The organism is Hymenobacter sp. B81, from assembly GCF_044628455.1.
Classification (GTDB): domain Bacteria; phylum Bacteroidota; class Bacteroidia; order Cytophagales; family Hymenobacteraceae; genus Solirubrum.
Genome location: NZ_JBIYZW010000001.1, coordinates 1,135,350 through 1,246,388, shown reverse-complemented (window position 1 = coordinate 1,246,388; position 111,039 = coordinate 1,135,350). Strand labels below are relative to the sequence as shown.

Annotated in this window: 109 protein-coding genes (2 of these 109 running past the window's edge); 55 read left to right on the top strand and 54 right to left on the bottom strand. The window is 65.8% G+C overall.

The window, feature by feature from the left end; genetic code table 11:
* From ACE191_RS05635 to ACE191_RS05625, 3 genes are all read left to right on the top strand, one after another.
* A protein-coding gene (locus ACE191_RS05635; RefSeq protein WP_400191211.1) for a DUF885 domain-containing protein crosses the window boundary here: on the top strand, positions 1-447 show its 3' portion. 1,329 nt of this gene lie to the left of the window's left edge; 447 of the gene's 1,776 nt are visible here — the last part of the coding sequence; the start codon falls outside the window, past its left edge; its stop codon occupies positions 445-447.
* A 132-nt stretch (positions 448-579) separates the two neighbouring features.
* A complete protein-coding gene (locus tag ACE191_RS05630; RefSeq protein WP_400191210.1) occupies positions 580-918 on the top strand; it encodes a thioredoxin family protein in 339 nt (112 codons plus the stop codon).
* A gap of 61 nt (positions 919-979) precedes the next feature.
* Positions 980-1,756, top strand: a complete 777-nt coding sequence (locus tag ACE191_RS05625) for a YdcF family protein (protein ID WP_400191209.1) — start codon at positions 980-982, stop codon at positions 1,754-1,756.
* A gap of 115 nt (positions 1,757-1,871) precedes the next feature.
* Here ACE191_RS05625 and ACE191_RS05620 read toward each other — a convergent pair whose 3' ends face one another.
* Complete coding sequence (locus tag ACE191_RS05620; RefSeq protein WP_400191208.1) at positions 1,872-3,272, bottom strand: NAD-dependent succinate-semialdehyde dehydrogenase; 1,401 nt, start codon at positions 3,270-3,272, stop codon at positions 1,872-1,874.
* Between the two features lie 248 nt (positions 3,273-3,520).
* Here ACE191_RS05620 and ACE191_RS05615 point away from each other — a divergent pair, with 248 nt between their 5' ends.
* The 8 genes from ACE191_RS05615 (at position 3,521) to ACE191_RS05580 (ending at position 9,251) form a co-directional block, all read left to right on the top strand.
* Entirely contained in the window at positions 3,521-4,027 is a 507-nt protein-coding gene (locus tag ACE191_RS05615; protein WP_400191207.1) for an RNA polymerase sigma factor, read from the top strand.
* Positions 4,028-4,029: 2 nt separating this feature from the next.
* Positions 4,030-4,914: an anti-sigma factor domain-containing protein gene (locus ACE191_RS05610; RefSeq protein ID WP_400191206.1), complete on the top strand. Its 885-nt coding sequence runs from the start codon at positions 4,030-4,032 to the stop codon at positions 4,912-4,914.
* Positions 4,915-5,013: 99 nt separating this feature from the next.
* A complete protein-coding gene (locus tag ACE191_RS05605; RefSeq protein ID WP_400191205.1) occupies positions 5,014-5,556 on the top strand; it encodes a heme NO-binding domain-containing protein in 543 nt (180 codons plus the stop codon).
* A gap of 60 nt (positions 5,557-5,616) precedes the next feature.
* Complete coding sequence (locus ACE191_RS05600; protein ID WP_400191204.1) at positions 5,617-5,952, top strand: arsenosugar biosynthesis-associated peroxidase-like protein; 336 nt, start codon at positions 5,617-5,619, stop codon at positions 5,950-5,952.
* 31 nt (positions 5,953-5,983) lie between these two features.
* The gene (arsS, locus tag ACE191_RS05595; protein ID WP_400191203.1) at positions 5,984-7,036 is read left to right on the top strand and encodes an arsenosugar biosynthesis radical SAM (seleno)protein ArsS; all 1,053 of its coding nucleotides are present in this window, start codon (positions 5,984-5,986) and stop codon (positions 7,034-7,036) included.
* Positions 7,036-7,572 (top strand): rhodanese-like domain-containing protein, encoded by a 537-nt coding sequence (locus ACE191_RS05590; protein WP_400191202.1) that lies wholly within the window; start codon positions 7,036-7,038, stop codon positions 7,570-7,572. Before arsS ends, ACE191_RS05590 begins: the two co-directional genes overlap by 1 nt.
* A gap of 122 nt (positions 7,573-7,694) precedes the next feature.
* A complete protein-coding gene (locus ACE191_RS05585; RefSeq protein WP_400191201.1) occupies positions 7,695-8,300 on the top strand; it encodes a TIGR04282 family arsenosugar biosynthesis glycosyltransferase in 606 nt (201 codons plus the stop codon).
* 60 nt (positions 8,301-8,360) lie between these two features.
* Positions 8,361-9,251 carry a hypothetical protein gene (locus tag ACE191_RS05580; protein ID WP_400191200.1) on the top strand — a complete coding sequence of 297 codons (891 nt, stop codon included), beginning with the start codon at positions 8,361-8,363 and terminating at the stop codon, positions 9,249-9,251.
* Here the strand turns inward: ACE191_RS05580 and ACE191_RS05575 are convergent.
* The 4 genes from ACE191_RS05575 to ACE191_RS05560 form a co-directional block, all read right to left on the bottom strand.
* Positions 9,248-10,621, bottom strand: a complete 1,374-nt coding sequence (locus tag ACE191_RS05575) for a hypothetical protein (protein ID WP_400191199.1) — start codon at positions 10,619-10,621, stop codon at positions 9,248-9,250. The two genes, ACE191_RS05580 and ACE191_RS05575, sit on opposite strands and share 4 nt — an antisense overlap.
* The gene (locus ACE191_RS05570) at positions 10,621-12,057 is read right to left on the bottom strand and encodes a glycosyltransferase (RefSeq protein WP_400191198.1); all 1,437 of its coding nucleotides are present in this window, start codon (positions 12,055-12,057) and stop codon (positions 10,621-10,623) included. Before ACE191_RS05570 ends, ACE191_RS05575 begins: the two co-directional genes overlap by 1 nt.
* A gap of 204 nt (positions 12,058-12,261) precedes the next feature.
* Positions 12,262-12,978, bottom strand: coding sequence for a glycosyltransferase family 2 protein (locus ACE191_RS05565; RefSeq protein WP_400191197.1), 717 nt, complete (start codon positions 12,976-12,978; stop codon positions 12,262-12,264).
* Positions 12,979-13,039: 61 nt separating this feature from the next.
* Positions 13,040-13,462 carry a hypothetical protein gene (locus ACE191_RS05560; protein WP_400191196.1) on the bottom strand — a complete coding sequence of 141 codons (423 nt, stop codon included), beginning with the start codon at positions 13,460-13,462 and terminating at the stop codon, positions 13,040-13,042.
* 297 nt (positions 13,463-13,759) lie between these two features.
* On the opposite strand from ACE191_RS05560, the gene ACE191_RS05555 reads away from it, so the two are divergent.
* Positions 13,760-14,320, top strand: a complete 561-nt coding sequence (locus ACE191_RS05555) for a hypothetical protein (protein ID WP_400191195.1) — start codon at positions 13,760-13,762, stop codon at positions 14,318-14,320.
* Between the two features lie 64 nt (positions 14,321-14,384).
* Positions 14,385-15,386, top strand: coding sequence for an alpha/beta fold hydrolase (locus ACE191_RS05550; protein WP_400191194.1), 1,002 nt, complete (start codon positions 14,385-14,387; stop codon positions 15,384-15,386).
* 78 nt (positions 15,387-15,464) lie between these two features.
* Here the strand turns inward: ACE191_RS05550 and ACE191_RS05545 are convergent, their stop codons facing one another.
* The 4 genes from ACE191_RS05545 to ACE191_RS05530 all read right to left on the bottom strand — a co-directional run bounded on the left by ACE191_RS05545 (position 15,465) and on the right by ACE191_RS05530 (position 19,603).
* The gene (locus ACE191_RS05545) at positions 15,465-16,496 is read right to left on the bottom strand and encodes a formylglycine-generating enzyme family protein (protein WP_400191193.1); all 1,032 of its coding nucleotides are present in this window, start codon (positions 16,494-16,496) and stop codon (positions 15,465-15,467) included.
* Between the two features lie 30 nt (positions 16,497-16,526).
* Positions 16,527-17,873, bottom strand: coding sequence for a 4Fe-4S binding protein (locus ACE191_RS05540; RefSeq protein ID WP_400191192.1), 1,347 nt, complete (start codon positions 17,871-17,873; stop codon positions 16,527-16,529).
* Positions 17,874-17,987: 114 nt separating this feature from the next.
* On the bottom strand, positions 17,988-18,224 hold the full coding sequence (locus ACE191_RS05535; protein ID WP_400191191.1) for a hypothetical protein: 237 nt from the start codon (positions 18,222-18,224) through the stop codon (positions 17,988-17,990).
* A gap of 35 nt (positions 18,225-18,259) precedes the next feature.
* Entirely contained in the window at positions 18,260-19,603 is a 1,344-nt protein-coding gene (locus ACE191_RS05530) for an NAD(P)/FAD-dependent oxidoreductase (RefSeq protein WP_400191190.1), read from the bottom strand.
* Between the two features lie 170 nt (positions 19,604-19,773).
* Between ACE191_RS05530 and ACE191_RS05525 the strand changes: the two genes are divergently transcribed.
* From ACE191_RS05525 to ACE191_RS05515, 3 genes are all read left to right on the top strand, one after another.
* Entirely contained in the window at positions 19,774-20,517 is a 744-nt protein-coding gene (locus ACE191_RS05525) for a DUF547 domain-containing protein (RefSeq protein WP_400191189.1), read from the top strand.
* Between the two features lie 30 nt (positions 20,518-20,547).
* Positions 20,548-21,003: a hypothetical protein gene (locus ACE191_RS05520; RefSeq protein ID WP_400191188.1), complete on the top strand. Its 456-nt coding sequence runs from the start codon at positions 20,548-20,550 to the stop codon at positions 21,001-21,003.
* A 206-nt stretch (positions 21,004-21,209) separates the two neighbouring features.
* A complete protein-coding gene (locus ACE191_RS05515) occupies positions 21,210-21,938 on the top strand; it encodes a carboxypeptidase-like regulatory domain-containing protein (protein WP_400191187.1) in 729 nt (242 codons plus the stop codon).
* Positions 21,939-22,028: 90 nt separating this feature from the next.
* Here the strand turns inward: ACE191_RS05515 and ACE191_RS05510 are convergent, their stop codons facing one another.
* The 3 genes from ACE191_RS05510 to ACE191_RS05500 all read right to left on the bottom strand — a co-directional run bounded on the left by ACE191_RS05510 (position 22,029) and on the right by ACE191_RS05500 (position 24,825).
* Entirely contained in the window at positions 22,029-23,507 is a 1,479-nt protein-coding gene (locus tag ACE191_RS05510; RefSeq protein WP_400191186.1) for an APC family permease, read from the bottom strand.
* A gap of 140 nt (positions 23,508-23,647) precedes the next feature.
* Positions 23,648-24,193, bottom strand: coding sequence for a hypothetical protein (locus ACE191_RS05505; protein ID WP_400191185.1), 546 nt, complete (start codon positions 24,191-24,193; stop codon positions 23,648-23,650).
* Positions 24,194-24,273: 80 nt separating this feature from the next.
* On the bottom strand, positions 24,274-24,825 hold the full coding sequence (locus ACE191_RS05500; protein WP_400191184.1) for a hypothetical protein: 552 nt from the start codon (positions 24,823-24,825) through the stop codon (positions 24,274-24,276).
* Between the two features lie 79 nt (positions 24,826-24,904).
* Between ACE191_RS05500 and ACE191_RS05495 the strand changes: the two genes are divergently transcribed.
* From ACE191_RS05495 to ACE191_RS05485, 3 genes are all read left to right on the top strand, one after another.
* Entirely contained in the window at positions 24,905-25,603 is a 699-nt protein-coding gene (locus tag ACE191_RS05495) for a hypothetical protein (protein WP_400191183.1), read from the top strand.
* A gap of 61 nt (positions 25,604-25,664) precedes the next feature.
* On the top strand, positions 25,665-28,403 hold the full coding sequence (locus ACE191_RS05490; protein WP_400191182.1) for a hypothetical protein: 2,739 nt from the start codon (positions 25,665-25,667) through the stop codon (positions 28,401-28,403).
* Positions 28,404-28,409: 6 nt separating this feature from the next.
* Positions 28,410-29,462: an AAA family ATPase gene (locus ACE191_RS05485; protein WP_400191181.1), complete on the top strand. Its 1,053-nt coding sequence runs from the start codon at positions 28,410-28,412 to the stop codon at positions 29,460-29,462.
* Here ACE191_RS05485 and corA read toward each other — a convergent pair.
* The gene (corA, locus tag ACE191_RS05480) at positions 29,452-30,672 is read right to left on the bottom strand and encodes a magnesium/cobalt transporter CorA (protein WP_400191180.1); all 1,221 of its coding nucleotides are present in this window, start codon (positions 30,670-30,672) and stop codon (positions 29,452-29,454) included. The genes ACE191_RS05485 and corA overlap by 11 nt on opposite strands.
* Positions 30,673-30,876: 204 nt before the next feature.
* Between corA and ACE191_RS05475 the strand changes: the two genes are divergently transcribed.
* The 3 genes from ACE191_RS05475 to ACE191_RS05465 all read left to right on the top strand — a co-directional run bounded on the left by ACE191_RS05475 (position 30,877) and on the right by ACE191_RS05465 (position 34,778).
* Positions 30,877-31,902, top strand: coding sequence for a hypothetical protein (locus ACE191_RS05475; RefSeq protein WP_400191179.1), 1,026 nt, complete (start codon positions 30,877-30,879; stop codon positions 31,900-31,902).
* 615 nt (positions 31,903-32,517) lie between these two features.
* On the top strand, positions 32,518-33,822 hold the full coding sequence (locus ACE191_RS05470) for a hypothetical protein (protein ID WP_400191178.1): 1,305 nt from the start codon (positions 32,518-32,520) through the stop codon (positions 33,820-33,822).
* 20 nt (positions 33,823-33,842) lie between these two features.
* Positions 33,843-34,778: a glycosyltransferase family 2 protein gene (locus ACE191_RS05465; protein ID WP_400191177.1), complete on the top strand. Its 936-nt coding sequence runs from the start codon at positions 33,843-33,845 to the stop codon at positions 34,776-34,778.
* 82 nt (positions 34,779-34,860) lie between these two features.
* On the opposite strand, the gene ACE191_RS05460 is transcribed toward ACE191_RS05465, so the two are convergent.
* Positions 34,861-36,552 (bottom strand): glycosyltransferase family 39 protein, encoded by a 1,692-nt coding sequence (locus ACE191_RS05460; protein ID WP_400191176.1) that lies wholly within the window; start codon positions 36,550-36,552, stop codon positions 34,861-34,863.
* 94 nt (positions 36,553-36,646) lie between these two features.
* Between ACE191_RS05460 and ACE191_RS05455 the strand changes: the two genes are divergently transcribed.
* Entirely contained in the window at positions 36,647-38,227 is a 1,581-nt protein-coding gene (locus ACE191_RS05455; RefSeq protein WP_400191175.1) for a hypothetical protein, read from the top strand.
* Between the two features lie 138 nt (positions 38,228-38,365).
* Positions 38,366-39,343, top strand: a complete 978-nt coding sequence (locus ACE191_RS05450) for an acyl-ACP desaturase (RefSeq protein WP_400191174.1) — start codon at positions 38,366-38,368, stop codon at positions 39,341-39,343.
* Between the two features lie 123 nt (positions 39,344-39,466).
* Here ACE191_RS05450 and ACE191_RS05445 read toward each other — a convergent pair whose 3' ends face one another.
* The 3 genes from ACE191_RS05445 to ACE191_RS05435 form a co-directional block, all read right to left on the bottom strand.
* On the bottom strand, positions 39,467-40,114 hold the full coding sequence (locus tag ACE191_RS05445; protein ID WP_400191173.1) for a hypothetical protein: 648 nt from the start codon (positions 40,112-40,114) through the stop codon (positions 39,467-39,469).
* 168 nt (positions 40,115-40,282) lie between these two features.
* Positions 40,283-40,924: a hypothetical protein gene (locus ACE191_RS05440; protein WP_400191172.1), complete on the bottom strand. Its 642-nt coding sequence runs from the start codon at positions 40,922-40,924 to the stop codon at positions 40,283-40,285.
* Positions 40,925-41,040: 116 nt separating this feature from the next.
* The gene (locus ACE191_RS05435; protein WP_400191171.1) at positions 41,041-41,322 is read right to left on the bottom strand and encodes a DUF427 domain-containing protein; all 282 of its coding nucleotides are present in this window, start codon (positions 41,320-41,322) and stop codon (positions 41,041-41,043) included.
* A gap of 139 nt (positions 41,323-41,461) precedes the next feature.
* Here ACE191_RS05435 and ACE191_RS05430 point away from each other — a divergent pair, with 139 nt between their 5' ends.
* Positions 41,462-42,565 carry a VWA domain-containing protein gene (locus tag ACE191_RS05430; protein WP_400191170.1) on the top strand — a complete coding sequence of 368 codons (1,104 nt, stop codon included), beginning with the start codon at positions 41,462-41,464 and terminating at the stop codon, positions 42,563-42,565.
* 169 nt (positions 42,566-42,734) lie between these two features.
* On the opposite strand, the gene ACE191_RS05425 is transcribed toward ACE191_RS05430, so the two are convergent.
* A complete protein-coding gene (locus ACE191_RS05425; RefSeq protein WP_400191169.1) occupies positions 42,735-43,715 on the bottom strand; it encodes a c-type cytochrome in 981 nt (326 codons plus the stop codon).
* Positions 43,716-43,845: 130 nt separating this feature from the next.
* A complete protein-coding gene (locus ACE191_RS05420) occupies positions 43,846-44,820 on the bottom strand; it encodes a c-type cytochrome (protein ID WP_400191168.1) in 975 nt (324 codons plus the stop codon).
* Positions 44,821-45,208: 388 nt separating this feature from the next.
* Between ACE191_RS05420 and ACE191_RS05415 the strand changes: the two genes are divergently transcribed.
* The 7 genes from ACE191_RS05415 to ACE191_RS05385 all read left to right on the top strand — a co-directional run bounded on the left by ACE191_RS05415 (position 45,209) and on the right by ACE191_RS05385 (position 53,108).
* Positions 45,209-46,741 carry a sigma 54-interacting transcriptional regulator gene (locus tag ACE191_RS05415; RefSeq protein WP_400191167.1) on the top strand — a complete coding sequence of 511 codons (1,533 nt, stop codon included), beginning with the start codon at positions 45,209-45,211 and terminating at the stop codon, positions 46,739-46,741.
* A 146-nt stretch (positions 46,742-46,887) separates the two neighbouring features.
* Positions 46,888-48,126, top strand: a complete 1,239-nt coding sequence (locus ACE191_RS05410) for an AAA family ATPase (RefSeq protein WP_400191166.1) — start codon at positions 46,888-46,890, stop codon at positions 48,124-48,126.
* Between the two features lie 47 nt (positions 48,127-48,173).
* Positions 48,174-48,875, top strand: coding sequence for a hypothetical protein (locus ACE191_RS05405; protein ID WP_400191165.1), 702 nt, complete (start codon positions 48,174-48,176; stop codon positions 48,873-48,875).
* Positions 48,876-49,690: 815 nt separating this feature from the next.
* Positions 49,691-50,278: a hypothetical protein gene (locus tag ACE191_RS05400; RefSeq protein ID WP_400191164.1), complete on the top strand. Its 588-nt coding sequence runs from the start codon at positions 49,691-49,693 to the stop codon at positions 50,276-50,278.
* Between the two features lie 87 nt (positions 50,279-50,365).
* Complete coding sequence (locus tag ACE191_RS05395; RefSeq protein WP_400191163.1) at positions 50,366-50,785, top strand: hypothetical protein; 420 nt, start codon at positions 50,366-50,368, stop codon at positions 50,783-50,785.
* A 210-nt stretch (positions 50,786-50,995) separates the two neighbouring features.
* Positions 50,996-52,360 (top strand): T9SS type A sorting domain-containing protein, encoded by a 1,365-nt coding sequence (locus ACE191_RS05390; RefSeq protein ID WP_400191162.1) that lies wholly within the window; start codon positions 50,996-50,998, stop codon positions 52,358-52,360.
* Between the two features lie 103 nt (positions 52,361-52,463).
* On the top strand, positions 52,464-53,108 hold the full coding sequence (locus tag ACE191_RS05385; RefSeq protein ID WP_400191161.1) for a VOC family protein: 645 nt from the start codon (positions 52,464-52,466) through the stop codon (positions 53,106-53,108).
* A 129-nt stretch (positions 53,109-53,237) separates the two neighbouring features.
* Here ACE191_RS05385 and ACE191_RS05380 read toward each other — a convergent pair whose 3' ends face one another.
* Both ACE191_RS05380 and ACE191_RS05375 read right to left on the bottom strand, forming a co-directional pair.
* Positions 53,238-53,696 carry a peptidylprolyl isomerase gene (locus tag ACE191_RS05380; protein WP_400191160.1) on the bottom strand — a complete coding sequence of 153 codons (459 nt, stop codon included), beginning with the start codon at positions 53,694-53,696 and terminating at the stop codon, positions 53,238-53,240.
* Positions 53,697-53,738: 42 nt separating this feature from the next.
* Entirely contained in the window at positions 53,739-54,302 is a 564-nt protein-coding gene (locus ACE191_RS05375) for a hypothetical protein (RefSeq protein WP_400191159.1), read from the bottom strand.
* Positions 54,303-54,412: 110 nt separating this feature from the next.
* Here ACE191_RS05375 and ACE191_RS05370 point away from each other — a divergent pair, with 110 nt between their 5' ends.
* On the top strand, positions 54,413-55,021 hold the full coding sequence (locus ACE191_RS05370; protein WP_400191158.1) for a fasciclin domain-containing protein: 609 nt from the start codon (positions 54,413-54,415) through the stop codon (positions 55,019-55,021).
* A gap of 192 nt (positions 55,022-55,213) precedes the next feature.
* Here ACE191_RS05370 and ACE191_RS05365 read toward each other — a convergent pair whose 3' ends face one another.
* The 8 genes from ACE191_RS05365 to ACE191_RS05330 all read right to left on the bottom strand — a co-directional run bounded on the left by ACE191_RS05365 (position 55,214) and on the right by ACE191_RS05330 (position 62,746).
* On the bottom strand, positions 55,214-56,200 hold the full coding sequence (locus tag ACE191_RS05365; RefSeq protein WP_400191157.1) for an NAD(P)-dependent oxidoreductase: 987 nt from the start codon (positions 56,198-56,200) through the stop codon (positions 55,214-55,216).
* A gap of 82 nt (positions 56,201-56,282) precedes the next feature.
* A complete protein-coding gene (gene rsgA, locus ACE191_RS05360; RefSeq protein ID WP_400191156.1) occupies positions 56,283-57,209 on the bottom strand; it encodes a ribosome small subunit-dependent GTPase A in 927 nt (308 codons plus the stop codon).
* A gap of 69 nt (positions 57,210-57,278) precedes the next feature.
* The gene (locus tag ACE191_RS05355) at positions 57,279-58,463 is read right to left on the bottom strand and encodes a 3-deoxy-D-manno-octulosonic acid transferase (protein ID WP_400191155.1); all 1,185 of its coding nucleotides are present in this window, start codon (positions 58,461-58,463) and stop codon (positions 57,279-57,281) included.
* A 69-nt stretch (positions 58,464-58,532) separates the two neighbouring features.
* Positions 58,533-59,021: a GNAT family N-acetyltransferase gene (locus ACE191_RS05350; protein WP_400191154.1), complete on the bottom strand. Its 489-nt coding sequence runs from the start codon at positions 59,019-59,021 to the stop codon at positions 58,533-58,535.
* A 120-nt stretch (positions 59,022-59,141) separates the two neighbouring features.
* On the bottom strand, positions 59,142-59,786 hold the full coding sequence (locus ACE191_RS05345; protein ID WP_400191153.1) for a peroxiredoxin: 645 nt from the start codon (positions 59,784-59,786) through the stop codon (positions 59,142-59,144).
* Between the two features lie 115 nt (positions 59,787-59,901).
* Positions 59,902-60,327 carry a Fur family transcriptional regulator gene (locus tag ACE191_RS05340; RefSeq protein ID WP_400191152.1) on the bottom strand — a complete coding sequence of 142 codons (426 nt, stop codon included), beginning with the start codon at positions 60,325-60,327 and terminating at the stop codon, positions 59,902-59,904.
* A gap of 208 nt (positions 60,328-60,535) precedes the next feature.
* Positions 60,536-61,309 carry an enoyl-CoA hydratase-related protein gene (locus ACE191_RS05335; RefSeq protein ID WP_400191151.1) on the bottom strand — a complete coding sequence of 258 codons (774 nt, stop codon included), beginning with the start codon at positions 61,307-61,309 and terminating at the stop codon, positions 60,536-60,538.
* Between the two features lie 132 nt (positions 61,310-61,441).
* Entirely contained in the window at positions 61,442-62,746 is a 1,305-nt protein-coding gene (locus tag ACE191_RS05330; RefSeq protein WP_400191150.1) for an aspartate kinase, read from the bottom strand.
* 94 nt (positions 62,747-62,840) lie between these two features.
* Between ACE191_RS05330 and fbp the strand changes: the two genes are divergently transcribed.
* A complete protein-coding gene (gene fbp / locus ACE191_RS05325) occupies positions 62,841-63,872 on the top strand; it encodes a class 1 fructose-bisphosphatase (RefSeq protein WP_400191149.1) in 1,032 nt (343 codons plus the stop codon).
* An 83-nt stretch (positions 63,873-63,955) separates the two neighbouring features.
* Here the strand turns inward: fbp and ACE191_RS05320 are convergent, their stop codons facing one another.
* From ACE191_RS05320 to yihA, 3 genes are all read right to left on the bottom strand, one after another.
* Positions 63,956-64,531, bottom strand: coding sequence for a DUF5606 domain-containing protein (locus tag ACE191_RS05320; protein ID WP_400191148.1), 576 nt, complete (start codon positions 64,529-64,531; stop codon positions 63,956-63,958).
* A gap of 36 nt (positions 64,532-64,567) precedes the next feature.
* Entirely contained in the window at positions 64,568-65,068 is a 501-nt protein-coding gene (locus tag ACE191_RS05315) for an energy transducer TonB (protein WP_400191147.1), read from the bottom strand.
* Positions 65,069-65,139: 71 nt separating this feature from the next.
* The gene (gene yihA, locus ACE191_RS05310; RefSeq protein WP_400191146.1) at positions 65,140-65,766 is read right to left on the bottom strand and encodes a ribosome biogenesis GTP-binding protein YihA/YsxC; all 627 of its coding nucleotides are present in this window, start codon (positions 65,764-65,766) and stop codon (positions 65,140-65,142) included.
* Positions 65,767-66,293: 527 nt separating this feature from the next.
* Between yihA and ACE191_RS05305 the strand changes: the two genes are divergently transcribed.
* The 4 genes from ACE191_RS05305 to ACE191_RS05290 all read left to right on the top strand — a co-directional run bounded on the left by ACE191_RS05305 (position 66,294) and on the right by ACE191_RS05290 (position 71,090).
* A complete protein-coding gene (locus ACE191_RS05305) occupies positions 66,294-68,525 on the top strand; it encodes an OmpA family protein (protein WP_400191145.1) in 2,232 nt (743 codons plus the stop codon).
* Positions 68,526-68,769: 244 nt separating this feature from the next.
* Positions 68,770-69,495 (top strand): bifunctional demethylmenaquinone methyltransferase/2-methoxy-6-polyprenyl-1,4-benzoquinol methylase UbiE, encoded by a 726-nt coding sequence (ubiE, locus tag ACE191_RS05300; RefSeq protein WP_400191144.1) that lies wholly within the window; start codon positions 68,770-68,772, stop codon positions 69,493-69,495.
* Entirely contained in the window at positions 69,444-70,232 is a 789-nt protein-coding gene (locus ACE191_RS05295) for a porin family protein (protein ID WP_400191143.1), read from the top strand. Before ubiE ends, ACE191_RS05295 begins: the two co-directional genes overlap by 52 nt.
* Positions 70,233-70,334: 102 nt before the next feature.
* Positions 70,335-71,090, top strand: coding sequence for an SDR family NAD(P)-dependent oxidoreductase (locus ACE191_RS05290; RefSeq protein WP_400191142.1), 756 nt, complete (start codon positions 70,335-70,337; stop codon positions 71,088-71,090).
* 41 nt (positions 71,091-71,131) lie between these two features.
* Here the strand turns inward: ACE191_RS05290 and ACE191_RS05285 are convergent, their stop codons facing one another.
* Together ACE191_RS05285 and ACE191_RS05280 are read right to left on the bottom strand one after the other, a co-directional pair.
* The gene (locus ACE191_RS05285) at positions 71,132-71,785 is read right to left on the bottom strand and encodes an alpha/beta hydrolase (RefSeq protein WP_400191141.1); all 654 of its coding nucleotides are present in this window, start codon (positions 71,783-71,785) and stop codon (positions 71,132-71,134) included.
* 11 nt (positions 71,786-71,796) lie between these two features.
* A complete protein-coding gene (locus ACE191_RS05280; RefSeq protein WP_400191140.1) occupies positions 71,797-72,285 on the bottom strand; it encodes a cytidine deaminase in 489 nt (162 codons plus the stop codon).
* 240 nt (positions 72,286-72,525) lie between these two features.
* Between ACE191_RS05280 and ACE191_RS05275 the strand changes: the two genes are divergently transcribed.
* Genes ACE191_RS05275 through ACE191_RS05265 form a run of 3 tightly spaced genes read left to right on the top strand, consistent with a single transcriptional unit; the run spans position 72,526 to position 75,551 of the window.
* Positions 72,526-73,884 carry a saccharopine dehydrogenase family protein gene (locus tag ACE191_RS05275; RefSeq protein WP_400191139.1) on the top strand — a complete coding sequence of 453 codons (1,359 nt, stop codon included), beginning with the start codon at positions 72,526-72,528 and terminating at the stop codon, positions 73,882-73,884.
* A 12-nt stretch (positions 73,885-73,896) separates the two neighbouring features.
* Complete coding sequence (locus tag ACE191_RS05270) at positions 73,897-74,850, top strand: hypothetical protein (RefSeq protein WP_400191138.1); 954 nt, start codon at positions 73,897-73,899, stop codon at positions 74,848-74,850.
* Between the two features lie 5 nt (positions 74,851-74,855).
* The gene (locus ACE191_RS05265) at positions 74,856-75,551 is read left to right on the top strand and encodes an ATP-binding cassette domain-containing protein (protein ID WP_400191137.1); all 696 of its coding nucleotides are present in this window, start codon (positions 74,856-74,858) and stop codon (positions 75,549-75,551) included.
* A 33-nt stretch (positions 75,552-75,584) separates the two neighbouring features.
* Here the strand turns inward: ACE191_RS05265 and ACE191_RS05260 are convergent, their stop codons facing one another.
* The 5 genes from ACE191_RS05260 to ACE191_RS05240 form a co-directional block, all read right to left on the bottom strand.
* On the bottom strand, positions 75,585-76,307 hold the full coding sequence (locus tag ACE191_RS05260) for a tRNA1(Val) (adenine(37)-N6)-methyltransferase (protein ID WP_400191136.1): 723 nt from the start codon (positions 76,305-76,307) through the stop codon (positions 75,585-75,587).
* A gap of 63 nt (positions 76,308-76,370) precedes the next feature.
* A complete protein-coding gene (gene rnhA / locus ACE191_RS05255; protein WP_400191135.1) occupies positions 76,371-76,844 on the bottom strand; it encodes a ribonuclease HI in 474 nt (157 codons plus the stop codon).
* A gap of 115 nt (positions 76,845-76,959) precedes the next feature.
* Positions 76,960-77,541 (bottom strand): MarC family protein, encoded by a 582-nt coding sequence (locus tag ACE191_RS05250; protein ID WP_400191134.1) that lies wholly within the window; start codon positions 77,539-77,541, stop codon positions 76,960-76,962.
* A 55-nt stretch (positions 77,542-77,596) separates the two neighbouring features.
* Positions 77,597-78,652 carry an aminotransferase class V-fold PLP-dependent enzyme gene (locus ACE191_RS05245; protein WP_400191133.1) on the bottom strand — a complete coding sequence of 352 codons (1,056 nt, stop codon included), beginning with the start codon at positions 78,650-78,652 and terminating at the stop codon, positions 77,597-77,599.
* Positions 78,653-78,823: 171 nt separating this feature from the next.
* Positions 78,824-79,270, bottom strand: a complete 447-nt coding sequence (locus ACE191_RS05240) for a type II 3-dehydroquinate dehydratase (protein ID WP_400191132.1) — start codon at positions 79,268-79,270, stop codon at positions 78,824-78,826.
* Positions 79,271-79,342: 72 nt separating this feature from the next.
* Here ACE191_RS05240 and ACE191_RS05235 point away from each other — a divergent pair, with 72 nt between their 5' ends.
* The 11 genes from ACE191_RS05235 to ACE191_RS05185 all read left to right on the top strand — a co-directional run bounded on the left by ACE191_RS05235 (position 79,343) and on the right by ACE191_RS05185 (position 93,263).
* Entirely contained in the window at positions 79,343-79,939 is a 597-nt protein-coding gene (locus ACE191_RS05235; RefSeq protein ID WP_400191131.1) for a hypothetical protein, read from the top strand.
* Between the two features lie 84 nt (positions 79,940-80,023).
* Positions 80,024-80,929 (top strand): site-specific tyrosine recombinase XerD, encoded by a 906-nt coding sequence (gene xerD / locus ACE191_RS05230; protein ID WP_400191130.1) that lies wholly within the window; start codon positions 80,024-80,026, stop codon positions 80,927-80,929.
* 515 nt (positions 80,930-81,444) lie between these two features.
* Positions 81,445-83,169: a DUF6044 family protein gene (locus tag ACE191_RS05225; protein WP_400191129.1), complete on the top strand. Its 1,725-nt coding sequence runs from the start codon at positions 81,445-81,447 to the stop codon at positions 83,167-83,169.
* A gap of 176 nt (positions 83,170-83,345) precedes the next feature.
* A complete protein-coding gene (locus tag ACE191_RS05220; protein WP_400191128.1) occupies positions 83,346-86,300 on the top strand; it encodes a DNA translocase FtsK 4TM domain-containing protein in 2,955 nt (984 codons plus the stop codon).
* Between the two features lie 110 nt (positions 86,301-86,410).
* A complete protein-coding gene (locus ACE191_RS05215; RefSeq protein ID WP_400191127.1) occupies positions 86,411-87,055 on the top strand; it encodes an outer membrane lipoprotein carrier protein LolA in 645 nt (214 codons plus the stop codon).
* Between the two features lie 202 nt (positions 87,056-87,257).
* Positions 87,258-88,562, top strand: a complete 1,305-nt coding sequence (locus ACE191_RS05210; RefSeq protein ID WP_400191126.1) for a DUF2851 family protein — start codon at positions 87,258-87,260, stop codon at positions 88,560-88,562.
* A gap of 2 nt (positions 88,563-88,564) precedes the next feature.
* A complete protein-coding gene (locus ACE191_RS05205) occupies positions 88,565-89,836 on the top strand; it encodes a hypothetical protein (RefSeq protein WP_400191125.1) in 1,272 nt (423 codons plus the stop codon).
* Between the two features lie 91 nt (positions 89,837-89,927).
* Positions 89,928-90,560 (top strand): NeuD/PglB/VioB family sugar acetyltransferase, encoded by a 633-nt coding sequence (locus tag ACE191_RS05200; protein WP_400191124.1) that lies wholly within the window; start codon positions 89,928-89,930, stop codon positions 90,558-90,560.
* Between the two features lie 89 nt (positions 90,561-90,649).
* A complete protein-coding gene (locus tag ACE191_RS05195; RefSeq protein WP_400191123.1) occupies positions 90,650-91,603 on the top strand; it encodes a rhodanese-related sulfurtransferase in 954 nt (317 codons plus the stop codon).
* A gap of 82 nt (positions 91,604-91,685) precedes the next feature.
* Positions 91,686-92,375: a hypothetical protein gene (locus ACE191_RS05190; RefSeq protein ID WP_400191122.1), complete on the top strand. Its 690-nt coding sequence runs from the start codon at positions 91,686-91,688 to the stop codon at positions 92,373-92,375.
* Between the two features lie 15 nt (positions 92,376-92,390).
* Complete coding sequence (locus ACE191_RS05185; protein WP_400191121.1) at positions 92,391-93,263, top strand: nucleoside phosphorylase; 873 nt, start codon at positions 92,391-92,393, stop codon at positions 93,261-93,263.
* A 164-nt stretch (positions 93,264-93,427) separates the two neighbouring features.
* Here the strand turns inward: ACE191_RS05185 and ACE191_RS05180 are convergent, their stop codons facing one another.
* From ACE191_RS05180 to ACE191_RS05170, 3 genes are all read right to left on the bottom strand, one after another.
* On the bottom strand, positions 93,428-93,646 hold the full coding sequence (locus ACE191_RS05180; protein WP_400191120.1) for a hypothetical protein: 219 nt from the start codon (positions 93,644-93,646) through the stop codon (positions 93,428-93,430).
* Positions 93,647-93,933: 287 nt separating this feature from the next.
* Positions 93,934-94,233: a hypothetical protein gene (locus tag ACE191_RS05175; protein ID WP_400191119.1), complete on the bottom strand. Its 300-nt coding sequence runs from the start codon at positions 94,231-94,233 to the stop codon at positions 93,934-93,936.
* A gap of 114 nt (positions 94,234-94,347) precedes the next feature.
* Complete coding sequence (locus tag ACE191_RS05170; RefSeq protein ID WP_400191118.1) at positions 94,348-95,361, bottom strand: acyl-CoA reductase; 1,014 nt, start codon at positions 95,359-95,361, stop codon at positions 94,348-94,350.
* 178 nt (positions 95,362-95,539) lie between these two features.
* Here ACE191_RS05170 and ACE191_RS05165 point away from each other — a divergent pair, with 178 nt between their 5' ends.
* Entirely contained in the window at positions 95,540-95,890 is a 351-nt protein-coding gene (locus tag ACE191_RS05165) for a 4Fe-4S dicluster domain-containing protein (RefSeq protein ID WP_400191117.1), read from the top strand.
* 184 nt (positions 95,891-96,074) lie between these two features.
* Positions 96,075-98,708, top strand: coding sequence for a valine--tRNA ligase (locus ACE191_RS05160; protein ID WP_400191116.1), 2,634 nt, complete (start codon positions 96,075-96,077; stop codon positions 98,706-98,708).
* Positions 98,709-98,786: 78 nt separating this feature from the next.
* Here ACE191_RS05160 and ACE191_RS05155 read toward each other — a convergent pair whose 3' ends face one another.
* The 5 genes from ACE191_RS05155 to ACE191_RS05135 form a co-directional block, all read right to left on the bottom strand.
* Positions 98,787-99,002 carry a hypothetical protein gene (locus tag ACE191_RS05155; RefSeq protein ID WP_400191115.1) on the bottom strand — a complete coding sequence of 72 codons (216 nt, stop codon included), beginning with the start codon at positions 99,000-99,002 and terminating at the stop codon, positions 98,787-98,789.
* Positions 99,003-99,070: 68 nt separating this feature from the next.
* Positions 99,071-100,453, bottom strand: coding sequence for a dihydrolipoamide acetyltransferase family protein (locus ACE191_RS05150; protein WP_400191114.1), 1,383 nt, complete (start codon positions 100,451-100,453; stop codon positions 99,071-99,073).
* A 104-nt stretch (positions 100,454-100,557) separates the two neighbouring features.
* Entirely contained in the window at positions 100,558-101,094 is a 537-nt protein-coding gene (locus ACE191_RS05145) for a hypothetical protein (RefSeq protein WP_400191113.1), read from the bottom strand.
* 98 nt (positions 101,095-101,192) lie between these two features.
* Entirely contained in the window at positions 101,193-101,792 is a 600-nt protein-coding gene (locus ACE191_RS05140) for a hypothetical protein (protein ID WP_400191112.1), read from the bottom strand.
* Between the two features lie 692 nt (positions 101,793-102,484).
* The gene (locus tag ACE191_RS05135; RefSeq protein WP_400191111.1) at positions 102,485-103,759 is read right to left on the bottom strand and encodes a competence/damage-inducible protein A; all 1,275 of its coding nucleotides are present in this window, start codon (positions 103,757-103,759) and stop codon (positions 102,485-102,487) included.
* 251 nt (positions 103,760-104,010) lie between these two features.
* Here ACE191_RS05135 and ACE191_RS05130 point away from each other — a divergent pair, with 251 nt between their 5' ends.
* A complete protein-coding gene (locus tag ACE191_RS05130; protein WP_400191110.1) occupies positions 104,011-104,769 on the top strand; it encodes a DUF4197 domain-containing protein in 759 nt (252 codons plus the stop codon).
* 145 nt (positions 104,770-104,914) lie between these two features.
* On the opposite strand, the gene ACE191_RS05125 is transcribed toward ACE191_RS05130, so the two are convergent.
* From ACE191_RS05125 to ACE191_RS05095, 7 genes are all read right to left on the bottom strand, one after another.
* Positions 104,915-105,280: a hypothetical protein gene (locus ACE191_RS05125; RefSeq protein WP_400191109.1), complete on the bottom strand. Its 366-nt coding sequence runs from the start codon at positions 105,278-105,280 to the stop codon at positions 104,915-104,917.
* A gap of 89 nt (positions 105,281-105,369) precedes the next feature.
* Complete coding sequence (locus tag ACE191_RS05120) at positions 105,370-105,978, bottom strand: Uma2 family endonuclease (RefSeq protein WP_400191108.1); 609 nt, start codon at positions 105,976-105,978, stop codon at positions 105,370-105,372.
* A 45-nt stretch (positions 105,979-106,023) separates the two neighbouring features.
* Complete coding sequence (locus ACE191_RS05115; protein ID WP_400191107.1) at positions 106,024-106,650, bottom strand: ATP-binding cassette domain-containing protein; 627 nt, start codon at positions 106,648-106,650, stop codon at positions 106,024-106,026.
* Complete coding sequence (lpxA, locus tag ACE191_RS05110) at positions 106,640-107,437, bottom strand: acyl-ACP--UDP-N-acetylglucosamine O-acyltransferase (protein ID WP_400191106.1); 798 nt, start codon at positions 107,435-107,437, stop codon at positions 106,640-106,642. Before lpxA ends, ACE191_RS05115 begins: the two co-directional genes overlap by 11 nt.
* 109 nt (positions 107,438-107,546) lie before the next feature.
* Entirely contained in the window at positions 107,547-108,941 is a 1,395-nt protein-coding gene (locus ACE191_RS05105; protein WP_400191105.1) for a bifunctional UDP-3-O-[3-hydroxymyristoyl] N-acetylglucosamine deacetylase/3-hydroxyacyl-ACP dehydratase, read from the bottom strand.
* A 120-nt stretch (positions 108,942-109,061) separates the two neighbouring features.
* Positions 109,062-110,111: a UDP-3-O-(3-hydroxymyristoyl)glucosamine N-acyltransferase gene (gene lpxD, locus ACE191_RS05100; RefSeq protein WP_400191104.1), complete on the bottom strand. Its 1,050-nt coding sequence runs from the start codon at positions 110,109-110,111 to the stop codon at positions 109,062-109,064.
* A 150-nt stretch (positions 110,112-110,261) separates the two neighbouring features.
* A protein-coding gene (locus ACE191_RS05095) for an HD domain-containing protein (protein WP_400191103.1) crosses the window boundary here: on the bottom strand, positions 110,262-111,039 show its 3' portion. Its footprint extends 455 nt past the window's final position; only the last 778 of its 1,233 coding nucleotides appear in the window; its start codon lies beyond the right edge, outside the window; it ends in the stop codon at positions 110,262-110,264.

Genomic DNA, 111,039 nt, shown 5'->3' with positions numbered 1-111,039 from the left:
CCGAGCCTGATCAAGGCGGTGCTGGGCAACGGGGCCATGATTGAGGGCTGGGCCGTGTACGCCGAGCGGATGATGCTGGAAAACGGCTACGGCGGCGGCTCCGACGAAATCTGGCTGATGTGGGACAAGTGGAACATGCGCGTGACGCTCAACACCATCGTCGACCACCTGGTGCAGACCCAAAACGCCGGCGAGAAGGACGTGGTGGCCTTGCTGATGGGCGAGGGATTCCAGGAAGAAGCCGAGGCGCGCAACAAGTGGCGCCGGGCCACGCTCTCGCAAGTGCAGCTGAGCAGCTACTTCACCGGCTACACCGAAATCTACGACCTGCGCGAGGAGCTCAAGCGCCAGCAGGGCGCGGCCTTCAACCTGAAAACCTTCCACGAGCAGTTTCTAAGCTACGGCTCGGCCCCGGTGAAGTACATCCGCCAGATGATGCTCAAGTAGCTTCGGCCCGCTAACCGACCACGCAAAACGCCCCGCCGCGCAACCGCCGGCGGGGCGTTTTGCGTTAGCAGGCCATTGACTAGGCCGGTATAAGCGGGGTTGCCCGGGTGCTGCGCCGGCTACCTGCCCTTTATGGACGTACTTGACACCAACGATGGGGGGCTGCGCCGCCTCACCCACGAGCACCCGAAGGTGCTGGCCAAGTTCACCTCGACCCGCGACTGCGCCGCCTGCGAGCTGCTGGCGCCCCACCTGACGCAGTTCGCCGCCGACCCCGCCTACGCCGACATTACCTTTCTGCGCCTCGACAGCGACGAAAACCCGGTAGCCCGCCAGCTGATGAACGAGCGGGCCGCGCCGTTTTTCGTTTCCTACTACCAAGGCCGCCTGCTGGAGTGCGACACGCTCACCAACCAGGCCCAGGTGCGCGAGCAGCTGGACCGGCTGCGGCGCTACGCGGCCACGCACTGAAGCTGGGGGCAGCCGGAGCGTTTGGTTAGGTAGGCCCGCGCCGCGGGCGTAGCTTCGCGCCGTGTTTTTCGTGCTTTCCAAGATTCTGGACGTAGCCCTGCTTCCGGTGGTGTGGCTGCTGGCCGCGCTGCTGGCCGCCGTGCTGAGCCGCAGTGCGCGCGGGCGCCGCCGCTGGCTGCTGGTGGCCCTGGCGCTGACGGCGGTGCTCACCAACCCGGCGCTGAGCAACTGGGCCCTGCGGGCCTGGGAGCTGAAGCCGGTGCGCCTGTCGGAGCTGGGAGCCGCGCCCTACGATGCGGCCGTGCTGCTGACCGGCATCACCGAGCCCCGGCAGCGCCCCCACGACCGGGTGTACCTCGACCGCGGCGCCGACCGCCTGCTGCACACGCTCTGGCTGTATCGGGCCGGCAAGGTGCGGCGCATCATCGTGGCGGGTGGCTCGGGGGCTTTGCTGCCCGAGGCCGGGGCCCGCACCGAAGCCCGGGAGCTGGCCGTGCTGCTGCGACTGGCTGGGGTGCCCGCCCGCGACATCTGGCTGGAGGAGCGCAGCCGCAACACCCGCGAAAACGCCCTGTTTACCCGCGAGCTGCTGCAGCGCCACCCCGGGGTGCGGCGCCTGGTGCTGGTAACCTCGGCCTTTCATATGCGCCGGGCCGCGGGCTGCTTCCGCCGCGCCGGCCTCGATGCCGTGGCCTTCCCGGCCGCCTACTACACCCTGCCGCCCCAGCCCACGCCCGAGTTCTGGCTGCTGCCCAGCGCCGAGTCCCTGGTACGCTGGGAAGTGCTTGCCCACGAAGTCGCCGGCTACCTGGTCTACCGCCTGCTGGGCTACTGCTAAAGCGCCGGTAACCAACGCCATGTAGCGCGAACTGAAAGTTCGCGTGGACCAGAACGACCTCTTTCGGAAATACGCGAACTGAAAGTTGGCGCTACAATGCCGTAAACGGGCGGCGCTACTCCGTTTTCTGCCGGGCGCCGCCGTCTTTTTCGCCGCCGATCCAGATGCTTTTCTGGTTGACGAACTCGCGGATGCCCAGGTGGGACAGCTCGCGGCCGTAGCCCGACTTCTTGATGCCGCCGAAGGGCATTTCGGGGGTGGAGGCCACCAGGGCATTCACGAACACGGCCCCCGACTCGATCTGCCGGGCTACCCGCTCGCCGCGCTGTTCGTCGCGGGTCCACACCGCGCCGCCCAGGCCGAAGCGCGAGTCGTTGGCCAGGCGGATGGCGTGGGCCTCGTCGCGGGCCACCAGCACCGAGGCTACGGGGCCGAACAGCTCCTGGTCGTAGGCCGGCATGCCGGGGCGCAGGTTGCTCAGAATTACGGGCGCAAAGCGGGCCGTGCCGGGCGCCGACTGTCCGCCGTACAGCTCAACTTTTGCGCCCAGCTGCACCGAGTCTGCCACCTGCTTGGTCAGCTCGTCGGCTAGGTCGGGGCGGGCCAGGGGGCCGTACTGGGTGGTTTCGTCGAGCGGGTCGCCGCCGCGCATTTCCAGCAGGTGCGCTTTCAGCAGGCGGATAAACTCGCGGGCCACCGGCCGCTCCACGATGAAGCGCTTGGCGGCAATGCAGCTCTGCCCGGCGTTGATCATGCGGGCCTGGGCGGCGGTCTGGGCGGCCAGCGCCAGGTCGGCGTCGGCCAGCACCACGAAGGCGTCGGAGCCGCCCAGCTCGAGCACGGTTTTCTTGATGTGGCGGCCGGCCGCGGCGCCCACCTGGCTGCCGGCCCCCTCGCTGCCGGTGAGCGTGACGGCCTGCACGCGGTCGTCGGCAATGAGGCCCTCCACGTCCCGGGACTCGAGCAGCAGGGTGCGGAAGGCGGCGCGGGGCAGGCCGGCGTCGTGAAAGATTTTTTCCAGGGCCAGGGCGCACTGCGGTACGTTGGAGGCGTGCTTGAGCAAGCCCACGTTGCCGGCCATCAGGGCGGGGGCGGCAAAGCGGATGGCCTGCCAGAAGGGAAAGTTCCAGGGCATGATGGCCAGCACCACGCCCAGCGGCTCGTGGGCAATGAAGCTGCGCCGGGCCTTGGTTTCGATGAGCTGGTCGGCCAGCATCTGCTCGGCGTGGGCGGCGTAGTAGTCGCAGGTGAGGGCGCACTTGAGCACCTCGGCGCGGCCGTCGCGCAGGGGCTTGCCCATTTCCAGGGCCATGAGGCGGGCCAGCGCGTCCTGCCGCTCGCGCAGCAGCGCGGCCGCCCGCGTGAGCACCCGGGCGCGCTCGGCAAACGACGAGCGGCGCCACTGGCGGGCGGCGCGGTCGGCCTGGGCCACAATGCGCTCGACCTGGGCGGGGGAGTGGGGGCGGAAGCGCCGCAGCTCGCGGCCGGTGTAGGGGTTGAAAGAGGCAATGGGCATGGGAGCGGGGCTGATACGGGTGGGATGGGCAAGGTACGTACGGGCGGCCGCCGGGGCGGTTTGAGCCGGGCGGCCTGGCTGGGGCGGCTGCTTTGCCGGGCCGCGCTGCTATTTTACCGCGGCAAGGTGTATTTTTGGCCGAATACCCAACCACCAACGCCCGGGGCTGTTACCAACCACCAACGCACCACTACACCGTATCCAGCTTGCTGAACGAGCCGCAGCCCCCCGTTTCCGAAGAACTGCTCGTGACCCGATTGCGGGCCCGCGACGAGTCCGCCCTGGCGGAGTTCTACGACAAATATTCCCCCGCCCTGTACGGCGTCATCCTGCGCATCGTGCGCCGCGAAGAGGAAGCCGAAGACGTGCTGCAGGAGGCACTGGTCAAAATCTGGCACTCGTTTGCCAGCTACGACCCCTCCAAAGGCCGCCTTTTTACCTGGGTGATGAACGTGTGCCGGAATCTGGCCATCGACAAAATCCGCTCGCGCCAGTACCGCGTAGGTAATCGTACCCAGCCGCTGGACGACAGCCCCGCCGAGTATACCCCGGCCGAGGCTACTTTCCGGCCCGAGCACCTGGGGCTGCAGGAAATCACGCGTCAGTTGAACCCCGATCAACGGCAAATCATTGACCTGCTGTATTTCGGCGGCTACACCCAGAGTGAGGCCGCCGAGGAATTGAACCTGCCCTTGGGAACCGTGAAAACCCGCGCCCGCGCCGCCATCAAAGTCCTCTCTAAACTGATTCGGTAACCGTGAACATCCAGGACTACATCGAATCAGGCCAATTGGAGCTGTACGTGCTGCAGCAGCTTGCCCCGGCCGAGCAGGCCGAGGTGGAGCAGCTGGCGGCGCAGCACCCCGCGGTGCGCGCCGAGCTGGAGCGCATCGAGCAAGCGCTGAACGGCTACGCCGCCGCCCACGCCCAGCAGCCCCCCGCCGGCATGCGCGAACGAGTACTGGCGGGCTGGCAGCAGGCCATCCGCGCCGCCGGGCCCCAGGCTTCAGCCGCTCCTCTGTCTGAGCAAACCACGCCGCCGTCTGCCCCCGAAGCCGTGGTGCGCCCCATGCCCGCTCCGGCGGCCGACGAGCAGCCGGCCGGCTCGGGCCGCTGGTACCGCTGGCTGGCCGCCGCCGCCGTAGCGCTGCTGGTGTTCAGCGCCGGGGCCAACCTGGTGCTCTACAACCGCTGGCGCGACGCCGAAACCAACCTGCTGGCCGTGCGCAACGACCAGGCCCGGGTGGCGGCCACCATGCAGGTGATGGAGAAAAAACTGGGTCACCGCACCCAGGAGCTGGCCGTGCTGCGCAGCGAGGAGTTCCGCCCGGTGGTGCTGCGAGGCGTGGCCGCCGCGCCCGGCGCCCGGGCCCGGGTGCTCTACAACCCCGGCAGCCACGCCGTGTACCTCGACGTGCACAACCTGCCCGCCCCGCCCGCCGGCAAGCAGTACCAGCTCTGGGCCCTCGACAAGGGCCAGCCCGTGGATGCCGGGCTGCTGACCACGGCCACGGCTGCCGGCGACAGTCTGCAACGCATGAAGGACGTGGCCAGTGCCCAGGCCTTTGCCGTGACGCTGGAGCCGGCCGGTGGCCTGCCCGCCCCCACGCTGGCGGCCCTCACGGTGATGGGGCAGATATAGCTGCTGACGCTGCGCAATAAAGACCAGCGGCCGGTTTCTCTGAGAAGCCGGCCGCTGCTCTTTATTGCGCATCTTTACCGTTCGCTATTTTGTTTTCCTATGCACGGTTCCATCTTTCTTTTGCTCAAGCGCTACGTGCAAACCACCTACGACCACAGCACCTGGCTGAAACTGCTGGACGTGTCGGGGCTCAGCGGGCAGGACTTCGACCACAAGGAGGTGTACCCCGACGCGCACATCTACGCCCTGGTGGGCAGCGCCGCCCGCATGACCGGCATTCCGGCCGAAACCCTGCAGGAAAAGTTTGGCGAGTACCTGGTGCCCGACCTGATGCACATGTACGCCAAGCTGGTAGAGCCGGGCTGGCGCACTCTGGAAATGATTGAGCACACCGAGCGGGTGATGCACAAGCGCGTGCGCGAAGAGCACGCGGAAAATGCCCCGCCGGTACTCGACGTGCGTCGCCTGGGGCCCAATGAGCTGCTGATCGACTACGTTTCGGGGCGGCGCATGAGCGCCCTGGCCGTGGGCATCGTGCGGGGCCTGGCTACCTACTTCGACGAGGCCGAGCAGATTACGGTGGAGCCGACCACCCGCGAAGACGGCCGCCACGTGCAGATTCGGGTGACGCGCCGCACCTGACTTTTTCTCTTCCCCCGGCGGGGCCTGAACCCGCCGCGCTTTCAGTTGTTGCCCTTTCCAATGGAAAATACCTACTACAACCCCGCTGACCTGGCCAAATTCGGCAACATCACCGAGTGGCAGGCCGAAATGGGCGGCAAGTTCTTCGCCTACTACGCCGAAGTGTTCAAGGAAGGCGCCCTCTCCGAGCGCGAGAAAGCCCTCATTGCCCTGGCCGTGGCCCACGCCGTGCAGTGCCCCTATTGCATCGACGCCTACACCGCCGACTCGCTGCAGAAGGGCGCCGACGAGGCCCAGATGATGGAAGCCGTGCACGTAGCCGCCGCCATCAAGGGCGGCTCGGCCCTGGTCCACGGCGTGCAGATGATGAACAAGGCCAGGGAGCTGTCGATGTAATTTGGGGAATGCAGCGCACCACATTGCCAATATGAAGTCCCTGCACGCGCAGCACCATCCGCTGGCCGATACGGAGTATCAGCTAACCGTGCTCAACGGGGCGGCGGCCACGGGGGCGGCCTGGCCGGCGTTTGCCCAGAAGCTGCGCGAAACCGGTCTGCTGCCGCTGCGCCCCACCGTCATCGACACGCTGCAAATCAACGTGGGCAAGATGTGCAACCAGACCTGCCGCCACTGCCACGTCGACGCCGGGCCCGACCGCACCGAAATCATGACCCGCGCCACCATGGAGCTGTGCCTGGCGGCCCTGCGCCAGGCGCCCGAGCTGCGGGTGGTGGACCTGACCGGTGGCGCGCCCGAAATGAACCCTGATTTCCGCTGGCTGGTGGAGCAGGTCGCGGCCCTGGGTCGGCAGGTTATCGTGCGCTGCAACCTGACCATCATCGTGGCCAACCCCCGCTACCACGACCTGCCCGCGTTTTTTGCCCGCCACGGCGTGCGCGTGGTGTCGTCGCTGCCGCACTTTGCCGCCGCCCGCACCGATGCCCAGCGCGGCGAAGGCGTGTTCGGGCGCAGCATCCGGGCCTTGCAAATGCTCAACGCCGCGGGCTACGGTCAGCCCGACAGCGGGCTAGCGCTCGATTTGGTGTACAACCCCGCCGGCGCGTTTCTGCCCGGCTCGCAGGCGGGGCTGGAGCGCGAGTTCAAGCAGCGCCTGCTGCGGGAGCACGGCGTGGCGTTCAACTCGCTGCTGACCATCACCAACCTGCCCATCAGCCGCTTTCTCGACTACCTGCTCGAGAGCGGCAACTACGCCGCCTACATGGACAAGCTGGTGCAGGGCTATAACCCCGCCGCCGCCGCCAACGTGATGTGCCGCACCACCTTGTCGGTGGGCTGGGACGGCGGGCTCTACGACTGCGACTTCAACCAGATGCTGGAGCTGCCCGTGGAGGCCGCCGCCCCCCGGCACATCCGCGACTTCGACGCGGCGCGGCTGCGGGCGCGCAGCATCGTGCTCAACCAGCACTGCTACGGCTGCACCGCGGGCGCGGGCTCGAGCTGCGGCGGCGCTACGGTGTAATGAAAGTCGGCCGACGCAACCCAATCAACCCGCTGCTCGGCGGCCTGCTGGCCCTGGCCGGCTGCAGCCAAGACGCGCCTTCCGGTGCCGGTATCGACCCGGTCTACGAGCAGCTGCTGCGCCGCGTGTACCGCGCCGACCAGCCCGTGATTCGCCCCGCCGAGCTGGCCCAGCTGCTGCGCGCCGACTCCGGCTTCATCTTGCTCGATACCCGCAGCGCGGCCGAGTACGCGGTGAGTCACCTGCGCGGCGCCCGCCACCTCGACCCCGCAACCGCTACCGAGGCTGCCGTGCGCGGGCTGCCCCGCCACGGCCCGCTGATCGTGTACTGTTCGGTGGGCCTGCGCAGCCAGCAGGTCGGCGAAAAGCTGCGGGCCCTGGGCTTCCGCGACGTGCGCAACCTTCACGGCGGCATTTTTCAGTGGACCAACGAGGGCCGCCCGCTCTACGACGCCCGCGGGCTTACCGCGCGCATTCACCCGTACTCCGCCCTCTGGGGCATCTGGCTGAAGCGCGGCCAGCCAGCCTACCAATAAGGTTGGGTTCTTGATTCAGCACCCTGAACCCGCCGCGACTGGGCTAGGTTGGTCAGCTCACCCACGGCGTTCGGGTAGTGGTAGAGTGGCAGCCGGCGGGGCTGATAAATGTTAATTGATAAATGATGAATGACCAGCTGATTGTGTTTGCCCGCTACCCCGAGCGGGGCAAGGTGAAAACGCGGCTGGCCGCCGAGCTGGGCGCCGACGAGGCGCTGGCCGTGTACCGGCAGCTGCTGGCGCACACCGAGCGGGTTACCGCGCCGCTGGCCGCCGCCCGGGTGCTGTGGCTGGCCGAGGCCCCGCCGCCCGGGGCGCCGCCGCTCTGGCCGGACGGCCCGCAGCGGGTGCAGCCCGCGGGAGCCGACCTGGGCCAGCGCATGCGCCACGCCTTCGGCGAGGCTTTTGCCCGGGGCGCGCAGCGGGCCGTGGTTATTGGCACCGACTGCCCGGGGCTGAGCACGGCGCACCTGCGGCAGGCCTACGAGCGGCTGCTGACCCACGACGTGGTGCTGGGCCCGGCCACCGACGGGGGCTACTACCTGCTGGGGCTGCGGGCGCCGCAGCCGGCCCTGTTTGCCGGCATCAGCTGGAGCACCGCTACCGTGCTGGCCGATACCCGGGCGGCGGCGCAGCGGCAGCAGCTGCGCGTGGCGTTGCTGCCCGAGCTGAGCGACGTCGACACCGCCGCCGACCTGGCCGTCTGGCGGGGCGCCGCGCGGGGCTGAGGCTTGCCGCGGGCTGGCCGGGCGCCGTACCTTCGCCGCTTGCCGCCCGATTCTCCCCGCATGATTCGCTTGTTTTCCACCCGCTGCCTGCTGGCCGCCCTGCCGCTGCTGGCGGCCTGTTCCGACTCTGCCAACTCCCCGCAAACGGGTTCGGAAGCGGCCGCGCCCACTGCGGCCGAGCAGCTGCTGGCCCGGCACTTCGACGAGGGCTGGGCGCAGACCCGGCTCTGGGACGACGGCCTGGCGGAAGTAGCTACCTACGAGGCCGAGCGCGTCATCTACGGCAAGCCCCGCGCCTTCGAGCACACCATCATCACGGTGAAGGAAGACTTCAATAAGGCCTTCGACGTGAAGACCGACTACTACCAGCGGCCCGACCTGTTTGCGGTGATGAAAGTCAACCAGTTCAGCCGCATTCCCACCGACAACTACCCCTACCACTTCCTGACCTCGCTGTTTTTCCGCCGCGAGGCCCCGTTCCGCCTGCACAAGCTTACTACCTCGTCGCAGGAGTGGTGCGGCAACACCTTCAAGGCCATCGGGGCGGTGGAAAACGGCTACCAGCTACGCTTCAACTCGTACTGGGACGGGCAGGGCGAAGGCCGCCACGAGCTGCCCGCCGCGGTGCTGTTCGAAGACGCCCTGCCCTACACCCTGCGCAGCCTGAAATTCAACGACGAAGACAGCATCACGGTGCCGGTAGTGGAGCTGCAGCAAACCAGCAAGGCCGCGCGGCCGGTGGTATACCAGGCCCGCATCAGCCGGCGCCTGGGCGCGCCCGGCGAAGGCGGCCGGCGCAACCGGGAGGTAACCGTGGAGCTGGCGCCCGGCAAAGTCAACCGCTACGTGTTCGGGGCCGACTATCCCCACCTGCTGGAGCAGCAGCAAACCTGGGACGGCCGCCGGCTGCGCCTGAAAGCGGTGCGCCGCTACGCCTACTGGCAGCACTAGGCGCTTGCGGGGGCCTCGGCTGCCCGGCCTGGCAGCGGCCCGGGAGCTAGGCGGGCCCGGCGCCAGTCGAGCACCATAAACAGCAGCAGCCCCGCGTATTCAAGCCCCAGCAGCAGCGGGTTTTCGGAGTAGGCCGGCGTGTGGTAGGCCGAGTAAGATAGCGCCGCCAGCGCGGCCCAGGCCGCCGGGTAGCGCCAGCCGGTAAAGCAGCCCAGCGCCACCAGCGGCGTGAGGTACCAGGGATGTACGGTGGTAGCCAGCAGGTAGTAGCCCGTGAGGGCCAGCAGCAGCGCCCGCGGCAGGGTGGTGAGGGTAGGGCGGCGCTCCAGGCCAGCCAGCAGCAGCAGGCCGGCCGCAGCCGTCACGGCCAGTCCGCTGCCGATCAGCGCAATCTGGTTGTAGCCGCTGAAAGCGTAGCCCAGGGCCCGCAGTCCGTAGTACACGCTGGCGTTGAACTCGAAGGCGTGGAAGTACAGGTCGAGGCTGCGGCCGAGGTGCCGCAGTAGCTCGGGCGTGAAGAAGGGCGCAAACAGCAGCGCCAGCACCAAGGCCGTGGCAGCGGCCAGGTGCAGGAGCGCGCCCGGCGCCAAGCGGCGCAGCAGCAGCGGGGCCAGCAGCAGGGGCAGCAGCTTGGCGGCCACGGCCAGGCCCAGCGCCGCGCCGGCGGCCAGCCAGCGCGAGCAGGTCAGCAGCCAGAGCGTGAGCAGCAGGCCGGCCAGGGCCAGGGCCTCGAAGTGCAGGTTGCCCACGAGCTCGGCCGCTACCATCGGGTGCAGCAGGTAGCCCAGCGCCCGGGCCGGCGGCAGCCGCCAGCGCCGCAGCAGCGCCAGCAGCAGCGCGGCCGTGGCGGCCTCGGCCAGCAGCAGCGGCAGGCGCAGCGTGAGCACGAAACCTCGTTCTGAGTGAGGCGACAGCCCGGCCGCCGCCGCAAACGCCAGCTGGCTCAGCGGCGGGTACACCGAGTAGTAGTGCGGCGAGTTCAGTCGGGCATAGAGCGCAGGCGTGAGCGTGGGCGGCCCCGGCTGCTGCCCGCCGGCCGCCTGGTACTCGTCGGGGCGGTGCTGGTAGGGGCTGAGGCCGGCAGCCACCAGCTGCCCGTCCCAGCGGAAGCGGTACACGTCGTCGGACAGCGTGGGGTGGGCCGGCAGCCAGAGCAGGCGCAGGGCCAGGGCCAGCAGCAGGCCGGCGCGCAGTGGCAGCTGGTGCCGGTCGATGGCGCGCAGCAGCACTACGTAGGCGCCGGTGGCCAGGGCCAGCAGGGCGAGCAGCTGCGCGGTGGCCGCGCGGGGCGTGGCGTAGGCCAGCAGGGCGGAGGCGCCGAGCAGGATGAGGGCGGCCGCGGCAAATACGAACAGCGGGCGGGCGGGCATCAGGGACGACGGGCGTGCAGCAGGGAGAAAAACACCACCGCGCCGTAGCCCAGGGCCAGTAGCAGGTGCAGGGGCAGCAGGCCGTAGCTGCCGCTGCGCAGGGCCAGCCCAATGCCCAGCAGCGCGTAGCCGAAGAGCAGGGCCTCGCCCACGGTCAGCCAGCCCAGCCCACCGGAGCGGTAGCGCCGCGGCCGCCGGCCGCCGCCGCCCAGCTTGGGCGTGCGCACAAACTCCGAGGCGCGGCCCAGCAGCCCCAGCAGCACCGCCCGGGAGTTGTGCAGCGCCAGCCCCATCGACAAGGCCAGAAACAGCCCAAACTGCGCCGCGAAGCCCAGCGGGGCGCCGCGCCGGCCGCCGTTCCAGCGCCAGGCCGCGTGGTAGAAAAACACCAGCGGCACCAGCCCCAGCAGAAACACCGAGGCCAGGCGGAACAGGGGCTTCAGCGCGGGGTTGCGGCTTTCGAGCAGCACCAGCGGCACGCTCAGCAAAGTCATCAGCAGAATGGCCACGAACACGGTGCTGTTGAGCAGGTGAAACGCGGCGTGGGCCTTGGTGGCCAGGGGCAGCTGCGGGTCGCACAGCACCCGACCCAGGTGCTTGCGGGCGGTTTCGGCGGCGCCCTTGGTCCAGCGGAACTGCTGCGAGCGGAGCGCATCCATGCGGGCGGGCAGCTCGGCGGGGGCCAGCACCTGGGGCAGGTACACGAAGCGCCAGCCGCGCAGCTGGGCCCGGTAGCTCAAATCAAGGTCTTCGGTAAGGGTGTCGGCCTGCCAGCCGCCGGCCTCCTCGATGCAGCGGCGGCGCCATACGCCGCCGGTGCCGTTGAAGTTGAGAAAGTGCCCGCCGTGGCTGCGGCCCACCTGCTCCACCAGAAAGTGCGCGTTCAGCCCGAAGGCCTGCAGGCGGGTAAGCAGCGAGTCGGCCTCGTTGAGGTGGCCCCAGCGCGTCTGCACCACGCCCACCGTCTCGTCGGCGAAGTGCGGCACGGTGCGGCGCAGAAAGTCAGGCGCGGGCACGAAGTCGGCGTCGAAGATGGCAATCAGCTCGCCGTCGGTTGCCTGCAGGCCGTGCTGCAGGGCCCCGGCCTTGTAGCCCTGGCGACTGGGGCGGCGCACGTGGCTCAGGCGCAGGCCGCGGCTCTGGTGATAAGCCACCCGCGCCGCGGCCAGCGCCACGCTCTCGTCGGTGGAGTCGTCGAGCACCTGAATGTGCAGCTGCCCGGCAGGGTAGTCCAGGGCCGCCGCCGCGTCGATGACGCGCTCCACCACGTTCAGCTCGTTGTACACCGGCAGCTGCACCGTCACCCGCGGCCACTCACCCGGCACCGGCTCGGCGGGTGCCGGCCGCCGCCGCGCCGCCCGCGCCAGCCGCGTCAGCTGCCACTGGCTCAGGCTGAAGCCGAAGATGAAGAGCAGGCACAGCCCGTAGAGAATCATGTAGTTGTCAGTTGCGAGTTGTCAGTGCCTGGTTGTTCGTTTTTCGTTGTTCGTTTTTCGTTGTTGGTTTTTCGCTTTCCGGGGCCGGCTTTCTGGTTTTTTGTCGTTGGTTATTCGCTTCTCAAGGCCGGAGGAAGTACACTCTGGCAACTGGCAACTGGCAACTGGCAACTGGCAACTGGCAACTGGCAACTGGCAACTGAATCACCGGTAGCGAAACAGCGTCCAGAGGATTTTGTAGCCGGCGCCCAGCGTGCCCTTCACGGTGCCCGACACCTTGGAGACGCCGATGCGGCGGCGGTAGCGCACGGGCACTTCCACGCAGCGCAGGCCCTGCCGGGCGGCTTTCAGCTGCATTTCCACCGTCCAGCCGTAGGTTTTGTCTTCCATTCCCAGCGCCCGCAGGGCCCGGGCATCAATGGCGCGGAAGGGGCCCAGGTCGGTGAAGCGCACCCCGTAGAAGCGGCGCAGCAGCCCGGTGGCCAGCCAGTTGCCGAAGATCTGCTGGGGCATCATCGAGCCCCGCTCGCGCTGGCCCAGGGCCCGCGAGCCGATGACCAGCTCGGCGCGGCCGTCCAGGATGGGCTGCACCACGGCCGGCAGCTCCTCGGGGTAGTCGGAGTAGTCGCCGTCGAGAAACACAATGAGGGCGGGCTGCTCGGCGGCGGGGCGGGCAAAGCAGTGGTCCATGCCGCGCAGGCAGGCCCAGCCGTAGCCGGGGCGGTCTTCGCGCAGCACGGTGGCCCCGGCGGCGCGGGCCACGGCCGCGGTGTCGTCGGTGCAGGCGTTGGCCACCACCAGGGTTTCGCGCACCCAGCCGGGCGGAATCTCGGCCAGCACCCGCGCAATGCTGGGCGCCTCGTTGTGGGCCGGAATAATGACGTCGATAAGCGGCAGGGAATTGGGAGCGGCGGCGGGCATAGGGCGGGGTGGAGCCGCAAAAATGCGCAAAGCTGGCGTAGCAGGCCCGCCGGAGTCGGAATCAGCCCAGGCGCCGCCGCGACACCAGCCGGTGCCAGCGTCCCACGCGGCTGCCGCTGCTCAGGCGTGCATCTTCCTCCAGCAGAGCGTAGATGCCCACCCCAAACAGGGCCGCTGTCACGGCGCTGATGCTCCAAAGCCAGCCGTGGGTCAGGGTCATGTACGCGTCGTAGCCCACCAGCAGGGCGGGGGGCAGCACGGCCAGGGCGGCGGTGCGGCGGGTGGGGCGGGGCTTCTCAAACAGCAGGGCGGCCAGGTAGGCGCACAGCAGCACGGTCTGGTGCATGGCCTCGCCCAGCCAGGGCGGCAGCAGCAGCGACAAGCCCACGTAGCGCGACAAGGACCGCAGCACGTAGGCCAGGGCCACGGCCGGCCCGACGGCCAGCGGCAAAAACAACAGGGAGCGAAACGGAAGCCGAGCCATGCGCCGGAAGCCTCAGGGAAGGGGAGATGAAGCGGAGTGCTGCCAAGGTATCAATTGGCGGCAACTTCCTACGGCGCTGCGCCCGGGCACGGCCGCCCGGCTGGGATGCGGCTTGTAACAAACGGGCTCGTAGCAAATTGTTTTGTTACGAGCCCGTTTGTTACAAGCCGCGCAGGCACGATTGGGGAACGGTGGCGCAGGAGCTAACAACCTTCCGGGCGAGGCCGGCGGCCCCGGCAGACAACGTGCTAACTTGCGCGGCTTAAGCGGCCCGCCCGCGGCCCTGCCTACTTTTTCATGGGAGCTTTATTGACCGATTTACTGCAGCGTGCCCAGCGCAGCCGCCGGGTGGTGTCGCTGCTGGTGGCCGGCGAGGCCCACCTGGGCTACGTGCTCAGCCACAACCCCGACGTGCTGCTGCTGCGCACCATCAACCGCCAGGGCATGCTCACGGGCGTGCGCAGTTTGTCGCTGGCCGAGGTGGTGCAGGTGCACTTCGACGACAAGTACATCCGCCTGATTGAGTTCAAGGAGCACAATCCCGAGGCCGTGTACGGCGTGGCCCCCACGCCCGGCGGGCTCGACGAGGCCTACCTGACGGTGCCCGCGCTGCTGCAGCGCGCCCTCGAAGCCCACCAGCTCGTGCAGCTCATCACCACCAATGCCGACAACGACCCCTACGGCTACGTCACGCGCCTGAGCGACGACGAGCTGCTGCTGGAAGTCTACAACCAGTTCGGCGAGGCCGACGGCCACACCGTGCTGCAGGTCGACGACGTGCGCAGCGTGGTGTGGAGCGACGAGGACACGCGCATCATCGAACTGCTGATTCGCCAGCAGGCCGACGCGGGCAAGTAGGGGCCGGCAGCTTAAACCCGGCGGGCTGCGTACTGCGGGGCAACCCCACTCAATTCCCGCTGCTATGCTTCGTCTGCTCCTGCTTTCGCTGGTCCTGCTGCTGGCCTCGCTGCTGATGCCAGCCTCCCTGGCGGCCCAGCCCACGGCCCTCAACGCCACCCTCGACGGCTACGAGTACCCGTATCCGGTGCGCTACCTGCCGCTGCGCCTCGAAGGCCAGCCGGTGCGTATGGCCTACATGGACGTGCCCGCCGCCGGCCGCGCCAACGGCCGCACCGTGCTGCTGCTGCACGGCAAGAACTTTTTCGGGGCCTACTGGCGCGGCACCATCCGGGCGCTGACGGCGGCGGGCTTCCGCGTGGTGGTGCCCGACCAGCTGGGCTTCGGTAAGTCCGACAAGCCCGCGCTGCACTACTCGTTTCACCAGCTGGCGCGCAACACCCGCCGCCTGCTCGATACCCTGGGCGTGCCACAAGCGGTGGTGGTGGGCCACAGCATGGGCGGCATGCTGGCCACGCGCTTCGCCATCGACTACCCCGAGGCCACCGAGCGGCTGGTGCTCGAAAACCCCATTGGGCTGGAAGACTACCGCCGCGGGGTGCCGTTTCAGAGCGTCGACCAGGCCGAGGCCACCGAGCGCCGGGTCACCGAGGAAAGCATGCGGCAGTACCACGCCAGCTACTACCCCGGCGGCTACCCCCCGGCCCACGACGAGTGGCTGCGGCCCCTGGCTGCCCAAACCCGCCACCCCGACTTTCCCAAGGTGGCCCGCGCCAGCGCCCTCACCTACGACATGATTTACCAGCAGCCCGTGTGCTACGAGTTCGACCGGGTGCGGATGCCCACGCTGCTCATCATCGGCCAGCAGGACCGCACGGTGGTGGGCAAAGGGCTGGTGAAAGACCCCAAGGTCCTGGCCTCGCTGGGGCAATACCCTGCGCTGGGCCGACGCACGGCCGCGGCTATCAAGGGCAGCAGGCTGGTGGCGCTGGAAAAGGTGGGCCACATTCCGCACCTGGAAGCGCCGGAGCAGTTTCACGCGGCGCTGCTGGTTTTTTTGCGCTAGCCCGCTGTTCTCGCGCCTGGGTTAGTAGTCATTAGGCTGCCCTTTCGGGAGCCTGCTGACACGAACCAGGGAAGCCAACTACCTGCGGTTGGGGTAGTGTACATCTGCTACGCAGCGAAACCCAACGGTAGGAGCGGGACCGGCGTACGTTCCGCGAACTTGTACGGTGCAGGCTTCGAGCGCGTCGCGGTAGCTGCCGCCTTTTGTGATGCCTGGCTCCTGCACCAGCTCGGCCACGTTGCCGAATAAGTGATACACGCCTAACTTGTTGGCGGGGTCTTGGTACGCGTACCCGGGCGTCGGCAGTTGGAGAAAGTATGGTTCTGCTTGCTGGTAATTAACTACGGAGCGAACCGGCTGCCGGCTGTTGTAGAGGACGATATCAGCCTTGATTTGGATTTCGGATACCGCGCTGCCCGATCGGCGTTTTAGGTAGGCGGCAGCAGCGGGCTCTACGCGCACGGGCAGGTCCGTGCAGGCGGTGTTGTTGGCGGCCTGTTCCCACTCAGCTTCAGTGGGCAGGCGGTACACGCACCGCAGGTAATTGGGCGCGAGCGAATCGGTTTGGTGCAGTCCCTCATTTACGAAGCGCGTTACGATGCGGCTGCGCCAGCGGCAGAACGCTTCGGCTTGCTCACGGCTGATGCCAACTACTGGGTAGTAGCGGTAAAACGGGTCGATGTAGTAGTCGGGTACGGGAAGCGCCTCGGAATGGGGCCGCAAGATTGCTGAGGACACGCCGGCCTGCTCCTGGTGCAGCTGGTACTGATGCCACTCCTGGTTGGAAATTTCGGCTTCGTCGATGCCCAGTCCGCTGCTATTGATGAGCAGGATACCCGGCATGACGGGAGGCTGGTCTGGCCTTCTGGATTCCTCCTGCTGCCAAACTGAGGGCAGCTTGACCGGGCAGGTGCCATCGGGGGAGCGGAACTGCAGCACCCGGTCGTCGGGGTAGCTCCGGTAGGTGCCAGGGCCGGTGCCCGGCAGCAGGGGCAGGGCGGTAGTAGCGCTGTATGCGCCGGTTAGGGTGCTGGTGGGACGGTGCACGGAGGCACAACCCGTCATCAAAACAACCACACCCAGGAAGCGCAGCTGCGGCCAAAAGGTCATCGGATAAGGCGCATTAAAGTGAGCTGCGAATTACGAAAGTATTTGCAGCGAGTCGGCGTGGATGAAGGGCGAAGCCTGGTAGCGCCCCTGCCGCGGACCGTTCTCCAGGTTGAGCACGCCGCGGGGGCAGGCCACCGAGCACAGGCCGCAGCCCACGCAGGCGGCCCGGATGATGGGCTCGCCGCGCTGGGCGTACTGTTTCACGTCGATGCCCATCTCGCACACGTTGGAGCAGTTGCCGCAGGAAATGCACTGCCCGCCGTTGGTGGTGATGCGGAAGCGCGAAAAGTGCTTCTGCAGCCAGCCCAGGTAGGCCGCCATGGGGCAGCCGAAGCGGCACCACACGCGGTTGCCCAGCAAAGGGTAGAAGCCCACCCCGATAACGCCCGAAAACACCGAGCCGATAACGAAGCCGTAGAAGCGACCCAGCCCGTCGGCCAGGGGCTGCAGTGCCGGCACCCGGCCCGAGGCGGCCAGCCACAGCAGCCCGGTGAGCAGCACGATGAGGCCCAGGATGGGGTAAATCAGTCGAACTTCGAGGCGCCAGGCCGCCCGGCTCTTGTCGGAGAGGTGGCGGTAAGGGTCGCCAGCGGTTTCGGCCAGGCCGCCGCAGCCGCACACCCACGAGCAGTACCAGCGCTTCCCGAAAAAGAAGGTGAGCACCGGCGTGGCCACTAGCGACAGCACCGCCCCCCAGAAGACCATAAACACGCCCAGTGCCCGGCCGTCGCGCACCAGGTAGTCGACGGTGCCGGGAAAGAGGTAGTCGTACTTGAGGGGCCAGAAGTAACTGAAGTAGAACTCGGGCTTCTGCAAACCCAGCAGCAGGGCCGGAATCAGCCAGGCCAGCCACAGCTGAAAGAACATCACCGAGAGGGTGCGCACCCGCTGGTAGGGCACGCGGCGGTACTTGTAGAGGGCCCGCCCACCCATCAGCAGCACGGCCAGGGTGTAGAAGCTGCCGTAGAGAAACCACTGATCGGCGGGGCGGGCGCGCAGCAGCTGGCTCAGGCCGTCGAGGGGGCGAATGAGGTTGGTGAGGTGCTCGGGCCACCAATACAGCAGCACGTAGAAGCCAGTGAGCAGCAGGGCCGTGAGCCAGGCCAGAGTGCCGCGGCTGGTACTGGCGCGACGCCAGGGGTAGCCGGCCACGCCGCCCTCGGTGGCGCCAAAAACGTGCCGGCTCCAGCCCAGGGTGCCCGCGCTCAGCCCTGCCAGTCCCAGCCAGAACGCTGGCCCGCGCACGGCAGCGGCTCCGCTTAGAGCGGCTACAGCCAGCGCCAGCAGCCCGGCGGCTACCAGCGCCAGCCACAGCCGCTCGGGGCGGGAAGCCGGGGGCGGCGAGCCGGTAAGCGCAAGACTGGGGGGCAGGGACATGTGGTTGGTTAAGAAAAAGTACGCTTGGAAATTCGTTCGGCTTGTGCTGCCCGCGTTCTAATCGGGTTCAACTGGTCCGGGCGAAAGAGTAGGCCAGCGCGGAGCCAGCTGCGCTTAGTGGTGGTGATGGTGGTCGTCGTCGGGCTTGCCGAACAGGTTGGCCAGGGAGCCGGCCACGTACAGGGCCGACCAGCACGCGTACAGCCAGTTGAAGCCCTCGGGGCGGGGGTACTGAAGCAGCAGCAGCACCACGTGGGCGGCGGCGCTCATAATCAGGCCGGTGACGGCAATGGTTTGCCAGGAGTTGAGGGCCGCGGGGTGGTAAAGTTTGCGCAGGTCGGGTTTTTCCATGATTCAAGTACGGCAACTGCGGGCCAGTGGGCGGGCTAGCGCCCCAGCCAACGGGCCAGCAGCCCGGTGTGGCGGGCGGGAGAAGGGAGGATAAACTGGGGAAACTGGGCCGCGAAGGCCCGGCCCACATCGGCGGCGGGCAGGGGCGAAAACTCGGGGCTGAAGTCGGCGGCGGCCAGCTGAGCTACTACCTGGGCTACGGGCACGGCCTCGCGCAGCCACTGCTCGCACACCGCCTGGCGCAGGCGCAAACCCAGGCTATGCAGGCCACGCAGAGCGTGGGGCGCGGCGGCCTCGAAGCTCAGGCGCAGGGCCTGCTCGCGGCGCGGGTGCTGCCAGTAGAAGCTCGCGAGGTCGGGCGCCGGGTGGGCGGGCACGCGGCCGTAGGTCTGGTACTCGAGGTCGAAAAACTTGGCCGAGTTGAACCAGGGGCCGCGGCGGTAGGGCGTGGGCTGCCCGCAGAGGCTGTGGGCTACGGTTTCGCCCTGCATGCGACCGGTGTACCAGAGCTGCTCAACGGCGGCCTCGCCGAAGCCGGGCCGGCGCAGCTGGGCGCAGTCGCCGGCCGCGTAAACGCCTGGTACGCTGGTTTGCAGCAACTCGTCGACGAGGATGCCCTGGTCGGTTTCCACGGCCGAGTCGGCCACCAGCGCCAGGTTGGGCTGCACGCCGGTGGCCAGGCCTACCCACTGGCAGGGTATTTCCTCGCCGGCACCGCTGCGCACGGCCCGCACCCGGCCTTGCCCGTCGCCCAGAATTTCGGCCAGCTCGGTGCCGTAGCGCACCTCCACGCCGTGGCGGCCGAGCTGCTGGTCGATAAGGCGGGCTTCGGGGGCGGGCAGCACCGAGGCCCAGTAGTGGGCGTCGCGCACCAGCAGCGTCACGGCCACGCCGCGGCTGCGCAGCATTTCGGCCAGCTCCACGCCAATGAGGCCGCCGCCCACCACCACGGCCCGCTCGATGCCGCGGGTATTCTGCTCCATGCGGGCCAGGTCGGGCAGGCCGTAGAAGCCCTGCACGCCGGCCAGCTGCTGCCCGGGCCAGGCAAAGAAGCGGCTGCGCGAGCCGGTCGCCAGCAGCAGCTGGTCGTAGGGTAGGGCGGGGCCGGCGGCCAGCTGCACGAGTCGGGCGGCGGTATCGAGGCGGGTGGCCGTGTCGAACACCAGCTCCAGGCGGTTTTCGCGCCAGAACCACTCGGCGTAGGGCTGCACGTCGGCGGGGCGCAGCTGACCCAGGTACAAATACATGAGCGCCGGCCGGGAGTAGTGGTACCGGCTTTCGCTCGACACGATGCTGATGCGGGCGTCGGGGCGCAGGCGGCGGGCGGTGAGGGCGCAGCTGATGCCCGCAATGCCGTTGCCGATGATGACCAGGTGCATGAGGTCGGAAGAAAAAGCGAGTCCGGAAAAGCCCACCGAAGCCGCGCCGGCTGCGTACAGAGCGGGGCCCGGTAGTTGCGGCCGCGCCGCCCCGATTGGGCTACCTTTGCCGGTCGTCCCGGCTTAACTCCGCGGTAAGTTCCGTTGTTTCCGCCAATTCCCGCTTCCGCATGCTCCCCACCGTTCTTTTCCGTCGCCTGTGCCTGCTGCTGGTTTGCTGCCTGCTGCTGACGGGGGCGGCGCCGGCCGCGCCCCCGGCCAGCTTTGCCGACCAGCTCACCCACCTGCTGAAGCAGTACGTGGCGGCCGACGGCAGCGTCAGCTACGCCGCCCTGCAGCGCCAGCCGGCCGAGCTGAAGGAGCTGGTGAAGCAGGTGCAGACGGCCAACCTGGCCAAAGCCTCGGCGGCCGAGCGCAAGGCCTTTTACCTGAACGCCTACAACCTGCTGGTCATCAGCTCGGTGGTGGAGCGCTACCCGGCGCCCTCGGTCATGAAGCTGCCCGGCTTCTTCGACACCCAGAAGCACCGCGTGGCCGGCGAGCTGCTGACGTTGAACATGATTGAAAAGCACAAGCTGCGCACGCCCTACCACGATGCCCGCATTCACTTCGCCCTCAGCAGCGCCGCCCGCGGCTGCCCACGCCTGAGCCCGGTGGCGTTTCGGGCCGAGAGCGTGGAGCAGCAGCTCGACGAGCTGACCCGCCGCACCCTGAATGACGCGCAGTGGGTGCGCCGCGACGACGCGACCAAGAAAGTGGTGTTGTCGGAGCTGTTTAAGTGGTACGCGGGCGACTTCAAGGCCAGCGGCAAGCCGGTGCTGGCTTTCGTCAATGCCTACCTGCCGGCGCCCATTCCGGCCGGCTACCAGGTAGAGTACGGCAGCTACGACTGGAGCCTGAACGAGCGACGCTGAAACAACGCCCGCGCCGCCGCCTGCGTAGGAATGGCAAACCAACGTTGGTTTGCCACCAAACGCACGAGCATCATGGGCATCAATCCGAATTTGAATAGCGAAGGCACCGCGGGCGACGAGAATGAGCGCATCAAGCGCCAGCAGCCCGGCCCGCGCCGCGACGAGCAGCAGGAGCAGGAGCGCGACTTCGAGCAGATCGTCAACAACAACACCGACGTCGACAAGGACCCCACGGCCTACCGCAGCGCCGGCCCCCGCGGCTACACCCACCGGCCCGATCAGCAAAACAAGCTGGAAAACCTGCGCATCACCGGCAGCGAAACCACGCCCCAGGGCGGCAATACCTACGACTCGGTAAACGAGATGAGCCAGAACACGGCCTACGAAAACGAGGGCAGCTACGAGAAGGACATGGACCTGCGCACCCGCGAGCAGGAGTTCGGCGAAAAGGAGCCCAGCGGCCCGCCCAAGCTGCCCCGCGACTAGCCCGCCGCTCCGCGTGATTTACCAGCCCCGCTTCCATTCCAGAGGTGGGGCTGGTTTTATGAAATTGTTACCGCCGCCATTAGGAACCGATGGTACTTCGCCGATATATTTAGGAACCGAAACCGGGACCAATCTGCTTCTGCCGGCCCTTGCGGCCCGTTGCGCTGCTCCCGGGACGGTTTCCACCGTTTCCCTAACTCCCCCGCATGAACGACAACTACGAACCAAGCAACGTACCCGAGGAGCAGCTCGACACCGAAGAAGAGTCGCTGGACTCGGGCAACCGCAAGCTGGCCCTGGTATTCGGGGCCATTCTGCTGCTGGGCGGCCTGGGCTTTGCCCTGGTGCCGGCCCAGAACCGCGAGCGAATTGCCAACGGGCAGATGCCCACCTTCGAGCTGGCCGAAGCCACCGTGGTAGGCTCGCGCCCAGCCGATGAAGCCGCCGCGCCGGCCGCCACCGAAGCCGAGCAGACTGCCGCGGCCGCTGCCGTAACCGCGGCCGCCGCCGGCAAGCCCGTGGCCGTAGCCACGGCCGCCCGCCCGGCGCGCCCCGGCAACGAAGCCGCTGCCCCGGTGCCCACGGCCGCCACCGCGGCCGCCGAGGCCGGGGAGGCGGGCGCCGCAACCGAGGCCGCCGCGGCGCCCGCCCCGGTGGAAGAGGAAGCCGCGCCGCGCGTGGCCACGCTCTCGGGCCGGGTGCTCGACGAAAACGGCCGCCCGCTGGCCGGGGCTACCATCATGGTGAAGGGCACCCGCAAGTTTGCCAGCACCGACCAGAACGGTAACTACTCGGTGGAAGTACCCAGCGGCGAAAACAGCCTCGTGTACGGCTACGGCGGCTACGCCGACCAGGAAATCCGCACCCGCAGCGGGCAGCCCGCCAACGTGACGCTGGTGCCCAGCGACAACGGCGGCCGCCGCAAGCGCCGCTAGTAGACTACGCTGCTACGTCGAAATGCAACCGGGCCGCCCCTGCTTGGCAGAGGCGGCCCGGTGTCGTTGGGGGCAGTTAACCGTGGTTGCTTATTTGCTACCGGTGCCGTTGCGGGCGAAGCGGTTGCGGAACAGGTAGTACACCGGCACGCCCAGGGCCACCAGCAGCAGACCGTACTGGGCCTGCGGACCCTTGTTTTCGTCGAAAAGCAAAATCACGCAGAAGGCCGAGGCCAGCACCACGTACAGCAGCGGCACCAGCGGGTAGCCCCAGGCGCGGTAGGGGCGCGGGGCCTCGGGCCGGGTGCGGCGCAGCACGAAAATGCCGATGATGGTGATGACGTAGAACAGAATCACCGAGAACATCACGTAGTCGAGCAGCTGGCCGTAGGAGCCCGAGAGGCAGAGCAGGCAGGCCCACAGGCACTGGGCCCACAAAGCCACGGCGGGTACGCCGGCGCGGTTGAGCCGGGCCAGGCCGGGGAAAAACAGGCCGTCCTTGGCCATGGCGTAGTAGGCGCGGCCCCCGCTCAGAATGATGGAGTTGTTGGCGCCGAAGGTGCTGATCATAATGAGCACGGCCATGACGGCCGCGCCGGCCGGACCCATAATGCTCTCAGCTACGGCCGTGCCCACGCGGTCGTTGGCGGCGTACATGATGCCGCGGGCCAGCACGTCGGTTTCGGCGGCGGTGGGGCTGCCGTGCAGGGGCAGCACCAGCAGGTACACCAGGTTGATGAGCAGGTACAGCGCCGTGACGATGGCCGTGCCGATGGCCATGCTCAGCACGATGGTGCGCTCGGGCCGCACAATCTCGTCGCCCGAGAAGCCGATGTTGTTCCAGGCGTCGGAGCTGAACAAGGAGCCGGTCATGCCCAGGCCAATGGCGGCTACCAGGCCCCAGGCGGTGAGCGGCACGGCCTGGCCGGCGGCGTCGAAGCGGGCGGCCTGCCACATGTTCTGGAAGTTCTGGCTCACGGCTTCGTCGTTGATGCCCAGCACCAAACCCACCACGATGAGCAGGGCCAGGGCCACCAGCTTGGTCGAGCCGAAGATGTTGGAGATGAGCTTGCCGCCGCGCACCCCGCGCGAGTTCACCCACGTCAGCCCCACCAGCATGATGATGGCCAGCAGCATCACGGTGCTGAAGCGCACCGGGCCCAGCTCAAAGAGGATGTTCCGCTCGCTGAACCAAGGCACCAGTACCCCCACGAAGCGGGCGAAGGCCACGGCCACGGCGGCAATGACGCCGGTCTGGATGACCAGGAACAGGGACCAGCCATAGAGAAACGCCACCAGCTTGTTGTAGGCCTCGCGCAAATACACGTACTGGCCGCCCACCTTGGGAAACATGGAGGCCAGCTCGCCGTAGCTCACGGCCCCGGCCAGGGTGATGACGCCCGTGACCAGCCACACCACCAGCAGCCAGCCGCTGGAGCCCACCAGGCGGGCAATGTCGGAAGAGACGATGAAGATGCCCGAGCCGATCATGCTGCCGGTCACGATCATGACGGCGTCGAACAGGGTAATAGCGCGTTGAAAATGGCCTTGTGGTTGCGGGTCGCTCATGCGGCAGATTAGCAAATGGGGCCGGAAGATAGACGATTGGGCAGGATTGGGCCCCAATAAAAAAGCCCGCCCAGGGGGCCGGCCATTGAAAAATCGTCCGTGAAATCCAGGTAATCCGGAAAAAACCGTCGATTCCGCCCTCAGAACTCGCTGCGGTCGTACCAGCTGCGCATGCGCCAGGGGTCGTTGCGGTTCTTGCGCACCAGCACCAGCCGGGCCGTGCCCGCGCCGTCGAAGCGGGTGTTGTCGCGCTGCTCGATGCTGAGGGAAAACGCCCGCTCCACGTACACCAGCGTGTCGGAATACGCCGTGTCGGAAGTCGACAGGTACTGGGTCCACTGCAGGTTGGCGGTGCGGGCGGCGCGGAACAGCTTGTAGGTGGTGGTAGCGTCCACGTCGCGGTTCCAGCTGCGGTCGGCGTTGGCGGCAAAGTCGCGGTAGGTGAACTGAAACCGCGGCGCCAGCAGCTGGCCGTAGAGCGTGGAGTCGCGCAGCTGGTAGGAGGCCCGGAACCGGTCGAAAAAGCCGCGCACGGTCACGGGGTTGCCCAGCAGCTGGTTGGGGTCCACGATTTCGTCGTCGATAGCCGGGGCGAAGGGGTTGCAGCCGGCCAGCAGCAGGCCTGCCGCCAGCGTCAGCCGACGGGGCGAGGAGCAGGCGCGCAGGCGGGAGGGCAGTCGGAACACGGCAAAATGCTGGGCTGGGGGCAAGCTACGCAAGCCTTTGGGCATACGCAACTGGCACGCGCGCGGATTGTTCGGCCGGCTTAGTTGCGGATGAAATACATCTTGGCCTGCGTCCACACCGGGCGGGGCGAGGTGGCCACGTCGCGCCAGGCGGCAATCTGCCACTCGTTGTTGCGGCGGCGCAGCAGCAGGCGCAGGTTGCCTTCCAGCACCCGGTAGCGGAAGGCCGTGTCCTGCTGCGCCAGCGTGAGCTGGTACTGGGCCGACACCTCGGCCGAGTCGGCCGAAAACAGCTGGTCGCGCCGGGCCGAGAGCAAAAGCTGGTTGGGGCTGGTGGCCGGGGTGCGGCGGCGCAGGCTGTTGAAGTAGTCCAGCTCCTCGCGCACGCCCCAGTTGGCAAACAGCGCCGCGTTGGCCGAGCCGGCCGCCGCCGGGTCGGGGTAGAAGCGGAACTGGGGCGCAAAGCACCGCTCGTAGTTGCCCGGGTTCAGCCGCTGCACCGCCGTCACGAAGTTCGTGATAAGCAAATCGGGGCTGGTGGGCTGGGCCCATTCGCTGGGGGCGCCGGCTGGGGCGGGCTCGCGCAGGTCGAAGCAGCCGGGCAGCAGCGCCAGGCCAAGGAGCAGAGCCAAAACCCGCGGGTGCGTCATAGCAGAATTGCCTTATCTTTCCGAAGATAGTGGGCCGGCGCCAATGCCGGCCGGGTTCCGCATGCGGCTTTCCTTTTTTTCGATGTTCTGGTGGCGCCGCCTCGGCTGCCTGCTGCTGCTGGCGGGCGGCACCAGCGGGCTGGCCGCGGGGCAGTACCTGGCGCGGCCGCGGCTGCCGGCGCGGGCGCTGCGCTGCACCCTGGAGGCCGTAGCCCCCGAGTACCTGGCCTACGAGCCCATCATCCTGCGGGTGCGCATCCTGAACCGCGCCGACTCGGCCCTGACGCTGGTCAGCGCCCTGCACGGCTCCGAGTCGGGCAAGCGCAGTCCCCGGGCCGCCTTTTACGTGTCGGTGGTGTCGCTGCTGGGGCCCCGGCCCGAGCCGCCGGCCTACAGCGGCCACCTGCACGGCATCGGCCCCGACGACTTCGTGACGCTGGCGCCGGGCCAGAGCTTCAACCCCCTGGAGCGCATGACGCGGTTTCCGTTTGCCCTGCCTTCGGTGTACCCCGTGCTGCCGCCCGGCACCTACGACATTACCTTCCGCTACTCTACCCTGGAGCAGGACGCGGCTGAGTGGGGCGAGCTGTACCCGCCCACGAAAACGCCGAATTCGCTGGCCGCCACGGGAGCTGCGGGGGCGGGGCTGCCCGAGCCCCTGCTGCCGCTGCTGCGCCGCGTGCCGCGGGTGGCGCTCAGCAGCAATACCGTGCGCGTGGTGGTGCGCCCGCAGCCCAACGGCAACCTGGCCCGGCCCTAGCCCGAATAGAAAGCTACCTTTGGCGCCTCCCTGGCGTTTCTGTTCCTCCTGGCTGCGCAGCATGTCGCAACGGTTACTGGTTTTCTTGGCGGGTCTGCTGCTGGTTTCGGCCGTGGCCTCGTGGGTGTATTACCGCCGCAGCGTGGCCCGCACGCCCGTCGACCTGTGGGCGCTGGTGCCCGACGACGCCGTGCTGGTGGCCGCCACCCACGACCACCCCACGCTGGTGCGCCACCTCAAGGAAACCCAGCTCTGGGACAACCTGGCCACCGTGCGCTACTTCCAGCAGGTGGAAGAGCACGTAGCCCTGCTCGACAGCCTGGGCGGGCGGCGCAACTCGGTATTGAGCTTTCTGGGCACCAAGCTGGTGCTGACCTCGGTGCACGTAACGGGCCCCGACCAGTTCGATTTGCTGTTTCTGGTGCCGGTGGGCAGCGTGCGTCAGCACCGGCAGGTGCGCATCCTCACCGAAGCCCTGTCCCAGAATGCCCGCTTTCGGGTGAGCACCCGCGAGTACGCCGGGCAGCAGCTTACCCACATCGAGGAGCGCGCCACGGGCACCGGCATTACCTACTTCAACTTCCGCAATACCCTGGTGCTGAGCGCCAGCGAGGCGCTGGTGGAAGCCGTGGCGCGGCGGCAGGAGCGGCCCGGGCAGCCCTCCATTGCGGCCGACTTCCGCGACACCGACTACCGCAAGATCAAGGACGTCGACGCCACCCTGCTGATCAACTACCGCCAGCTGCCGCCGTTTCTGGGCGTGTTTTTCCGGCCCGAGCTGCAGCCCGCTTTCCGGCAGCTGAGCAGCCTGAGCCGCAACGGGCTGCTGGAAATGAAGCTCACCGGCAACCGCGTGCAGTTCAACGGCTTCTCCAACCCCGAAACCGCCGCCGGCTCCTGGCACCAGCCCCTGCGCCGCCAGCCCCCGGGCCGCCTGCGCATGGCCGAGGTGCTGAGCACCCGCACCGCCGCGCTGGTGCATCTGGGCGCCACGCCCGCCGCCCTGCGCGCCACCCTGCCCGCCGATACCACCGCCGCCGCCGCCCTGGTCGACAGCCTGGCCGCTTCGCTGGGCAGCGAGGCGGCGCTGTGCTACCTGGCTTCGCCCTCGGTGCGGGTGCCGGGCGGGCGTCTGGCGCTGGTGCACTGCCCCGACCCGGCGCGCACCAACCGGCTGCTGGGGCTGCTGCGCCGTCGCACGGGCACCTCGCCCTCGTTCGAGCGGGTGGGGCCCTACCAACTGCACCAAACCGGCGTGCCGGCCCTGGCCGGCCGGCTGCTGGGCCCGCTGTTTGCCCCCGACGCCGGCAGCCGCGGCCCCGGCGCCACGGCCGTAGTGGGGCAGTACCTGGCTCTGGCCGACGAGCCGGCCGCCCTGCGCACCTGGCTGACCGACGTAGCCGGCGGGCAAACGTGGAGCCGCTCGCCCGCGCAGGTGTCGTTTCTGCAGGAAACCCTGCCGCTGGCCCGCGTGAGCGTGATGCTCGACACGCGCAACAGCTGGAACCTGCTGGTGCGGGCCCTCACCGAAACCCGGCGCGCCGGCCTGCTGCGCAACGAAACCCTGTTCAAGCGCTTTCCGCAGGTGGCCTGGCAGCTGATGCCCCACGATATGGCCCAGGAGCAGTCCGACGGGCAGTACTACACCCAGCTGGTGCTGCGCCACCCACCCGTGGGGCCGGCCGTGGCCCGGCCGCAGGCGCAGGCCGGGGTGGGCAGCAGCCTGAGCTTCCGCGCCGGCCTGGGCACCACGGGGCCGGTGCTGGCCGCGCCCGGCGAAGCCCGCTCGCCGCTGCTGGTGCAGGACCGCGCTGGTGTGCTGCACAGCGTCACGGCCGACAACACCGTGGCCTGGTCCGACTCGCTGGGCGGGCCGCTGATTGCCCCGCCCGCCCCCCTCGCGGTGGGCGGGAAGGCGCACCTGGCCCTGGCCACCGCCAGCCGGGTGTTTTTGCTGACGGATAAAGGCCAGCCGGCACCCAACTTCCCGCTGAATTTGCCCGATACCCTGCAGGCGACCTACCTGGCTACGGCGCCCGGCGCGGGCGCGCAGCCGGCCCGGCTGCTGGTGGCCGACCGCTACGCCAACCTCTACCTCTACGACACCAACGGCAGCGCTCCGCCGGCCTGGCAGCCCAAGAAGCTGGATTTTGCCCTGGCCGCCGCGCCCCTGCTGCTCAACGTGGCCGGCCGCGACGTGGTGGTGACGCTGCTGGGCAACGGCTACGTGTACGCCTTCGACGGGCTGGGCAACCCCATGCCGGGCTTTCCCATCAGCGTGGGGGCGCGGCTGGCTTCCGGGGCCTTCGTGGAAAGCGGGGCCACGCTGCGGCGCACCCGCCTGACGGTCGTCAACCAACACGGCGAGCTGGTGACCTTCACCCTCAGCGGCGACGTGGCCCCGCGCCGGCGGGTGGCCACCTGGAGCCGCACCAGCACCTTTCAGCTGGTGCCCGACCAGCAGCAGCGCCGTTACGTGGTGGTGCGCGACGACGGGCAGGGCCGCCTCACGGTGTTCGAGCCCGGCGGGCGGCAGCTGGTGGAGCGGCGCTTTCTTACCTCGGCCCCCAAGCCCGTGCAGCTGTTCGACTTCGGCGCGGGCCGGCAGGTGCTGGTGCTCACCGAGCCCGGCCCCGGCAAGGCCTACCTCTACGACGCCCGCGGCCGGCTGGTGGGCGGGGAGCCGTTCGACAGCAACGCCCCCACCGTGGAGCTGACCTACGAGGCCGCCACCGGCACCTACCAGTTCTACCGCGTAGTGGGTAACGAGCTGAAGCGCCTGGCCTTGAAACTGGACTGAGCGGCTATGCGGTGGAACGTGGGCCTGGTGGTGGGCAAGTTTGCGCCCCTGCACCGCGGGCATCAATACCTGATTGAGCAGGCCGCGGCCCGGGTGCGCGAGCTGCACGTGTGGGTGTACTCCAACCCCGAGCCCTACGGCATGCCCGCCGCAGTGCGCGCCGGCTGGCTGCGGCAGCTCTACGCGGGCCCCGACGGGCCGCCGCGCATCGGCCGCACCCGGCTGCACGTGCGCGCTCTGGGGCCCGACGGCAGCACCCCGCCGCCCAACGCGGCCGATGACTACACCCACCGGGAGTTCGTGCGCCGCGAGCTGGCGGCGCGGGAGCTGCGCGTAGACGTCGTGTTCAGCAGCGAGGCCTACGGGCCGGGCTTTGCGCAGCACCTGGGCGCCGCCCACGTGAGCATCGACGCGGCGCGGTTGGCGTTTCCGGTGTCGGGCAGCAGGATCCGCGCCGGCGTGTACGAGCAAATGGCCTGGCTGCATCCGCTGGTGGCCGCGCACTTTCGGTCGGCCCGCTACGTGCAGCGCGTGGTGCTGCTGGGGGCCGAGAGCAGCGGCAAATCGACGCTGACGGCGGCGCTGGGGCGGGAGTTCGGCACCAGCTGGGTGGCCGAGTACGGCCGCACGCGCTACGAGGAAAAAGGCGGCGCGCTGGCCTTCGACGATATGCTGCACATTGCCCGGCGCCACCGCGAGCTGGAAGACGAAGCCCTGGCCCGGGCGCGGCACTTTCTGTTCGTCGACACCAACGCCCTGACCACCGTGTTGTACGCGTACGCCTACTTCGGCCGCTGCGCGCCCGAGCTGCGGGCGCTGGCCCTAGACTGCCGCGAGCGGTACGCCCACACCTTCGTGTGCGCCCCCGACTTTGCGTTTGAGCAGGACGGCACCCGTGCCCCGGCGGCCGTGCAGCCCTGGCACCACGGGGCCGTGCTCGTGCAGCTGGACTTGCTGGGCATTCCCTACACCCTGCTCACGGGGCCGCTGGCCGAGCGGCTGGCGCAGGTGCGGGCCGCGCTGCCCAACCCGGCCGCCGGGCTGCAGCTCAGCTGGTGAGCCAGCCTTTCTTGTAGAAGTAAAACACCATTCCCAGGGCCATGACGGCCATCAGGCCCAGCACCGCGGGGTAGCCCAGGGGGCTGTAGAGCTCGGGCATGTTCAGCACGTTTACGCCGCCGCCGGGCCGCTCGCGGGCGAAGTTCATGCCGTAGAGGCCGGCCACGAAGCTCAGGGGAATGAACACGGCGCTGATCATGGTCAGCACTTTCATCACCTCGTTCATGCGGTTGCTCTGGTCCGACATGTACAGGTCGATGAGGCTCGACACCGACTCGCGGTAGCTTTCCGAGAGTTCCATGGCCTGGATGGCGTGGTCGTAGCAGTCGCGGAAAAACACCTTCACTTCCTGGGGTACCACGGCGTCTTCTAGGCGCAGCAGCTCGGCAATCTTCTCGCGCTCGGGATACACCAGCCGCCGAAAGCGTACGATGTCTTTCTTGGCCTGCAGGATGCGCGCCAGCAGGCGCTTGTTGGGCCGTCCGCGGATGATGAGGTTTTCCAGGCTCTCGATGTAGTCGCCCATGGCCGCCATGGTGGGGTAGTAGTGGTCGAGCACCACGTCGGTGAGGGCGTAAGCCAAGTACAGCGGCGGCCGCTGCTTGATCTGGCTGAAGCCCGAGCGGATGCGGTGGCGCACCGAGTCGAGGCAGTCCTCGTAATCGTCCTGAAACGAGAGGACGTAGTTGGGGCCGGTAAACAGGGAGAGTTGGTCGTCCTCGATGTCGAAGTCGGCGGTGAACTCGGCCATGCGCGACACCAGAAACAGGCGGTTGTCGCCGAACACCTCCACCTTGGCCCGCTGGTAGTCGCCCAGCACGTCCTCCATCTGCAGGGGGTGCAGCTCGAAGTCCGTCATGATGCGGCGCATCAGCTCCACGTCGCCGTAGCCGCGCACGTCGATCCAGTGGCGGCGCTCGGGCTGGCCGCGGAAGCGCCCGAGCAGCTCGTCGTAGCTGCTGAACTCCTGCTCGTCGTAGCCGCCGGCATCGTAGCTGAACAGAAACAGGCGCGGCGGTAACGCGTCGGGGTGGGGGGTGAGCGTACCGGGGCGGGCGCCCACGTCCTGGTGGCGGGCCTGACGGGTGGCTTCGTGGTCGGCCACGCTGGTGGGCGGGCAGTCGGGGTCGGCAGGGGGCGGGGGCTCGGCAAAGGCCGACTGGCCCTCGGAGCTGGCCGGACCGGCGGAAACGGGGGAAGGAGCAAGCATAGCGCGAAGTAGCGGCGGTAAGAAGCCTGGCCGGTGCAAGGTGACCGGGCGGTTTGGAACGCGTAATGCTACGCAGGCGGCGCCAAAAAGGCCAGCCAGCGCCGCGCCTCCAGCCGGTCCAGGGGGCAGGGCGGTTGGCTTTCGAGCCGCGCCAGCGGGATATTTTTACCTTACCTTCGCCCGCCCCGCGCCCTCACTGCCCCCGTGTTTTTACCCGCCTCTTCACCCGCTTTCCAAGGTTCCGGCTCCCGCATCCGGCCGCTGTCGGCCGCCGCGGGCCGCTACGCGCTGCGCGTGCGGGCGGGCTTTGCCGGGGGCGACGCCGAGCTGCTGGCCGGGGAGCTGTTTCTTTACCAGCAGCCCGCCCAGCTGCAGCTGCCCCGCCCGCCCGCCCAGGAGCTGCTGCTCTTGCTCGACGACACTGCCGCGGGGCAGGTGGTGGGCTGGTGGCCGCTGCGCCTCGCCCCCGACGGCCAGGCGCTGAGCCTTGACCAGGCCCCCTTCGGCGGCCCGCAGCTGCTGAGCGACAAGCTGCCCCTGGCCGTGGTGCGGGAGTGGATTGCGCTGGGCGAGCAGGAGCTGGCGGCCTGCGGGGCGCGGCAGCTTACCCTGCGCCTGCCGGCCCTGGCCTACGCGCCCCGGGCCGGTGCCCAGGTGGCCGAGGCGCTGCGCCTGGGCGGCTACCGGGTGGCCCTGGCCGAAATCGACAGCTACCTGCCCCTCGACCAGCCCTACGAAGCCCAGCTGCACACCTCGGAGCGGCGGCGCCTGCACAAGTGCCGCCGCCACGGCCTGCACGTGGAGCAGGAGCCCCGGCTGCTGCTGCCGGCCGCCTACGCCTTTCTGCGCCGCTGCCGCGAGGAAAAAGGGCAGAGCCTGTCGCTGAGCGAGGCGCAGCTCACGGCTTTGTTTACGGCCTTCCCCCGGCACTACTTCCTGTTTTCGGTGCGCGACCCGGCCGGGGAGTGGGCCGCCCTCACGGTGGCGGTGCTGGTGGGCAATGGGGTGCTCTACAACTTCTACCCCGCCTCGCCGCTGCACCTGAATGCCTTCAGCCCGGTGGTGCTGCTCAACGCCGGCCTGCACGCTTTCGGCCAGGCCAGCGGCCTGCGCCTGCTCGATTTAGGCACCAGCACCCTGCCCGGGGGGCTGAACGAGTCGCTGCTGCGCTTCAAGCGCCACCTGGGCGGGCGCCCCAGCCTCAAGCTCACCTTCACCCGCACGCTGTAGGCCGGTTGTCGGGCCGGAGCGCCGCCGCGTGGCGGCCGCAGTCGGGGGGCCAGCGCCCGGGGCCGCCCGAGCCCGCAACGTGTTTTCCGCGCTTCAAGCAGCAGTTGCGGCCGTCGCCACGAATTCACTGAGCCGATGGTGGGTTTGCCTCAGGTGCTGAAACCAATTCCAGCGTTTTAGCAAAATTGGTTTCAGCCCGTGGCCGGCTACCCGATGAAACCAATTTCGGCTCCCGGGAAAAATTAGTTTCAAGCCGTGAAACGAATTCCGGAGCTTGCGAAGAATTGGTTTCAACCGCTGGGCAGCTCCGGGCAGTTTAACGGGAGCCGACTGAATGGCTTGTTGTTTCCCGTCATCCTGAGCATGTCGCGGATCAAGCGAGGACGAAGGACCTTACCAAGTAAGAACGATGTCGTTGCTTGCTCTGTCAAGTCAATATTTAACCCGTCGTCCTGAGCGGAACGCGAAAGACCTCCCCGCGTGAACGACGCCGTAACAACGACTCGGCCTGACGGGGCAAGGTCCTTGACTTCGTCGACCTTCGGTTCGCCTTTGGCTCAGGATGACAGTTCCAAAACCGTTTCCCCAACAACCGAAAGCCAGAAACCAACAACCATGTCGCTGCCCGCCGCCGAAGATGACGCCCCTGCCGCCGCGCCGCCTGCTCCGGCAGGGCTGGGGCGCTTCGTGCGCGGCTCCCTGGGCTCGGGCGCGTCGGTGCTGGCGCGGGCCGGCGGGGCGCTGGCCCTCAACAAGCTGCTGGCCGTGTACGGCGGCCCCGGCGGCCTCACGCTGCTGGCGCACTTCCAGAACCTGATGGCTTTGCTCACCACCCTGCCCAACGACGGCGTGCACGTGGGCATTGTGAAGTACCTGGCGCCGCAGCGGCCGGGCTCGGCGGACTGGCGGCGCTGGCTGGCGGCGGGTGCGCTGCTCAACGCGGCGGTGCTGGTGCTCAGCTTTGCCCTGCTGCCGCTGCTGCGCGGGCCGCTGCTGGCCGTGTTCGACCCCTCGCCAAGCTGGGTGGCGGGGCTGCTGGCGGGCATCAGCCTGCTCACCGGCCACGCCTACCTGGGAGCGGTGCTGCTGGCCGCCCAGCGTCTGCGCGCCTACGTGGGGCTGACGGTGGCCCTGAGCCTGGCCGGGCCGCTGGCCGTGGCAGCGGCGCTGGCGGCGGGCCGGCCGCTGCCGCAGGTGCTGCTGGCCTACCTGCTGGGCCAGGGGCTGATGCTGCTGCCCACGGCCCTGCTCTGCGCCCACTACGGCCTGCTGCGCGGGCCCCGCCGGCTGCCCGGGCGCCCGGCCCTGCTGGCACTGGGCCGCTTTCTGCTAATGGCTTTGAGTGTGCTGCTGTGCAGCAAGGCCGTCGACTTCGTGGTGCGCGACCTGCTCATCAGCCGCTTCAGCCTGGCCGAAACCGGGCTGTGGCAGGCCGCCGCCAAGCTGTCCGACAACTACACCATGGTTTTCTCGGCCGTGATGGGCGCGGCCTACTACCCGCGACTGGCCGCGCTGGCGGGCAACCCCCGCGAACAGCGGGCCTACGTGCGGGCGGTGTTCGGCCTGCTGGCCGGGGTGCTGGCCGCGGGCCTGGGCGCGCTGTGGCTGCTGCGCGACTGGCTGCTGCCGCTGCTGTTCGACGAGCGGTTTGCCGGGGCGCGCGGCCTGCTGGGCCCCCAACTGCTGGGCGACTGGGCCAAGCTGCTGGCCTGGACGCTGCTGTACTCGCTGATGGCCGAGGCCCGGGTAGGGCGCTACGTGCTGGTGCAGGCCTTGTCGGCGGCGGTGTACGCCGGGCTGCTGGCGCTGCTGCTGCCGCGGCTGGGGCTGGCCGGGGCGCCCTGGGCCCACGCGGCGCGCTTCGGCCTGCTGCTGCTGGGCTGCGCGCTGTACTTTCGCCCCCTGCGGCGTTCTTCCTGAGCTTGCCGCCGCTTCCCCGTATGGCTCCCGACTCCGCCCCGCTGGTTTCCATCATCGCGCTCTGCCACAACCACGCGCGCTTTCTGGCCGAAGCCCTCGACTCCCTCGTGGCCCAGACCTACCCGCACCTGGAAGTGTGGCTGGTGGATGACGCCAGCACCGACGGCAGCGCCGAGCTGCTGCGCCGCTACGCTGCCCAGCAGCCGGGCTGGCAGCTGCTGCGGCTGCCCGAGAACGTGGGCAACTGCCGGGCCTTCAACGAGGGCTTCCGCCGCAGCCGGGGCGCGTTCGTTATCGACTTTGCCACCGACGACGTGCTGCTGCCCGAACGGGTAGCGCGGCAGGTGGCCTTCATGCAGGCCCGGGGCCCGCGCTGCGGCATGGCCTACCACGACTGCGAGCTGACCGACGAGCAGGGCCGGGTGGTGCGCCGCTACTACCAACGCGACGCGGCCGGGCGCGTGGTCAGGCCCCGGCTGCCGGCCGCGCCCCAAGTGTTTGCCGACGTGCTCAGCCGCTACTTCATCAGCACGCCCACCATGATGATGCGCCGCGAAACCCTGGTCCAGCTCGGCGGCTACGACGAAACCCTGGCCTACGAGGACTTCGACTTCTGGGTGCGGGCCAGCCGCGACTGGGAGTTTCATTTCCAGGACGAGCTGCTCACCCGCAAGCGCCTGCACCCGCGCTCCATGTCCAGCAAGTCGTATCGGCCCGGCGACCCGTACGTGGCTTCCACCATCCGCGTCTGCGCCAAAGCCCTGGCGTTGTGCCGCAGCCCCGAAGAGCGGGCGGCCCTGGCCGTGCGCCTGCGCTGGGAGCTGCGTCAGGCCGTGCGCTTCGGCCACCGCGCCGAGGCCCATCAGCTCTTCGCCCTGCTGCGCCAAACCATTCCGCTCACCTTCACCGACCGCGCCCTGGGCTGGGCCGCCGGCCTGCTGAAGTTAGTTTCCTAGGCTTAAAGCGTGGCTGGTATATTGTTGATTTATGAATTTAGGTAATAGTTTGTTTCTTGTTGGTGATAAGCGTTTTATGCGCCTATTGTGCTAATGAATTTGTCGAGGCCGAATCGGCCCCGTGGAGCTGTACGCGGTACAACTCTACGGGGCCGTCCCGGGCCAGCAGCTCCCGCCGGGGGTACCAGCGCAGCACGCTGTCGGCGGAGTAGCGCAGCAGCTTGCGGGTCAGCTCGGGGTTGCTCAGGGTGGCGCGGTTCAGGAGCAGGTAGGCCGGTTGATTAGGGGCCAGCTGCACCGAGTCGCGGGCCCAGTAGCGGCGGATGCGCAGGTCCGCGGGCACCCGGAAGTCGAAGTAGAAATCGACGTTGCCCGCCAGAAAGTCGTCGACCAGCAGCAGGACCGGGGCGGGCGGCAGCTGGCGGCGCAGCACCCGGTCCTGGGCAAAGTGCCCCGACGCGCTGGGCTTGCCCATGAAGTAGGCGGGCCGCAGCAGCAGCACCAACCCCAGCGCCAGCAGCCCCAGCCCGGCGTAGCCGGTCGAGCCCGGCCGGGGCCAGCGGCCGGGCTCGGCCGACCGCCGGGCCAGCCCGGCCAGCGCCAAGAAGGTCCCGGCCCAGCCCAGGTACAGCACGGCCACGCTGCTGCGGTCGAAGGCCGCCAGCGCTACCAGGATGGCGGCGTAGAGCCCGGCGCGGCGCCCGCTCAGCAGCACGTCGCGCAAACCGAAGGCGGCGGCCAGGCCCAGCGGCGGGAGCAGGGGCGTCATCATGCGCGGCTGCAGGGTGATGGGGTTGTACTGGCTCAGCGAGGTGCTGCCCAGCCAGAATGCCGCGAGAGTGCTCAGCCCCAGGCCCAGCCAGAAGTAGCGGTCCGCGGCCGCATCGGCCGCCGTGGGCCGGCCGCTGCCCAGCGCCAGCAGCAGCAGCAGCCCCAGCCCCGAGCCGATGAAGACCAGCAGCGGGCCGTAGGTGACGCGGGCCAGCAGGGCGGCGCGGTTGCCAAGGAGGAAGTTGCCTTCTTTCAGGAAGTTGTTGGTTTGCTCGATCAGGTGAATGCGGTAGAGCGCGTCGTCGGTCATTACCTGGTAAAACAGCAGGTAGGCCGCGAGCAGGGCAGTGCCGGTGAGGGCGGCGCTCAGCCAAAAGCGCCCGTGCCGGCGGCGGTAGCCGTCGAGCAGCAGCAGGCCCAGGTAGAAGGGTACGTAGTACACCACCGTTTCCTTGCAGAGCAGGGCCGCAAAGTTGAGCAGGGCAAAGCCGGCGCCCCAGCGCCCCGGCTGGGCGGCGCGCCGCCCAGCGTTCAGGGCCAGGGCCGCGGCCAGGCAGGCCAGCATGTTGATGTTGTCGGGGTAGAGGTAGGTGCTTAGGTTAAGCGTGAAGTAGTGCAAGCCCAGCAGCAGCACGGCGCCCGCCGCCACCAGCGGCTCGCGCCGTCGGTAGCTCAGCCACAGCAGCAGCGAGCAGCCCAGCGTGGCCAGCAGCGGCCAGAGCGTGGTGCTGATGATGTTGACGCCCAGCAGGGCGTAGCACAAAGCCACCGGCCCGAAAATCAGCCACCGCTCGTGCAGGGGGTCGTGCAACCGGCCCTCGGGGTCGGGGCCCAGCTCGAAGGTGCCATGCAGCAGCTGGTGGGCGTAGCGGGCGTAGTAATAGTCGTCGAGGGCGTAGAGGCCTTCGTGGGTGAGGGCGAAGAAGGCCAGCGTAACCACTACCACGGCCAGCAGGGCCGCATCGGCCCAGCGCCGCAGGCCGGGAGCAGAAGGGGAATTCACGGCTGCGAAGTTGGAAAAGAAATCGGTGCGCCAACCTCGGAGCAAGCGGCCGAGGCGGAGTTGCGGTTGCGGGCGCCGTTGTACCTTGCCGGCCATGAAGCACGCCCGCCTCGGCTCCTGGTTGCGCATTGTGGGGCTGCCCCTGGCGCTGGTGCTGCTCACGGCCGCCGCGCTGGGCTGCTACTACGAAACCAACGACGACGTTGCCATTACCCTGCTGCTGCGCGGGCGCAGCGCCGCGGCCCCGGTCGGCGACCTGCACCTGTACTTCCACGGCTGGGCCGCGCTGCTGGCGGGGCTCTATGCCCGCTGGCCCGCCGCGCCCTGGTACGGGCTGCTGCTCTACGGGCTGCTGACCCTGGCGCTGATGCTGCTGTTTGCCGTGCTCGACCGGCTGCTGCGCCCGCACCTGGGTGGGGTGGGGCGGGCGGGGGTGCTCGGCTGGTTTTACCTGGCCGCCGGCCTCGAGCACGTGCTCTGGTTCAACTACATGCGGGTGCCGCTGCTGCTCGCCGGGGCGGCCCTGCTCTTTGCGGCGCAGCGCCTGAACGAGCGGCGCCGCTGGCCTTTGGCCCTGGCGCTGCTGAGTTTGCTGGCGGCCTGGGCAATCCGGCCCAGCGCGGCCCTGCTCGGGGCGCTGGTGGCCGCGCCGGCCGCCTACTGGCTGGCGGGGCGCCGCGCCAGCCGCCTGCTGCTGCTGGCTGCCCTGCTGTTCGGCGCCGGCACGGCCCTGCTTACCGCTGCCCGCTCGCCCGAAGCCGCCCGCTACCGCCGGCTCGACGTGCTCAAGTCCAACTTCAGCGACTACCAGCTCAGCCGCCCCCGTCCGCGCACCGCCGCCGACAGTCTGGGCGTGCGGGCCGTGCAAGAGTGGGTACTGGGCGACTCGGTGCTGGTTGACGAAGCGCTGTTTGCCCGGGCCCTGCCCGTGGAGGCGGCGGCATTCTGGCAGCACACTGCTCCGGCCAAGCTGCGCGCGGGTTTGCCCCAGTTCGGGCGCGACTATTTCCTGGTGCTGCTGCTCAACCTGGCTTTGCTGGCCTGGGGCCTGGGGCAGCCCGGGCCTGGGGCCTGGGCCTGGCGGCTGTACTTGCTGGCCGTGCCCGCGGGCCTGCTGGCGCTGCTGGTTTTGCTCAAGCTCCCGCCCCGGCTGGCCCTGCCCATCCTCACGATTTTCACCGTGGCCAACGCCGCCGGCGTGCTAGGCCGGGCCGGCCGCCCCGTGCCCGGGCGCTACCTGCTGCTGACGTTGCTGCTGGCCAGCGGCTTGTACGCCTACAAAACGGCGCACCGCGTAGGGGTGCTGCGGGCCGAGCAGGCCCGCAACGCCGGGGTAATGCACGCCCTGGTGCGGCAGGCAGCCGGGCGTACGGTGGTGGCCGCCGGGCTCGAAACCCACTTCAAGTCCCTGTCGCCCTTCGTGCAGTACGACGGCAACGGGCCGGGGCGCTGGCTGCTGCTCACCGGCTGGCCCACGCTCGACCCCTCGCAGCCCCGCCTGCGCCAGCACCTGGCCGGCACCCGCGACCAGGCCCGCGCCCTGGGCCGCCTGCTGCCCCGCGCCGACGTGTACGCCTGGTGGCCGGCGCCGGGGCCGCTCACCCGTTTTTTGCGGCGCTATGGCGCCGCCCGGCGCTGGCCGGCGCCGGCGGGCCCGCGGGACAAGAATTTGTAACGTGGGGCTAGGCTTTTCTGCCCCCGAATCCGTATGCATTTGCAGAAGTTGGATTCCGGCTGGATATTCCACCGCCCGAATGCCTACTTTTGGCTTTTCCCCGCCTCTTTTTCTTCACTTTTTTTCTCCCATCGCCGCATGATTGCCACCATGACTTCCCGGGCGGAAGTACTTCAGCATCTCGAGTCCTTTTTGCGTGAGAACATGGGTTCGTTTCTCAAAAAGGTCGAGGACAGCTGGCAACCGTCCGACTTTCTGCCGGATTCGCGTCTGGATACCTTCTTCGACGAGGTAAAGCTGTTGCGCGAACGGGCCAAGGAACTCAGCTACGATTTGCTGGCCGTACTCGTCGGCGACACCATCACCGAAGAAGCCCTGCCCAACTACGAAGCCTGGTTTCATCAGCTCGACGACCTGAACCGCGACCCCAACAACGGCTGGGCCCAGTGGATCCGGGGCTGGACGGCCGAGGAGAACCGCCACGGCGACCTGCTCAACCGCTACCTCTACCTCTCGGGCCGCGTGAACATGCGCGAGTTCGAAACCAGCACCCAGTACCTGATTGCCGACGGCTTCGACCTGGGCACCGCCCACGACCCGTACCGGGCTTTCGTGTACACCTCCTACCAGGAAGCGGCTACCAACCTCTCGCACCGCCGCGTGGGCACCCTGGCCCGCAAGGCCGGCGACGCCTCCCTGTCCAAGCTCTGCGGCATGATTGCCGGCGACGAAGCCCGGCACGCCCGCGTGTACCAGACCTTCGTGGAGAAAATCTTCGAAGTGGACCCCTCGGAAATGATGCTGGCCTTCGAGGACATGATGCGCAAGAAGATTGTGATGCCGGCCCACTACATGCGCGAGCTGGGCGTGGAAATCGGCAAAACCTTTGGCCACTTCACCGACGCGGCCCAGCGCCTGGGCGTGTACACCAGCCAGGACTACACCGACATCCTGGAAGGGCTCATTACCACCTGGAAGGTCGACCAGGTTACCGGACTCAATGCCCAGGCCGAAAAGGCCCGCGACTACGTCATGGCCCTGCCCGCCCGCCTGCGCCGCGTGGCCGACCGCATGCCGGTGCCCAAGCTGGAGTACAAGTTCAAGTGGATTGAGTAAAATCTCTGTCTGTAAAGCAGAAGCGGCCGTAGCTACCCAGCTGCGGCCGCTTCTGCTTTTAAGGAAATGCAACCAAATTGGCTTTGCGCTGGTACGGTCAGGACCCAGCTGGTAGGCCGGTACTCAGCGGACTGCTTCGGCGCCCTGCGGGGCGTCGTAGTGGCGGGCAACGCTGATGAGGCCTTCCTTGCGCGGCATCACGTACTCGATGGTGCGGGTGCCGCCGCTGGGCGTGCTATTGGGGTCGTCGGGGCGGTACAGGGGAAAGCTGCGGATCAGGGTGCGGCCGTCTACGCGAAAGGAATCGTGGCCCAGGTAGCCCGCGGCTAGCTCACCCTCCAGCTCGGGCAGTACCAGGTTGCGGCGGCCGCGGCTGAGAAATTCGTAGCCCAGCAGCTGCCCGTAGGAGCCGCTGCCGGCATCGGTGACGAAGACCAGCAGCTCGGGGTATTCATCGTTGTTGAGGTTGGCTACCACCACATCCGACACCGAGCCCTCGATGGTAGCCGTAGTGGCGGCCAGCTCGCGGCCCAGTCGCTCGGCCCGCAGGTTCAGCTGCCGCTGCGAGCCGCTGCCCAGGGTTTGCACCGCAAACGTGTAGTCGCCCCGGCTCAGCTCTTTCTGGAAACTGACGGCCGCCGGTACCGCGCTGGCGGCGGGCGGGTTGGGGTCGGCGCGTTCGGTGGCGGTGCGCGACGAGTCGCAGGCGCCCAGGGCGAGAGTCAGCAGCAGGACGGGCCGGCGGGTCAGAGCGGAAACCAAGTAGTGCATAGCGGCAGGGCAAAGTAAAACAAGACGGGCGCGGCGGCCTTCCCGTGCAAGAACGCCCGCGGCAAAAGCCGGGTTACACCCCCGGGCCCTAGCGGCGGCTTTTCGGGGCGGGGCGCAAAACAAAAAACCCGCTGAAGGAGCGGGTTTTTTGTTGACGGCTAAGCCGGGCTAGGGGCGCGGCTGGGTGCTGCTGCCACTGGCCGGCATGGGGGTAGGCATGAGCATGCCCTCGGAGTTGAGTGAGTACTCGATGGAGCGCATTTCGCCCGAGGCCGTACGGGCGGTGTCGCTGCCGTACACGGGGAAGGTGCGCACCAGGCGGTTGCCGCGGATTTCGTACTTGTCTTCGCCCTTGTAGCCCTTGGCCATATCGGCGCTGAGCTTCTGCGGGGATTTGAGCGGGCGGAACGACTTGTCGACGAACTCGTAGGCCTCGACGCCCCCGAAGGAGCTGGTGCCGCCGCTGGTGAACACGTACAGCTCGGGGCTGCCGTTGCCGTTCAGGTCGCCCATCACGGCATCGGTCACGTTGCCTTTCATGTTGAGGCGAATGGGGTCGGTCACCAGGGCCTCGCCGCGGCGGGTGCGAATGGTGAGCTGCTGGCCGTTTTCGGCCGTGGTCGACTGGATCTGGAAGCGGTAGTCGCCCTGGGTCAGGTCGCGACTGAAGGCCACTTCTTCGGTGCTCGGCACCGATTCGGCCGTGGCAGCCATTGAAGTGTCTTCCGTGGCCGTACGGGTGGAGTCGCAGCTGGCCAGCGCCAGCAGAGCGGCGGCACCGAGCCACCAGGATGAAGTAAAGGATTTCATGGAACGTGGAGAGAAAGGAGTGGGGGTCGTGCACATATAGTCGGTGCACTATGCAAACGCCATTCTCCGGCTGAGGTTACACTCGGCGGCAATAAGACTTTAGCAAGAGCTGCTGCTCAGGCCTCGATGCGCACGCCTTTCCAGAACGCCACGCGCCCGCGAATGTGAGCGGCGGCGGGCTTGGGGTCGGCGTAGTACCAGGCGGCATCCTTGTTCAGCTCATCGCCCACGCGCACCGAATAGTAACTGGCGCGGCCCTTCCACGGGCAGGTGGTACCGGCAATGCTGTCCTCAAAAAACTCCCGCTTCAGCGAGTCGGCCGGGAAGTAGTGGTTGTTTTCGACAACCACCGTGTCGTCGCTTTCCGCCAGCACGGCGTTGTTCCAGATGGCTTTCATTGATTGGGTTTTTGGTTGGTAGTTTTTGGTTTTTGGCCCAGATAGGGAAGTCGATTCGAAACGAAGCCATCAACCAAAAACCACCAACCAAAAACTAACTAAAGCGAGCCGTTGTTTTCCCGGTCCATTCCTTTCGACTATGGCTGTTGGCTTCCGCTTCCGCGACTTTGTGCCCGAAGAAACTTCCGACAAGGGCTTCGACACGCTTTTTAAGCTGTTCATGCAGCTGGTGACCATCACGGCCGGCGACGTGGCCGAGGCCCTTTCCTGGCTCAACGAGCTGGACAAGCAGTACGGCCTAACCGACGACGAGTACGGCATGGGCGACTTCATCGAGGACCTCAAGAAGAAGGGCTACCTCGACGAGAACGAGCAGCAGCTGGGCGAGCTGAAAATCACGGCCAAGGCCGAGCAGCTGATCCGCAAGTCGGCGCTGGAGGAAATCTTCGGCAAGCTCAAGCGCGGCACCCAGGGCAACCACCGCACCCCCCACGCCGGCCAGGGCGACGAGCTGACCACCGATTTGCGCGACTACCAGTTCGGCGACACCATCGAGCAGATCGAGATGACCGAGAGCCTGCGCAATGCCCAGCTCAACCACGGCCTCGACGGCAACTACCTGCTCACCGAAGGCGACCTGGAAGTGCGCGACACCGAGCACAAAACCCAGACGAGCACGGTGCTCATGATTGACATTTCGCACTCGATGATTCTCTACGGGGAGGACCGCATTACGCCTGCCAAAAAGGTGGCTATGGCTTTGGCCGAGCTGGTCAAGCAGAAGTACCCCAAGGACTTCCTCGACATCATCGTGTTCGGCAACGACGCCTGGCAGATCGAGGTGAAGGATTTGCCCTACCTGCAGGTGGGGCCCTACCACACCAACACGGTGGCGGGGCTGGAGCTGGCCATGGATTTGCTGCGCAAGCGCAAGACGGCCAACAAGCAGATCTTCATGATTACCGACGGCAAGCCCACCTGCCTCAAGGAACCCGGCGGCTACTACAAAAACTCGTTCGGGCTCGACCGCAAAGTGGTGAACAAGACCCTGAACCTGGCCGCCGCTGCCCGCCGCCTCAAGATTCCCATCACCACCTTCATGATTGCCTCCGACCCCTACCTGCAGCAGTTCGTGCGCGAGTTCACCGAAACCAACCAGGGCAAGGCCTACTACAGCTCCCTGAAAGGCCTGGGTGGGATGATTTTCGAGGACTACAAGCGCAACCGCCGCAAGACGCTGTAAGGTGAATTTGTGAAAGGGGGAGTGGCGTTCCGGAGGCGCCAACGGCGTGGCTCCATGCCCGCTGAACGGCAAACTTACCCAGTCACCACTCCTGCATTTTCACCCAAAAAATACGGCCACTCCCGGGTAGGGAGTGGCCGTCCAACGCAGCGGCGGAAGTGTTGTTCCCTTAACGCGACGCCACTGGGTTGGCTGCTGCGCCGTCTTCGGGCGTGGCATTTTTGATGGCCGGAATGGTCTTCAGGTAGGCGTACATGGCCTTGGCCTCTTCGTCGCTGATAACCGAGAACTTGGGCATGGGAGCCTGCAGCGGGCCGGTGGGCGACTGGCCGTACTTCACGGCCTGCACGAACTGCTGCTCGCTCCAGTCGCCGATGCCGGTTTCGGGGTCGGGAGTGAGGTTGCGGGAAAGAATCGTCTGCCCGGTTTTGGTGACGAAGCGGTTGCCGCCGCCCAGGTAGCCCCCCGACTTCTCGGGCTCCATGATGTTGTTGGTCTTGAAATCCTGGCTGTGGCAGTCGTAGCACAGGTAGCGGGCCGTCACCAGGTAGCGGCCCAGCTTCACCTGATCGGTGGCGGGCGGTACCGAGATGGGCTTGGTGGGCAGGGGCGTGGGCTTCATCACCGTGTGGGTGAGGGCCTTGGCTAGGAACGAGGGCTCCTGCGGGTGCGAGGCTACGGCCTGGGGCCGCACCAGCGGGTTGTCGGAGCGCAGAAAGGCCACGATGCTGTAGATGTCCTCGTCGGCCATGTGCACGAAGGTGGGCATCACCACGCGGAAGCGCCCGTCGCGGCCGATGCCGGTGCGGAACAGGCCAATCAGCTCCTCATCGGTCCAGTTACCGATGCCCATTTCGGGGTGTTGGGTGATGTTGGCCGAGTACAGCTTGCCAAATTCCGCCGGCAGGTCGTCGACGTGGCGGCCGGTCAGGCCGCCGGTTTTCTTGTCGAGGTGGCAGTCGGCGCACATCGACATGGCAATTTTTTCGCCCTGCAGCACGCGCTCGGGCGTGATGGCCACCTTCTGGGCCGGCAGCTTGGGCGGGTCGTAGTTGGGAATGCCGCGCACCTGCACGAAGGCGGCGGCGCACACGGCCAGGAAGAGCACGGTGGCCAGGGCCAGGCCGATGATTTTGAATAGCTTTTTCATAGCGGGGGAGGGCAGGTGAGCGGGGGGAGGATGTTTCACAAAAGTAATTTGTGGTTGTACCCAAGTCACTCGCATGATGATGTGAGGGACGTAATCCGGCTGGCTGCACCCGGCCGGGACCCGGCGTTGGTCAGCGCCCGGCCACGGCCGCCGGGCCGTCCTCGGGCGTGGCATTTTTGATGGCCGGAATGGTCTTCAGGTAGGCGTAGATGGCGCGGGTTTCCTCGTCGGTCACCAGCGAGTATTTGGGCATGGGGTAGCGCAAGGGGCCGTTGGGCGAGCGGCCGAACTTCATGGCCTGCCCAAACTGCTCGGCGGTCCAGTCGCCAATGCCGGTTTCGGGGTCGGCGGTGAGGTTGCGGCTCACGATGTCGTGGCCCTGGGCGTCCTGCAGCACCGCGCCGCCCCCCATGTAGCCGAAGGATTTTTCGGGCTGCTGGCCGTCGGTTTTCAGGATGTCGCCCGAGTGGCAGTCGTAGCACTTGTAGCGCGAGGTGACCAGGTAGCGGCCAAAAGCCACCGGGTCGGTGGGGCTGGGCTGCTGAATCGGCTGGGTGGGCAGCTCGGCGGGCTTGATGATGGTGTTGGCCAGTACCTTGCCGAAAAAGCTGGGTTCCTGCGCGTGCGAGGGCGTGGCGTCGGCCTGCACCACCGGGTCGGCGGAGCGCAGGAAGGCCACGATGCTGAGCACGTCCTCGTCGGAGAGGCGGGCAAAGTTGGGCATCACCGAGCGGATGCGGCCGTCGGGCCCCAGGCCGGTGCGCAGCAGGGCTACCACCTCGGCGTCGGTCCTGCCACCAATGCCGTGCTGCCGGTCCCGGGTGATGTTGGCCGAGTAAAACCGGCCGAACTGCGCCGGAATGTCGCGCAGCAGCTGCCCGCTCAGGCGCTGGGTTTGCTTGTCGCGGTGGCACTCGGCGCACACGCTCAGCACCAGGCGGCGGCCGTGCTCCACGCGCTCGGGTGTGTAGGCAACCGGGGCCAGCGCGAGGCGGGGCGGCGCGTAGCTGTGAATGCCGCGCACCTGCACGAAGGTAGCCGCACAAGCGGCCAGAAAGACCAGTCCGGCCAGCAGCCAGCCGGTCCAGCGCAATGCTTTTTTCATAGCTCAGAGGGGGTAGGAGGTAAGCGAGGCGGGAACACCGCAAAAGTACCCGCCCGTCCTGCCCGTGTCAGTCGCATAAGTATGTGAGAGAGTGGGGAATGAAGCAGTTGTGCGGGGCTGGAGCCGCGGAGCGGCGCCACGGCAGTAGATTGGCTTAGCCCGAAACGAACCCGACCCGCGCCGCCGGAGCCCGTCCCATGCTATCGTTGCCGGTTGCTATTGCCGGGGTGGCGCGGCGGGGGCGAAACCGTCCCCGCGCCGCCAGCTGCGCCTCACTCATTCTCCCAATCAGTCACTCACCCAATCCCCCACATCAGCCTGCCCGAACCCCGCACCCGGTTTCGCTGTTAACGGAGCCGGGAGCTTATTCCCACCTCTACCCGACCCGATGAACCACGCATCCATTCGCACCCTCGGCCAGCTCAAGGCCGCGGGCTATACGTCGCGCTCCGTGCGCCAGGAGCTGCGCGACAACCTGATTGACAAGCTGCGCCGCCGCGACAACGCCTTTCCCGGCATCCACGGCTACGAGGAAACGGTGATTCCCGACCTGCAGCGCGCCATCCTGTCCATGCACCACATCAACCTGCTGGGGTTGCGCGGGCAGGCCAAAACGCGCATTGCCCGCCAGCTGGTGCAGTTGCTCGACGAGTACGTGCCGGTGGTGGAGGGCTCCGAGCTCAACGACGACCCCCTGCAGCCGCTCTCGCGCTTTGCCCGCGACCTGGTGGCCGCGCATGGCGACGAGACGCCCGTGGCCTGGCTGCACCGCGACGAGCGCTACACCGAGAAGCTGGCCACTCCCGACGTGTCGGTGGCCGACCTCATCGGCGACGCCGACCCCATCAAGGCCGCCACGCTCAAGCTGCCCTACTCCGATGAGCGCGTGATTCACTTCGGGCTGATTCCGCGCGCCCACCGCGGCATCTTCGTCATCAACGAGCTGCCCGACCTGCAGGCCCGCATCCAGGTGGCCTTGTTCAACATCCTGCAGGAGGGCGACATCCAGATTCGCGGCTTCAAGGTGCGCCTGCCGCTGGATCTGCAGTTCGTGTTCACGGCCAACCCCGAGGATTACACCAACCGCGGCTCCATCGTGACCCCGCTCAAGGACCGCATCGACGCGCAGATCATCACCCACTACCCCAAGACGCTGGACATCGGCAAGCGCATCACCCGCCAGGAGGCCCGCCTTACCGACAGCCAGCAGCAGCTGGTGCTGGGCAACGAGGTGATTCACGATTTGGTGGAGCAGGTGGCCATCGAGGCCCGCGCCTCGGAGTACGTCGACGCCAAGTCGGGCGTGTCGGCCCGCCTCACCATCTCGGCCTACGAGCAGGTGGTGGCCGCCGCCGAGCGCCGCGCCCTGCTCAACGGCGAGACGCAGACCGCCCTGCGGGTGGCCGATTTCCTGGCCGCCGTACCCGCCATTACGGGCAAGGTGGAGCTGGTGTACGAGGGCGAGCAGGAGGGCGCCGGCATCGTGGCCGAGAAGCTCATGGGCAAGGCCCTGCGCACCCAGTTCCTGCAGTACTTCCCCGACCCCGAGAAGTCGAAAAAGCAAAAGGACAAGCCCAACCCCTACAAGCCGGTGCAGGACTGGTTCAGCGGCCACACCGTGGACTTGCTGCACGACTCCTCCGATGCCGACTACCGCGCCCTGCTCGACGTGGTGCCCGGCCTGCGCGATTTGGCCAAGGACAGCGTGCCCGCCGAGCAGTTCAAGGAAAACCCCTACTTCTGGATGGAGTTTGCCCTGCACGGCATGGCCGAGCTGAGCTTGATTTCGCGCAACCGCCTCACCGCCGGCGCCCAGTTCAAGGATTTGCTCTCGTCCATGTTCACCATGCCCAGCTTCGGGGGGGACGACGACGATGACGACGAGGACTACCAGTCGTCGAAGAAGCGCAAGCGGCGGTAAGATGAGTTGAGAGTTGTCAGTTTTTAGTTGTCAGCTCGCTCCGCATGTACAAAGCCCCGCGTACCTACCTGGTGCGCGGGGCTTTTTTGGTGTAACTAACACCGGAGCATGTAACTTCGCCGAAATGGCTGTAAGGCCTATTTCGCTTGACTTCGACCATGATAAGCCGCAACGAATTTCCCTACCTGCAGCAACTCGTTATCAATGATGCCTATGCTGTCAAAAACCTGACTATACCCGTGTTTGAAGCCGGGAATGAGTTCAAACACCTGATTCTGACCGGAAAGAATGGATCGGGGAAAACCACGGTTCTGAGTGAGCTGTATCATGAAATGATAGGCAACCCTAAGCCTGCAAAAATGAGACAGTCATTAGAGCTTGGAGTAATACTAGCTGATAAAAATGAGACTAAAGAAGAATACAAAAACATGTTGCGTGATATAAGTAAAGTTGTCCCTATTTTTAGTTCTGCTATAGAAAGTAATTTGATAGAGGCTCCCAGTCGAAGCGAAGCAATCATGCCTTTCTTTGAGGCTTTTCGTCAAATGCAGGTAAAGGATGTTAGAGGTGTTGCTAATAATCAAAAGCTCGATGATCAAATTCGTGATGTTAACAATAAAAATCAAGTAAGTGAATTATTTAAACAGTATCTGGTTAATAAAAAAATTTCTCAAGCCTTCGCTGTAATTAAAGGAGATAAAAAAATGGTTAATTTGAATGATGTATTTTTTAATAACCTAGATATGTTGTTTTCTAGGATTTTAGGTGATGAAAATGTAAAGCTTGAGTTTTATTCAGATGATTTTGAATTCTTTTTTGTGTATTCTGATGGTCGTCGCGTTACTTTCAATCAACTCTCAGCTGGTTTCTCTTCCTTTATAGGTATACTAAATGATCTGCTGATGCGCACTGACCTGCTGCGCAGACAGGCCAACGATTACACCTATAACCCCTGCGGTTTCGTGCTCATCGACGAGCCGGAAACCCACCTGCACCTGGAAATGCAGTATCAGATTCTGCCGCTGCTCACGAATCTGTTTCCCAATCTGCAATTCATCGTGGCAACGCATTCGCCGGCGGTGGCTTCAAGTATCACCAACGCTACGGTTTTTGATTTAAGCAGTGGAAAAATGGCGGGTGATGAAGCCGCTGGCAGCTCGTTTTCTGAGCTGATGCAAACTCATTTTGGAGTTGAGAATGAATATTCTAATGTCGCCGATGGTATCCTGGAACAAATAGATATGATCAGCGCATTGGCTGACCGCTCGGAAGCACTTAGGCAGCTGCAAAAATTATTTGAAGAAAAAGGTCGGTATATGTCGCCAGTGCTAAAGCTCGATGTACAGGCCCAGCTTCGGCGGTTAGAGCGCGAACAAGCAGCATGATTGAGTTAATGCGTCCGCCTGTGCCGGTATCATTAAGCACGCCGGCAATGCAACAATATTTAACTGATTGCAGTGTCTACGCGGCTGCCTGCGCGGCGGCGGCTGACCCAACAACGGTGCCTAAGCCCGCTAAGCCCGGCAGCTACCGCGGCTCGGATGTATTGTGGGCTTTTGAAACACATTTTTTCAGCAAGTGCTACCTGACTGAGCAATGGCACGGCAGCGCTTACGAAATGGATGTAGACCATTTCGTACCCGTAAACCAAGACCCAACCCTGAAATACAACTGGGACAATCTGTTCCCGGCGGCTCACAAGGCCAATATGATGCGGCCCCGGAACTGGCCGGTCGGCGGACTACTTGACCCATGCCGCGATAAGGTGGGAGAGAGGTTGCGCGCCACCATCGGGGCGCTCGGCCGCGACCCGCATTTTGAGGCTATTGATTCAGCCGATCAGGCCGCCCGCAATACCGCAGCCCTGCTCAACCTGCTGCACAACGGAAAGCCAGGGGACGAGCTTTCTCAGGAAAACACCAAGCACTTGCGCGTCACGATTGCCAAGCAATATGAGCAAGTGAATAAGGCTATCATGGCCTATCTGGCCGCGCAAAGCAGTGGCAACCCGCAAAAGCAGGCTAATGCAAGGCGCCATTTAAAGGACTTATTGTCATCCCAGGCGCCTTTCACGCAACTGATGCGGGCTATGGACACGGTAGTGGAATATGTCCCGGCTGATCTGCTGGATTAGGTGATTACCCCGAACCATGCTTCACAACAAATGCATCCGTTACGAAGGGCACGACTACGAAATCTTCTGGACTAGTCAGCACGCCCGGCACGTCTGCTCAAACTTTGCTAGCAATAAGGCGCATGACCTGCATCACGAAGATATTTCGCAGTTACTGGAGTATTACAATGGCGTGCAGGAGCTAGGCAACGACCGGTACGTCTTCCTAAACTGGAACAACCAGCGCCGGTGCGTGTATGAGTTGCACGTATATTTGGTAAAGGGCACCCGGAACCGTCCCGGCCGGTGCGTCGTTCTTACCGGGTACCGCTCCAACAAGCAGCAATACTTAGCGCTGGCCGCTGCGGCCCAACGCCCATGAAAAAGCCTCGGAATCCGCTATTCGGTTCGATCAATCCGGAACGCCAGCTGGGTGCGCCATCGGCCTTTGTTCCTAAGCAAGAGTTTTTGGCCCTGGCAGTAGCAGCCCGACATTCGGCGATACCGCCTACACCGCCCGCTACCGGCCAGCAAACAGAAGCCTCCTACGTCGACCCCTACCTCTTTGAAACCGGGTTCTATTCTGACCGCGCCGAGTACGAGGCGTTGATGCATACGGCACCTATACGCTCCCGAGTAGAAGCCGAGCCAGCGCCGCCCCGACGGCGCCCCCGCAAGAAATAACCAAGCCCCGGCCGCGCCAGCCTCCGGGGCTTTTTATTGGAAAGCCTGTCAGTGAATTCTTGAAAAGTGAAATAATCCTGACAAGCCCTGTCAGTATTTTTTCGTTTTTCAATAATTTGCTGACAACCCCACTGGTTCAGTCCCTCTGCCTAATGGCTTATCCTTCCCAGTATGCCGATTCCTCCATTTCCGCCGTGCGCCGGTATTTCGGCCTGACCCTGGAAGCCCTGGGCCAATACCTGGGGGTGGACAGTACCCTGCTAGCCCACATCGAAGCGAGGCGGCGCGAGCCTTCGGCCACGGTGCTGCGGCGCCTGCTGCCCCTGGCCGACCAGGTGCCGCCCGCCCCGGTCGAAGCCCCCGCCACGCCGCCGCCTGTTCCCGCCGCCCCGCCCGAGGCCGAGCCGCTGCGCCGGCGCCTGGCCCAGTGTGAGCAGCAGGCCGGCAGGCTGCGGCGGGAGCTGGGCCAGCTGCGCGACGAGTTGCGCGTGGCCCGGCGCTGGCAGCAGGCCCTGCCCGCGCTGCTGGCCGCCGAGCCCTTGCAGCCCACGCCCGCGGAAACCGAGCGGCTGCCCCTGGTGAGGCGCTGGCTGCAGCGCCGGGGCGAAGACGCCGCCACTACCCTCACCGGCACCCGGGCCACCCGCTTTCACCTGCTCACGGCCCGCCTCGCCGCCCTGGAGGCCGAAACCGCCGCGCTGGCCCAGGCCCTAGCACTGGAGCCCGAAAAAGGCGGCTGAAAAATTATTTCTTTCAACGAATACCGGTTTTTATTGAAAATTATATATTTCCGGCGTCTCATTTTTCACCTTTTACTCTTTACGCTTATGCCCATTGACGTGAATGAGCTGACGACCCGCCCCGAGTGCGAGGAAGTAGTCAGCAGCCTGGAAGCCGAACTGGCCGGCTACCAGATCCAAACCAATAACCTGGGCCTCTCCGAAACCCGCTCGGCCCACTCCGACGCCAGCCGGGCCAAGCGTCTGGCCGACGTGGAGGCCGACATCGAGTTCTACGGGTACGGCCTGGCCAAGCCCGACTTGTCGCCGGAGCGGCGCGAGGAGTATGAAATCAAGCTGCGCAAGGCCAACGACCTGCGCGACAACCTCACCGACCGCCGCGGCAGCCAGAAGCCGGCCCAGCGCGTGCTGGCCGCCGTGAATGCCGAGCAGTCGGCCGCCCAGGTAACGGTGCTCAACAACGCCCTGGCCCTGGTGCGCAACCGCCGCGACTCCCTGCCGGCCTAGCCCGCCATGTAGGCCGTTGCCCAAAGGCCGGCAAAAGCCCCGCGTACCTGCTTGGTGCGCGGGGCTTTTTTGGTGGGTGGAGAAGGGGCGCCGCCGGCCCGCAACACCGGCCGCCGCCTGGGGTTGCACGGGACCGGCATACATGTACATGCGATTTCCACGGCTGCGGCTGGACTGTAGGTTTGCTGCCGAACCCCCATTACTGCCTCCATGAACCATCCGCTGCTTGCTGCCGGTCTGCTTGCTGCCAGCATATTAGGTATGACGCCCGCCGCCCGGGCCCAGCCGACTTTCTGGCGCCCCACGCCCACGGCCCCCTACGGCCCCAAAAGGGGGCTGGTCGCCACGGGCGACTCCACGCTGCTGACGGCCGTGGAAGCCGGCGTGCTGCGCACCACCAACCAGGGCCGCAGCTGGCAGCTGGCTTTGCGCACCCGCCACGCCCACGCCCTGTACGCCCGCGCCGGGGGGCGGCTGCTGGTGGGCGGCCAGGGCAAGGTTTACCGCAGCTTCGATGCGGGCGCTACCTGGGACTCGGTGGCGCTGAACACGACTTACCCAGTGGTGTCCATTGCGGAAACCCGTCCGGGAGGTTTGCTGGTGGGCACGGGCAGCCTCGCCCAGCAGGATCCCGTGGGCGACGGGGTATTCTATTCGGCCGATGACGGCCAGAGCTGGACCGCCCGCAGCACGGGGTTCGGCGCGGCCCGTTATGTGGGGCACCTGGTGGTGGACCGCAACGGGCGCGCGTACGCCACTGCCGACAGCCAGGAGCGGTGGCGCAACCCGGGTCTGTACCTCTCCGACGACCAGGGCCAGACCTGGCGGCACGCGCCCGTGCGCCTCGACGGATTTCAGTTTGCCGGGCGCGTAGACGCCTACGAAACCAGTGCATTGAGCATCACGCCCCAGGACTCACTGCTGTTCAGCTTCAGCGGCGGCGTGCCCAGCCTGGGAGTGGATGTGAACCTGCGCAAGAGCCTGGCCGACGTGGCCGATGACAGCCGCTTATGGACGGTGCATAACAAGCGCACCGGCTCGGGCTGGTGGTTGCAGACTCCCATTCAGCGGGTGTTCTTCGCCCGCAACGGCGACTGGTACAGCTCCATCACGGGTACACCCAGCTTCGGCGGCACTCTGTACTCCAGCAACCAGGGCCGCAGCTGGCAGCTGACGCGCAGCGGAGTAGGAGTGAGCCCGGGAAATTACCGCGAACCCCAAACCTTTGTCGAACTGCCCGATGGCAAGGTGTTCATGGTGCAGGACGCTGACCCGCAAGTGTACTGGACCACCACCAGCGTCTTCACCAGCGGCAAGTCGCGCGTGGTGGCGGGGGCGTTGGGGCTCTTTCCCAACCCGTCCACCGACCAGGTGCAGCTGCGCAGCGGGGCGGGGCCGGTGCAGGCCGTAAGCTTGCTGGACGCGCGGGGGCGCTGCGTATATGCGGTGCCGGTGCAGCCCGCCCAGACCACGTTGCAGCTGCACTTGGGCCAGGTGCCCGCCGGGGTGTACCTGCTGCGCGCCACCCTGGCCGACGGCCGCCTGGCGCAGCAGCGCTTGGTGCGGCAGCCGTAGGCTGCCCAGTCCTTCATCCGTATTTTCTGGCCCTGCCGTAGCGCGGGGCTGCCCGTCAAGCCGCGGCGGGCAGCCCCGCGCCGTAATCCAACCATCATCCACTATGGAGCTGCACCACCTTTTCATTTTCACCGACGACCAGGGGCAGGTAGCCGACGAGCTGCTGGCTCTGGGGTTTGCCGAAGGCAGCCGGCGCGTACACCCGGGGCAAGGCACCGCCAACCGCAAGTTCTACTTCGAAAACGGCTACCTGGAGGTGTTATGGGTGCACAACGCCGCCGAGCTGGACAGCGCCCCGGTGCGGGCCGTGGGGTTGGGGTTGCGCGCCCGGCCCCAGGATACGGGCTACTCGCTGCTGGGCCTGTGCGTGGTGCGCGACGCGGCCAGCGACCGGCTGTTCACAGGGGCGCAGCACTACCAGCCGGAATACTTTCCGCCCGGCCTGGCCATCGACGTACTGCCGAACACCGACCATCCGACTCTGCCCTGGACGTTTCGGCTGCCCTTCCCGGGCCAAACCCCGCACGACGCGGAACCGTTGCAGCACCCCAATGGTGTCGCCCGGCTTACCGGGACCGTGTTTGAGTACAGCGGTGCGGGCAGTCGCCACTACCTGGAGTGCTTTGCGGCGGCCGGCTCCCTTGCGTTTGTGCCCGCAGCCCGCGAATGGGTTATCCTGACCTTCGACAACGGGCGGCAGGGACAGCAACGAACGGTGGAGCGCCTGTGCCTGACCCTCCGCTACTAATGGCTGCTGGCCTGGGCTCGGGCGGCTACCTGGCTCGTCGGTATGCTGGTATGTCACACCTGTGACCCAACAAAAAGCCCCGCGTACCAGCAAGGTGCGCGGGGCTTTTCGGTTGGGTGAAGTCGAAGCCTAGGCCTCGTTCACGACAATCTTCTGAATCTCGTCGTTGGGCTTGATCTGGTCAATCACGTCGAGGCCCTCCACCACTTTGCCGAACACGGTGTGCACGCGGTCGAGGTGGGCGGTGTTGTCGCGCGAGTGGCAGATGAAGAACTGCGAGCCGCCGGTGTTGCGGCCGGCGTGGGCCATGCTCAGCACGCCGCGGTCGTGGTACTGGTTGCCGCCCGAGGTTTCGCAGTTGATTTTGTAGCCGGGGCCGCCGGTGCCGGGCGTACCCTTGGCGCCCTCGCGGGTGTTGGGGCAGCCGCCCTGAATCACGAAGTTGGGCAGCACGCGGTGAAACTTCAGCCCGTCGTAGTAGCCTTTCTGGGCCAGGTCGGTGAAGTTCTTGACGGTGTTGGGGGCGTCCTGTTCAAAGAACTCGACTTTCATCACGCCCTTGGCGGTGTGGATTTCAGCGGTTTTCATAAGCAGAGAAAGGGGGTTAACTCGGGCAAAGGTAGGGTAGGTTTAGAATAGCGACCGGACAGCGGCTGATTCCCGCTCTCGGCGGCGCAGCACTAGCAGCAGAAAAACCACGCCGCTAAGCGTCAGCCAGCAGCAAAGCGCCAACACCTGGTGCTTGCGGTTGCCTTCGGCGAAGATGGACTCCGGGCCCCGGTCGATAAATCGCACGCCCTGTTTTACAGGTTCCGGTTGGGCCTGCAGGATGGGCAGGCGCAATGGGCCGAGCCGGAAGCCGTTGGGCGCCGAGTACACCGAGATAGAGTCGCCGGTGCGGAGCTGGGCGAGGCGGTTGAGGGCGGGGGAGAAGTCGCCCGGCGCCGTGCCCACAAACAACTCAAACGGTTCGGCCTGCCCCTCCAGATGCAGGTAGCGCAGGCTGCCCGCGTGGCGCGCTGACACCAGTTGGCCAACCGTCGTGTAGTGTGCGGTGCTGATGCGCGTCACCCGGCCCGTAACCCGGGGTAAATCGGCCCGGCCGAGCAGGGACATGCGGTACATCCCGACGCTAACCAGCAGGATGAAGAGCAGACTCAGGGCGTGTTGCCAAAGCAAATCCAGGGCATTCATAAGCAGCGCGGGGCACTGATGAGCGGTGGGCCTTGCAAGTTAGCGAGGCCTGGTGCCAACTTGGCGCCCCATCGGCCTCGTACCTTGGCTCGGACTAACTTATCCCCCGCATGACTCAACGTCTGATTGCTGCTGCCCTGCTGGGCCTCTTGCTGACCGCCTGCAACTCCGAGCCCGCCGAAACCGACGCCACCGCCACTGCCGCCGCCGATTCCGTGGCCTACGACCCCGACGCCAGCACCGACTCGCTGCGCATGGGCAAGGCCGGCGGCGTGCTCGTGGGTGGCGTGGCCCTCACCGCCGACCGCACCCTGGCCGCCAACCTGGCGGCGGCGCCCGAGCTAAGCCAGCTGCTGCGGGCCAGCAAGCAGGCCGGGCTGGCCGAGCGACTGGCCGGCGAGGGGCCCTACACCGTGTTTGCGCCCTCCAACGCCGCCTTCAAGGCGCTGCCCTACGGGTTCATGGCGGGCCTGCTCAAGCCCGAAAGCAAAACCAACCTCGAAGGCCTGCTGGGCTACCACGTGGTGCTGAGCCGCCTGCTGGCCGTGGATTTGCGCGACGGACAGGAGCTGACTACCGTGCAGGGCCAGAAAATCCGCATCGGCGTGCAGGGCGAGCAGGTCACCGTCAACGGCGTCCCCGTGAGCACCCCCGACGTGGTGTCGAGCAACGGCGTGCTGCACGTCATCGACAAGGTGCTGCTGCCCCCGGCCGAGTAGGGCCGCCGCTGCGGCCTGACGCCGGCGGCAGCGCGCATTATCCATACGCGTGCCCATCATTGGCTGCCTGAACCCGGGTTAGAGCCCACACATACGGTTCAGAGGGGCTTGGGGGTTTAATATTTTGGTCGTGCTTCGACTGCGCTCGGCATGACGTTCTATGGGACCTTTTAACAAAAGCCAACTACGCTCTTAGCGGCGCAGGCCGGCGCCCTCGGAAATGCGGCGGGCGAAGGACGTCCAGTCCTCGTCGGTGCGGCGGCGCAGCACGGTGGCGCTGAGGTGGTCGAGCACGATGTTGGCGAAGGGCATGGGCACGCCCCGGTCGCGGGCCTGGTCGAGCACTAGGCGCAAATCCTTTTCCAGCAGCTGCGGCCCGGCCCCCAGGGGCTGGTAGTCTTCGGTGGCCACCATGCGCCCGTAGCTGCGGTACACCGGCGTGTCGAACAAAGTGGAGGTGAACATCTCGTACACCTGCCGGCGGTCGAGGCCGCTCTTTTCGGCCAACGTGAAGGCTTCGGCCATGGCCTCGATGGCGGCGCCCAGCATGAAGTTGCCGCAGAGCTTCACCACGTTGGCCGCGCCCACCGCCTCGCCGAAATCGTGCACGCCCTGGCTGAAGGCGCGCAGCAGCGGCTGCACCCGCGCCTTGGCCTCGGCCGGACCCGAGAGGCACACCCAGAGCATGCCGGTGGCCGCGGCATCGGGCTTGCCAAACACCGGCGCGGCCACCAGCTGCGAGCCGTGCTCCTGGTGGGCGCGGGCCAGCTCCTCGTTGGTGTCGGGGCCCACGGTGCTGCAGGAAACGTGGATGGCCTCGGGTGCGAGGCCGCTGAGCAGGCCGTCGGGGCCGGTGGTTAGCTCCCGCAGCGCGTCGGCGTCGGTTACCATGCTGAATACGACGGCGGCGTCGCGGGCGGCTTCGGCGGGCGTAGCGGCCTCGCGGGCGCCCAGCTGCCGCAGCGGCTCGGTTTTGCCGGCGGTGCGGTTGTACACCTGCAGGCGGTGGCCGGCCCGCAGCAGGTTGGTGGCCATGGCTGCACCCATGTGGCCGGTGCCAATAAAGCCGATGGTCGGCTCGCGCTGCTCGGAGTTCATAGCGAAAGGGGGCGAGTGAAAGGTCCTTCCGCTATCGGATTTTCGGCCCGAAAGGTTGGGGCCGCCGGGCCGGGCCCGCACCGAACCCGGCTGCGGCCTCTGCCGGCGGATAGTCCGGCGAAAAATAGATTGGTCAGGCCGCCCCCCGCCCGGGCCCCGGGCTTTAGCGGCGGTTGTCTTCGCCGGCGAGCATGCTCAGGTAGCTTTCGTAGCGGGGCAGGGCAATCCTGCCCTTCTCCACGGCCTCGTGCACGGCGCAGCCGGGCTCTTCCACGTGGCGGCAGTTGTGGTAGCGGCACTGGTTGAGCCGCTCGCGCATCTCGGGAAAGAAGTGGGCCAGCTCGCCGGGCTTGATGTCGACCAGGGCCAGCTCCTTGATGCCGGGCGTGTCGATGAGGTAGGTGCCGGGCCTTACTACCAGCATTTCGGCGAAGGTGGTGGTGTGCTTGCCCTTGTCGGAGTACTCGCTGATTTCGTCGGTTTTCAGGTCCAGGTCGGGTACTAGGGCGTTGATGAGCGTGCTCTTGCCCACGCCCGAGTGGCCCGAGAGCAGGGTGGTTTTGGCGTCGAGCAACGCCTCGATGTCGCTGAGTCCTTCCCCGGTTTCGGCCGAGCAGCGCAGGGTGGGGTAGCCGATTCGCTCGTACATTTTCTGTACCTGGCCCAGGTAGTCGAGCAGTTCTTCGTCGTAGAGGTCGAGCTTGTTGAACACCAGCGTGGCCGGAATGCTATAGGCCTCGGCCGTCACCAGAAACCGGTCGATGAAACCGAACGAGGTGGCCGGCGAGGCCAGCGTGACGACCAGCAGCGCCTGATCGAGGTTGGCGGCCACGATGTGGGCGTGCTCGGTTTTGTGCACCGAGCGGCGGATGATGTAGTTGCGCCGCGGCTCAATGTGGTCGATGACGCCCGCGCCCTCGGTCTGCTCTTCCACCGAGAACTCCACCACGTCGCCCACGGCCAGCGGGTTGCTCACCTTCAGCCCCTGGTGCTTGAACTTGCCACGCAGGCGGCAGCGGTGCAGCTCGAGCGTGGCGTGCTCGCGCACCAGGTACCACGAGCCGGTAGATTTAACAACGGTGCCGGTCATGCGGGGGGCAATGAGTGAATGGGTGAATGGGCGAATGAGTGAATGGGCAGACGGCAGAACGAGAATCACTCATTCACGCATTCGCTCATTCACCGCGCGCAGAATGCGCGCCGTGGCGCCGGCCTGGGCGTGTACGTAGGCGCGGGCCTGCTGGCCCAACTGCCGGCGCCGGGCCGGGTCGGTGAGCAGCAGCTCGAGCTGGGCCTGGGCTTCGGCAGCATCGCGCACTACGCGGGCGCTGCCGTCGGCCACCAGGTCGCGGGCCTCGCGGAACTTCTCGTAGCGCGGTCCGAAGAGCAGGGGCAGGCCGAAGGCGGCGGCTTCGAGGGTGTTGTGCAGGCCCTTGCCGAAGGCCCCGCCGATATAGGCCACGTCGCCCGCGCGGTACAGCTCACGCAGCAGGCCAATGTTGTCGATGAGCAGCACCCGGGCCTGGGCCACGTTGGCCGGCGTCGCCCGGGAGTAGCGCAGCACCCGGCCGGGCAGGGCGGCTTCTACCTGTTGCAGGTGGCTTTCGTCGATTTCGTGCGGGGCGATGATAAACCGGGCCTCGTCGGCCCAGCGCCGCAGCGCCGGCGTGAGCACCTCCACGTCGGGGGGCCACACGCTGCCGGCCACCAGTACCGGCGCCGCGTCGGCCCCGAAAGCCGCCACCAGCGGCAACTCCCGGGCGGGTGCGGCGGCGGTGTCTACCACGGTGTCGAAGCGGGTGTCGCCGGCCACGCTGGCCGGTGTCAGGCCCACGGCGCGCAGCAGCGCCACCGAGGCCTCGTCCTGGGTGTAGAGGTGACTGAACTGGCGCAGGATGCGGCGGAAGAAACCGCCCCAGGGCTTGAAAAACACCTGCTGGGGCCGGAAAATTGCCGACACGCAGATGACCGGCACGCCCCGGCGCCGCAGCTCCGAGAGGTGGTGGTACCAGAACTCGTACTTGACGAACACCGCCAGCCGGGGCTGCACCGCCGCCACGAAGGCGCGGGCATTGGCAGCGGTGTCGAGCGGCAGGTAAAACACGTAGTCGGCCCCCGGCCACTGGCGGCGCACCTCGTAGCCCGAGGGTGAGAAGAAGGTAAGCACGATGCGGTGTCCGGGGTATTGCCGGCGGTAGGCTTCCATCAGCGGGCGGCCCTGCTCAAACTCGCCCAGCGAGGCGCAGTGAAACCACACCCGCGGCGCGGTATCCCCGGCCAGCTGCTGCGCCACGCGGGGCAGCAGGTTACGCCGCCCTGCGGTCCAGAGCCGGGCTTTGGGCACGAAGGGCGCCAGCAGCCGCAGCAGCAGCGCATACAGGTACAGGGCTATGGAATACAGGATAACCAGGAGCTAGCGGGTAGGATGGGGTTCAGGGAGCGAAACCGGGCGCACCATGCGGTAGTTTACCAGGGCCACGCCCCTTACCACCGGGTGCTGCTCCCGCACTACCTGAAACCCATGGTGAGTGAAAAAATCCCGGGCCGTGCGGCTGGCGTCGGTATATACCTGCGGCAGACCCCGGGCGGTGGCCTCAGCCAGCAGTGCCTGTAAGAGCCGCCGGGCCACGCCCTGGCGCTGGTGCCGCGCACTCACAAACATAAAATCCAGGTAGCCATCCGGAGCCAGGGAGGTAAATCCCGCCAGCGCGCCGGCATCCTCCGCTACCAGAAAGTGCTGCGCCCGGATTTTGGACTGCCAGCCCGCCAGGTTCTGCCAGCCGCCGCGCCATGCTTCTACCTGCGCCGCCGAGTAGTCAGCCGCGTTTACTTCGGTGATGGTGTCGTAGAACAGCTGGCCGATGCCCGCAGCATCGGCAGCCGTGGCCCGGCGGAGTAGCATGCCGCAAAAGTACTTGGTTCCGCGAGCTGGGCAGTGCCTGGCCAAAAAAATGCCCCGACCAAGGCTGGCCGGGGCATTTCAGGTTTACAGGCTGACGGAGCAGCCGGGCTCGGGGGCGGGCTAGACGGTTTCGGTCTGCAGCTTGCCCAGGTAGTTGGCTACGCCTTCGCGGGTGGCCTGCATGGCTTCCTTGCCTTCTTCCCAGTTGGCCGGGCACACTTCGCCGTTTTTCTCGAAGTACTGCAGCGCGTCCACCATGCGGATGGCCTCGTCGATGGAGCGGCCCAGCGGACCGTCGTTCACCAGCTGGTGACGCACGATACCGTCGCGGTCGATCAGGAACAGGCCGCGGTAGGCCAGGGGCGAACCGGTGAAGGTCATCTCGCCGGCTTCGTTGTAGTCGTAGTGACCACCGAGCACGTCGTAGTTGGCGGCAATGGTCTTGGTAGCGTCGGCCACCAGGGGGTAGGTTACGCCTTCGATGCCGCCCTTGTCGCGCGGGGTTTGCAGCCAGGCGAAGTGCGAGAAGTGTGTGTCGGTCGAGCAGCCCACTACGGCTACGCCTTTGGCCTCAAACTCGGCCAGACGGTCCTGGAAAGCAATGATTTCGGTGGGGCACACGAAGGTGAAATCGGCCGGGTAGAAGTAGAAGAGCACGTGCTTCTTGCCTAGGTAGCGGTCAAGCGAGAAATCCTCCTCGAATTCGCCGTCGATAACGGCGGTAGCTTTGAACGAAGGGGCACGCTTGCCAACGAGAACTGCCATGATGAATGGAAATTGGGGTGGAAAAAGGGTAAAGAGAGTAAGTCGGGGTTGAGTCCAGGCGCGCCGGGCAGACCGGGCAGGAAGCCCGGCCCTCCGGTGGCCGGACAGGCGGGCATCAGTGGCTCACGCGGGTGCCGGTGATGTGCAGGGAAAAGGAGCGGGGCTGGAAGTTGTCGAAGCCCCGGGCGGCGAAGAACTCCTGCAGCAGGTGGTCGAGCTGCGGGTCGCAGTAGTCGATGATTTCCTGCGTGTCCTGGCACACCAGGTGGTGGTGATGGGTGCAGTCGGGGTCGTAGCGGCGGCGGGTACCGTCGGCATCGGCCACGCGGCGCAGCAGCCCCCCGGCCACAAACGAATCGAGGGCCTTGTACACCGTGCCCAGCGACACGGTGGGGTTAGCAGGCCGCACCCGGCGAAACACCTGCTCGGCAGTGGGGTGGCCCGGCAGCGTCAGCAAGGCCTCCAGAATGGCCAGCCGCTGCTGCGTAGCCCGCAAACCGGCCGTGGCCAGCCGCTCGCGCAGCTGCTCCGGGGTGAGCACAGGAAGGGAGGAAGAAGAAAGCGCCACAGATAAGAATGATTCTCCGCTGCAAAGGTAGCTGTAAAAGCCAATAGCCCCCGAAAAGGTTCGCGCGCTGCCCGGTTTAGCCGCTGGTTGTCAGTTGGCAGTTGCCAGTTGGCAATTGCGAGTTGTTAGTGAGAACGTCCTGGCAACTGACAACCAACAACTAACAACTGGCAGCTGCCACTCATTTTCCCTTGAACGCAGGCTTGCGCTTTTCCACGAAGGCGGCCATGCCTTCCTTCTGGTCTTCGGAGGCGAAGGTGAGGTAGAAGTTTTTGCGCTCGAAGTGCAGGCCTTCGTCGAGGTGGGTTTCGAAGGCGCGGTTCACCGATTCCTTGGCCAGCCGGGCCGCCACCGGCGACATTTCGGCAATGCTAGCGGCCAGGCGGAAGGCTTCTTCCAGGAACTGGCCCACCGGCACCACGCGGTTGACCAGCCCGGCGCGCTCGGCCTCCAGGGCCGAAATGGGCTTGCCCGTGAGTACCATTTCCATGGCCCGGGCCTTGCCCACGGCGCGGGTCAGGCGCTGGGTGCCGCCGGCGCCGGGCATCACCCCAATCTTGATTTCGGGCTGGCCAAACTGGGCCGTTTCCGAGGCCACGATCATGTCGCAGGTCATGGCCAGCTCGCAGCCGCCGCCCAAAGCAAAGCCCGACACGGCCGCAATCAGCGGCTTCTTGGTTTTGCGAATCTGGTCCCACACCGAAAACTGGTCGACCACCAGCATGTCGATGGCCGTACGGCCGGCCATCTGCTTGATGTCGGCGCCGGCGGCAAAGGCCCGCTCCGAGCCGGTCAGCACAATCACGCGCACCTGCTCGTTGTCGTCCAGCTCCTTGAGGGCGGCGGCAACTTCCTGCATCAGTTGCAGGTTCAGGGCGTTCAGCTCCTTGGGACGGTTTAATTCGATAAGGGCCACCTGGGGCCGGGCGTCGGGGGTTACGCGGATGAATTCCATCGGGAAAAGGGGAGGAGTGGGAAAATCAACAGGAGAAATCCGTCATCCTGAGCAAAGCGAAGGACCTTCTCACCGCTGAAAAAGTCGTTGTCACGAGCTTCGCTCTAGCGTGAGAAGGTCCTTCGCTCACACTCAGGATGACGGGGGCGTGGTGCGGCTCACAAACTGAAACGTCTGGCGGGTGCGCTGCTCCAGCAGCAACTCCCGGCCCTGGGTCAGCTCGCGGATGGCCTCGGGCGTGTAGTTCTTGATGGTGTACAGCTCCAGGCCGGTGTTGTAGTAGATGGTAAACTGCTCGCGCAGCGCCTCTAGCAGCTTGCGCACCCGGTACTCGTGCCAGTCGGTGCACACCGAGAAGCTGATGGCCGAGTTCTGCATCAGGTTGATCTTGAGCCGCAGCTGGGCCAGGGCGCCGAAAATGACTTCCAGGTTTTCCTCCGAGATGAACGTCAGGTCGCGGGCCTCGAAGGAAATCAGGCACTGGTCGGTTTTGCGGATGAAGGCCGGCACCAGCCCCGCGTGCTTGCAGTCGTGAATGCAGGTGCCCGCCGCGCCGGGGTCCAGGAACGACTTGACGTAGAGTGGAATGCCGCGCACGGCCAGGGGCTTGATGGTTTTGGGGTGAATGACGGAGGCCCCGTAGTAAGCCATTTCGATGGTTTCCTGGTAGCTGATTTCGGGGTAGCGCACCGGGTTGGGAAAGATCTTGGGGTCGGCGTTGAGCAAGCCCGCCACGTCTTTCCAGATGGTAACCGAGCTGGCCCCCAGGCAGTAGGCCAGGATGGCGGCCGTGTAGTCGGAGCCTTCGCGGCCCAGGGTGGTGGTTTGCCCACTGCTGGTGCCGCCCAGAAAGCCCTGGGTGAGCACCACGCCCTGGCCCAGCAGCGGCAGCACCTGCTCGCGCAGGTGGCGCTCGGTAGTGGCCCAGTCTACGCGGGCCTCGCGCCAGGCGTGGTCGGTGCGGATGAGCGGGCGCACGTCGAGCCAGCGGGCCCCGGTGGCCGCCGCCACGATGCAGGTGGCCAGCAGTTCGCCGTAGCTCACAATCTGGTCGTACTGCCGGTCGTACTCGCCTTTGCTCACCGCGCCCAGCCGGTCGCCGAGCTGCTGCAGCAGGGCGGCCAGCGAAGCTTCGCCCGCGCCACAGGCGGGCAGGCCCTGCTCGTCGCGCGGCGCCTGGGGCAGCAGCTCGGCGGCCACGTCGGCGTGAAAGCGGCGCAGCGCCTCCAGGGGCTGGCGGTAGTCCTGGCCCGAGTGGGCCAGGTGAAACAGCTGCTCCAGGGCGTTGGTGGTCTTGCCCATGGCCGACACCACCACTATCAGGGGCTGGCCGGCCGGGTGCTGCTGCAGAATGCCGTGGAGGTTGCGGATGGCGGCGGCGTCTTTGACGGAGGCGCCGCCGAATTTGTACACGCTAAGCGGAAGCGGATGCTGCATGGGGCCAAAAGTAGAGAATCAACCCGCAGATGCCCGCGAAAACGCGTAGTTTTGCCTATCCAGTCAATGCCCTCTTTCCCCTTTACCCGCTGCTATGGACCATCACACTGACCGCCTTGCGCTTCCGGTAGGCACCACCCTCGACCGGTTTATCATGCGCAAGCAGGAAGATTTCCCGTACGCTACCGGCGAGTTGTCGCAGCTGCTGCGCGACATTGCCCTGGCGGCCAAAATCGTGAACCGCGAAATCAACCGCTCCGGCCTCATCGACATTGCCGGTGCTTACGGGCAGCAGAACGTGCAGGGCGAGGAGCAGCAGAAGCTCGACGTCATTGCCAATATCCGCTTCATTCGCGCCCTGCGCAACGGCGGCGAGGTGTGCACGGTCATCTCCGAGGAGGAGGAAGACATGATTCAGACCGGCAAGCTCCAGGGCAAGTACGTGGTGGCCATCGACCCCTTGGACGGCTCGTCGAACATCGACGTGAACGTGTCGATCGGCACCATTTTCTCGATTTACCGCCGCCAGTCGCCCATCGGGCAGGAGGGCACCCAGGAAGACTGCCTGCAGAAGGGCGTGCACCAGGTGGCCGCCGGCTACGTGATTTACGGCTCGAGCACCATGCTGGTGTACACCACCGGCGCGGGCGTCAACGGCTTCACCTACGAAGCCTCGCTGGGCGAATTCTTCCTCTCGCACCCCAACATCACCACCCCGGTCAGCGGTAACATCTACTCCATCAACGAGGGCAGCTCCAACTCCTTCACCCCGGGCGTGCAGCAGTACGTGCAGTACTGCAAAGACCAGAACTTCTCGGCCCGCTACATCGGCTCGTTGGTGGCCGACTTCCACCGCAACCTGCTCAAGGGCGGTATCTACATCTACCCGCCCACCACCAAGGCTCCCAACGGCAAGCTGCGCCTCATGTACGAGTGCAATGCCCTGGCCTTCATCGTGGAGCAGGCCGGCGGCAAGGCCAGCACCGGCTACAAGCGCATCATGGAAGTAGAGCCCCAGAGCCTGCACGAGCGGTGCCCGCTGTTCATTGGCTCGACCGAGCTGGTCAACAAGGCCGAAGAGTTTATTGCCAAGGCCGAAACCATCGACGCGGCCCAGGAAGCCTAGGCCACCAGTTGCTTCACGTAAAAAGGCCCCGCCGGAAATCCGGCGGGGCCTTTTTACGTGAAGTGACGAAAGCGGAAGGGAAGCTATTCCTCCGATTTCTTGCGGCTGCGCGTGGCTTTGCTGCCGCCCGCTTCGGGGTTCTCGGCCGCGTCGTCGGCCGCTTCCGACTGGTCGGGCACGGCGCCGGCGGTGCTCAGCGTGTTGGTGGTCGGGTCGTTTTCCTCGGCCTGGACGGCGGCTTCGTTGCCCGCGGCGGCCTCGGCCGACTGGTACGTCAGGCGGCTGCTCACGGCCCCGTACCAGCTCACCAGCTTTTTGATGTCGGACAGGTAGACGCGCTGCCGGTCGTACTCGGGAACCACCTCGCCCATGAACTGGCTCAGCGCGGCTTCGTCCGACTTGTGGGTCACGGGCAGCTCCTGGCCGTATTTCTGGTAGATGCGGTCGAACACCTCCGTGAGCGGCACGGTTTGCTCGGGGTCTTGGGTGTAGATGGAAATTTCGTGCAGCAGCGACACCTTGTTGCGGGCCGAGGCTACCGAGCGGCGGCCTTGCGCGTCAAGGGTTTCGACCAGCACACCGTTGTGGGCGGGGCGTACCAGGCGGTAGAGGCCGCTCATGCCGCTGATGGCGGCAATTTCCCTCAGGTCGTAGGGCATAGGAACAAAAAGAAGTGAAACGAATCCGCGGGGCGGCTACTGGGCCGTGTTGGCGCCGGCAGCACCCAGCTTAAAGGAAATGGGCAGGCTGGTCAGGATGGGGTACTCGGGCTGTTTGAACTTGAGCAGGCGCGTCACGCGCAGGGCTTCCTCGCCGCAGCCGCCGCCGATGTTTTTCACCAGCTTCACGCCCGACATACTTCCGTCGGGGTTCAGGGTGAAGCTCACGATGCAGGTGCCTTGAATGCGGTTGCGGCGGGCCATAAGCGGGTACTTCAGCTCCTGCTGAATAAAGGCGTACATGGCGTCCTGGCCGCCCTCGTAGTACTGGGCTACGGCAATGCTTTTGCCGACTGAGCCCGTGCCGGCCTGGCCGGCGCCGGTGCCGGCTTCGGGGGCTGGCGCGGCTTCGGTTTCGGGCGCGGGGGCGCCGTTCGACTCGGTTTTGGTTTTCACTTTCACTTTCTGCTGCGCCAGGGCCGGCGCGGCAGCAAAGGCGAGCAGGGCCAGGGCCAGCGTGAAGGTGGTTTTTTTCATGATGGGTAGAAAACGAGAAGTGAAGGGATGTCGCCGAGGCAAAGCCCGCCGCTGGCAATTACGAGGCCAATCTACGCATTCCCCTCCGCTTCCTGCACCTGCCCGTTGACTTCGCCGATGAAGGCCAGCACCTCGTCGCGGCCGGTGCGGCCGGTGCGGCCGGTGGCCGAGGTAATGAAGTGGCGCGGCAGCTCGTCCCAGGTTTCGCGCATTTTGGCCAGAAAAGTTTGCACGTTGTGGGCCGTGCGCGAACCCGACTGCTTATCGGCCTTGGTAAATACCAGCACGAAGGGCACGCCCATTTCGCCCAGCATCGTGAGAAACTCAAGATCAACGGCTTGCGGCTCCAGGCGCGAGTCGATGAGCACAAAAACGCAGGTTAAGTTTTCGCGCTTGGCCAAATAAGCCCGAATCATTTTCCCCCAATTGGCGCGCGACTCTTTGCTGACGCGCGCGTAGCCGTAACCCGGTAAATCGACCAGGTACCATTCGTCATTAATCAGGAAATGATTGATGAGTTGGGTTTTGCCCGGCAAGGACGAAGTTTTGGCCAATCCCGAGCGGCCGGTCAGCATATTTATTAGCGAGGATTTACCCACATTGGAGCGGCCAATGAAGGCGTATTCGGGCCGCGTAGGCTCGGGGCACAGCGCTACCTGGGTATTGCTGCAGATAAAGCGGGCGTCGCGAATAACCATATGAAAAGGGCGGGAAAGAAAGGAATGACAACCGGTAAAAGTACGCGGACCGGAATTGGGAACGCCCCGGAGCACTTAAAAGGAGGGTAATTTTTTTGCCTGTTTTCTTGCAGTTATTTTACCACTTCTATATTTGTGCGGCCCAACTTATCGCCGCGCAAAAATTTTTAGCTACCGTTTTTTCTGCGTTTGACCCCGCCGTCGCCGAAAATAGATTGGATAAGGCGAAGGTCGTATTATAAAATTTCTATCTTTGCCCGTGCCGAACCCCGTTTTTGGGGCTTTCTGCACGATTTTGGAGGAAGCTGCGCGGTAACCGACTGCGCCCCGCCTCTTCCGATTCAACTGCCGACAACTAACCTTGAGTCGGGTTTTGAGTATATAGGGACGCTTTTGCATACCCTAGGCTCTTTAATAAAGGAGTCTTTTCCGCGAAACGCCACCACACTCCTTCTCGCAACTCCTTATTTCAAACTCCCCTTCCAATGGACAACTTCGTCAGAAGGTTACTACAGGCTTCTTGCGCAATGGCACTCGCCGCAGCAGTGGCTCAGCCTTCGATGGCCCAAAGCACCCGTAAGCAGCTGAAGACCGCCAACAAGTTCTACGACCTGGAGAACTACCGTGCGGCCATTCCCTACTACGAGCAGGTGCTGGCCAAGGAGCCCAACAACGCTCTGGCCTTGTTCCGCGCCGGCATTTCCTACATGTCGTTCGACAAGGAAAAAGCCAGCGACTACATCTACAAAGCCCAGAAACTCAAGCCCAAGGTTTCGAAAGATGTGGAGTACTGGCTGGGCCGCGTCGACCACCTGAACTACAACTTCGACGAGGCTATTGCCCACTTCCAGCGCTACAACGCCACGCTGAAAAAGAAGGACTCGCGCAAGGCCGATTTGGCTCAGCTGATTCAGCACGCCAAAAACGCCAAGATTCAGTTCAACAGCCCCAAGGACATCTTCGTCAAGAACCTGGGCCCGACCATCAACTCGGCTTACTCGGAGCACAGCCCCGTAATCTCGAGCGATGATAAGGTGCTGCTGTTCACCTCGCGCTCGGAAAACGTGACCGGCGCCAACGCCTCGGGTGCCGATGCCAAGAAAGGCAAGGGCAACGTAGCCTCCGACGGCGAGTACTACGAAGACATCTTCGAGGCCAAGCGCATCAGCGAAGACGAGTGGGAGAAGCCCCGTTCGCTGTCGGGCGCGCTCAATGGCAAGGGCCACGACGCCTCCATTCAGGTGTTCGACAACGACTCCAAGATGCTGATGTACCGCCAGGATGAGAACGGCGACATCTTCTACTCGGAGAAAAGCGGCGGCGACTGGACCGAGCCCAAGAAACTCAACGGCAACATCAACTCGAAAGCCTTTGAATCGGACGCCTACATCACCCCGGACGGCCTGACGATTTACTTCTCGACGGGTAAATACTCGGAGGATGGCCGCCTCGACATCTACACTGCTACCCGCCAGGCGGGCGGCGACTGGGGTCCGGCCAAGAGCCTGGGCTCGGCCATCAACACCCGCTTCGACGACGACAGCCCCTACCTGAGCCGCGACGGCAAAACCCTGTACTTCTCGTCGCGCGGCCACAACACCATGGGCGGCTACGACATCTTCAAGTCGGTGTACGACTCGATTGGCAAGCGCTGGGGCGCGCCCGAAAACATGGGCTACCCGGTAAACACGCCCGACGACGACACCTACTACCGCCTCTCGCCCGACGGCTCGTATGCCTACCTGTCGTCGTACCGCATCGGCGGCTACGGTGAAAAGGACATCTACACCATCAACTACATCAAGAATGTAACGGTGCAGGGCAAGGTCTTCTCCTCGCGCGACAGCACCACCATCATTCCCGGCGTCGAGCTGGTGTTCAACGGGCAGACGGCTGACAAGACGGCCATCAGCTTCCGCGATGTGACGCGCCCCGACTCGGGCAACTACGCGGTGAACGTGCTCTCGGGCCGTACCTACCAGGTTGCCCTGTCGAAAGACGGCAAGAACATCACCACCGAGGAGTTTGCCGTGCCGGTTGTAGTCGAAGACTCGGCCGTTATCACCAAGAACTTCTACATCCCGTACGTCGACACCACCAGCGGCTCGATGTTCGCCTTCAAGAAGATCTACTTCGATACCGACAAGTACAACCTGCGCCCCGAGTCGGTGCGTGAGCTGAACAACATTGCCGGCATCCTGAAAGCCAACCCGGGCATCAACATCTCCATTGAAGGCCACTGTGACTCGCGCAACACCGACGAGTACAACATGGTACTGGGCCAGAACCGCTCGAACTCGGCCTACAACTACCTCAAGCGTAACGGCATTGCCGAAACGCGCATGGTAACGGTAAGCTACGGCGAGCGTCGCCCGGCCGCTACCAACGATTCGCCCGAAAACATGCAGCTCAACCGCCGCGTGGAATTCAAGGTGATTCTGAAGGAGGGTGAGTCGATGCAGAACATGCAGATCAACCAGCCCGGCACCAGCGGTGGCGCCACTACCGGCACCAGCACCGGCGCTTCGGGCACTTCGGGCCGCACCACGGCCCCGCTGCAGCCCGGCAAAACCAAGGTGAAAACCGCCGACGGCACCAAGGTGAAAACCAAGGTAGACGAGGACAGCGACAAAGTGAAGGTGAAAACCGAAAGCGCCACCGGCGAGAAAAGCAAGACGACCACCAAGGCTGGCGAGCTGGACTCCAAAGCCAAGGACGCCGCCGGCGACAAAACCAAGGTGAAAACCAAGAACGACTAACGCCTCCCGCGTTCGTCACTCCCGAAAGCGGGTCGGACCACCACGGTCCGGCCCGCTTTTTATTTGGGGCCGGCCGAGTGCCCTGCTCAGGCCGGCCGAGCGCGGAAGCGGGTGGCATTGAGCCGGAAAGGGGCGAAGTGGGGCGCAGTGCGGGCGGGGCCACGCGGCTTTTTCCAACAATATGCCGCGGGGCTCGTTCTATTTGGGCAATTTGCGGGCCCTTTAGCCGTTTGCTTGACCACCCATGAGCGTAGTTCCCTACAAAGATGACCCCACGGGCAAGAAGTCCCAGGTCGCGCAGATGTTCAACAGCATCGCCGGCAAGTACGACTTCCTCAACCACTTCCTGAGCGCCGGCACCGATATTTACTGGCGGCGCAAGGCCGTGGGGGAGCTGCGGCAGCTGCGCCCGGCCCGCATCCTCGACATTGCCACCGGCACTGGCGACTTTGCCTTCGAAAGCCTGAAAGTGGGGCCCGACGTGCAGGTAACCGGGGTCGACATCTCGGAGGGCATGCTGGAGGTGGGCCGCCGCAAGGTGCGCGAGCGGGGCCTGGGCCACCGCATCGAGCTGCAGCTGGGCGACTCCGAGAACCTGCCCTTCGCTGACAACACCTTCGACGCCGTTACGGCTTCGTTTGGGGTGCGCAACTTCGAAAACCTGGCCCAAGGTCTGACGGAAATGCGGCGGGTGCTGCGGCCCGGCGGCAAGCTGGTGGTGCTGGAGTTTTCCAAGCCCCGGGGGTTTCCCTTCAAGCAGGCCTACAATTTTTACTTTCGGCACATTCTGCCGGTTTTTGGCAAACTGATTTCCAAAGACCAGTCCGCCTATACGTACCTGCCCGAGTCGGTGCAGGCGTTTCCCGATGGCCCCGACTTTCTGGCCATTCTTCGGCAGGTTGGTTTTACTTCCCCTCAATGGCAACCGCTCACGTTCGGCATCAGCTCCATCTACACCGCCACCAAGTAGCCCGCCTGCTGCGGGTGATGCTTTTGCTGCTGCTGCTGCCCACGGTCGTAGTGGCCCAGAAGCGCAGTCAGACCAGCGCCAGCCGCGGCAAGGGCGGCCGGGTGAAGTCGGTCACGGTAAACAACCTGCCCGGCTACGACGACCGGTGGTTTCACCCCGGCATCTACATCTCGGTGTACGGCTCGCGCTACCGGCTCGAGCACTCGGCGGCGTACCCCACTTCGGGCGTGTCGGCCAATGCGCTGGTGACGCCGGGCTTTGGGGTGGGCTTCATCGGTGATGCGCGCCTGAGCGACTACCTGAGCTTGCGCTTCGCGCCGGGCGTGAACCCGCTCTACGAAAACCAGGTGGAGTTCAAGAAATTCGGCGGCGCGCAGGACACCGTGCTCAACCAGGAAATCAGCACTACCCAGGTCACGTTTCCATTGCTGCTGAAATTTCACTCGGAGCGCCGTCGCAACACGCGGGTGTACGTCATCGGCGGACTCAAGCCCAGCATCAACATCGGGCAGCGCAAGCGCGAGCCGGCCCGCAGCCAGCTGGCCATCGGCAGCTCCGACCTGGCCATCGAGTACGGCGTGGGCCTCGACCTGTTCTACCCCTTCTTTAAGTTTGCTCCCGAGCTGCGCTTTTCCCACGGCCTGACCAACCTGTTGCAGCCCGGCGCCGACTTCTACACCGGCAGCTTTCAGCGCGTGCGCAGCAACTCGGTGACCTTGTACCTGAACATTGAGTAGCACCCGCTAGGCACCTTGCCGGGGCGGGAAGTCTGATTCACCGGGCTGGGCAAGCCCCGTTGGGTGCGCCCCGCTACGCTCGCAATCCACTTCTGATCTGATATGCGCATCGCCCTTATTACCGGCGCTTCGTCGGGAATTGGCCGCGCCACCGCGGTAGCCCTGGCCCAGGCCGGGTTCAAGCTGGTGGTGACCGGCCGCCGCCGCGAGCGGCTGGAAGAGCTGGCCCGCGAGCTGGCCGCCACGCCGGTTCACATTCTGACTTTCGACGTGCGCGACCGGGCCGCCGTGGGCGCCGCCGTGGCCAGCCTGCCCGAGGAGTTTCGGGCCATCGACGTGCTGGTGAACAACGCCGGCAACGCCCACGGCCTGGCGCCCATTCAAAGCGGCGACCCAACTGACTGGGACGCCATGCTCGACAGCAACGTGCGGGGCCTGCTGAACGTGACCCACGCGGTGCTGCCGGCCATGCAGGCGCGGCGCAACGGTTTCATCGTCAACATCGGCTCGATTGCCGGCCACGAGGTTTACGCCAACGGCAACGTGTACTGCGCCTCCAAGGCCGCCGTGGCCTCGCTCAGCAAGGGCATGCGCCTCGACCTGATCGGGCTGGGCATTCGGGTGGCGGAAGTAAACCCCGGGGCGGTGCAAACCGAGTTTTCGCAGGTGCGCTTCAAGGGCGACGTAGCCCGGGCCGAGAGCGTGTATCAAGGCTTCGAGCCCCTCCGGCCCGAAGACGTGGCCGAGGTCATTCAGTTCATGGTCACCCGCCCGCCGCACGTGACCATCTCGGAAGTAACCATTCTGGCCGGGGCCCAGGCGGCCGCCACCGTCATCAACAAGCAACCGCCCGCTTAATCCAGCGGGCGGTGGGCGTTTTTGTCCGGAATACAGGCCTGCTATTCGGCCAACTGCCGCAGCACGGCGGCGTTCAGCTCGTGGCCGCCCGCAAAGCGCAGTACGGCGGGCCGTCCGCCGTGCTGGCCCAGCAGTGCCAGCTGTCCGTCAACTTTATCCTCCGGCACGTAGGGGTCGGCTGTGCCGCACACCACCGTGAGAGCGGGCAGCGTAGTCAGCAGCTCGCGGGCGGCGGCCGGGTCGGCGTCTTCGGGAAAAGTACCTGCCCAGAGCACCAGGTGCCGGGGGCGGAAAGGACGGCGTAGCAGCCAGCGGCTGAGCGTGGTGGCGCCCTGCGAAAAGCCCAGCAGCGTAACCGGCGTACCCGGCGGGCAGGCTGCCTGCAGCTGGGCCAGCAGTTGGTCGAGGTAAGCCGAGTAATCCTCGATTTCGCCCAGACGGTCTTCGCGCGTCATCCAGGTAGCGCCCACGCGGCCGCTGGTGCCCTGCAGGTAAAACTTCGACAAGCCCTCGGGCGCCACCACCACCGTGCCGGGCACATGCTCGGCCACCGCGCGGAAGTGGCGGATGAAGTAGGCGGCCAGCTGCCCGTAGCCGTGGCATACCACCCACAGGCGGCGGGCCGTGGCCAGCTCGCCCAGCTGGTAGTAGCGGGCCGTGCGGGGCACTACCAGGCGGTGTTCGTGCGCGTCCACTCGCGAAGCGGCTAGGCGCGGGTCGGCAGCACGTCGGCCATGAACTGGAAGGGCAGCAGGTCGGTCAGGCGCTGAAAGCGCCAGATGGTGCCGTCGGGGCCGGGCAGCAGCAGGGTGATGGGCTCGGCCTGGCGCTGCTCGAACTCGGCCATTACCTGGCGGCAGGCTCCGCAGGACGTCACAGGCACAAACTCGCCGTTCTGGGGGCGGGCCGCCACGGCCATCAGCCGGATGCGGCGCTCGGGCTGGTTGGCCAGGCCGAACAGGGCGGTGCGCTCGGCGCACAGGCCCGAGGGGTAAGCGGCGTTTTCCTGGTTGACGTTCCAGCAGATCGAGTCGTCGTCGAGCAGCAGGGCCGCGCCCACGTGAAAGTGGGAGTAGGGGGCGTAGGAATGCGCGGTAGCTGCCTGGGCTGCTTGCCAGCAGCGGGTTTCGGCGGGGGAGAGTTCCGCCTCGGTCAGCACGTCGGCGGTGATGGTCAGATTCAGGGTTTGGGCCATCGAGGGCGCAAATTCAGCGGGGGAACAGAGAAGATAAGCCGCCGAAAGGCAGCCCCCGTTGGGCTACGGGGGACGAAAATAGTACATTTCGGGCGGAATTCAGTTGGTAGCCAATACCGGGTTTTTCGTTTGTGGTGAATGGTTGGTGGTCCGTGGCACCCGGGTGCTTTTATCCGCCAGCGAGCCGCCACGCGTCGAAACTCCCGGGCTTGCCAGCCGACAACGCGCAACCCATTTTCCATGACCCGTATTCTTCTGCTCGGGGCCGGCCGCTCGGCTTCTTCGCTTATTCAGTACCTGCTGGGCCACCTCACGGCCGAAGACTGGCAGCTGACCATTGCCGACGTAAACCCCGCCCCGCTGACCGGGCTGCTGGCCGCGCACGCCGACCGGGCCCGGGCCGTGGCCTTTGAAATCGGCCAGCCGGAACGCCTGCACGAGCTGGTGGCGGCCCACGACCTGGTCATTTCCATGCTGCCGGCCTTGTTTCACCCCGTGGTGGCCAAGGCCTGCCTGCTGCACGGCCGTCACCTGGCCACGGCCTCCTACGCCACCGACGAAATCCGCACCTTCGACGCCGAGGCCCGGGCCGCCGGGCTCACGTTCCTGATGGAGTGCGGCCTCGACCCCGGCCTCGACCACATGTCGGCGTTGCCGGTGCTGGAGGAAATCCGAGCCGAGGGCGGGCAGCTCACCGGCTTCCGCTCGTACTGCGGCGGGCTGCTGGCGCCCGACTCGGAGGGCGACAACCCCTGGCGCTACAAGTTCACCTGGAACCCGCGCAACGTGGTGCTGGCCGGGCAGGGCACCGCCCGCTACATCGAAGACGGCCACCCGCGCTTTATTCCCTACCAGCACCTGTTCCGCCGCGTCGAGGCCCTGCAGGTGCCGGGCTACGGGGCCTTCGAGGGCTACGCCAACCGCGACTCGCTGAGCTACCGGCCCATCTACGGGCTGGAAACCATTCCCACCATGCTGCGCGGCACCCTGCGCCGGCCCGGCTACTGCGCCGCCTGGGCCGCGCTGGTCGCCCTGGGCCTCACCGACGACAGCTACCACCTCGGCAACACTGCCCAGCAGCCCTGGGCCGAGCTGCTGGAGTCGTTTCTGCCACCGGCCACCGGGAGCCAGCCGCTGGCCGCGCGCGTGGCGGCCCACCTGCATCTGGCGCCCGAGGGGCCCGAAATGCAGCGGCTGAACTGGCTGGGCTTGTTTGGCCCCGAGCCGGTGGGTTTGCCCGATGCCACGCCCGCCCAGCTGCTGGAGCGCCTGCTCACCGCCCGCTGGCAGCTGCAGCCCCACGACCACGACATGATTGTGATGCAGCACCTGTTCGACTACCGCTTGCCCGACGGCTCGGCCCAGCGGCGCACCTCTTCGCTGGTAGTCATCGGCGACGACGCCGTGCACACGGCTATGGCCAAAACCGTGGGACTGCCCCTGGGAATGGCCGTGCGGCGCCTGGCCCGCGGGCTGGTAACGCAGCCGGGCGTGGTCATTCCCACGCACGCCGACCTCTACGCGCCCATTCTGGCCGAGCTGGCCGCCGACTACGGCATCCGGTTCGTGGAAAGCGAGCAGGCCGTCGAGGCGCTGTAAGGGCCGCAAAGCATGGCACTGAGGGCCTATCTGCGCCTGCGCGCCCGGGTGCTGGGCCGGCAGTTGGCCGAGCTGGGCTGGCTGCGCCTGCTTCTGCTCACGCCGCTGGTGCTGGGCGCCATTGGCAAAACCCTGCTGACGCTGGCCCAGGAGCCGGCCGCCCATTGGCTGCTGCCGCCGATGTTGGGTCTGGTTGCTTGGTCGGGCCACCGCCGCCGCGCCGATCTGGCGCTGCTGCCCCTAGTAGCGCCGCAGTTCCGCCGCTGGCTGGCCGCCGAGTACCTGCTATTGGCCGGGCCAGTGCTGGCGGCGCTGCTGGCATTTGGGCACTGGCCCGCCGCCCTGCTCACCCTGGCTGCCACCCCGCTGGTGGCCTGGCTTCCGGCCGCCAGGGCCCGTTCTGCGCGACTTTTGCGGCGCCGCAGCTGGTTTCGCAGCGCGGCGTTTGAGTGGGTGGGGGGCTTTCGACTGGTGCCGGGCGGGGCGGTGTGGGTGGTCTTGCTGGCGCTCAGTAGCTGGCAGCACCGGCAGCCCATGGTACCCGTCCTGGCAGTAGGGGCCTGGACGCTGCTGGTGGGCACGCTCTTCGGAACGCCCGAGCCGCCCGGCATGCTGCTGCTCACGGGCCGCAGCCCCGGCCAGCTGCTGCTGCGCCGGCTGCAATGGGCCGGGGGCTACTATCTGCTCACGGCCACGCCGCTGGTAGTAATTATGGCCGAAGGCGCGGCGGGCCGGGCCGGGGCCGCGCTGTTCTGGGTTTGGGGCTGCGTGCTGATTGGGCTGCTGGTGCTGGCTAAGTACGCCTTCTACCCCCAGGCCACGCTCATCCGGCTCACCCAGGGCGGGGTAACAGCCCTGGTGCTGCTGGCCGGCACCCAAACCGTGTACTCGGCCCTGCTGCTGGCCGCTGCTCTGGGCCTCGTGTTGAAAAGCCGGCACCAGCTGGCTTCCTACCGCTTCGACTAACCAGTATGATCAGCATCCGCCAGCTGCGCAAAGCCTACGGACCGCACCAAGTGCTGCGCAACGTGAGTCTGAACCTGCGCCCCGGTACCATTCACGGGCTGGTAGGAGCCAACGGCGCGGGCAAAACCACGCTCATCAACTGCCTCTACGGTTTGGTGGCCGACTACCAGGGCCAGGTACTGGAAACCACCGGGCTGCCCATCCGGCCCTACACCGGGCTGCTGCCCTACGAGCCCTGGTTTTATCCCCGACTTACCGGCCGCGAGTACGTGGAGTTCTGCCTGCAGGCGCGGGGGCTGCCCCGGCGCGGCATCGAAGGCTGGAACGAACTATTGGAGTTGCCGCTCGATCAGTACGCCGAGGAGTATTCGGCCGGCATGAAGAAGAAGCTGGCGCTGCTGGCCTTGCTGGTGCAGAACTTCCGCTACCTCATCCTCGACGAACCCTTCAACGGCCTCGACCTGAGCGCCAACCTGCTGCTGAAGGAAATTCTGCTGCGCCTGCGCACCCAGGGCACCGGCCTGCTGCTGACTTCGCACCTGCTGGGCGCCCTCACCGAAATCTGCGACGAAATCACGGTGCTCAGCGGCGGCGTGGTGCAGCGCCACTACCAGGCCACCGAGTTCGGCACTCTGGCCAATGACCTGCTCGACAGCCTGCACCAGCAGAAGCTGGCCCGGCTCCGCGAGTTGCTGCCCTGAGCCGAAAACCGACGAGTGCGCCAGAACAGGTCCTTACAGGTGCAGGTAGAAGTCGCGCAGCAAAGCCTGAAAAGCGGGGGAGTAGCCGGCCTCGTCGGACTCGTGCAGGGTTAGCTCCTGCTCCGCCACCGCTGCCGGCTGGCGGCTGAAGGCCGTGATGTGGCGCAGGGGCTTGCTACCGGGGCGGTGGCGCAGCACCAATTGCCGGCTAGGGTAGAGGCCAGCTTGCCGCGCCTCGCGCTCGAAGTGCTGCATTTCGGGCGGGGGCAGCAGCACGGTGAGCTGGCCGGCGGCGGTCAGAAAATCGGCGGCGAAGCGGGCCAGCTCAGCGAAGGTGAGGGTGTCGGCGGCGGTGTGGCGGGCAGTGGTGCGCTGGGCGTCGGGTGAGCGGAGGGAGTGGCGGAAAAACGGCGGGTTGCTCAGGATGTGGTCGAAGGGCGCGGGCTGGGTGGCGGCAAAGTCCTGCAGACTTTGGGCGTGCACCCGAATGCGCCCGGCCCAGGGACTGGCGGCCACGTTGGCGGCGGCCTGCGCGGCGGCGGCCGCGTCCAGCTCTACCGCCTCGATGCGGGCGGCCGGGTTGCGCTGCGCCGCCATCAGGGCCAGCAAGCCGGTGCCGGTGCCCACGTCGAGCAGGCGCGCGGCTCCGGCCACCGCGGCCACCGCGCCGAGCACGCAGGCGTCGGTGCACACCTTCATGGCGCAGGCACCCTGCTCGATGCGGAACTGCTTGAACTGAAAGTAGGAGTTGGCCACGGGTGGGGGTGCGTCGCAGGCGCCCGGTCGTTGAACGACTTTACTTAAGAAGAAACGCCCGCGCTACAGCAGGGCCCGCCGGGCTTCGAGGCGTTCGTAGCCTTCGTCGATGAGCAGGGGGCCGCGCAGGGCGCTGCGCACGGCCAGCTGGTCGCACCGCTCGTTTTCGGCGTGGCCGGCGTGGCCCTTGATCCACTTGAACTGCACGGTGCGCTGGCGGTACACCTTCAGGAAGCGCCGCCACAAGTCCTCGTTGGCTTTCTTGCCGAAGTCGGGCTTTTTCTCCCAGCCGAACACCCACTTCTTGTCCACGGCCTCGACCACGTACTTGGAGTCGGACACGACCGTGATGGGCAGCTCGGGGCGGTTGACGGCCTCCAGGCCCACAATCACGGCCAGCAGCTCCATGCGGTTGTTGGTAGTGAGCCGAAAGCCCTGGGTCAGCTCTTTTTCGTGGGGGCCGTAGCGCAGCAGGGCGCCGTAGCCGCCCGGGCCCGGGTTGCCCCGGGAAGAGCCGTCGGTGAACAGGTAAATCATTTAGGAGTTAGGGACTTAGGCTTTAGGACTTAGGGTCTGGGACCTAGGTGGGAACGGAGTAAACAGATGCTCCCCCAAAAACCTAAGCCCCAAGTCCCTAATTCCTAACACCTATTCAAAAATTGGCCTTGAAGAGCTTGATGGCAATGGCGAGCAGAATCACGCCAAACACGCGGCGCAGGATGTCTTCACCGGCCTTGCCTAGCTTGCGCTCAATCCAGGAAGAGCTGCGCAGCACCAGGTACACGAACACGAGGTTGACGAAGATGCCCACCAGCACGTTGGGCAGCGAGTAGGCGGCCCGCAGGGAAAGCAGCGTGGTCATGGTGCCGGCCCCCACGATGAGGGGAAAGGCCAGCGGCACGATGGAGCCCGAGCCCGAGGCCAGCGGGTTGTGGCGGAACAGCTCGATGCCCAGCACCATTTCCACGCCAATGAAGAAGATGATGAGCGCGCCGGCCAGGGCAAACGACTGAAAATCGACCCCGAACAAGGACAGAATGCTCTGGCCCAGGAACAGGAAGGCCACCATCAGCGCGGCCGCTACCACGGTGGCCTTTTCGGCGTTGATGGCGCCCTCGCGCTGGCGAATCTGGATGATGATGGGAATGGAGCCCAGGATGTCGATGATGGCAAACAGGGTGAGCGTAACCGACGAAATTTCCTTGAGCGAGAACGTGGCGGCGAGGTCGGGCATGGCGGAAGCACTAACGGGCGGGCAAACAGTAGGGCGGAAACCGGCCGCCGGGGCGTTACTGGGCCGTAAAAAACTGCATCAGCTGCTCGTAGGCTACGTCGGGCAGGGCGGGGAAGTTGGCAATGCGAAGGGTGGTCTTGGCCCAGGGACCGTAGCCGCCGCCCAGGGTGAGGCCCGCGGCCAGGGCCCGGCGCTTCACCTCCTCGATGCGGGCGGGCTGGCCCTGCAGACCGATGACGGTAGTGGAGCGGGTTTCGGGATTCTGCACCAGGGGCGTAAAGGGGCTGTTCTCCTCGAAGAACTGGTAAAGTCGCGCGGCCCGCTCGCGCAGGTGCTGGTCGATGGCCTTGATGGGGGCGCGGTCGAGCAGCACGCGGCACAGCAGGTAGATTGCCAGCACGTTGGGCGTGTGCGTAGTCTGATGGTTGAGCATCTTTTCGTGCAGGGCCGTGAGCGAGTTGTAGTGGCCGCGCTCGTTCAGCTCGCGGGCCCGGGCAATGGCGCGGGGTGAGCAAATCAGCAGCCCCAGCCCGGCCGGCAGCCCAAAGCACTTCTGCACCGAGGCAAACCACACGTCGGCCTTGATGTGCTTGAGCTGAATGCCGCCCAGCGACGAGGTGGCGTCCACGCAGAGCAGGGCGCCGGTTTGCTGGCAGCGGTTGTAGAGGTTGAGCACGGCCCCGTCGCGCAGCTGGGTGGCGGTGCTGGTCTCGTTCTGGGTGATGCACACCAGATCGGCGTCGGCCGGAATCAGGGCCGGGTCGGGCACCTCGTCGAGGCCAAACTGGTGGCCGCTGCTCTCGGGCCGGATGACGCGGGCGTAGTCGAGCCACTTCTCGCCGAACGAGCCGTTGTAGAGGTGGAAGCTGCGGCGCGTGGTCAGGCTCTGGGCCAGAATCTCCCAGCACTCGGTGGCCGAGGAAGTAAAGAAGATGAAGTAGTCCTGGGGAATGTTGAGGCGGGCCTTCAGCTCGCCCACGGTCTGGCGCACCAGGGCCGTGAACCGCTCCCCGCGGTGCGGGGCCGAAAGCCAGCCCTCGTCGTAGGCGGCGGTGAGGTATTGGCGTACGGCGGGGTAGACCTGCGCGGGGCCGGGAATAAACGAGTACATAGGCGGGGAAGTCAGAGGGAATCGAAAGCCCGCGCCGGGCGCGGGGACGCCGCAAAGGTAGCCGGCCCGCCGCCTACGATGCTTGGCAAGTTGCCGGAAAGCCCGCGAGTTTTCGCCCGCGGCATGACCCGGCCCCGGCCCCGGGGCGAGCGGGGCGCCGCCTGCCCGGGCTCAGACCTTGAAGCCCACGCGCTTGGGGCGTAGCGCCTGGAAGTAGTGCAAGGCTAGGCGGTAGCTTTCGAGCTTGAAACCCGCCACCGAGCCCACGCAGTAGCGGCCAATCAAGCTCACCTTGCGAAAGTCTTCGCGGGCGGCCAGGTTGGAGAGGTGTACCTCCACCACGGGCGTGGCAATGGCGGCCACCGCGTCGGCCAGGGCCACGCTGGTGTGAGTGTAGCCGCCCGCGTTCAGCACCACGCCGGCGTAGGCGAAGCCCACCTCGTGGAGCTTGTCGATCAGCTCGCCCTCGTGGTTGGACTGGAAGTATTCCAGCGTGAGGTCGGGAAAAGCCTCGCGCAGCTCGGGCAGAAAGTCGTCGAAGGAGCGCGTGCCGTAGACGGCGGGCTCGCGGCGGCCGAGCAGGTTCAGGTTCGGGCCGTTGAGAATCAGAATGTGCATGGGGCGAAGATGGGGGGAACTACCCGAATATGTGAGCCGCGGTAGCCCGCGGGCAGCGTAACTTGCAGCGTCATGAACGCCCTCTCCACCACCGCCTTCGTGCGCCGCCGTGCGCTGCTGCCCCTGCTCACCGTGCTGCTGCTGGCCAGCGGCTGCGAAAAAGTCAGCCTCAAGCCCAAGCTGCCCGACGCCACCCAGGAGGGTAAGAACACCTACGGCTGCCTGCTCAACGACAAAGTGTGGCTGCCGCACTCCGACCATACCCTGCTGCCCCCGCTCGACGCCGACCTGACCACCAGCGGCTTCACCCTCAAGGCCTCCGACGACCACGACGACGCCCCGGGCTGGGAAGAGTTTAACCTGGCCCTGAACACCAGCACCCTCGCGCCGGGCACCTACACCCTCGCCGACGGCTTTACGGCCCGCTACTGGTCGCGCGACAACGACCTGAACAACATCCAGGAGTACACGGCGGGCGTGAACACCGGCAACTACGCCACGCTCACCATCACCAAAGTTGAGCCGCGCACCACCACGACCACCGTGCTGGGCAATACCGTCACCTCGCGCTTCACCATCATTTCGGGCACGTTCGCGTTTTCGGCCACCTCCGCCGACGGCAAAACCCTCACGGTGAAGGACGGCCGCTTCGACGTGCAGGCGTTTTAGCCGGACCGTCGCAGGCCGTAGCGCTTACTACCCCGTGCGCGCTACGATGCCACTCCCCGCCGGGCGCCGTAGCTTTGTAGGCCTATGGCCTTGCAGTGGAATATCATTCAAAAGCAGTTTGAGGGCTACCTGCGGCTGGAAAAGTCGCTGGCGGGCCACTCCATCGAAGCCTACGCGCGCGACGTGGACAAGCTGCGCCAGTTTCTGGAGCTGACCCAGCAAAACCCCGGCCCCGACAAAGTCAGCACCGCCCTGATTCGCGCCTTTCTGGCCTGGCTGGGCGAGTTGGGCCTCTCGGCCGTGTCGCAGGCGCGCACGCTCTCGGGGCTGCGGGCCTTCTACAAGTTCCTGCTCATCGAAGACCTGGCCACCCACGACCCCACCGACACGGTGGAGTCGCCCAAGCTCGGGCGCAAGCTGCCCGACACGCTCAGCTACGCGGAAATCGAGCAGCTATTGGGCGCCATCGATATGAGCACGCCCGAGGGTACCCGCAACCGCGCCATGCTGGAAGTGCTGTATTCCTCGGGCCTGCGCGTATCGGAGCTGATCGGCCTGCGCCTCTCCAACCTGTACCCCGACGAGGGCTTCGTGCGCGTGCTGGGCAAGGGCTCCAAGGAGCGGCTGGTGCCCATCGGCCGCGACGCGCTCAAGCACGTAGCCATCTACCTGAGCGCCATCCGCTGCCACCTCGAGGTGCAGAAGGGCTCCGAGGACATCGTGTTTCTGAACCGCCGCGGCGGGGCCCTCTCGCGGGTGATGGTGTTCAACATCATCAAGGACACCGCCGCCAAGGCCGGCATCCGCAAAACCATCAGTCCGCACACCTTCCGCCACTCCTTCGCCACCCACCTCATCGAGGGCGGCGCCGATTTGCGCGCCGTGCAGGAAATGCTGGGCCACGAGAGCATCACCACCACCGAAATCTACACCCACCTCGACCGCGACTACCTGCGCCAGGTCATCACCGCCTTCCACCCCCGCAGCTAGGTGCCGGGGCCGCAAACGGGCCGAACGTACCCGCTCAGCCTGTCAGAACAGGCGGGCTGAGTTCATTTGCCCCTCATGCTGAGCGAAGCCGAACCGAAGGTCGCCGTAGGCAAGCATCTCGCCCGCTTCGTTGAATGGGGCGCCGTAGCTGGCTGGGGCGGGCGTTTCCACCCCGCACGCAACGTTCCCCAGCCCTTGCGCAACGCTTTCCAGCATGCGTGCAACGTTTCCCAGCCGGTGTGCAACGATTCCCAGCATCTGCGCACCGCTTCCCGGCGTGTGTGCGACACCTCCCAGCCCTTGCGCAAGGCTTCCCAGGGTATGCGCGCCGCTTCCCAGCCGGTAACCGGATTTCCCCGGCGCAAACCTGGCTTCCCACCCCGTACCATTTTTTCGGTCCGAGCCCCGGGGTTTCCCCCAGCGAAGCATCAGCCAGTTTCCCGCCACCCGCCGATTCCCATATTCGTGGCCCCGCCGGTGCCAACTACCCGCCCCGGCTGCGACCTTTGCCGCGCATGACTTTCCCCGCCCTGCCCGTTCGCCCCCGGCCGCTGCTGCTGGCGGCCCTGGCGCTGCTGCTGCTCTGGCTGCCCGCCCTGCTGCTGGGTCCCGACGGCTACGTGCTCATCGACGACAACCTCGACGCCGAGCTGAACATCCCCTACCTGCTGCACCGCTTCGGCGTGGCCCTTGACTACCGGCCCGAGGCCACCGTGCCGGCCATCATGAACGGGCTGCCGCGCACCGCCCTGCGCCCCGGCCTGAGCGTAACCGTGGCCCTGTTCGGCCCGCTCGACCCGCTGCCCGCCTACTGGCTCAACCAGCTGCTGGTGCGGCTGGCTGCCCTGGCGGGCATGTACCTGCTGCTGCGCCGCTACGCCTGGGCCGGGGCCGGCGGGCAAGGTTGGGCCGCGGCCGTGGCGCTGGCCTGGGCCGCGCTGCCCACCTACACCATGTACGGCCTCTCGGCGCTGGGTACGCCCTGGCCGCTGCTGGCCGTGCTCAACCTGCGCACTGCCCGCGCCCGCTGGACCGACTGGCTGGTATTGACCGGGTTTCCGCTTTGGTCGAGCTTGGTGCTGGCCGGGGCCTTCATCGTGGCGGGCCTGGGCCTGGGCTTGCTCGCCGACGGCCTGCGCACCCGCCGCCTGCACCGGGCGGCCTGGGCTGGGGTCGGGCTGCTGGCCCTCAGCTACGCCGTAGTCGAGTGGCCGCTGCTGCGTGCGGTGCTCATCGCGCCCGAGTTCGTGCCGCACCGCGTGGAGTTCCTCCCCGGCGACCTAACGCCGGGTGGGCTGCTGGCGGGGCTGCGCAGCAGCGCGCAGTTTTTCTTCTGGGGCCAGTACCACGCCAGCCGCTTTTTCCGCGGCGCCATCCTGCTGACGCTGGTGCTGGCGGCCGCGCAGCTCTGGCGGGCGGGCGGCCGGGCGCGGGTAGGGGAGAGGCTGCTCGGCGCGGGCGCGTTGTTGCTGGGGCTGTTGGCATTGGCCCTGACCTGCGGCTTCTACGCCCAACTCGTGCCCCTGCTACAGCGGGCTTCGCCGGCGCTGGGTGCGTTCAACCTTTCCCGCTTTCACTTCCTCACGCCGCTGCTTTGGTTTGGCGTGCTGGTGCTGGCCCTGCGGGCCCTGCCCTCGGCCCGACTGCGCGCTTTGCTGCTGGGCCTGCAACTGCTTATAGGCCTGGTGGGTAACCCCGAGTGGCTGCTCAACCTGCGCCTGGCGCTGGGCCGGCCCGCCGCTCACGAGCCTACCTGGCGGCAGTTCGTAGCCCCCAAGCTGTTTGAGCGGATTCGCCTCGACCTGGAGCAGCGCAGCGGACCGGCGGCAAGCTGGCGCGTGGCCTGCCTGGGCTTTCCGCCCGCCGTGGCCCAGCTCAACAATTTCTACACCCTCGACAGCTACCAGAACAACTACCCCTTGCCCTACAAGCACCGCTTCCGGCCCATCATTGCCGGCGAGCTGGCCAAAAGCCCCGAGCTGCGGCGCTATTTCGACAGCTGGGGCAACCGCTGCTACCTGTTTTCGGCCGAGCTGGGCCGCAACTTCCGCGTGGGCCGCACCCCGGCTGCCACGGTGCAGGACTTCCGCTTCGGCGCGGCGGCCTTTCGCCGGCTGGGGGGGCGCTACGTGCTGTCGGCGGCCCAGCTGGCGCGGCCCGAAGCCACCGGTTTGCGCCTGCTGGGCCAATACGATGAGCCAACGGCGTACTGGCGGGTGTATCTTTATAGCGTTGACTGAATCAGCCGATCCGGGAGCCGGCGGCCCGCCCCGCTAACGACCTGAGGGCGCTGGCCTTGCCACCCCACTGGCGTTAGCCCATTGCCGGCTGTTGCCCTGGTCGTTCGCTTTTTCCGTCATTCGCTCACCCAATCATTCTGCCAAATAGCCGTAGTTTTGGCCCTTTGGTGCGTCAAATGGCAAAGAACACCTTCCGACCGGCGAATGGCTCCGCCCCCCGAGCCACCAACGAAGCCCGCCCTCCCCGCAATCAGCCCGCGGCCGAGGTAGCGGAGCCCGTGCGCGAAAGCCGACGCAACGCTCCGGCCGCGGCCAAGCCTCCCAAGCCCCCGCGGCAACCCCTCAAGCTGCCCGACTTCGGCGGCTGGCTGAGCTTTCTGCACGACCGGCGCTTTCAGCTGTTCGCGGGCTTCTTTTTCCTGCTCACCTCCCTGTTTCTCACCATTGCTTTCTGCTCCTTCCTGTTCACCGGGCAGGCCGATCAGAGCGTGGTGGAAGGGCTGGGCGGCACTCCGGTGAAGGAATCGGGGCAGGAATCGGGCAACTGGCTGGGCCTCACCGGTGCCTGGATGGCCCACCTGCTCATTTACCAGGGCTTCGGCCTGGGCGCCTTCGCGCTCATTCCCGTAGCCTTCGCAGTGGGCTACAAAATCGTGTTCCGGCGCCTCGAGCTGTCCTTGAGCTACGTGCTGGCATTGTGCTTGTTTTCAATGCTGTGGGTGAGCATGCTGCTCGGCTATTTAGTACTGAGCCTGCAAACCCCCGACGCCGACCCGCGCACCGCCCACAGCCTCGACTTCCTGAGCGGACAGGTGGGCTACGAAGCCGCCCTGTGGCTCGACAGCCTGCTGGGCTGGGGCACGGTGCTGCTGCTGGCCTTTCTGCTGATTTCCTTCGTGGTGGCCTTCTTCAACGTGACCACCCTCAACCTACCGCGCCGCGCCGGCACCCTCGACGAGGACGACGAACCCGCCGGCTTCCCACGTCCGGCGGCCCAGGGCAGCCAAGCGGCCGCTGGCGCGGTGGGAACGGCTGCCGGGTTAATTGATGAAGAGCAGGAAGAGGAAAATTCGCTCGGCTTCACCCTGCGCCGCACCGGCCCGGTAGCCGAAACGCCCGAGCCTACTGCTCCGGTAGCGGCTGCCAAACCCACCAAACCGGAAGCCCCCAAACCGCGCCCCAGCGTGCCGCTGACCTTCGACGACGCGGACGACGAATCCCCAAGCCTGTCCCTGAGCCCGGCGGCTACGGCTGCCGGCAGCGCCGCTTCCCTGGCGCTGGGCGGCCTGGCCGTTCCCGCCGCCGCGGCCGCCGGGCTGAGTGGGGCCGTGGCGGCCAGCGGCCCCAGCTTTTCCATCGAGGCCCCGGCCCTGGAAGTAGCCCCGGCCGTGCCCGCCCGGGTGCCCACGCCGCTGTCGTTGGCCGACCTGGCCGACGACGACGCCCCGCTGCCCCCGGCCAAACCGGCCGCCAAAGGCCCCTCTTTTGAAGTGGAAATGCCCGTTGAGCCCGAGCTGGAAATTGAAACGGCCACCGGGGAGCTGGACCCCGCCGTGGGCGCCGACATGGCCGTCATTGCCGAGGAAGACGAGGACGCGGACCAAATGCCCAACGTCAACTACGACCCCACGCTGGACCTCTCGCGCTACCAATATCCCACGCTGGAGCTGCTCAACGACTACGGCACGCCCAAGGCCCAGGTAACCAAGGAAGAGCTGGAAGCCAACAAGGACCGCATCGTGGAGACGCTGGGCCACTACGGCATCAACATCGCCTCCATCAAGGCAACCATCGGGCCCACCGTCACGCTCTACGAAATCGTACCCGACGCCGGGGTGCGCATCTCCAAGATCAAGAGCCTGGAAGACGACATTGCCCTGAGCCTGGCCGCCCTGGGCATCCGCATCATTGCGCCCATTCCCGGCAAGGGCACCATCGGCATAGAGGTGCCCAACACCAAAAAGGAAATGGTGTCGATCCGCTCGGTTTTCGCTACCGAGAAGTTCGCCCACACCGAAATGGATCTGCCCATTGCCTTCGGCCGCACCATCACCAACGAGGTATTTGTGGTCGACCTGGCCAAGATGCCCCACCTGCTGATGGCCGGAGCCACCGGCCAGGGCAAGTCGGTGGGTTTGAACGTGATTCTGGCCTCGCTGCTTTACAAGCGCCACCCCGCCCAGCTCAAGTTCGTGCTCGTCGACCCCAAAAAGGTGGAGCTGAGCATCTTCAACAAAATCGAGCGGCACTTCCTGGCCAAGCTGCCCGACACCGAGGAAGCCATCATCACCGACACCAAGAAGGTGGTGAACACGCTCAACTCGCTGTGCATGGAGATGGACCGGCGCTACGACCTGCTCAAGGACGCCGGCTGCCGCAACCTGAAGGAGTACAACCGCAAGTTCATGGAGCGCCGGCTCAACCCCAAGAAGGGCCACCGCTTCATGCCCTTCATTGTGCTGGTGATTGACGAGCTGGCCGACCTGATGATGACCGCCGGCAAGGAAGTGGAAACGCCCATTGCCCGCCTCGCGCAGCTGGCCCGCGCCATTGGCATTCACCTCATCGTGGCTACCCAGCGCCCCTCGGTGAACGTGATTACCGGCATTATCAAGGCCAACTTCCCCTGCCGCATCAGCTTCAAGGTGACCAGCAAAATCGACTCACGCACCATTCTCGACGCGGGCGGCGCCGACCAGCTGGTGGGCCAGGGCGACATGCTCATCTCCCAGGGCTCCGACATCATCCGCGTGCAGTGCGCCTTCATCGACACGCCCGAAGTGGACCGCCTCTGCGACTTCGTGGGCGAGCAGCAGGGCTACTCCGATGCCTACCTGCTGCCCGAAGTAGCCGGCGCCGACGGCGACGCGGGCTCGGGCAACGAGGATTTCGACCCCTCGGACCGCGACTCCATGTTCGAGGACGCGGCCCGCATCATCGTGCAACATCAGCAGGGCAGCACGTCTTTGTTGCAGCGCCGCCTCAAATTGGGCTACAACCGCGCCGGCCGATTAATCGACCAGTTGGAACACGCCGGGGTAGTAGGACCGTTTGAAGGCAGCAAGGCCCGCGAAGTTTTAATTCCCGACGAATACGCTTTGGAACAGTTGTTGAATAGCCTGCCCAAGTAGGCGAATTTAGCGGGCAGAACGCTGAGCTTAGCCTTTTTTTGGCTCGGTTCAGGCTTCCTGGTAAACTAAGTTCTCCGCTCCCGTATCTAAGCTCTGACAACTCTTTCCTCATGAAAAAAATACTCGCCCTGCTGGCCCTCACCGTGTCCGTTTCCTTCACGGCCTCGGCGCAGCAGGACCCCAAGGCCACCAAGATTCTGGACCAGATGAGCGCCAAGTATCAGGCCATGAAGGCGTTTAAGGCCTCGTTCACCCAGACCCTGGAAAACCAGACGGCCAAGGTCAAGGAAAACATCAGCGGCGACATCATCGTGAGCGGGCCCAAGTTCCGCCTCAAGCTCAACGGGCAGGAGGTCATCAACAACGGCCAGACGATGTGGACCTACATGAAGTCGGAAAACGAGGTGAATATCTCCGACTACGACCCCGATGACCAGGAAATTTCGCCCTCGCAGATTTACACGCTCTACAAGAAGGGCTACAAGTACGCCTACGCCGGCGAGTCGGTGGAAGGCGGCGTGCCCTGCGACGTGATTGAGCTGTCACCCGAAGACCACAACAACCAGATCTACAAGGTGCGGTTGAACGTGAGCAAGAAGGACAAGTCGGTGAAAAGCTGGAAGATGTTCAAGAAGAACGGCAACCGCTACACCTTCGCCATCAAGAAGTTCGAGCCCAACGTGCCCACCGACGCCAGCACCTTCAACTTCGACAAAGCCCGCTACAAGGGCGTGAAGGTGATTGATCTGCGCTAAGCCTGCGTTCCGAATACACCTTGCGGCCCGCTTCTGCTTTGGCAGGAGCGGGCCGTGATGTTTAGCAGGACGACCTCTGCGGCCTCCGCGCAATCTTCCGCGGCTTCTGCGGGAACCGACGCCGGGCGCCGGGTGGAGCAGTGCGTAGTGGCCGCATCCGCAGAACTTGTTACTTTGCCCGCACCCCGTATCGTTAGCCATTATGCAGGAAGATTTCCTCCACTACGTCTGGCAGCACCAGTATTTCGACAAGGCCGACCTGCGCACCGGGCAGGGCGAGGCCCTGGTGGTGCTGCGCCCCGGCTACCGCAACGCCGACGCAGGGCCGGATTTTCTGAGCGCGCGGCTGCAGCTGGGCGAGGTGGAGTGGAACGGCGCGGTGGAAATTCACCTGCGCGCCTCCGACTGGCAGCGCCACGGCCACCACACCGACGCCCGGTACGATCAGGTGGTGCTGCACGTGGTGTACGCGGCCGATGCGCCGGTGCACCGCCTGGATGGGAGCGAGGTGCCCGTGCTGGCACTGGGGGCCCGGCTGGCGCCCACGCTGCTGACTGCCTACGACCAGCTGATGCGTGGCCCCGCGCCCGACCTGTTGCCCTGCGCCGCGGCCTTGCCCACGGTGCCGGTGCTCACGCGGCTGATGATGGTGGAGCGGGTGCTGCTGGAGCGCGTGGCGGAAAAGGCTGCCGGGGTGCAGCTGCTGCACGAGCAAACCGGCGCCGACTGGGAAACCACCGCCTGGCAGCTGCTGGCCGCGGGCTTCGGCTTCAAGAAAAACACCGAGCCACTTGCCCGCCTGGCCCGCGCTCTGCCGCTGAGCGTACTGCGCCGCCACCGCCACGACCAGCGCCAGACCGAGGCCCTGCTGCTGGGCCAGGCGGGGCTGCTGCCCGCCGATGCCCCCGATGAGTACTGCGCCGGGTTGCGGCGCGAATACGACTTTCTGGCCCACAAATACGCGCTGGCGGCCACGGCGCTGCCCGCCCACAGCTGGAACTTCCTGCGCCTGCGCCCCGCCAACTTTCCCCCCGTGCGTCTGGCCCAGCTGGCGGCGCTGCTGCACCGGCTGCCGCGACTTTTTCAGCCCCTGCTCGATGCCCCCGATGTAGCCACGCTTGAGAAATTGCTGCTGGCCCCGGTGGGCGAATACTGGCGCCGGCACTACCGCCCCGGTGTGGCCGCGGCGGGCGCCGTGCCGGGCTTGGGCCGCAGCAGCGCGCACCTGCTCATCAGCAACGTGGTAGTGCCCCTGCGCGTGGCCTACGCCCAGTCGGTGGGCGACCAGGCCGGGGTGGAAGCCGCCGTGGAACTGCTCACCCAGCTGCCCCGCGAACAAAGCAGTGTGCTGGCTCCCTACGAAGCCCTGCAGTTTGTGCACCGCTCGGCTGCCGACTCGCAGGGCCTATTGGCACTGCGGCAGGGTTACTGCCAGCCGCGCCGCTGCCTGCACTGCGCCATCGGCAGCCGCATTCTGCAGCCACCCCTCAGCCCGGCAGCCCGGTGAAAGTGCTGCTCATCGTTCTGGGCAACGGCCTGCTGTTGTGGGGGCTGTGGTACTGGCTACGGGCCCAGCGCCGCTGGCCCGACCTGGGCCACTTCGTGCTGCCCACGCTGGCCCTGCGGCTGCTGGCCGGCTGCGTGTCAGCGTCGGCCCCCAGCGCCGACGCCTGGTTTTTCCAGCTTTGGTCGCGCCGGCTCACCCAGCAGCTGTGGGCGGCCCCCGATGCCTGGCTGCACACTCTGGGCCACGACGCGTTTTACTTCGCCGGCAAGAAGCTGGTGTACCACGGCTTCTCCAACACGTTTTTTCTTATCAAACTGCTGTCGGGGCTGAACCTGTTTTCGGGCGGGTCCCTGCTGGTAAATGCGCTCTACCTTTCCCTGGCCAGCTTCGTGGGCTGCTGGTACCTGGTGCGGGTGCTGGGGCGCCTGTTCCCGGGTACCCGCGGCGCGGCCATCGTGGGGCTGCTGCTCTGGCCCTCGGCGCTGTACTGGTCGACGGGGCTGACCAAGGAAAGCCTGCTGCTGGGCAGCGGGGCCGGGCTGCTAGCCGTGGCGCTGCGCCTGCTCTATGGCCCCGCTTCGCGGCGACGCACGCTGCTGCTGCTGCTGGCCCTGGGGCTGGCCGTGCTGCAGTTTAAGATGCGCTTTTTCTTCGGCGGAGTCTTGCTGGCGGGGCTGGCGGGGCTGGTGGTGGTGCGCGGGGCCCAGCACCTGGGGCTGGTGCGGGCGCGCTGGCTGCAGGCGCTGCTGTTTGGGGCGGTGCTGGTGGGCGGGGTGTGGGCGGCCAGTGAGGTCAGCCCGGTGTTCCGTTTCAATAAGTTCGCCAGCCAGCTCACGCGCACCTACGCCACGCTGCGCCGCAAGTCGGAAGGGCGGCCGCACATTGCCCTGCCCGCGCTGGCGCCCACGGCCGGCAGCATTGCCGCGCACGTGCCCAAGGCCGTGGGCAGCGCCCTGTTCCGGCCCTTCGTGTGGGAGGGCGACTCGGTGTTCTACGGCATTGCCGCCTTCGAAAACCTGGTGTTGCTGCTGCTGGCCGGCGTGGCGGGCTACGACCTGGCCCGCGGGCGGGCCGCGCCGCTGCCCTTTGCCGTGGGGCTCATGCTGCTGACGTATTGCCTGGTGCTGGCGGCGCTGCTGGGGCTGAGCACGCCCAACCTGGGCACCCTGAGCCGCTACCGGGCGCCTTGGCTGCCGCTGCTGGTGTACCTGCTGCTGAGCCAGCCCACCGCAGCCGACTGGCTGCGGCGCCTGCGCCTGTTCGGCATCCGCTAAGACCGGGGCGGGTTGGGCCGCGCCGCGCCAGGGCGTATCTTTGCGGCTTGCGGCGGGTCGGCTGACCCGCGCTTCTGCTTTGTTATTCTGCATGGAAAATCCGGTCATCATTCTGGGCGCCCAAGCCCTCGGTTCGGCGGCGCTCGACGCCTTCACCAGCAACGACGTGGTGGTGTACTGCCTGCTCGACGACGACGCCAAGCTCAAGGATACCGAGCTCTACAACGTACCCGTGATGGGTGCCACCGACGACGAGCAGTACCTGAACCTGCTCGGCAAGAAGTGCGAGGTGTTTGTGGCTGCCGACGACACGGCCAGCCGCCGCAGCCTGACCAACATGCTGCGCGAGCAGTACCAGCAGGTGCCCGTGAATGCGGTGCATAAGGCGGCCAGCGTGGCCGAGCACGCCTGGCTGGGCCACGGCAACCTGATTTCGGCCGGCGCCATCGTGGCGGCCGGTGCCAAGCTGGGCAACGGCTGCATCGTGGGCGCCCGCGCCGTCATCGACACCCGGGCCGAGTTGGGCGACTTCGTCAACGTGGGCGCCGGGGCCGTGGTCAACAGCGAGGTGACGGTGGGCGAGCTGGCCTTCATCGGCTCGGGCGCCGTGGTGGTGAGCGGCGTCAAAATCGGCGCTAAGGCCCGCGTCGGGGCCGGCTCGGTGGTGGTGGCCGACGTGCCCGCCGGCCAGACCGTGTTCGGCAACCCGGCCACCAAGGTGTAATTACCAATGAACAATGAGCAATGAACAATTAGCCGCCCACTGGCCGTTTGATCTGTTCATTGCTCATTGACAATTGCTCATTGAAGCCCATGGATTACCGCGTTTTACTGTACTACTGCTACACGCCCATCGAGGACGCCGACGCGTTTCGCGACGAGCACCACCGCCTGTGCCTGCGCCTGGACTTGCGCGGGCGCATCATTGTGGCGGGTGAGGGCCTGAACGGCACCGTGTCGGGTACCGTGGCCAACTGCGAGGCCTACATGCAAACGGTAAAAGCCGACCCGCGCTTCGCGGCGCTGGAATTCAAGGTGGAGGAGGCGCCGGCGCACACTTTTCAGAAGCTGCACGTGCGCGTGAAGCCCGAAATCGTGCACGTAGGCCTGCCCGCCATCAAGCCCTACGAGCGCACCGGCACCCACCTCTCGCCCGAGGAATTCCGCGCCCTCAAAGACCGCGACGACGTGGTGGTGGTGGACGTGCGCTCCGACTACGAGTACAACCTGGGCCGCTTCAAGAACGCCGTCACGCTCGACATCGAGAACTTCCGCGAGTTTCCCGACCGCGTGGAGCGCCTGCGCCAGTTTCAGGACAAGAAGATTCTCACCTACTGCACCGGCGGCATCAAGTGCGAGAAGGCCTCGGCCTTCCTGCTCGAGCAGGGCTTCGAGAACGTGTACCAGCTGCACGGCGGCATCATCAAGTACGGCCTGGAAGCCGGCGGCGAAGACTTCGAGGGCAAGTGCTACGTGTTCGACGGGCGCGTGGCCGTGGACGTGAACTCGGTGAATCCCTCAGTCATTGCCGCCTGCATCAGCTGCGGGCGACCCGACGAGCGGATGGTGAACTGCGCCAACCCGCACTGCAACGCCCACGTGGTGATGTGCGAGGCCTGCGCCGAACAGCGCCAGGGTGCCTGCTCCGAGGCCTGCCAGCAGCACCCCGACAAACGCCCCTACGACGGCACCGGCGCCTACCCCAAGCAAAGCAACCACTACAACCCCGAACAAGGTCTGTACTCGTACCGGGCACCGGGTAAGTAGCGCGTCGCTTATTTCCAGAGTGAGTCCTTAAAGCCCGGCTCCAGCCGGGCTTTTTCGTTTTCTATCCGACGTTTGCAGGCCTATGGACGCATTGGAAGCTTATCAGCTGGAGAAGTGGCTTTGGACGGAGTCCGATTTCGCTGTTATGGGCTGGCACGACGCGTCTGTCTATGCCTGGCGTCTGGTGGACCAGGAGTTGCTGCTGGATATCGACTACATTTTTCAGTGGAATCAACCCGAAGTAGAAGGTACCAACTTCACGTTCTGGGTAGCTCCGGCAACTCTTGTCTTTCGCGGCGTTCAGAACTTAGAAGTTGATTTCAATTTTCTCGGGGCTGATCCATCAAAAGCAGAGGCTCTCGAAATTGATGGCATTGAGCAGGGGCAGCCTGGTGAGTGGACTATTTTATTTCACAACGGCTATCTGGAATTTATGGCCACTGGCTATTCTCAATTCATCCGGAAAGCACCGTCATTTGAGTTCGGTCAACAAGTCTCTTGGCCGAACCGGGCCGGTACCTCATTTGAGCAAGTCAGCGGAGAACAGTCCGATTCATTCAATTTTGTAGAGTTTCGTAAAACGAACACTTGGCGGCTCTACCAGCTAGCACTCGACCGTGCCCGCGTCAAGCAGCAGCTAGACGCACTATTAGACAAAAGAGCCGCCGGCGCCGTAGAATTGAAGGCGTTTTTACTTCAAAAACGGGACCTTCAAGACCGTATCAACTACCTAGGACTGGAACTGCGTAACACGCGTTTCGAGAACTGGTAAAACTTCCCCTTTCCCATGGCCATTGCCGACTCCGAGCTGATTCTGAACGCCGACGGTTCGATCTATCACCTGAACCTGCTGCCCGACCACATTTCCGATACCATCATTACCGTGGGCGACCCCGACCGTGTGGCGCAGGTGAGCCGGCACTTCGACTCCATCGAAACCGAAGTCAGCAAGCGCGAATTCGTGACGCACGTGGGCTACTACCGCGGCAAGCGCCTCACGGTCGTGTCCACCGGCATCGGCACCGACAACCTCGACATCGTGCTCAACGAGCTGGACGCGCTGGTCAACATCGACTTCGTGACGCGCCAGCCGCTGCCCATGGAGGAGCACATTCGGCTGCGCATCATCCGCATCGGCACCAGCGGCACCATGCAGCCCGACATTCCGGTGGGCTCGCACCTGGTGTCGGAGCACGCCATCGGGCTGGAGTCGCTGATGCAGTTCTACCCCCTGGTGGAAACCGGCGCCGAGGTGGAGTTTGCCACCGCCGTGCAGCAGGCCGTGGGCCTCGACTACCGCCCGTACTGCGTGCTAGGCTCCGATCTGCTGCGCGAGCAGCTGGGCGCGGGCATGATTTCGGGCAACACCGTGACCTGCCCCGGCTTCTACGGCCCGCAGGGCCGCTCTTTGCGCCTGGCCCTACGTTACCCCGACTTGCTGGAGCGCCTGCGCAGCGTGCAGTACACCAACGCCGAGGGCACTTTCCGCCTGACCAACTTCGAGATGGAAACCGCCGGCTACTACGCCCTGGGCCGCATGCTGGGTCACGAAGTGGTGTCGCTGAACGCCATCGTGGCCAACCGCGCCACCGGGGAGTTTGCCGAGCGCCCCGACCAGGTGGTCAACGACCTGATCGAGAAAACCCTCTCGCGCCTCTAATCACGGATTCCGGCGGATTTTTCGGATTGCACGGATTTCGTGGACGATTGTCCGGTGTGGTGCCACGACTCAAATCCGTGGCACCACACCGGACAATCGTCCACGAAATCCGCGGAATCCGAGCCGAAGGTCGGCGTAGCCAAAAATCCGCCGAAATCCGTGATTTAGATGATGCCCCCGCCGATGGACAAACGCAGGCAGGCAATGACGATGGCCAGGCCGTTGAGCAGCATACCGGTTTTGTGCTTGCCAAACGCCCCGATGATCAGGCCGATGACGGCCAGCACCAGAATAAACCAGTTGGCCCAGCCCAGGAAGGGAAACAAAGCCAGGATGGTGAGTAGGAGCACGACGATGCCCCAGAGGGTGGAAATGATGTTCATGGCTGCGCAATAGCTGGTACGACCCGCGGCCGGCCGTTTCTGTTTGGCGGCCAGCCGCCGAAAAGATAACTGAAAACCGGGGTCGGCACCGGCCTGACGGGCATGAGGGGTGCCTGGCCCCGGGCAACTGGTCCCGCTGCGGCTTACCGTCCCCCAGGTGGGTTCGGCGACGTAGGCTAATGCCCGGCCGAAAACGACCTGTCGTTTCAGGTAAAACGACCTAACATGCTACCGGAAACAATAGGGCGTTTGGCGGAACGCAACGGGACGCACGCGGGTGGACCGGCTTAGTAGAAGTCGAAGCCAAGCACGGCGCGCAGGGGCAGGGTGATGCCGGCCTTGAGGGTAATGAACTCCTCGTGGACGGCCCACACGGTGGTTTGCACCCGCTTGGTGCGGCCGTCGGCGGTGCGGAAGTAGATGTCGAGCTTGCCGTGGTAGTTGTTGCCCAGGGCGCCGGCCCGCTCGGCGTCGAAGCGGCGCAGCTTGCGGGCGGCCTCGGTGGGCAGCACGTCGTCGGGGGCGAAGTGCAGACCGGGAATCAGCTCTTTCCCGATGGTTTCGCAGGGGTCGGTAGCAACTAGCATGGGCGTAGAAAGTCGGTGAGGGGCAGAACGCAAACACTCTACCGGGCCAACAAGTCGCCGGGGGAAGCAGCCGGATGCGCTGGCTGCCTGGGGCTCGGACGCGGCAAGCTTAATTTACGCTAACCCAGTCAAAAAGGCCATGGTATCCACTCCGTCGGCGTACTCGGCCACGCCGGGCTGCTGGGCGCGGCCGGCGGGCACGCTGCCCGGCAGCCAGCCCCCCACCGACACCACCGCCTGGGTACGCGGGGCCAGGTCGGCCAGCTGCTGCCGCAGGTCGGCCTCGTCCTGATACTCGCTGTAGTGCAGCACCGAAATGGGCGAGACCAGCTGCATGCTCTCGGTCAGCAGCAGGTAGCCCGTGTCGAGGTGGGGCACGCCGTTGACCAGCAGCAGGCTTTTCTGGTAGTCGTAGTTGTTGTTGTAGCGGTGATGGTCGCGCACGTGGGCCCAGGGCTGCAGCGAGTCGAGCAGGGGCGTGAAGTCGTAGCCCGCCGGCACCAGCAGCTTCGACACGTTGCGGCAGCCCAGGCCGTAGTAGCGGAAGATGTCGGCCCCGAAGGCGGCCAGCTCCTCGCGCGGCTCCAGGCCGGCCAGCACGCCCAGGCTGGAGCGGTTGCGCCGGATCAGGTGGGGCTTCTTGCCGAAGTAGTACTCGAAGTAGCGGGCCGTGTTGTCGGAGCCGGTGGCAATGAAGGCGTCGGCCTCGCGCAGCAGCTCCACGAACTGCAGGCTAGGGCCGAAGCGCGGCTCAATGGCCAGCAGCTCGTTGGCCACCCAGCGCAGCAGAATGTTGTCGTCGGCCGAGAGCTTGGCCAGCAGCGTGTGGCCGCTCAGCAGCACGCACAGCAAATCGTGGAAGCCCACCAGGGGAATGTTGCCGGCCATGACCACGCCCACGCGGCGCGGCTGCACCGGCTCACTGGGGTAGCGCCCGGCCCAGGCCGTGAGGGCAGATGCGTCGAGCAGGTAAGCCACCCCCGCCAGGGCCGCGCGCACGTTGTCGAGGTCGAACCAGGGGTTGTGGTTGCGGGCGCGGGCCGTGAGGCTTTGCAGCTCATCGTCGGTGAGGGTGCGCAGGCGGGCGCCCAGGCGGGCGAAGGCGGCAAGGCGTTCGGAGTGAATCATGCGGGAAATAAGGCGTGAGCGGGGCCGAAAGTTCGCAAGAAACCGCTGCCCGTGCTACTTTTGCCGCGGTATGCCCGCAGCCCTGGCCGCGGCCCGGGGGCGAAAACGCGCATCCAGCCCGCCGCGGGCTGCGTATCAACGGCATCCTTCCCTTCACCTTACCTGACGACCCACGGCTATGGCCATCATGATAACCGACGAGTGCATCAACTGCGGTGCCTGCGAACCGGAATGCCCCAACAACGCTATCTACGAAGGCGGCGCCAACTGGCGCTGGGCCGACGGCACCACCCTCAAAGGCACGGTGGACGTCGACGGCGGCAAGCAGGTGGACGCGACCAGCCCGCAGACGCCGGTGTCGGACGAGTACTACTACATCGTGTCGGACAAGTGCACCGAGTGCGTGGGCTTCCACGAAGAGCCCCAGTGCGCGGCCGTGTGCCCGGTGGACTGCTGCGTGGACGACCCCGACTACCGCGAAACCCAGGAGCAACTGCTGAAGAAGAAAGACTGGCTGCACGTGGCCTAGCCACGGCGGTAGCCGTCAAGGCACTTCCCGCGAAGCCCGGCCCAGTGGCCGGGCTTCGGCGTTTCCGGGGCGGCCGTCGGCACGACCGTTGCGCGGGTATCCCGCGAGGGGCCGCTACGAAATCGGAAAAATCCGTCGAATCCGTGATACTTTTGCCGCTTCTACATCTGATTAGCGCCGCCCTATGGAGCCTATTGCCAAAACCTACCAGCCCGCCGAGGTCGAAGAAAAGTGGTACCAACGCTGGCAGGAGCAAGGCTTTTTCCAGTCGAAGCCCAACCCGCGCAAGCCCGCCTACTCGGTGGTGATTCCGCCGCCCAACGTGACGGGCGTACTGCACATGGGCCATATGCTCAACAACACCATTCAGGACGTGCTGGTGCGCCGCGCCCGTATGCTGGGCAAGGAAGCCTGCTGGGTGCCCGGCACCGACCACGCCTCCATTGCTACCGAAGCCAAGGTGGTGCAGATGCTCAAGGAGCGCGGCATTGCCAAGACCGACCTTACCCGCGAGGAATTCCTCAAGTACGCCTGGGAATGGAAGGAAAAGTACGGCGGCATCATCCTCGAGCAGCTCAAGAAACTCGGGGCCTCCTGCGACTGGTCGCGCACCCGCTTCACCATGGAGCCCGAGCTGACCGAGGCTGTGCTGCGCGTGTTCGTGGACCTTTACAAGAAGGGCCTGATTTACCGCGGCATTCGCATGGTAAACTGGGACCCGCAGGGCCTCACCGCCATCAGCGACGAAGAGGTAGTGCCCAAGGAAAGCCAGCTGAAGATGTTTTACCTGCGCTACCCCGTGGTGGGCAGCGAGGGCGAATTCCTCACCGTGGCCACTTCGCGCCCCGAAACCATCATGGCCGACGTGGCCGTGTGCGTGAACCCCCACGACGAACGGTACCGCCACCTGCACGGCCAGCAGGTGCAGATTCCGCTGCTCGGCCGTGCCATCCCGGTTATCCTCGACGAGTACGTGACCATGGACTTCGGCACGGGCGCGCTGAAGGTGACCCCGGCGCACGATTTGAACGACTACGAGCTGGGACAGAAGCACAACCTGCCCGTCATCGACATCCTGAACGACAACGGCACGCTCAACGAGAAGGCGGTGCTCTACGTGGGGCAGGACCGCTTTGCCGCGCGCAAGCAAATCACCAAGGACCTCGACGCCGCCGGCCTGCTCCAGAAGGTCGACGACTACCAGAGCATCCTGCAGACTTCCGAGCGCACCGGGGCCGTCATCGAGCCTCGCCTGAGCATGCAGTGGTTCCTGAAGATGTCGGAAATGGCCGGTCCGGCCCTGGCCGTGGTGGAAGACGACCGCGTGAAGCTGCACCCGCCCAAGTTCAAGAACATGTACCGCTCGTGGATGGAAAACATCCGCGACTGGTGCATCTCGCGGCAGCTGTGGTGGGGCCAGCGCATTCCCGCGTTCTACCTGCCGGATGGCTCGTTCGTGGTAGCGCTTACCGCCGAAGAAGCTCTTGAACAAGCGCGTGAGCAGACCGGCAATAGTGAACTGCAGATTAGCGACTTGCGCCAGGATGAGGACGTGCTCGATACCTGGTTCTCGTCGTGGCTGTGGCCCATCTCGGTGTTCGACGGCTTCAAAGACCCCGACAACCCCGACGTCAACTATTACTACCCGACCGACGACCTGGTAACGGCTCCCGAAATCCTGTTTTTCTGGGTGGCGCGCATGATCATGGCCGGGCTGGAATACCGCCACGAGGTGCCCTTCCGCAACGTGTACCTGACCGGCATCGTGCGCGACGACCAGGGCCGCAAGATGAGCAAGCAGCTGGGCAACTCGCCCGACCCGCTCGACCTCATTGCCCAGTACGGCGCCGACGGTGTGCGCACCGGCATGCTGTTCTCGTCGCCGGCCGGCAACGACCTGCTCTTCGACATCAAGCTGGTGGAGCAGGGCCGCAACTTCACCAACAAGATCTGGAACGCCTTCCGCCTTACCCAGGGCTGGGAAGTAAACGCCGAGCTGCCCTTCCCCAACGAGAAGGCCACCGAGTGGTTCCAGGCCCGCCTGCAGGACGCGCTGACGCAGCTGGAAGACCACTTCGACAAGTTCCGCATGTCGGATGCGCTGATGACGGTCTACAAGCTGGTGTGGGACGACTTCTGCTCGGTGTACCTGGAAATGGTGAAGCCCGCCTACCAGCAGCCCGTAGACCCGGAGACGCTGCGGCGCACCACCGGCTTCTTCGAGCAACTGCTCAAGCTGCTGCACCCGTTCATGCCCTTCATCAGCGAGGAAATCTGGCACCTGCTGGCCGAGCGCGGCCCCAAGGACTACCTCTGCGTGGCGCCCTGGCCCAAGCAGCAGCCCGTAGCCGGCAGCGCCGACATCCTCGCCAACATGGACAAGGCCCTCGACATCGTGGCCGGGGTGCGCAACATCCGCAACCAGAAGGGCCTGGGTCCCAACAAGCCCCTGACGCTGGCCGCCAAGACCGACGACTTGGCCCTGCTGCGCGAGTACGACGCCATCATCCGCAAGCTCTCGGCCCTCACCGAAATCAACGGCGTAGACGCTGCGCCCGCCGCTTCGGTAGGCTTCGTATCGGGCGGGGTGGAGTTCTTCGTGCCGCTGGAAGGCCAGATCGACCTGGGGGCCGAGAAGGAGCGCCTGGGCAAGGAGCTGGAGTACGCCCAGGGCTTCCGCGAGTCGGTGCTGAAAAAGCTGGCCAACGAGAAGTTCGTGCAGAACGCCAAGCCCGACCTGGTGGAGCGCGAGCGGCAGAAGCTGGCCGACGCCGAAGCCAAAATCACGGCCCTGGAGCAAAGCCTGGCGGCGCTCTAATCCAGTCCGCCCCCCAACGCACAAGCGGCTGCTTCCGAAAGGAGGCAGCCGCTTGTGCGTTGGAGAGGTAACGTGTTCTTACCGGCGCCGCGCGTCCCGCGCGGTGGCCTCGGCGGCCCGCTGACGGGTTTGCTGGGTGAGCTGGTTCTGGAGCTGGAAAGTCACCTGCTCGCAGTCGGTGTAGCGGCGCTGGGCCAGGGTCAGCTGCTTCTGGGTGGCCGAGAGCTGCAGGTACAGGTAGCCGATGGTGCCCAGGGCTAGCAGCAGCGCCAGCAGCGTTACGATGTTTTTCATAAAGCGTAGGAAGTCAAAAAGAAAAGCCCGTCGAAGTGACGGGCTTGTTCAAGGTTGCGGACGCCCGGTTAGATGGCCGTGTTCGGGTCGAACTGCTCCAGGTAGTCGGCCACGCGGCGCACGAACATGCCGCCCAGCGAGCCGTCGACCACGCGGTGGTCGTAGCTGTGCGAGAGGAACATGAAGTGACGCACGCCGATCAAGTCACCCTGCGGGGTTTCGATGACGGCCGGCTTTTTCTTGATGGCGCCCACGGCCATGATGGCCACCTGCGGCTGCATGATGATGGGGGTGCCCATCACGTTGCCGAACGAGCCCACGTTGGAGAGGGTGTAGGTGCCGCCTTCCAGGTCTTCGGGCTTGAGCTTGTTGGCCCGGGCGCGGGCAGCCAGATCGTTCACGCGCTTGGTCAGGCCGTTCAGGTTCAGCTGGTCGGCGTTCTGAATCACGGGCACGATGAGGTTGCCCGAGGGCAGGGCCACGGCCACGCCCACGTTGATGTCGCGCTTCTTGATGATGTAGTCCCCGTCTACCGACACGTTGATGTTGGGGAAGTCCTGGATGGCGCGGGCAATGGCCTGCACGAAGATGGGCGTGAAGGTCAGGTTTTCGCCCTCGCGCTTCTTGTAGGCGTCCTTGTGCTTGTTGCGCCAGTTCACGATTTCGGTCACGTCGGCTTCCACGAAGGAGGTCACGTGCGGCGAAATGCGCTTGGAGTCCACCATGCGCTGGGCAATCATCTTGCGCATGCGGTCCATCTCCACCAGCTCCTGGTTGCCCGAAACCGAGGGGGCGGGCTTGGAGGCGGCGGGGGCCGCCTGCGTGGCGGCTGGGGCCGGGGCTGCGGCAGCCTGCGGAGCGGGAGCAGCCGGAGCGGCGGCCTGGGCCGGGGCGGCCGCCTGCGGGGCCGGCTGCTGGCTGCGGTTGGCTACGAAGTCGAGGATGTCTTTCTTGGTCACGCGGCCCTGCTGGCCGGTGCCGGGCAGGCGCTCCAGGTCGGCCATCGAAATGCCTTCCTCGCGGGCAATGTTCAGCACCAGCGGCGAGTAGAAGCGGCCGGGCTGGGCCTCGCCCAGCTGGCTGCCCCCGGCGGCGGCGCTGGCTGCAGCGGCGTTGGGCACAAACGGCACGGCTTCGGCAGCCTGGGCCTCGGCGGCCACGGGAGCAGCGGCGGGCTGGGCGGCCTGGCCGTTGGAGGAAGCGGCAGCGGCGTCGGTTTCGATGATGGCAATGGGGGCGCCCACGGCTACCACCTGGCCTTCTTCCACCAGAATCTGCTGCAGCACGCCGGCGTGAATGGCGGGTACCTCCGTGTCCACTTTGTCGGTGGCCACTTCCAGCACCGATTCGTCCTGGTCAATGGCGTCGCCGACCTGCTTGAGCCATTTCAGAACGGTGCCTTCCATGATACTTTCGCCCATCTTGGGCATCACCATTTCCACTCGTGCCATGCGTGTATTGGGGAATTTGGGGGTTGTTTAGGGGAATTGCGGCTCAAAGGTAACAGGAAACGCAAACGCCCCCACCGCGGGAAACGGGGAGGGCGTGGGGAAGTCTAGGTAAGCAGAAGTTTCGGTTGTAATGTGCTACACCGCTTTTCAATGGATTTGGCCGCCCGTTCAACGTTGCCTATGTATGGATGCCATTTAAGATCATCATAATAGGAAGGCTTAATAGGAATCGTGCCTTTGTAAAAGCCATATAGCCAATACGCCCTGTATTTCAGCAGCTGTTTGCATTCAGAGGAGTGGTCTGCTAAGCTGTGAATCGCACTTGGAATCAGTACTAGATTAGGGATTGAGCAGAAGTAGAGCGGGTCGTAGGCTTCGTTGTGTGCGTCATAAATATGGCAAGCGTGAAATTTTTTAAACTTGCCCGGGTAGCCTATTGCGGTTTTGATGGCCCAATTGGCTTTTGAATTATCATCCAGATAGACACCGTCGACAAAAAGGCCAACCTCACTCTTTACGCGCGTCCGACGCACATTGAGAAACCAACGAGCAGTGCCGTTGCCTGCCTCTTGGCGGAGCATATCAACAGTCGATCGGTCCGCCCATAGTGAAGTAGCTGCTACAAGTTGAAGCAGGGGCATGATGTGGGCGTGAAGTAGGTCGTTGCCGTTCATGAGGGCTGGAAAAACCGCCGCGCCCCGGCTACCCCAGGACGCGGCGGCGCAAATAAACCAGGATTTTACCCGTGCAGCGCCCGCACGATGTCGGAGGCGTCGCCCACGGGGCGGTCGTCCTTCATCAGCTGCACGTAGTACTCGTAGGGGCCGCTCAGGCCGGTTTCGGTGTCGATGTAGGGCGAGCGGGAGTCGAAGGCCAGGGGGCGGCCCCAGGCGGCCGTGCCGGCGGGGCGGCGAAACACCTGCACGCCGTCCTGGCCCAGCTTGCTCCAGTCGAGGCGCAGGCCCTCGGCGGTGGGGCGCACGCTGAGCGTGGGCTTGAGGTTGAGCCCGCGCACGGCCGTTTGCGGGGCCAGCCAGCCGCAGTCGCGCCCGATGGCCTCGGTGTAGGCCGGATGGGCCTTGTCGCGGCCGATGCTCTGGCGCACGTCGGTTTCGTAGTCCTGAATCAGCTGGTCGCGGGCGGCCACAGCGGCCGAGGCGGCATTCTGCGCATCGCGGGCCTGGGCAATGGCCTCGAGCACGGCAGTTTCGCGGCCCTGGCGCCGGGTGATTTCGGTGGGCGTCCAGGCAAAGGCGGTGGCGTAATCGGCGCGCTTGCGCTGCTGCAGCTGCACCCAGGCGGCCAATTCCGGCAGGGCAGAGGGAATGTAATCGGGCATAAAGACAGGGGGTAGACAAGCGTGAAACGAGGACCAATACTGCCCCGCTTTCCCCGCATTCCCAAGCTCGTTTCGGCTGGCAAGGACCAGTCAACCGATTGGCAGGACCAACACCCCTTTGCCCGTTGCCAACGCTAGGCCACGGTTCGCGGCCGGTTCAAGGTGATTCGCGAAACCGCCGCGACGATTCGTGACCAGCCCGTGACGGTTCGCGGCATCTCCGCGAACCGTCGCGGCGGTTTCGCGAACGTTCGCGGGCTGGTCACGAAGGTTCGCGGAGATGCCGCGACGGTTCGCGAACCGGCCGCGACTAAGGGGCGGTGAAGCCAGCCATACGGTTCAGAACGCCATCCTGAGGCGCAGCCGAACCGAAGGTCGACGAAGTCAAGGACCTTACCGCCGTTGACCGAGGGGTACCGACGGGGTAAGTTCCTTCGCTTTGCTCAGGATGACAGACGCGTGAGCGGCGTCTGTTCTCACGCGTCGTAAGGCTCTGCACGGCGTTCAGGGAGCTGTTTGGAAAGTTGGGTTTGGTCATGCTGAGCGGAGTCGAAGCATCTCTACGGCTTCGTTGCATGCTATCTGGCGAAGCGGGAGAGATGCTTCGACTCCGCTCAGCATGACGTGCTGGTTGTTTTCTCAGACTTGCTAAATAGCCGCTGGATGACAGCCGGGGGCGCGGCGGCTCCGGCTCAGCCGGCCGGCTCTTCCAGGGCGGGCAGATGCTGGCGCACCAGGTTCAGGGCCACGGTGGTCACGTACTCGATGTTGAGCTGGCGGCCGCGGTCGAAGGTGATGCGGCGGGTCACGGTCTGGTGCTGGTCGGCGTAGGCCAGCCAGAAGGTGCCCACGGGCTTGTCGGGCGAGCCGCCGCCGGGGCCGGCCACGCCGCTGGTGGCCACGGCCACGTCCACGCCCAGGGTGCGGCGCAGGCCCTCGGCCATCTGGCGCACGGTGGCCTCGCTCACGGCCCCGTGCTCGGCCAGGGTTTCGGGGCGCACGCCCAGCTGCTGCACCTTCACGTCGTTGTGGTAGGCCACCACGCTGCCGCGGAAGTAGGCCGAGCTGCCGGCCACGCTGGTCAGGCGCTGGGCAATGGCGCCGCCGGTGCAGCTCTCGGCCGTGCCGATGCTCAGCCCGCGCTGCTGCAGCAGCTGGCCCAGGGCGGCTTCCAGGGGCACCTCGCCCTCGGCAAACAGGTAGGAACCCAGCAGGCGGCGCAGCTCGGGCAGCTGGGCCTCCAGGCGCGGGCGCAGGTCGGGCTGGCCGTCGGGCAGGGCGCTCAGGCGCAGGCGCACGCCGCCCAGGGAGGGCAGGTAGGCCAGCTTGAGGTTGGGCGGCAGCTGGGCTTCCCAGTCGGCAATCTGCTCGGCCAGAAACGACTCGCCCTGGCCCACGGTCATGAGCACCGCGTGCTCGATGGGGGGCAGCTGAAAGTGGGCCTGCAGGCGCGGCAGCACGGTGTCCTGCATGATGCGCTTCATCTCGAAGGGCACCCCGGGCATGGAAACGAACACGGTACCCTGGTCCTCGAACCACATGCCGGGCGCGGTGCCCACGGGGTTGCGCAGGGGCGTGCAGGCCGCGGGCAGAAAGGCCTGCTGACGGTTCACCTCCAGCATGGGGCGGTTGAAGCGGGCGAAGATGGCCTCCACGTCGCGCAGGCTGGGCTCGTGCAGCACCAGCTCGGTGCCGAAGTAGCGGGCCAGCACGTGCTTGGTGAGGTCGTCCTTGGTGGGGCCCAGGCCGCCGGTCAGTAGCACCACCCGGGCGCGCTGGCGGGCCAGGTCGAGGGCCTGCACGATTTCGTCGGCGCGGTCGGAGACGCTGGTAATCTGGCGCACGCGCAAGCCCAGCTGGCCCAGCTGCTGGCCCATCCAGGCCGAATTGGTGTCGATGACCTGCCCGTAGAGCAGCTCGTCACCAATGGTCATGATTTCAACGTCGGGGGGGGAAGCAGGCAGCATAGGAGCAGGAAAGGAGGGAAGTGGGGCCGCAAGTTGGGGCCCGGGCCGCTAAGACCGGCAGAGGGCCCGCCGGGTTTTGCCAATTTTGGTTCAGGGACGGGCTTTTCTACGCCCCGGCTGCCTGGCCGCGCCAAAAAGCGGCTGTCTGCGCGGCGCAAGGCGGAACGCGGGGCGGTTTGGTCCGGTTTGTGCCAACGCCCAGCCGCGGCCGCGCCAACCGGCCGCTGTTCGAATTCGTTACGCTGCTCCCCATGCATTCTCTCCGTACTCTCGCGCTGCTGGCGGCCCTGCTGGGCGCCTCGCAGGCCCAGGCCCAGCTGATTCGCTTCCCCAAAATCGGGGGCGGCACGTCCACCATCAAGCTGCCCACGCCCAAGACCAGCAAAACCGCCAAAACCAGCGTGTCGCAGGACGAGGCGGCCCGTGGCCTGAAGGAAGCCCTGGTGCAGGGCATCAGCAAGGGCGCCGACCAGGCCTCGCAGGTGGATGGCTTCAACCTCAACCGCCTCATCCGCATTCCCTTCCCGCCCGACGCGCAGCGCGTGGCAACCACCCTGCGCAGCATCGGCCTGGGCGCGGAGGTCGACAAGTTTGAGCTGGCGTTGAACCGCGGGGCCGAGCAGGCAGCCATCAAGGCCAAACCCATCTTCCTGTCGGCCATTAAGAGCCTGACCTTCACCGACGTGTGGAACATCCTGTCGGGTGAGCGGGACGCGGCCACCCAGTACCTGAAGCGCACCACCAGCAGCCAGCTCACCACGGCCTTCCAGCCCATCATGCAGCAGGCCCTGGACCAAACCAACGCTACCAAGTACTACACGGGCCTGGTCACGCGCTACAACCGCATTCCGCTGGTGACCCCGGTAAACCCCAACCTGAACGAGTACGCCACCGGCAAGGCCGTCGACGGGCTGTTCACCCTCATTGCCCAGGAAGAAGCCAACATCCGCGAAAACCCCGTGGCCCGCACCACCGAGCTGCTGAAGAAGGTGTTTGGGAAGAGGTCTTAGGTTGTTAGGGATTAGGTCAGAGGACTTGGTTTTCGTGAAAAAACAAAGGGCCTCCGGAGAATTCCGGAGGCCCTTTTGTGTAACCGAGGGTACGCGAAGGCAGTAGCGCCCTAAGCCCTAAGCCCTAAGCCCTAAGCCCTAAGCCCTAGTATTCGTCGTCGTCGCGGCCCCCGCGGCGGCTGCGGCGCTGCGACTCGTAGCTGTCGTCGTCGTCGAGGCCGAGGTCGTCGTCATCGTCGTCGAGGCTGGCGTAGCGGTTGCTGCCCTCGGGGTCTTCCTGGGCTTCGGCGGCGGCAAATTCGTCTTCGGTCAGGTTGGCCAGATCCAGGGCTTCGTCGTGCGAGGAGCCCGTGTCGCGCCACATCAGGTAGTCGGCGTACTTGGCGCCGAGGGTGTCTTCGGAGGAGGCACCTTTACGACCGCCGCGGGCGGCACCGCGGCCGGGCGTCACTTCGTCTAGTTCGTCGTCGTCGTCCAGCAGATCGTCGTCGAGGTCGTCGTAGCTTCTCATGGGAGCGGAGAATTGAAGGGGTTAAGCGAAGGCAAAAATAAAGGTCGGACGGCAAAACAAGCCCGAAAACGCAGACAGCAGGAGCGGGGTTACGGCAAAGTCGACGGCGGCGGTGGTCCCAGCTCCACGTTGCGGTACACCTCGGCCAGCCGTAGTCCGGCGCCAATGGCGGCCAGCTCGGCCACTGCCTCAGCGGCTTCCAGTACCTGGTAGGTCCATTGCGTGGCCGCGGCGTCGGCGCGCGAATACACCTCAATGCGCTGGCGTTGCGAGTCAACCAGCACGTAGTGCCGCAGCGACGGAATGCGCAGGTAGAACAGCAGTTTTTCGCCCCGGTCGCGGCCCGCCGTGCTTTCCGACTGCACTTCTACCACTACCGTGGGGTTGAGCAGCGTGGCCGGCCGGGGCTCGGGCCGAAACTCGGCCGGGCCGCACACCACCGTGGCATCGGGGTACACGTAGCGCTCTGAATCGGCCAGGTGCACGCGCTGGTCGCTGGCACGTACGGTGCAGTTGCGGTCGAGCACGGCGTTGCCAAGCAAGCGGATGATATTGGCCATAATCAGGTTGTGGGCGTCGCTGGCGCCGGCCATGGCAACGACCTCGCCGGCGTGGTACTCGCTTTTGTAGGGCGCGGTTTCCTCGGCGGCCAGGTAAGTCTCCAGGGACGTGAAGCGCGGTTTTTCGAGGGCAGTCATGGGGTGAAGTGCTTTACCCAAAGCTACGCAACCGGCCCGACAGGCTCAGCGGCGCGGGGCAAAATCCGTCACCCGCAGCTGCGCGCCGCAGAAGGCATATTCTTCCTCCACGTTGGAGCTGACCAGCACCGTGCGGCCGGGCGTGGCGGCGGCCACGTGCTCGTGGTACCAGGCCACGCCGGCGCGGTCGAGGTTGGTGGTGGGCTCATCGAGGAAGAGCAGCGGGGCGTCGGTGTAGAGGGCCAGCCCCAGCTTCACGCGCTGCTTCATGCCGGAGGAAAAGTCGCGAATGAGCTTGTGGCGCGCCGTGCCCAGCTGCAGGATGTCGAGGAGCTGGACGGGCGTGCGGCCGGCCAGCAGCGGGCGGAAGCGGGTGTGAAACTGCAGTTGTTCCTGCAAGGTCAGTTCCTCAATCAGCTCGAGGTAGGGCGCGCACAACGCCAGGTACAGGGCCACCTCGTCGGGGCGCACCGAGCGGCCGGCGTGGGAAAAGCGCAGCTCGCCGGCGGTGGGCAGCGTGTAGGCCGCCAGCACCTGCAGCAGCGTGCTCTTGCCCGCGCCGTTGGGTCCCAGCAAGGCCGTGGCCGAGCCCGGCGCGAAGGCGTAGGTCAGGTCCCGGAAAATCCAGTCGCGGCCGAAGCGCTTGCCCAGGCCGAGGGCCTCAATCTGCACCGTTGCCGTTGCGCGAGTAGCCCTTGATGACGCCGCGGCCGGAGTTGCGCACGAAGTTCACCACCTCGTCGCGCTCGGGCGAGGGCGGCAGCTCCAGCTCGATCTGGTCGAGGGCGGTGTTGTTGTTGAGCCCGTTGAGGAACAACAGGCGGTAGCACTGCTGCACCTGCAGAATCTTCTCGTCGGAGAAGCCGCGACGGCGCAGACCAATGGAGTTGATGCCCGCGTAGGCCAGCGGCTCGCGCCCGGCTTTCACGAACGGGGGCACGTCCTTGCGCACCAGCGAGCCGCCCGAAATCATGGCGTGCTGCCCGATGCGCACGAACTGGTGCACGGCCGAGGCCCCACCCAGAATGGCCCAGTCCCCGATTTCGACGTGGCCGGCCAGTTGCACCGTGTTGGCCAGAATGCAGTTGTCGCCGATGTGGCAGTCGTGGGCCACGTGCACGTAGGCCATCAGCAGGCAGTTTTTGCCGATGCTGGTCTTGAGCCGGTCCACGGTGCCGCGGTTGATGGTCACGCACTCGCGGATGACGGTGTTGTCGCCGATGTGCACGGTGGTTTTCTCGCCCGCGAACTTGAGGTCCTGCGGCACGGCGGCAATGACGGCGCCGGGGAAGATCTTCACGTTCTTACCAATGCGGGCACCCGACATGATGGTCACGTTCGGACCGATCCACGTGCCTTCGCCGATTTCGACGTCCTGCGCGATGGTGGTGAAAGGCTCGACCACGACGTTCTGCGCAATCTTGGCCTCGGGGTGGATATAGGCGAGGGGCTGAGTCATTGAGTCAATGAACAATTAGCAATGATCAATTACCAGCGAACAACGATTGGGCCGTAATGGCTGCGTTCTGTGTTCCTTGATAATTGTTCATTGATCATTGATAACTGGATTACGCGTCTTTGCGCACGATGCTGGCCGACATTTCGGCTTCCATCACCACTTTGCCGTTCACGAAGGCCTGGCCTTTCATCTTGGCAATGCCGCGCTTGACGGGCGACAACAGGGTGCACTTGAAAATGAGGGTGTCGCCGGGAATAACCTTGCGGCGGAACCGGCAGTTTTCGATGCCCAGGAAATAGGTCCAGTAGTTTTCCGGGTCGGGCACGGTGTTGAGCACCAGAATGCCGCCGGTCTGAGCCATGGCCTCGATCTGCAGCACGCCGGGCATTACCGGGTTGCCGGGAAAGTGTCCCGTGAAGAACTCCTCGTTCATGGTCACGTTCTTCACGCCCGTTACCGTGGTCTGGTCGAGGTGAATGATCTTGTCGATGAGCAGGAAGGGGTAGCGGTGCGGCAGAATCTGCGAAATCTGGTTGACGTCCATCACCGGGGGCTGCGCGGGGTCGTAGCGCGGCACGGGCGAGGAGTCCATCTCCAGCATTTTCTTCTTGATCTTCTTGGCAAAGGCTACGTTGGCGGCGTGGCCCGGCCGGGCGGCCAGAATCTGGCCCTTCAGCGGGCGGCCCACCAGGGCCAGGTCGCCCACCAAATCGAGCAGTTTGTGACGGGCGGGCTCGTTTTTGTGGCGCAGGTCCACGTTGTTGAGGATGCCTTCCTTCTTGACGGCCACTTTGGGCTTGCCCAGCATGGTGGCCAGCTCGCCCAGCTCCTCCTCGCTCACGGCCCGGTCGACCACCACAATGGCGTTCGACAGGTCGCCGCCGCGAATCAGGTTGGAGCGGTAGAGCATTTCCAGCTCGTGCAGAAAGCAGAAGGTGCGCGAGGCGGCAATTTCGTCGGTGAACTGCGTGATGTTGTTCAGCGAGGCGTGCTGCGAGCCCAGCACCGGGGAGTTGTAGTCCACCATCACCGTCACGCGGTAGTCGTTGAGCGGCAGGGCGGCAATTTCCACGCCGCGGGCGTGGTCCACGAAATGCACCGAGTCGGGAATCTCAAAGTAGTTGCGCAGCGCGTTCTGCTCTTCCAGGCCTACCTGCTGCAGCGCCTCGATGAAGGGCAGCGACGAGCCGTCCATGATGGGCGGCTCGGGGCCGTCGAGCTGAATCAGGACGTTGTCGAGCTGCAGGCCCACCAGGGCGGCCAGCGTGTGCTCCACGGTGTTCACGCGGGCGCCGTTCTGCTCGATGGTGGTGCCGCGGGAGAGGTCCACCACGTTGTCTACGTCGGCGTCGACGGTGGGCTGACCGTCCAGGTCCACGCGCTGAAACTTGTAGCCGTGGTTGACGGGGGCCGGGCAGAAGGTCATGGTGGCCTGAACGCCCGTGTGCAGCCCCACGCCGCTCACGGTCACCGGGGCTTTAATCGTATGCTGTTTGTCGAACATGTTCTGAGTTGGGAGCTGACAGTTGCTGGTTGTCAGTGGTCAGGGCGCGAATCAAGGGCAAGCAAGCCCCAGGCAACTGACAACTCCCAACTGACAACGGCCAACAATCGGCCCGCAAAGCTATGACTTTTCCGCCTCGTCTGACTTGGGGCGGGCGCGCTCCAGCTCGGTGATGCGGCGCTCCAGCTCGGGCAGGTGGCGAAATACGGCATTGGCCCGCAGCGAGTCGCGCAGGTTGAACGCGGGCGACCCTTGCAGCAGCACGCCTTCCTCCTTGATGGACTTACCCACGCCCGACTGGGCCGTGACGGTGGTGCGGTTGGCCAGGGTGAGGTGCCCGGCCAAACCCGTTTGCCCGGCCAGCACGCAGAAGTCACCGATTTTGGTGGAGCCCGAAATGCCCGACTGCGCGGCTACCACCGTGTGGCGGCCAATTTCCACGTTGTGGGCAATCTGCACCAGGTTGTCAATCTTGGCGCCCTCGCGAATCACCGTCGAGCCCATGGTGGCGCAGTCGATGGTAGCGTTGGCGCCGATGCTCACGTTGTCTTCGAGCACCACGTTGCCAATCTGCGGAATGGGCCGGTACGAGCCGTCGGGCTGGGGCGCGAAGCCGAAGCCGTCGGAGCCTACCACGGCGCCGGCGTGCACCACGCAGCGCGCCCCGATAACCGTGTCGGCGTAGATTTTGGCCCCGGCGTAGATGATGGTGCCGTCGCCGATGCGGCACCGGTCGCCGATGGTGGCGTGGGGAAAAATGAGCACCCCGCGCCCGATCTGGCAGCTGTCGCCCACGTAGGAAAAGGCCCCGCGGTAGCCGTCGTCGCCGATTTCGGTGCCCGTGCCCACGAACGAGGGCTGCTCGACGCCGCGCTTGCCGGTGCGGGCAAACTGCTGGTAGAATTCGAGCAGGGCCGTGAAGCCCAGGTAGGGGTCGTCGACGCGGATCAGGGCGGCCGCCACGGGTTGCTTGAGCACCAGCGTGCGGCTCACAATCACGGCCGAAGCCGCGGTGGTGTAGAGGTGGGGCTCGTACTTGGGGTTCGATAAAAACGCCACGGCCCCGGCGCGGGCCTCCTCGATTTTCGCCAAGCGGTTCACCCGCAGCGTCGCGTCGCCCTCAACCGTGCCGCGCAGCACGTCTGCAATCTGGCCTACCGTAAATTCCATAGCCGGCAAAAGTAAGCAGTAGTCGGTTTTCAGTTGCGAGTTGTCAGTTATCAGCTGTTGGTTGGCAGTTGATAGTTGTTAGCAAGAACGTTCTGACAGCTATCAGCTAGCAACCAACCAAATGACTAACAACTGACAACCAACAACTCACTACATGATTTCCTTGGGGTAGCAGACGTAGTATTTCTCCACCCGCTTGCTCAGGGCCCGGATGTTGGGCAAATCCGATGCCTCGGCCGCATCAACCACGTGGCCGCGCTTGGTGAGCACGTTGATGGTGTCGCCGCCGGTGTCGTAGGCGTTGTTGCTGATGCGGCCGGCAATCATGAGCAGGGAGGCTTCTTCCAGCGGCAGGTTGAAGTGCCCGGCAATGAGCTCGACGATGCCCAGGCGGAACTCCTCGTCGAAGGGCTCGGGAGCGAGGCTGATTTTGAACAGGTGGCGCTCCAGCAGGCTGTGGGCCAGAAACGACAGCACCAGATCGGGGTGGGCGGCCCAGAGCTTGATGGCCGACCAGATGTCCACGTCGTCGAGGCGCACGAAGCGCTGCATGATGGCCGGATCCTGGGCAAAGTCGCGCATCTGCACCGGCCGGGCCAGGAAAAAGCCCAGCTCGGGCGAGGCCGGCACCGCCACGCCCGCCCGCGTCAGGTCGCGGGCCCGCTCCATGAGGCGAATGACCATCTGCTCGGCCGAGGTAACGGCCTTGTGCATGTACACCTGCCAGTACATCACCCGCCGGCTCACCAGGAAGTTCTCGACCGAGTAGATGGCCTTTTCCTCCAGTACCAGCCGCTCGTCTTCGGGGCTGATGGTGAGCATCTTGATGAGGCGGTCGGCGCCGGGCTGGCCCTCCTTCACGCCCGAGTAAAACGAGTCGCGGTTGAGGTAGTCGAGCCGGTCCATGTCGAGCTGGCTGCTCACGAGC

What these genes read in the sequence shown, in the direction of transcription:
- ACE191_RS05490 (WP_400191182.1), top strand. Translation starts at nt 25,665, where the DNA reads ATGTCGCAACGGTTACTGGTTTTCTTGGCGGGTCTGCTGCTGGTTTCG.
- ACE191_RS05270 (WP_400191138.1), top strand. Translation starts at nt 73,897, where the DNA reads ATGGCACTGAGGGCCTATCTGCGCCTGCGCGCCCGGGTGCTGGGCCGG.
- ACE191_RS05525 (WP_400191189.1), top strand. Translation starts at nt 19,774, where the DNA reads ATGCTCCCCACCGTTCTTTTCCGTCGCCTGTGCCTGCTGCTGGTTTGC.
- ubiE (WP_400191144.1), top strand. Translation starts at nt 68,770, where the DNA reads ATGAGCGTAGTTCCCTACAAAGATGACCCCACGGGCAAGAAGTCCCAG.
- ACE191_RS05590 (WP_400191202.1), top strand. Translation starts at nt 7,036, where the DNA reads ATGAAAGTCGGCCGACGCAACCCAATCAACCCGCTGCTCGGCGGCCTG.
- ACE191_RS05555 (WP_400191195.1), top strand. Translation starts at nt 13,760, where the DNA reads ATGGGAGCTTTATTGACCGATTTACTGCAGCGTGCCCAGCGCAGCCGC.
- ACE191_RS05465 (WP_400191177.1), top strand. Translation starts at nt 33,843, where the DNA reads ATGGCTCCCGACTCCGCCCCGCTGGTTTCCATCATCGCGCTCTGCCAC.
- ACE191_RS05250 (WP_400191134.1), bottom strand. Translation starts at nt 77,541, where the DNA reads ATGCCCGACCTCGCCGCCACGTTCTCGCTCAAGGAAATTTCGTCGGTT.
- ACE191_RS05350 (WP_400191154.1), bottom strand. Translation starts at nt 59,021, where the DNA reads ATGCTACTCCGCCGGGCCACGGCTGCCGATGCTGCGGGCATCGGCCAG.
- ACE191_RS05165 (WP_400191117.1), top strand. Translation starts at nt 95,540, where the DNA reads ATGGCCATCATGATAACCGACGAGTGCATCAACTGCGGTGCCTGCGAA.
- lpxD (WP_400191104.1), bottom strand. Translation starts at nt 110,111, where the DNA reads ATGGAATTTACGGTAGGCCAGATTGCAGACGTGCTGCGCGGCACGGTT.
- ACE191_RS05120 (WP_400191108.1), bottom strand. Translation starts at nt 105,978, where the DNA reads ATGACTGCCCTCGAAAAACCGCGCTTCACGTCCCTGGAGACTTACCTG.
- ACE191_RS05290 (WP_400191142.1), top strand. Translation starts at nt 70,335, where the DNA reads ATGCGCATCGCCCTTATTACCGGCGCTTCGTCGGGAATTGGCCGCGCC.
- ACE191_RS05520 (WP_400191188.1), top strand. Translation starts at nt 20,548, where the DNA reads ATGGCAAACCAACGTTGGTTTGCCACCAAACGCACGAGCATCATGGGC.
- ACE191_RS05130 (WP_400191110.1), top strand. Translation starts at nt 104,011, where the DNA reads ATGCATTCTCTCCGTACTCTCGCGCTGCTGGCGGCCCTGCTGGGCGCC.
- xerD (WP_400191130.1), top strand. Translation starts at nt 80,024, where the DNA reads ATGGCCTTGCAGTGGAATATCATTCAAAAGCAGTTTGAGGGCTACCTG.
- ACE191_RS05160 (WP_400191116.1), top strand. Translation starts at nt 96,075, where the DNA reads ATGGAGCCTATTGCCAAAACCTACCAGCCCGCCGAGGTCGAAGAAAAG.
- ACE191_RS05125 (WP_400191109.1), bottom strand. Translation starts at nt 105,280, where the DNA reads ATGAGAAGCTACGACGACCTCGACGACGATCTGCTGGACGACGACGAC.
- ACE191_RS05420 (WP_400191168.1), bottom strand. Translation starts at nt 44,820, where the DNA reads ATGAAAAAAGCATTGCGCTGGACCGGCTGGCTGCTGGCCGGACTGGTC.
- ACE191_RS05135 (WP_400191111.1), bottom strand. Translation starts at nt 103,759, where the DNA reads ATGCTGCCTGCTTCCCCCCCCGACGTTGAAATCATGACCATTGGTGAC.
- ACE191_RS05280 (WP_400191140.1), bottom strand. Translation starts at nt 72,285, where the DNA reads ATGGCCCAAACCCTGAATCTGACCATCACCGCCGACGTGCTGACCGAG.
- ACE191_RS05180 (WP_400191120.1), bottom strand. Translation starts at nt 93,646, where the DNA reads ATGAACATCATTTCCACCCTCTGGGGCATCGTCGTGCTCCTACTCACC.
- ACE191_RS05630 (WP_400191210.1), top strand. Translation starts at nt 580, where the DNA reads ATGGACGTACTTGACACCAACGATGGGGGGCTGCGCCGCCTCACCCAC.
- ACE191_RS05335 (WP_400191151.1), bottom strand. Translation starts at nt 61,309, where the DNA reads ATGGAATTCATCCGCGTAACCCCCGACGCCCGGCCCCAGGTGGCCCTT.
- ACE191_RS05435 (WP_400191171.1), bottom strand. Translation starts at nt 41,322, where the DNA reads ATGAAAGCCATCTGGAACAACGCCGTGCTGGCGGAAAGCGACGACACG.
- ACE191_RS05375 (WP_400191159.1), bottom strand. Translation starts at nt 54,302, where the DNA reads ATGAATGCCCTGGATTTGCTTTGGCAACACGCCCTGAGTCTGCTCTTC.
- ACE191_RS05470 (WP_400191178.1), top strand. Translation starts at nt 32,518, where the DNA reads ATGTCGCTGCCCGCCGCCGAAGATGACGCCCCTGCCGCCGCGCCGCCT.
- ACE191_RS05400 (WP_400191164.1), top strand. Translation starts at nt 49,691, where the DNA reads ATGGCTTATCCTTCCCAGTATGCCGATTCCTCCATTTCCGCCGTGCGC.
- rsgA (WP_400191156.1), bottom strand. Translation starts at nt 57,209, where the DNA reads ATGACCGGCACCGTTGTTAAATCTACCGGCTCGTGGTACCTGGTGCGC.
- ACE191_RS05415 (WP_400191167.1), top strand. Translation starts at nt 45,209, where the DNA reads ATGAACCACGCATCCATTCGCACCCTCGGCCAGCTCAAGGCCGCGGGC.
- ACE191_RS05190 (WP_400191122.1), top strand. Translation starts at nt 91,686, where the DNA reads ATGGACGCATTGGAAGCTTATCAGCTGGAGAAGTGGCTTTGGACGGAG.
- ACE191_RS05540 (WP_400191192.1), bottom strand. Translation starts at nt 17,873, where the DNA reads ATGTCCCTGCCCCCCAGTCTTGCGCTTACCGGCTCGCCGCCCCCGGCT.
- ACE191_RS05185 (WP_400191121.1), top strand. Translation starts at nt 92,391, where the DNA reads ATGGCCATTGCCGACTCCGAGCTGATTCTGAACGCCGACGGTTCGATC.
- ACE191_RS05565 (WP_400191197.1), bottom strand. Translation starts at nt 12,978, where the DNA reads ATGCCCGCCGCCGCTCCCAATTCCCTGCCGCTTATCGACGTCATTATT.
- ACE191_RS05560 (WP_400191196.1), bottom strand. Translation starts at nt 13,462, where the DNA reads ATGGCTCGGCTTCCGTTTCGCTCCCTGTTGTTTTTGCCGCTGGCCGTC.
- ACE191_RS05380 (WP_400191160.1), bottom strand. Translation starts at nt 53,696, where the DNA reads ATGAAAACCGCTGAAATCCACACCGCCAAGGGCGTGATGAAAGTCGAG.
- ACE191_RS05295 (WP_400191143.1), top strand. Translation starts at nt 69,444, where the DNA reads ATGGCAACCGCTCACGTTCGGCATCAGCTCCATCTACACCGCCACCAA.
- ACE191_RS05320 (WP_400191148.1), bottom strand. Translation starts at nt 64,531, where the DNA reads ATGCCCTACGACCTGAGGGAAATTGCCGCCATCAGCGGCATGAGCGGC.
- ACE191_RS05235 (WP_400191131.1), top strand. Translation starts at nt 79,343, where the DNA reads ATGAACGCCCTCTCCACCACCGCCTTCGTGCGCCGCCGTGCGCTGCTG.
- ACE191_RS05605 (WP_400191205.1), top strand. Translation starts at nt 5,014, where the DNA reads ATGCACGGTTCCATCTTTCTTTTGCTCAAGCGCTACGTGCAAACCACC.
- ACE191_RS05330 (WP_400191150.1), bottom strand. Translation starts at nt 62,746, where the DNA reads ATGCAGCATCCGCTTCCGCTTAGCGTGTACAAATTCGGCGGCGCCTCC.
- ACE191_RS05600 (WP_400191204.1), top strand. Translation starts at nt 5,617, where the DNA reads ATGGAAAATACCTACTACAACCCCGCTGACCTGGCCAAATTCGGCAAC.
- arsS (WP_400191203.1), top strand. Translation starts at nt 5,984, where the DNA reads ATGAAGTCCCTGCACGCGCAGCACCATCCGCTGGCCGATACGGAGTAT.
- ACE191_RS05440 (WP_400191172.1), bottom strand. Translation starts at nt 40,924, where the DNA reads ATGAAATCCTTTACTTCATCCTGGTGGCTCGGTGCCGCCGCTCTGCTG.
- ACE191_RS05515 (WP_400191187.1), top strand. Translation starts at nt 21,210, where the DNA reads ATGAACGACAACTACGAACCAAGCAACGTACCCGAGGAGCAGCTCGAC.
- ACE191_RS05570 (WP_400191198.1), bottom strand. Translation starts at nt 12,057, where the DNA reads ATGATTCTCTACGGGCTGTGCCTGCTCTTCATCTTCGGCTTCAGCCTG.
- ACE191_RS05105 (WP_400191105.1), bottom strand. Translation starts at nt 108,941, where the DNA reads ATGTTCGACAAACAGCATACGATTAAAGCCCCGGTGACCGTGAGCGGC.
- ACE191_RS05485 (WP_400191181.1), top strand. Translation starts at nt 28,410, where the DNA reads ATGCGGTGGAACGTGGGCCTGGTGGTGGGCAAGTTTGCGCCCCTGCAC.
- ACE191_RS05430 (WP_400191170.1), top strand. Translation starts at nt 41,462, where the DNA reads ATGGCTGTTGGCTTCCGCTTCCGCGACTTTGTGCCCGAAGAAACTTCC.
- ACE191_RS05265 (WP_400191137.1), top strand. Translation starts at nt 74,856, where the DNA reads ATGATCAGCATCCGCCAGCTGCGCAAAGCCTACGGACCGCACCAAGTG.
- ACE191_RS05580 (WP_400191200.1), top strand. Translation starts at nt 8,361, where the DNA reads ATGATTCGCTTGTTTTCCACCCGCTGCCTGCTGGCCGCCCTGCCGCTG.
- yihA (WP_400191146.1), bottom strand. Translation starts at nt 65,766, where the DNA reads ATGGTTATTCGCGACGCCCGCTTTATCTGCAGCAATACCCAGGTAGCG.
- ACE191_RS05175 (WP_400191119.1), bottom strand. Translation starts at nt 94,233, where the DNA reads ATGCTAGTTGCTACCGACCCCTGCGAAACCATCGGGAAAGAGCTGATT.
- ACE191_RS05385 (WP_400191161.1), top strand. Translation starts at nt 52,464, where the DNA reads ATGGAGCTGCACCACCTTTTCATTTTCACCGACGACCAGGGGCAGGTA.
- ACE191_RS05345 (WP_400191153.1), bottom strand. Translation starts at nt 59,786, where the DNA reads ATGGCAGTTCTCGTTGGCAAGCGTGCCCCTTCGTTCAAAGCTACCGCC.
- ACE191_RS05215 (WP_400191127.1), top strand. Translation starts at nt 86,411, where the DNA reads ATGAAAAAAATACTCGCCCTGCTGGCCCTCACCGTGTCCGTTTCCTTC.
- ACE191_RS05195 (WP_400191123.1), top strand. Translation starts at nt 90,650, where the DNA reads ATGGATTACCGCGTTTTACTGTACTACTGCTACACGCCCATCGAGGAC.
- ACE191_RS05510 (WP_400191186.1), bottom strand. Translation starts at nt 23,507, where the DNA reads ATGAGCGACCCGCAACCACAAGGCCATTTTCAACGCGCTATTACCCTG.
- ACE191_RS05545 (WP_400191193.1), bottom strand. Translation starts at nt 16,496, where the DNA reads ATGACCTTTTGGCCGCAGCTGCGCTTCCTGGGTGTGGTTGTTTTGATG.
- ACE191_RS05585 (WP_400191201.1), top strand. Translation starts at nt 7,695, where the DNA reads ATGATGAATGACCAGCTGATTGTGTTTGCCCGCTACCCCGAGCGGGGC.
- fbp (WP_400191149.1), top strand. Translation starts at nt 62,841, where the DNA reads ATGGACCATCACACTGACCGCCTTGCGCTTCCGGTAGGCACCACCCTC.
- ACE191_RS05370 (WP_400191158.1), top strand. Translation starts at nt 54,413, where the DNA reads ATGACTCAACGTCTGATTGCTGCTGCCCTGCTGGGCCTCTTGCTGACC.
- ACE191_RS05220 (WP_400191128.1), top strand. Translation starts at nt 83,346, where the DNA reads ATGGCAAAGAACACCTTCCGACCGGCGAATGGCTCCGCCCCCCGAGCC.
- lpxA (WP_400191106.1), bottom strand. Translation starts at nt 107,437, where the DNA reads ATGACTCAGCCCCTCGCCTATATCCACCCCGAGGCCAAGATTGCGCAG.
- ACE191_RS05450 (WP_400191174.1), top strand. Translation starts at nt 38,366, where the DNA reads ATGATTGCCACCATGACTTCCCGGGCGGAAGTACTTCAGCATCTCGAG.
- ACE191_RS05200 (WP_400191124.1), top strand. Translation starts at nt 89,928, where the DNA reads ATGGAAAATCCGGTCATCATTCTGGGCGCCCAAGCCCTCGGTTCGGCG.
- ACE191_RS05315 (WP_400191147.1), bottom strand. Translation starts at nt 65,068, where the DNA reads ATGAAAAAAACCACCTTCACGCTGGCCCTGGCCCTGCTCGCCTTTGCT.
- ACE191_RS05395 (WP_400191163.1), top strand. Translation starts at nt 50,366, where the DNA reads ATGCCCATTGACGTGAATGAGCTGACGACCCGCCCCGAGTGCGAGGAA.
- ACE191_RS05240 (WP_400191132.1), bottom strand. Translation starts at nt 79,270, where the DNA reads ATGCACATTCTGATTCTCAACGGCCCGAACCTGAACCTGCTCGGCCGC.
- ACE191_RS05405 (WP_400191165.1), top strand. Translation starts at nt 48,174, where the DNA reads ATGCAACAATATTTAACTGATTGCAGTGTCTACGCGGCTGCCTGCGCG.
- ACE191_RS05140 (WP_400191112.1), bottom strand. Translation starts at nt 101,792, where the DNA reads ATGCCCGATTACATTCCCTCTGCCCTGCCGGAATTGGCCGCCTGGGTG.
- ACE191_RS05550 (WP_400191194.1), top strand. Translation starts at nt 14,385, where the DNA reads ATGCTTCGTCTGCTCCTGCTTTCGCTGGTCCTGCTGCTGGCCTCGCTG.
- ACE191_RS05210 (WP_400191126.1), top strand. Translation starts at nt 87,258, where the DNA reads ATGCAGGAAGATTTCCTCCACTACGTCTGGCAGCACCAGTATTTCGAC.
- ACE191_RS05170 (WP_400191118.1), bottom strand. Translation starts at nt 95,361, where the DNA reads ATGATTCACTCCGAACGCCTTGCCGCCTTCGCCCGCCTGGGCGCCCGC.
- rnhA (WP_400191135.1), bottom strand. Translation starts at nt 76,844, where the DNA reads ATGATTTACCTGTTCACCGACGGCTCTTCCCGGGGCAACCCGGGCCCG.
- ACE191_RS05390 (WP_400191162.1), top strand. Translation starts at nt 50,996, where the DNA reads ATGAACCATCCGCTGCTTGCTGCCGGTCTGCTTGCTGCCAGCATATTA.
- ACE191_RS05155 (WP_400191115.1), bottom strand. Translation starts at nt 99,002, where the DNA reads ATGAAAAACATCGTAACGCTGCTGGCGCTGCTGCTAGCCCTGGGCACC.
- ACE191_RS05305 (WP_400191145.1), top strand. Translation starts at nt 66,294, where the DNA reads ATGGCACTCGCCGCAGCAGTGGCTCAGCCTTCGATGGCCCAAAGCACC.
- ACE191_RS05575 (WP_400191199.1), bottom strand. Translation starts at nt 10,621, where the DNA reads ATGCCCGCCCGCCCGCTGTTCGTATTTGCCGCGGCCGCCCTCATCCTG.
- ACE191_RS05225 (WP_400191129.1), top strand. Translation starts at nt 81,445, where the DNA reads ATGACTTTCCCCGCCCTGCCCGTTCGCCCCCGGCCGCTGCTGCTGGCG.
- ACE191_RS05620 (WP_400191208.1), bottom strand. Translation starts at nt 3,272, where the DNA reads ATGCCCATTGCCTCTTTCAACCCCTACACCGGCCGCGAGCTGCGGCGC.
- ACE191_RS05275 (WP_400191139.1), top strand. Translation starts at nt 72,526, where the DNA reads ATGACCCGTATTCTTCTGCTCGGGGCCGGCCGCTCGGCTTCTTCGCTT.
- ACE191_RS05530 (WP_400191190.1), bottom strand. Translation starts at nt 19,603, where the DNA reads ATGCACCTGGTCATCATCGGCAACGGCATTGCGGGCATCAGCTGCGCC.
- ACE191_RS05245 (WP_400191133.1), bottom strand. Translation starts at nt 78,652, where the DNA reads ATGTACTCGTTTATTCCCGGCCCCGCGCAGGTCTACCCCGCCGTACGC.
- ACE191_RS05535 (WP_400191191.1), bottom strand. Translation starts at nt 18,224, where the DNA reads ATGGAAAAACCCGACCTGCGCAAACTTTACCACCCCGCGGCCCTCAAC.
- ACE191_RS05445 (WP_400191173.1), bottom strand. Translation starts at nt 40,114, where the DNA reads ATGCACTACTTGGTTTCCGCTCTGACCCGCCGGCCCGTCCTGCTGCTG.
- ACE191_RS05145 (WP_400191113.1), bottom strand. Translation starts at nt 101,094, where the DNA reads ATGCCCCTGCTTCAACTTGTAGCAGCTACTTCACTATGGGCGGACCGA.
- ACE191_RS05495 (WP_400191183.1), top strand. Translation starts at nt 24,905, where the DNA reads ATGCGGCTTTCCTTTTTTTCGATGTTCTGGTGGCGCCGCCTCGGCTGC.
- ACE191_RS05455 (WP_400191175.1), top strand. Translation starts at nt 36,647, where the DNA reads ATGAAGCACGCCCGCCTCGGCTCCTGGTTGCGCATTGTGGGGCTGCCC.
- corA (WP_400191180.1), bottom strand. Translation starts at nt 30,672, where the DNA reads ATGCTTGCTCCTTCCCCCGTTTCCGCCGGTCCGGCCAGCTCCGAGGGC.
- ACE191_RS05425 (WP_400191169.1), bottom strand. Translation starts at nt 43,715, where the DNA reads ATGAAAAAGCTATTCAAAATCATCGGCCTGGCCCTGGCCACCGTGCTC.
- ACE191_RS05150 (WP_400191114.1), bottom strand. Translation starts at nt 100,453, where the DNA reads ATGGCACGAGTGGAAATGGTGATGCCCAAGATGGGCGAAAGTATCATG.